Origin of the sequence: Gelidibacter mesophilus DSM 14095 (assembly GCF_000423005.1) — a bacterium.
Lineage (GTDB): Bacteria > Bacteroidota > Bacteroidia > Flavobacteriales > Flavobacteriaceae > Gelidibacter > Gelidibacter mesophilus.
In genome coordinates this window covers 57,672-173,014 of sequence record NZ_KE383968.1, presented here as the reverse complement: position 1 = coordinate 173,014, position 115,343 = coordinate 57,672, and the positions used below count along the sequence as shown (strand labels likewise).

The following is a 115,343-nucleotide window of genomic DNA, read 5'->3' as shown; positions in this document are numbered from 1 at the left end:
CAAACCATTTTTTGGGCAGCTCTTTTGGTTTTGGCAATTATTGCCGGTATTATGATTGCCATAAATAGGAATAGACAGTTGAGTCATGAAAAGCAGATCATCACCCTCGAGCAAGATATGCTGAGAAGTCAGATGAATCCACATTTCATATTTAACTCTTTAAATTCTATCAAACTCTATATTATCAATAATGAAAAAGAAAATGCAGTTTATTATTTGAACAAGTTTTCAAAATTTATCAGGAAAATATTGATTGCCTCAACCGAAAAGGAAATTTCTTTAGAAGATGAATTGGATACGATGCAACTTTACATGAACATTGAAAATATTAGATTTTCCAATGAAATCAGTTTCACGGTACATGTTGAACCTGGGATTAATACATCCATCATTAAAGTGCCGTCTCTTATTTTACAGCCTTTTCTTGAAAATGCCTTATGGCACGGACTGTCATCTAAAAAAGATAATAAACAAATTGAATTGAGAGTATATAAGGTAGATAATGATTTTATAAATGTTTCAATTACAGATAATGGTATAGGAAGAAAAGCTTCTGAAGAAATAAATCACGGCAGAGTCTTGAAAAGAAAATCAGTTGGCTTGGCTATTACTAAAGCGCGGTTGGCTAACTTTTCCAAACGTTTTACTACAGATTATAAAATGGACATTGAAGATATGTACGATGCTGATGGGAAGTCTTTGGGTACCAAAGTTATTGTGCATATTCCAACAAGTGCGAACAATTTAAAGACAGCATGATTTTTAGTTATAAATGACCTAGTGTGCATATGTGCCATTGTAGCATTGAGTCTTATAAATTAAAGGTTTCTCGTGAAGAATGAATTTGTTTAAGGTGTTAGCTCGAGCTTTCATTTTGGATTTCAAGTGCCCTGCATTCCGAAAGGAAGCATCGGAAGTTTGTTTTTCCATCCTTTTCCATATTTTAAGTTCAAATACGTTTCAATTCTTTTGTTATTGGCCATTGCTATTTTAAACGAAACGGGATCAATAACACAATTTTGGCTAATAAACCCAACGCCAAATTCATTTTTAAAAGATTGAACACTTTCAGAGTTTAATGAAACCAAACCATGACATATAAAGTTTATGGTGTTCTGGGTAATGGCTTCTTCAATTTGTTCTCTTGAGAAATCAGAGATGTTTTTTATCAAAAAAGAATTTGGAATGCTGCTCAAATCAACACGTTCAGGTTTATTTTCCAATTTAATGATTACAGTGCTTTTCCGATGGGTTATCTTAACAGGGTTAGGGATAAATGCACGAACGTCCTCTGAATAAAATTGAAAATTATAAGATCCATTTTCGGGAAGATCAATACTAATATTTTCCAAGGAATGAATTGGCACACTTTGATTGGTTGCTGAACTATAGAAAACACCAGAAATGGTGGTTTTGTCACTATGATTTTCAAAAACTATGGTTGCTGTTATTTGAGCCGATAACGTAGAGGAGAAAGAGATTGTGACTATTAAGATGCTAATAACTGTCTTCATAAAAGCAATATTTAAATTTTATCAAAAGTAGCGTTATGAGCGGGTATTCTCAATAGTGATTTTGTGTAACAGCTATTTCAATGCGTGAATTGCCGTTTTGGGTGAGTCGCTTACTACTTCAAAACACCTACATAGTTTTTTCTTAAAGCATCATAAATAGTGTTCTCGATGAAGATCCGATGAGATATTAACGGTTTGAACTATCCTGAAAGTATGGTAGTAATAAGTATGAATTTCTGTAAAAAGATATCAACTAACGATGATTTTCGGCCACTTTCTCCAATTCCATATACCAATCTTCGCCAAATTTTCTGATAAGGGCCTGCTTTACAAATTTATATACGGGTACTTGAAGCTCTTTGCCTAAAGTACAGGCATCATCACAAATTTCCCATTTATGATAATTGATTGCTGAGAATTCAGAGTATTCTTTAACGCGGATGGGGTATAAATGACATGAAACCGGTTTCTTCCAATCAATTTCACCTTGGTTATGAGCCTCTTCAATAGCGCAAAGGGCTGTTCCTTTTTTGTCAAAGAACACATAGGCGCAATCTGCCCCATCAATTAACGGCGTTTCAAATTCGCCATCTTCCGTAGTGATAAAAGTGCCTTGCGCCTCAACCGCCTCAATTCCCGATTGACGCATAAAAGGTTTGACCTTAGGATAGATGTCCTGCATGATTTTGGTCTCAGCCAATTCTAAAGGCGCACCGGCGTCGCCGTCAATACAACAAGCACCTTTGCATGCAGATAGATTGCATACAAAATCCTTTTCGATGATGTCTTCTGAAACAATAGTTTTTCCTAATTGAAACATAATGTATTGGCTTAAAAATGAGTTCTTTTTAGTGCAAAAATGGGAAGCAAAAGTAGCTAAAATTTATAGTTATTTTGCATTAAGAATCAGTATTAATAATCTACTTTTGCAAAAAAATTAAAAGCTTAGAAGTATGCAATTTGATTTTAAAGAAATATTCACGGCGTTTATGATTCTTTTTGCGGTCATTGATATTATTGGTAACATACCAATAGTTATCGATTTACGTAAAAAATTCGGACATATTGAAAGTGGTAAGGCTTCTCTTATTGCTGGTGTCATCCTTATTATTTTTCTATTTATAGGTCAAAACATTTTGTCTCTAATTGGAATTGATATCAACTCTTTTGCGGTGGCAGGTGCTTTTATTCTATTCTTTATTTCTTTGGAAATGACGCTTGGAATTACGTTGTACAAGAATGAAGAGAGCGGCAATATGACCGCAACGGTATTTCCATTGGCGTTCCCATTGATTGCAGGTCCTGGAAGTTTAACAACATTGCTGTCTTTACGAGCTGAATATTCTGTAGAAAATATCATTGTTGCGGTTTTGTTAAATGTTGTTGTTATCTTTGTGGTGTTAAAGACCTCAGCAAGAATTGAGCGGTTTTTGGGACCAAGTGGTATCAATATCATCCGTAAAATATTTGGTGTTATTTTATTAGCCATTGCAGTGAAATTATTTGCAGCAAATATCAAGACCTTGTTTGAGATGTCTTAATTTAATAATCATCTTTTATGAAAATTTTATCTATAATTTTAACGGTTATCGCATTGGGGCTCATTGGTTTTAATGTGACAAAACTTAATTTCAATAATCTATTTGGTGGAGAAAGTATTGTAGGGTTGATTACTATACTTTTATCTCTTTGTGCGATTGTTCTCTTGCAGATTCTAAGAATTTCAAAACGCATAGAGAAACTTTCTAAGGAGAAGCGCAATGTATGACGTTTTAATTGTTGGTGCTGGCGCTGCTGGAATGTCGTGTGCATTGGTATTGGGCTCGGCAAAAACAAAATCGTTTGCTGAAAACAAGCGTATTGGTTTGATCGCTCACCAAAGAACGTCACATTTGCAAACCGCTTTGTTCAATAATGTTTTGGGTTTAGCGCCAGGAACTCTCGGTTCAGATATCTTGATACAAGGTAAAGAACAACTCGATACTTTATATCCACATGTAGAACAGATTGAGAATGAAAAAGTAAAATCCATATCAAAATCTTCTGAGGGTTTTACAGTTACCACCACTAAAAAGACCTACCACACAAAAATTGCTGTTATTGCTGTAGGATATACCAACCTTATCACCATTGAAGGTCTCGAGTCATATATTGAGCCACACCCAAAAACGGTTGCTGAAAAGGAACGTATTTGGTTAAAAAATGAAGATCATAAAATAGAAGATGGACTTTACGTTGCAGGAACTCTGGCGGGATGGAGAAGTCAGTTTGCTATTGCCTGTGGTAGTGGCGCCCAAGTGGCAACTGATGTGTTGACTCTTTGGAATGATGGAAAGCACAGCCACGTGCACGATAAAAACTAAAGACGAAACGCAGAATACCGGTGTTTAGAGTGGCTAGCTGTAAGGATGATTTCCAGTTAAAAATGCAAATAGTTCATAAACAAGATTAATAGAAAGTGGCTCTATTGCTCGATGCTCAGCTTGATGACTTCTTGTACCATCTCATCCGAAGCGTTTAATATTTCCTCAGAAGTGTTTGAGCCATAAAGCTGATCGGCTAAGGCAGCCTTGATAAGCTGTTTCATTTCCTTATTATAGGCCACAAAAGTTACTCTGGTGCCTCCTCTTGAATTCAAATAGTCCTGAAAGCGCATGACAACCTCGTCATCGACTTCAAAATCAGAGATGAAATCCTGTCTGGAAATATCTTTGTAATTTTTCCGATCTTTATCCAGCTCTTCAAAAACAAAGTAATTAATAAGTCCGCTATGTCTAATGAAATTTAAAGTTTCATTCTGAATACTGGTGTCCAAAGGCACGAAAATATCAGGAATAATCCCTCCGCCACCATAGACAATTTTTCCTTTAGGCGTCGTAAACTTTAAGGAGTCTGCCACTTCAATATTGACGTCATCGTTAAATTCGCCACTGCTTCGACGTTTGTAATAATCATTGTAGTATTCTTCGTTATGGCCATTTTCATAAGGACGTTGTATGGAGCGTCCTGTTGGAGTATAATATCTAGAGACGGTTAAACGTACGGCGCTACCGTCACCCAATGCCATTTCACGTTGTACCAAGCCTTTTCCATAACTTCTGCGACCAACTATCGTCCCTTTATCATTGTCTTGCAATGCGCCGGCAACAATTTCACTTGCTGAAGCTGAATTTTCATTGATCAAAATAAACACTTCGCCCTCTTCAAAATCGCCTTTACGGGTAGCGAAGCTTTTTTCAACGCGTCCAGATTTGTTCTTTGTATAGAGAATCAATTTTCCATTTTCCAAAAATTCATCGACAATCTGTTCGGCAATTGCCAGAAAACCTCCAGGATTATTTCTCAGGTCCAATACCAATTTGGTAGCACCTTTGTCTTGCATAGCATCCAGTGCTTTTTTGAATTCTTTATATGTGGACTCCGCAAACCTATTGATTTTAATATAGGCCAATTCGTTGGTAAGCATATAAGCTGCATCCACACTATTGATAGGAATGTTTGCGCGTTTTATGGTAAAATCAAGTAAATTTTCTTCCCCTTTTCGGAAAACTTTCAATTTTATCTTGGTGTTTTTATCGCCTTTAAGTTTCTTAATAATGTCTTCATTACTCCAATCACGTCCAAAAATAGAATCGTTATCGGCCATGATAATCCGATCCCCACTTTTAATCCCTGCGTTTTCACTTGGGCCTCCTTCAAGAGGTCTGATCACAGCAATAGTATCTTTGTAGGTATAGAAACTCACGCCTATGCCTACAAAATCACCTTTCATGTTTTCAGTAACCCGTTGTAGCTCGTTTTTAGGAATGTAGGTGGAATGCGGATCGAGTTTGTCTAAAATTCCATTGACCGTAACATCCACAATGCTATCAGTATTGACATCATCTACATACTCATAATCTATATAATCAATTAACCGGTTGAGCTTGTCCTTTTTACTGTTTGAAGTGAAGAGACGGTCAGACGTATCGGTGAAATTGAGTTTTCCGCCAATAAGGACGCCAGCTGCAATGGCAACACCAATAATTAATGGAATATATTTTTTATTAAAAGCCATTATGCATTTAAATCTTCAATATGTTGTAATTCGATACCGGCTTTCGTCAAAAATTCGAGCCCTGAATCATCTTTGTAGCCTTCTTTATACACAACACGAATGATGCCAGCTTGATGGATCAATTTACTGCATTCCTTACAAGGTGATAAGGTAATATATAAGGTGGCGCCTTTACAGGATTGCGTTGAGGCTGCCACTTTTAATATGGCGTTGGCTTCAGCGTGAAGCACGTACCATTTGGTATATCCCTCATCATCTTCGCAGTAATTTTCAAAACCTGTAGGAGTGCCATTATAACCGTCAGAAATAATCATCCGATCTTTAACAATGAGGGCGCCAACCTGCTTGCGTTTGCAATGGGAGAGCTTGCCCCATTCTTTAGCTATTCTTAAATACGCTTTGTCGTAACGTAATTGTTTTTTCTTTGGCATTAATTTATTTTTTATTTGGCTGCCCTAGTGCCACTGATTATTCTCTGTTGCAAACCTACAACGAATTTAAAAGCTTCGTATTTTAATTTTTACAATTTAGAGTTAAAGTTTTAGGTAAACCTTTTGGCATTAGGTAAATAACGGATTGTTTAAGAGCATCGGGATTACCAATCCTACAACAACAGCGGAAAGAACCACAATCCAGTCCCGTCTTGAAAACCTGAAAATGGTCTGACATAAAAAGCCTAAAAACAGGACCACAAATACAATGATTATTTGTGCTAACTCTATTCCTAAGGCAAACTCAATGAGAGGCAATAATTTATTTTCGGCTCTGCCCACAAACATTCTGAATTCTCCAGCAAAACCCAATCCGTGAATTAAGCCGAAAAATAATGTCGATAAAAATAGAATTCCAATTTTCTCACTTGGAGCTTTCTTTCCCGCGGTAAACACGTTGTATAAGGCTACAATCAAAATGGTTATTGGAATCAAAAATTCGACTAAACTGGCATTGACGCTAACAATTCCGTAAACGGCCAATACTAAACTGATGGTATGACCTAACGTAAACATGGTAACTAAAAGTAGAATGCGTTTCCAATCCTTAAACATATAAGGAACCGTAAGAACCAATAAAAACAGGACATGATCGTAGGCTTGGATGTCCAAAACATGGTTCATGCCGTACTTTACGTTAAACCAAAAATTGTCGAGCATAAGTTTGTTATTTGGGTAGCATCAAAGGTACGAGGAATGGGAGTAGCTGCAAAATATATTTTGAAAAACGATTGCCCGAATAAATCTCGAAATTAGAGTCTTATGAGACTTACAGTTCATTTCGACCTTGGTAGAAAACTTAGGAACGCTTGAGATTAATGACGACTTTTTTTAATCTTAAACAAGAAACAAGAAACAAGAAACCCAGAGCCTAAAACTTTCGATGCGGCAACAGTGGTGGTGGTTCTCCATTAAACGGATTCCACCGGCCGATGGAGCGCGCTTCCATGCCAGCGGCACTAATAACCGCTCTGTCGCCATAGCGTTCGCGCATTTTGTCAATCGCTTCGCTTAAATGAAGAAATTTCGTGTCGTCGTCAAATAAATTGACCTGATGTCCGCCTTCTACCAAATGACTGAACTTAACACCGATCAGCCGTACTAAAAGCCGTCTTTTATAAAGCTTTTCAAATAAATCCAACACGACGGGAATGATATTATGATCCATGGCGCTATACGGAATACGCTGCTGTTGCGTGTAAGTCTGAAAATCAGAATAACGGATCTTGAAAGTCACACATGCCGTTAGTTTATTGCCGCGACGTAGCTGATAAGCCAAATTCTCGGCCATAGCAATAACAATCCCTTTCAGTTTTGCCATATCTGTGGTGTCTTTATTGAAAGTACGCTCGGTAGAAATGGATTTTCGTTCTTGATATTGAATCACTGGTGAAGGGTCAATACCGTTGGCCTTATTCCAAATGCCGAGGCCGTTTTTACCGAGCACTTTATACATGAGCTCCATAGGCATTTCTTGAACAGTTTTAATTTGTTTGATGCCCAAGTCGCACAGAGATTTGTAAGTCACATCGCCCACCATCGGGATTTTCTTAACGGACAAAGGTGCTAAAAATGGTTTTTCGTTCCCTGAAAGAATTTGGATTTCGTTATTGGGTTTTGCCTCTCCTGTAGCAATTTTGGAAACAGTTTTGTTGAGCGACAAGCCAAAGGAAATGGGCAGTCCCGTTTCGCGCATGATGCGTTGGCGCAATTCTGAAGCCAATTTGTGACAGCCAAAAAACTTGTCCATGCCCGTCAGATCGATATAAAACTCGTCAATGGATGATTTCTCATATAGGGGCACGGTGTCTTTGATGACGTCTGTCACATTTTGTGAAAATTTGGTGTACGTGCCGGCATCTCCACGAAGAATGATGGCTTCTGGGCAGAGCTGTTTTGCCATGCGCATAGGCATAGCGGAATGAATCCCAAAGGTTCGTGCTTCATAACTACAAGAAGCCACAACGCCTCTATCGCTGGTGCCACCAATAAGTACGGGTTTCCCAATCAAGCGACTATCGAGCAGGCGCTCGCAAGACACGAAAAAAGTGTCGAGATCCATGTGTACTATGTTGCGTTGGGAGGTCATGTGTTATAAAGGGGGTTTAGAGGATAGAGGGTAGGGGGTAGATGGTAGGGGGTGGGCAGGAAAAACAAAGAGGATAGACATAAGATATAAGATTTGATTTGGACGTGTTTGAAAATTGATACTTTATTCCCATCAAGGGAGCTTGATGCCCAAAGACTTGCCTCATATTAGTTCTGTTTAATATAACCATCCATTTTAGCATCTCGATAATTTTAGAGAGAATCCTTGGTAGCAATAAAAATTCATGACAATACCTCTGATGTCAACTTCAACTTCGATTTTCGCACCAAGCCGCCACTGAAGTCCCCTTTCCTTGGGGAAGGGGATTTAGGAGATGGGCTTGTACTATACCTCGGATCCTCAATAACCGCTAATCGTTCCATATGGCTCACTTCAATAGTGACGCAATCAAATTCAATCACCACCTTTCCTGTGATGCTATAAATACCTTTCCCTCTAAAAGGATATCTGGCGGCTACAGGCGGAAAGTGTACCGTGTCCACAAAATCACCATCGCGATCCAAGAAATTTCCAAAATGCATGATTTTCCCATTCGTGGTTTTGGTATTTTTGGCGGTAATGAGATACCCTTCAATGGTAACGGTCTTTCCTTCCAAGGGAGCTAAATGTTTTGCCCGTAACGGATTTACAGAACGTTTTTCCAACAGGTAAAACGGATTGCAGAGAGGAAAGCCCAACAGTTCAATTTCATCAAAGGCGTTTTCCAAAGCAGTACTTGGCAATTCAGGCGTTTTATAGTGGATACGTTCGGCTTTAAATAACGTAAAGACAGGTTCCTGAACGGCATGTTTATTGATTTTTAAGTGGGCTTCCCAAAGCAGTTCGCGTTTGTTGTTGCCAGTAAATCTGAAGGCATTTATTTTTATCAATATTGAAATCTGTTCTATGGAAATGGGCACCCGTTCAATAAAATCGTCCAAACTCAAAAAGTTACCCTGTGCATTGCGTTCTTTCACGATGCGTTTGATGGTTTTTGATTCAAAAGATTGCAGGAGCATAAATCCGAGGTAAATTGTTCTCCCATGAATGATCGTTTGTGTAAAACTGGTGTTGACGCACGGTGCCTCTATAGTTCCGCCATCCATTCGCGCTTCCTGAACATAGAGTTCTGTGCTATAGAAACCGCCAAAATTATTGATTGTGGCCACCATATATTCCAATGGGAAGTAAGCTTTCAAAAATAAACTCTGGTAGCTTTCCACAGCATAGGATGCAGAATGGCCTTTGGCAAAGGCATAGCCTGCAAAACTTTCAATCTGTCGCCAAATGTCTGCTACCAATTCATCTGGTTTTCCTGCTTTTTTGCAATTATCAAAAAATTGTTGTTTTACTTTCATGAATTCATCCCGCGATCGGAATTTTCCAGACATCCCACGTCGTAGCATATCGGCCTCTCCTAAAGTGAGTCCGCCAAAATAGTGCGCCACCTTGATCACGTCTTCCTGATACACCATCACGCCATAAGTTTCTGGCATGATGTCGAGCAATACTTTTGGAGCATCCTTACGACGTTCAGGATCGCGATACCGCAAAATATATTCGCGCATCATCCCACTTTTAGCAACGCCAGGACGGATTACAGAACTGGCAGCCACCAAGCCCAAATAATTATCGACCTGTAATTTCCGCATGAGCATACGCATTGCAGGAGATTCTACATAAAAACAGCCGATAGCTTTGGCGTTTTTGAGCAAATGTTTAATGCGCAAATCTTGTTTGAAGCGTTTGATGTCGTGGATGTCAATGAGCGGTTTTTCAGGATGGTTATAAGCAACAATTTCGGTAGCTTCCTTAATTTTTCCGAGTCCGCGCTGACTCAAGATATCAAATTTATAGAGGCCAATATCTTCAGCTACAACCATATCAAATTGTGTGGTGGCATACCCTTTTGGCGGCATAAAAGTGGCCCCATAATAATGGATGGGCTTTTCGGCAATTAAAATTCCGCCTGCATGAATGCCTAAATAGTTGGGAAAGCCTTGAATATAAGTGCTGTATTTGATCACGAGTTGAGACAGTTTATCCAAGTGCTGAACGTTATATTTGCCTTTAGTGAGCAGGTCCATTTCTGCTTTTGGAAGGCCAAAGACTTTCCCCAACTCCCTAACGGAGGCTTTGAATTTAAAAGTGTTATAGACGGCGATTAAAGCGGTATTCGTGAATTTTGAAAAGATGAAATCTGTAATATCATCGCGATCGCGCCATGAAAAATCAAGATCAAAATCGGGCGGGTTCTGCCTAAAAACGTTGATAAAACGTTCAAAGTATAGGTCGAGTTCCACCGGGTCCACATCTGTAATTCTGAGTAAATACGCCACAATGCTATTGGCGCCACTGCCACGGCCCACGTAAAAGTAATTCTTGCTCCGGGCGTATTTGAGAATCTTCCAATTGATCAAAAAATAGGAGACAAAGCCTTTTTGTTCAATGATGGAGAGCTCTTTTTCAATACGGGTAAAGATGCGTTCGCCGGGTTTTTTATAACGGTAATGCAATCCGTCATAAGTGAGTTTTCTAAGTAACCTTAAATCTAATGCTTCATTATGAGTGTAAGAGTGTTGGTTGTTTGGATTTTCTTGTGAAAAATCAAAATCAATACTACATTTTTCAAGAATGGTCGAAGTGTTTTCCAGCAGTTCAGGAAATTCATTATAAGTAGCACACAATTCCTGATAGGGCAACATTTTGTCCGTTTCCAAACCTTGTTCGCTTTTTGAAAGTTTGCTCAATAAGGTATTGTTGTCAATGGCACGCAATAAGCGGTGGGTATTAAAATCTTTCTTATTCTGAAAAGAAACGGTCTGTAATACGACCAATTTATGCCGTAGGGAATTCCATTTTGAGAATTTGAGATGGTTAAGATCCTGGGGTTTGATGCCTAAGAATTCGTGATCTTTAAGTTGGTATGTTTTTTTATGGATATATGGGTAGATTACAAAAACATCTTGTAGTTCTGGAGCCATTTCAGGGATTTCCAATTCAGAATTGTGCAGGAATTCGGAGAGGTAATGATTAATGTTTTTGAATCCGTTATTGTCTTTGGCAATAAGAATAAACCGTTGTTGGGCCCCATTTCTAAAATCGACACCCAATACTGGTTTTATTTTGTATTTTGATGACAATCTCACAAAGTCCAAACATGCTGATGTACTATTAATATCTGTCAACGCCAGAGTCTGTAAGCCATTTTCTGAAGCAATAGCGAGCAATTGCTCGGGCTTGATAGTGCCGTAGCGAAGACTGTAATAGGTGTGGCAGTTGAGATACATGAGGTATTGAATTTATTATTTTTCAAAATTAACTATTATATGTAGTAAGTCTTGCTTATATTTGTAGTAAGTTTAAGAATCAAGAATCAAGATGATTGAGACCGATGACTTAAGATTCATGCCGGAAGATTGAAAGAGAAATTTAATTTCGTTAATTATGGAAACAGAAATTTTAAAAATCGCTGTGGCACAACGTATTTTGGGCCTTTCGAATAGACAGGTATTGGAGAAGGTTAAAGACCTCTTGGATAAGGAGAATGTCTTTGCTTATGATGTGAACGGACTTCCAATTTCTGAACATGATTATATTGAAGATTTAAATGCGTTGAATGTTGAGATTGACACTAAAGAAGCTTCTCTAAAGACAACTTTTGATGTTTTAAAACCTATTGCAGATGATAATAAGTTGGCACTCTAAAGCCGTTGAGGATCTTCGTGAGAAGATAGAACTCATGGTCCAAAGAAAACCGCAAAATGCGCTGTTGGTTTTAAAAACATTTTCCAAACTTTGTGATAGTTTGGAAAATGATCCTTATAAATACCCGATGGAGCCTGTTTATAATTCAGAAAACATTCGGTTTGTGACCAAATGGAGTTTTAAGATCATTTATAGAGTGGAAGGAGATCATATCTATATTTTAAGGATCTTCAATAGCTATCAAAATCCGAATAATGTCTTTGAGTTGAGTCTTCCGTTTAAGGATTTTTGAAAATAGATTTACAAACTTTTATAAGATTATTAGCCTCTTTTTGTCAATAACCAAGCTTAGCAGAAAATCATGAAATACATACAAATAAACATCAAACATTTAAGGTCGCTGAAACAGCTTTCCCAAGAGCGTTTTGCCGATGAGTTGGGTTGGTCGCGATCCATCGTGGGGTCTTATGAAGAGGGGCGTTCAGAACCACCCATCGATCGGCTGATTGATTTATCCAATTATTTTAAAATCCCCATTGATATTTTAGTCAAAAATGATTTGCGCAAAGCCAAGGATACTTCCTTTATCGATATTGGTAGTAAACGCGTCCTGTTTCCCATCACCGTCAATGAAGACAATGAGGATCTCATTGAGATTGTTCCTGCAAAAGCATCTGCAGGATATCTTTCCGGTTATGATGATCCGGAATATATTGAACAGCTCCAAAAAATCAAATTACCTTTTCTTCCAACGGGAACCCATCGGGCTTTTCCTATCAAAGGCGATTCCATGTTGCCGGTAAAAGACGGGGCCTTTGTGGTGGCCAAATTTGTGGAAGATATTCAAGATGTGAAAAACGGACGCACTTATATTGTGCTGACCAAAGATGATGGTCTGGTTTATAAGCGTCTTTATAATTTGATAGACCAGAAGCAAACCTTGTTATTGAGCAGCGATAATAAGACCTATCAGCCTTATGAGGTTCCTGTTGAGAATGTGTTGGAGTTGTGGGAATTTACCTGTTGCATCAATACTCAGGAATATGATGAAAAGGAGTTGAAAATGAGTAGTATTATGGCCATGTTCCAAGAATTAAAGGTGGAATTGGAAGCCGTTCAAAAAATGGCATAATGGGAAAAGCAAAAACGACCTATACCATTATTGATGTGGAGACCACTGGACGTGGCAATGAAATCACGGAAATTTCCATTTTTAAACATGATGGCGAAAAAGTTCTGGCTGAATTCACATCCTTAGTAAATCCGCAAGCGTTAATTCCCGATTATATAACGGCACTAACCGGTATTGATAACGCCATGGTTGCTGATGCACCTACCTTTGCAGAGATTTCAGAGAATATCTTGTCCATTACTGAAGACAGTATCTTTGTGGCCCATAATGTCAATTTTGATTACAACGTGATCCGTAATGAGTTCAAGAAGATTGACACCGATTTCAGACGTCGAAAACTTTGTACAATCAGATTATCGCGCGTTTTATTTCCTGGATTTCGATCGTATAGTTTAGGGAAATTATGCAATTCCTTAGATATTACTTTGGTTGACAGACATCGGGCACGAGGCGATGCGGAAGCGACCGTCACCTTATTTGAAAAATTATTGGCTCATGAAAAATCAGATACGGTTTTTGCCGACTTTCTGAAAAAAGGTTCTAAAGAAGCGACTTTGCCCTCGCATTTGCCTAGCGCAATTTTTGAAGGGATTCCAAATGGTGCGGGGATTTATTATTTCAAAAATAAAAAGGGGAAAATTATTTATGTAGGGAAAGCACTCAATTTAAAAAAACGTGTTTTAGGACATTTCTATGATAAAAAAGAAAAGGAACTGAACCTTTGTAGAGAAACCACCCATATCGATTTTGAACTTTCAGGAAGTGATCTTGTGGCGCGGTTGATGGAGGATGCGGCCATAAAACATCACTTTCCCATTTACAACCAAGCGGCCAAACGTGTGCCAAAACCGTATGCCGTTTTCAGTTATGAAGATAGGCAAGGCATTCAGCATTTGGCTTGGAATACGCTGAAGGCAACACCAAATCCGTTGCAAATTTTGCATAGCATTCGCGATTGCAGACTTTTTTTAGAGCAGGTGTGCGAACAATTTGAACTCTGTCCAAAATATTGCCATTTGCAGGAAAATGTCTGGACCTGCTCGCATTACAAATTAGCCAATTGCAAAGGTGTTTGTAAAGATGAAGAATCTATTATTGATTATAATGAACGCGTGAGTTTAGCGATTGATTATATGGCCAACTCCAACCAAAATGTCGTTTTAAAAGAAAAAGGCCGCCACTTGGAAGAAGAAGCTTTTGTACTCATAAAAAACGGACTTTATCTTGGTTATGGCTTTATAGAGAAATCAGAACAGATTTTAAATGCGGAGGATTTGGAAGCTTTTCTTATTCCGCAGAAAGAAACTACAGAAATTCAGGGGATTTTGAGAAAACTGTTGTTGCAGTCTTCCGCGACCCAAACTTTGCAACTTCAATAATTTCAATCTTCTAAGAGATAAAAAAAGCACTTAAAATAAATTAAGTGCTTTTCAATTTTCATCTTCTATTAGGGTTTTAATCCGTTACGCGATACCATTTTTGGGTTCTGTAGAAAAATCCAACATACCCGCGAACGTTCAACGTGTTTGGGGCGTCATTATCAATCCACATCTTACATTTATATTCCTTTCCTTTTTGTGGGTCAAAAATAGTGCCTCCTTCGTAGGCATTGTCGCCTTTTTCTTTTGTCAAACCTTTAGCAATCACTAATCCTTCAATTGGTTGATTATAGTCCTCGCCAGTACATTTTATGCATAACTTTCCTTTATCTTCAGGATTCAATAGTTTGACAATCTTTCCGTAGATTTTTCCATTATCCTTATACAATTCAACAATAGATCGCGTCTTTCCAGTTTCATCATCTACCGTTTTCCATTGGCCTTCTATGTTTTGTGATTGAACCATCAAGGTGCTTGAAAATAGCAGTCCAAGGTATAAAAAATATGTTTTTAGTGTTTTCATGAGCTCTAATTATAGTGTAAACCTAACCCCAACATTGATTCCCGTACCGCTTGCATTTACAAATTGTGTTGGAATCTCTCTAGGTGCATTCTGGTTGGGTGGGGTTGTGGTACTTTGATTGTAATCATCACTAAACTCAAATTGCTTTTCATAAACAGGAAGATCTGCCAATTGTTGACCAGGTACCAATTGCGATTGTCCATTGGTGATAGCAGTGGTAGAATATTCAACGATTTCTGCCGATTTACTTTTAATACTTAAATTCTTGATTTCAACCTCTCCAAAAATGCTCAAATTGTCACTAATAGGATAGTTGAGACCAATGGCGCCAAAATATCCCACACTAAATTTGGCTTTAACTTCACTTTTGGCTTCCACCATAATATCAGTGCCAGGGCCTCCGGCATTGGTTTGTCTTGCAATAGTTTCAATAGTAAGATGACCTGCAATTGGAACAATTAATCCAATACGGGCATAAGGATTTACAGTTTTGAAATTTGGGGTCAAGAAGATTCCTGGAGCAACGTCAAAACCTCTTAAATACGTGTTTTCTTCAGAAGCAACCTGTGGACTTCTTAAGCGTCCGATTAAAGTTTTGTCGCCATGAAAGTAACTCACGCCCAATTCTGCACCAATATATGGATTGAACATATAGCCAGCAGTCACATTGGCTTTTACGCCGGCGCCGACAGTTCCGTTAAGTGATTTGACATTTACAGAAGATCCATCGGCATTTACTGTAACGTCTGTAGATTGCTTAATGCCGGTGAGTTCGTTGGGATCGGCGTTATTAAATTCGGTTTTGCCAGATTCAAAACTATAACCGGCACTGACCCGAAAGTAGAATTTTTGCGAATCGTCAACAGTAATATTCTCTTGAGCTTGGGTAAAATAGCCTGTACCTGTTACGATACAAACTATTAAAGCTTTACGTAGTGTTTTCATAAGTCTTGTTTTTGAAATTATATTTTTAAATATTCAATGAATTGCCTGATGCTATTAATCACAGCTCAGCCATCTAAATCATGCCTTAAATTTACAATTAAAAAAATGCTCTCATGCATTAAATCCTGACGCATTTAAACTGACGTAGATGCTGAATGCCTTGTCATATATATGCGCTGAAGTAAAAAATTGATGGATGTAGAGACGTTTCATTTTAAAAATGAAGGATATTTTTTTTCGTAACTTAAAGATTCGGTGGTCAATATATTAAGGTTTGACCTAAAAAATAGGTCTTGGTAGTTGCGATAGAAAATAGGTATAAAGGAATGCATATTAAAAATCCAATGCATCCTTTTGGGTTATTTTGAGATTTTCTAAACGGATTGTTAAACCAATTCAGTAGCAATCATTTTTGTGTAAAACGGTTGCATTTCTTTGCTTTTAATTCGTTTAATAATCAGTTTTGCCGCAGCAGCACCAATAGTCTCTGCATTTTGCTCAACAATTATCAGATCGGGATGGTAATTTGCCTGATAATGATTGCAAAATCCAGCAATAACAATATCTTGATGCTTAGAATAGGATTTTAATACGTTGGTGACTTGTATGGTTTGAACAATAGCCTGTTCGTTAAGACCAAAAACGCCATCAACGGTAGTATCATTTTCTAAAAAAGCGGTAAGCTTGATCTTTAGTGCTTCTGGAGTATCCGCAACTATAATTTTATTTTCAGTACTTAGATGGTTCGTTTTTAGAGCGTCTTTAAACCCTTCGGCTCTCAATTTTCCGTGATGTAAGCCATTAATGAGAGAGGTCATTACAATGTTTTTAAGCCCTTTGTGCTTTATAAGATAATCGGTTGTTTCATAAGCCGATTTATAATCATCAATAATCACTTTGTCACAATCAATCATTTCACATATTCTATCAAATAATACTAAGGGCGTACCTCTACCAGTGAGTGCCTTAATATGATCGTAAGTGTTTGTGAGTTCCGTTTCTTTCGAGACACACATAATAAGACCGTCAACATAGCCACCTGCCATTTTGTTTAAGCTTTTTGATTCTTTGTCGATGGATTCGTTGGAAATAGAGGTAATGAGTTTGTAATTGTTCTGGTCCAAATGATTTTCAATGCCGGCCAATACTTTGGCGTAAAAAGAATTTAGAATATTCGGGATGACCAAGCCAATAGTATTGGTGTAGCCTTTTCTTAAGCCTGAAGCAAAATTATTAGGAATGTAGTTGCAGGATTTTGCAAAATCACGAACTCGTGTTTGGGTTGGTAAACTAATTTCAGGACTACCAGAAAGCGATTTTGAAACTGTAGAGATAGATAGATTCAAGGCTTTAGACATCTCGGCTAATGTGGTTCTTGTTTGTATCATAACTATTTTATTTTGACTCGTATATTAAACTTCAACAACCAAGGTTTTTAAACCTCGACATCGGTAGCTTTCACTTTCTAGATAATTTTTTCAATCTATTTCTAAACCTAAAACTGAACTCACAAATATAATTGTTTCTTTTTGAAAATAACTACCAGTACCTACCAGTTTGTTTATATGTTAAATTTTTCTAAATTTGTTCTATGAGAATTGTCACTGTTAAAGAAAAGTCAGGCATCCCTAAGTACAAACAAATTGTTGCTTCTATTGAAGAGGCTATTGTGACCGGTACTTTAAAAAAGGGGGACAAACTCCCTTCTTTGAACAGTATTAAAAACCAAAATTCGCTCTCAAGAGATACGGTTCTTACTGCTTTTAACGAGCTGAAAACACGTGGCATCATTCATTCTATCGTTGGGAAAGGCTATTATGTCAATAGTGAAGAGGTAGATATTAGTCAAAAAATATTCTTGCTGTTTGACGAATTCAATTCTTTTAAAGAAGATTTGTACAACTCATTCCTGACCAGTTTGGGTGATAACATACAAGTGGATATTTTCTTTCATCACTTTAACAATGACATGTTCAACAGATTGATCAACGATAACGTGGGCGATTACAGTGCCTATGTTATTATGCCTGCCAATCTCAATAATACCGCGCAAACCATAGAGCGATTGCCGGCCGAAAATGTCTATATTTTAGATCAGACACATCCAGAACTTAAGAATTATCCTTCTGTATTTCAAAATTTTAAAAAGGACATTTATAAAGGCCTTGAAGCAGCGCTAGAGCAAATCAATGCCTATAAAAAATTAGTTTTATTGTTTCCGGCTGCTCGTCAACCGCAAGGTATTAAAGATGGTTTTCTCTTGTTTTGTGCGCATCACCGTATAGATCATGAAATTATTGACAACCTTATGAATAGAGAATTGCGCCATGGCGAACTTTATATTATCTTAGACGATAAGAATCTAATACGAATAATAAAACGCATTAAAGAGCAGCAGCTGTCCATTGCAAAAGATATTGGCATCATTTCCTATAATGACACTTTATTAAAAGAAATCGTTGAAGATGGCATCACAACCATCTCCACCGATTTCAATTTAATGGGCCAACGCTTGGCGCAAATGATCTTGAATAAGGAGTTCGCTCAAGTTGAAAACCCTAACCGATTAATAATCAGAAAATCATTATAAATAGTTGTACACACTAACCCAAAAGGAGGTAAAAGACCTACAATTTATAGAAATTAGCAATCCTGACAATAGCTCTAAGGCGACACTCTGTCTTAATCAAGGTGGCCGACTCAGTGACCTCATGTTTAAAAAAACCCGAGTGTTGGCAGATTTTGACCCTTCAACCTATAAAGACAATTATGCATCGTCCATTTTGTTTCCATTTGCGAACAGAGTTAGGGATGGTAAATACACGTTTGACGGCCACAGCTATGTTTTAAATTGCAATGAAGTGGACAAAAATAACGCACTTCACGGACTGGTTTACGATAAGCCATTTGATTGTGTGGATAGCTCACTTTCGGTCAGTTCAGGTTCTGTCACTTTACAATACAAACATGAAGGTTGTAAAGGCTTTCCCTTTCAATTTCATATTTTATTAATCTATATCTTGACTGATGAAACCCTGAGCTTAGCGGTTGAAATTATCAATAAAGGCCATAAGACCTTCCCGTTTACTCTAGGTTGGCACCCATATTTTGCCAGTAAAAATTTAGATGAAAGTGCTCTTAGTTTTGAAAGCGCTACGAAGTATTTATGCGACGCACAACACATTGTTTCCGGAACCGCTCCTTTTGATGTGAAAATGCCATTTCAACTGAAAAATGTAACATTAGATGACGGATATCAACTTCAAAACAATACATTCCAGTTTTATACCCCAGGGTACCATCTTACTATGACAAGTAGTTCCAATGACAACTACTTACAGCTTTATACACCTAAAGCCTCAAATGTAATTGCTATCGAGCCCATGACCGGAGCTACAGACAGTTTCAATAATAAGATAGGTTTGCAAATATTACAGCCTAATTCTAGCTATAGTGTGCTATGGAATATTACTTTTGAAAAGTTAACAGATAAAATACAAATGAACCAACTAATCAATTAATTATGCAAATATTAACCTTTATTGGGTTTACGGTCCTTGTCGCTGTAATCTCCTATTTAAAAACCCGAAAAACAGATGAAGGCTCTTCAGATGGTTATTTCTTAGGGGGACGTAGTTTAACGGCAGGTGTCATTGCAGGCTCATTATTACTCACTAATTTATCTACAGAACAGATTGTAGGACTCAATGGATCTGCCTATCAAAGTGGATTGTCTGTAATGGTTTGGGAAACTTTAGCAGCGGTTGCCATGGTAGTTACCGCCATTTTCTTACTGCCAAGATATTTAAAAGGAGGACTGACTACCGTTCCCGGTTTCCTAGCCGAACGTTTTGACGTTACTACCAAAACATTGACCTCTATTTTATTTCTTTCTGGGTATGTGGTGGTGTTGCTCCCGGTTATTTTATACTCCGGATCTCTTGCTATCAGCGGCATGTTCGATGTACCGGAATTGTTGGGGGTCACTCATACGGAATCGATATGGATCTGTGTATGGGGAATTGGTGTTATTGGTTCTATCTATGCCGTATTTGGGGGGTTGAAAGCGGTTGCCGTATCAGATTCCATCAATGCCATTGGATTGTTGATTGGGGGACTTTTGATTCCTATTTTTGGTTTGATGATGATTGGTGATGGCAATCTGTTGGACGGTCTTTCAATATTGGTCACTGAAAATCCCGATAAATTTAAATCGATGGGTGGCCCTACGGATCCCGTACCATTCTACACCATTTTTACGGGTATGATGTTGGTGAATTTGTTTTATTGGGGGACCAACCAACAAATTATTCAGAGAGCACTTGGGGCAAAAAATTTGAAGGAAGGTCAAAAGGGATTGTTGTTGGCTGGATTTATAAAAATATTGGGACCAATCATTGTGGTGTTGCCAGGGCTAATTGCCTTTCACATCTTCCAAGGAGGTTTGGATAATGCCGATAGCGCCTATCCGATGTTAGTTAAAAAGGTATTGCCGTCAGCATGGGTTGGTTTTTTCGCCGCTGTATTGTTTGGCGCTATTTTAAGTTCGTTTAATAGCGTGTTGAATAGTTCAGTAACCTTATTTGGAATTGACGTTTACAAGCAACATATCAATAAAGAGGCTGATGAAAAGACCGTCGTTAAATACGGTAAAACATTTGGAGTTGTATTGGCCATAGCCGCTATGTTTATTGCGCCACTTATTGCAAATGCGGGCAGTTTATTTGATTATCTACAAGAAATTAACGGTATTTATAGCATCCCAATTTTAACGATAATAGTGGTTGGATACACCACCAAACGGGTGCCTGCGGTTGCTGCTAAAGTAGGGTTGATATCTGGGTGTTTGTTGTATTGCCTGAGTCAATTCTTCCTTAAGGACTATTTTATTGATAATGCACTTGAAAGTGCAGCGGCATCTGGAATCACGGACGTTTCTGCTCTAGAATTGATAAAAGCGCAAGCCTATCCTCACTTTTTGGATATCATGGCAATTTTGTTCGTACTGAACATCATCATCATGTTGATCATCGGAAAAATAAAACCAAGAGAAGTACCTTTTGTGCAACAGTACACCAATCAAGTGGATATCACCCCTTGGAAATATGTGAAACAAGCTGGCATTGCTATTTGCTTGATTGTCGTTGGTGTTTATATCTATTTTGCGTAATTATTATGAATAAGAAACTTATAACAGAAGTTAAAGACAGCTTTAAGGCCCAATTTAAAACAGAGCCTCTTATGGTATTTTCCCCAGGGAGAATCAATTTGATAGGAGAGCATACGGATTATAATGAAGGTTTTGTGTTTCCGGCAGCTATCAATATGGGCATTGCCTTGGCCATTCAAAAAAGTGATGCTCCAACCAGTAAGGTTTTTGCTTTAAATAAGGAGGAATTGCATGAGTTTGATATTGTAGGCATAGCGCCGATAAAAATGGGCGAATGGCGCAATTATATCTTGGGTGTGGTTGCAGAATTACAAATTCTTGGAAAAAAACCTAAAAATTTCAATGCTGTTTTTGCGGGAAATATTCCGGGTGGTGCGGGTATGTCTTCATCGGCAGCACTAGAGAACAGCTTTGTTTTTGGATTAAATGAACTGTTCCATCTCGGTTTATCTAAAGAAGAAATGATCTTAGTGTCCCAAAAAGCGGAACACCATTATGCCGGTGTAAAATGTGGCATTATGGACCAGTATGCCAGTATGTTTGGTATAGAAGACAGCGCTTTGCTTTTAGATTGCAGAACGGTCACCTCAAAACCTTATAAAATAGATTTTAAGGATTATGAGATTATGCTCATTAATACCAATGTGAAACATGACTTATCCGAGTCGGCTTATAACGACCGTCGTGACGTATGTGAAAATGTATCGAAACGTCTTGGTATTGTCGCATTAAGAGATGCCTCAAAAGCAGATTTAGATAGCATCAAAGCAGAGATCACAGATGCGGATTATCAAAAGGCATTATATATTATTGAAGAAAATAATCGGGTCAAGGAATTTGCGAAAGCAATAGAAAAGGATGATGTAGAAACTTTGGGAGCCTTGCTTTTTCAATCCCATGATGGGTTGAGCAATCAATATAAAGTGAGTTGTGCCGAACTCGATTTTTTGGTGGAACAAGCGCAAGAGAGTCCGGACGTAGTTGGGGCCCGAATGATGGGCGGCGGCTTTGGGGGCTGTACCATAAATTTGGTATTAAAAAGTAAAGCAGAAGCATTTAAGACAGACGTATCAAAACGATTTAAGAATGAATTTGGAACAGCCTGCTCCATTTATGAAGTCATGCTCTCTGCGGGCACTCATATTGTAAAGTGATAATTAAATAACAAATCTATTATGGACCATAATTTACAGGAGTATTCACATAAACGCTATAATATTCTTACTGGCGAATGGGTGTTGGTGTCTCCGCACAGAGCCAAACGTCCGTGGCAAGGACAGAATGAAGCCATATCTAATGCCCAACGTCCTGCACATGACCCAAGCTGTTATTTATGTGCCGGGAATACGCGCATCAACGGCGAAAAAAACCCTGATTATAAAGATGTTTTCGTTTTCACGAATGATTTTGCCGCGTTGCAAACCACATCGCCAACATTTTCTGTTAACGATGGCTTGTTTAAAGCGGAAAGTGAACAAGGCATTTGTAAGGTGATATGCTTTAGCCCAGATCACTCAAAAAGCTTGGCGGATATGAATGTTGTAGATATTAATAAGGTCGTCAAAGCGTGGCAAAACGAATATCGTGCTTTAGGTTCAAATGAACGTATTAATTATGTTCAGATTTTTGAAAACAAAGGAGCGGTTATGGGGTGTAGCAATCCGCATCCACATGGCCAGATTTGGAGCCAGTCCACATTACCCAATGAAGTAGAAAAGAAAGATAAGCACCAACAGGTCTATTTTGAAGAAAATAACAGCAGTCTTCTGGGTGATTACCTAAAGCAAGAGTTGGAAGCCAATGAGCGCATCATTTATCAAAATGATGACTTTGTAGTGCTTACGCCATTTTGGGCGGTATGGCCTTTTGAAACTATGATTGTGCCAAAACAAAACTACAGAGACATCACTGCGCTCTCTGAGGCTGAAAGTATGGCCTTTGCCGATGCCATTTCTAAAATAACGAAAGCTTATGATGCGTTATTTCAGACCTCATTTCCTTATTCGAGTGGGATCCATCAAGCGCCAACAAATGGAGAAGCCAATGACCATTGGCATTGGCATATGAGTTTTTATCCACCATTATTGAGAAGTGCCACGGTAAAGAAATTTATGGTGGGCTACGAAATGTTTGGTTCGCCGCAGAGAGATATTACTGCTGAACAGGCGGTTGACAGACTTAAAGCGCTGATAGATTAAATTTACCTTTAGGTTTTAGGTGATATAAATGAAAATAGCGCACCAATTTTTAAAGTCTTTTTTGTTTTTTAAGCCTAATGATATATTATTGGGAAATGGATCATTGGAAAGGCTAATGGCGTTCTTTCATCAAATCGTAAATACGTTTGGATAGCTCTTTCATCTTTGGTAGTGCCAGTTCTTCCTCAAGAGGCAAGAAACAGGCTATTATATATTTTGTTTGGCCATCGTCAACAATCCCCACATCGTTTGTCCAATAGGACCACCATCCGGTTTTGTGATAATACATCACGTTTTCTGGCATTCCGGCAGCCAATTTGCTTTTGTCCAATTGCCTGCCCAATAAGGTCTTCATTTGCATGCTTACCCAAGGATTGACCAACTGATTCGTTTGAACCTTATACATGAAATCGGCAGCGTGTAACGCGCAGGTCATTGTGCCTTCAGCTTCCTTATAATTAGAGTCTTCAAATTTTCGACTTAAAAACTTTCTTGTGACCTCGCTGCCCTGCCAATGATACCGGTGCATCAGGTTGTTGATTTTAGGACGCTGAGCAATATCAATCAGGCAATTTGAGGCAGTATTGTCACTTCGGGTGATCATCAGGTCTAGCAGGTAGTTGACCGTGACGCTATCGCCATGCTGTAATAAAGCTCTCGGGTCATTTTCGATTTCCTTGGTTTTATCAACATCGTTCGGAGATTGTACCCTATACGAATCATCAAGATTTAGGCTGTCTATGGCTATCTGGCGGAGGATTTCAGCAGCGACATAGATTTTGTAAATGGAGGCCGGATAAATGAAGTTATCGTAATTGACACCGCTTAATCTTGGAGTTTCTCCGTTCAGATCAATGACCGCCAAAGAAATTTGTTCAATCCCATCCTCACCAACTTCAAAATCCCTGTCCAAACCTAAATCCTTAACCATGGTTTCTAGCTGTTGTGACAGCTGTGGATCCGCGACGTAATAAGAGGGTAATACCATGTCTTGTGCGAATAAATTGTTACAGGCCATAAATAGTAATAAAACTAATACTCTAAAAATCATCGTTAATTTTTTTTAAAAGGATAAAAGGCCAGGTTAAACCTATTAGATTTCATCTTGTACAGAAACTAGATAGAGTCAATATCTCAGTCCTTTTACTAAATCCGTAAATCCTGATGCTGGCTTCCATTCAGACTCTGGTTCGAAATAATGCCATAAATAGGCGGAAATTGTGCGCTGTAATTGCCAAGCCTTATTATCAAAACCCCAAGATTCGTCGGTGTTGTTTTTGGAAGCAATATAAAAAACATAATCGCCGTGTGGCGCATTGACCATGACCAATTCCGATCGTGACTTATTGACCATGCCTTGTTTGGCAGCGGTTTGTACGTAGGGTGGAATTTGAGAAAGCGAATAATCCGTATAGAAGGAATTGGTCATGAGACGGTACATTTCATCACTCGAAGTTTCATCAACCAACGTCCTTTTTCTCATTTTTATCAGCAATGATGCCATTTCGCGTGGTGTGGTTTGGCCCCAACCGTAGATTTCCCAATCTTTGGTTCTCCCTTCCGTTCGGCTGTTGACTCTGGTATGCGTCAAGCCTAAATCTGCCATGGTTTTATTGATGGCTAATCCTCCACCTACAAGTTCTTGGCACCAAAGTGAGGTCGTGTTATCGCTTACTGTAATCATCAATGAGGTCAATGTACGGAGGTCCGTAACCGTACTATCCTTATAAAACTGCATTAAGCCCGAGCCTCCATATTTTCTTTTGGCATCATAAACCAAGGTATCATTATAACGCAATTTCCCCACTTTGATTTGGTTGAACACTTCAATCAAAATGGGGACTTTTACGATACTTGCGGTTGGGAAAATGGTATCTGCATTGATTGCGGCTTCTTTGTCGGTTTTGAGATTATAAACATAAATCCCAACATCTCCTTCAAAGGTTTTTACGAGTTCTGCCAAGCCTTTTTCAAGGTTTTTATCGGTTTCTTGGGCGGTTAGAAAAAGATGGCATGACAAGAAGAATGCCATAGTACTCAACAGAATTGTTTTCATAAATGTAAATTGTAAGTTGAAATTTGGGATAATTTACAAATTTTATTGTCAATCTTATGAGAATTTTAGTGGGTGTTTAGCCGATAAGGGAAGGATCTTGAAATGTTTTAAGCGGTTGTATTCGGAATTGTCAAAATATAATTGTTCCGATATTTGCTGATTTTTAAATCCTATGGTCTTTTTTGAGCTTGGCCAATTTTTAGTATTTTAGAGGCGTGCGGACCCAACTGTTTTCTTACTTGACTCTTCAGTTCTCCATAAAATAAGCTGACAGCAAACTAATAGAAATCGTGATAGAATTAGAGCCTTTTAAAATAAAAGATTGGACGTATCTCAAAAAATGGATTCAAATGATGCGGAATTAATCCACTTTGCTGGGACTATTTTTACATTTCCTGTCGACAAAAGACAAGTCGAAATTTATTTATCTAATGCGAACCGAACGGTATTTAAGGTGGTAAATGAAGAAAAACGATGTATTGGAATAGCGGAAATAAGCATTTTAAAGAAAAACAATAAAGATGCAAAATTAGCGCGAATTTTAATCGGAGAAAAAACGGTACTAGGGAAAGGTATCGGAACCAAATTGATTAAGAAACTTACCGAATTTGGGTTTAAAAATCTTAAAAACGAAAGAATTATTCTAAATGGTTATTCTTGGAATGGCGGCGTAATTAAGTGTTATGAAAAAGTTGGATTTTCCCGAACAGATAAATCAATTAACTATGTCAAAGTTGGAAATGACTATTGGAAAACCATTGAGATGGAAAAAATAGTATTGTGAATGAGCAATGCTCCACAACCAATTTTTAAATTTATGAATATTAAGAAAAGTTAAGAGCAATGATATATAGCGATGGGGATTATGAAAGAGACTTACTTGGTGATGGATTTCAGCAACGGAGGCTCAACTATGCTGACGATTATGAAGGTGAGGTCATAGCCACATTGGTTCGCAAGAAATCCGAAATACCATCCGTTAAAGCTGTTCTATATGTGCATGGTTTTAACGATTATTTTTTTCAAGACCAAATGGCCCAACGCTTTAACGGCGCCGCTTATAATTTTTATGCCTTGGATTTAAGAAAATATGGCCGTTCCTTGTTGGCGCATCAGAAAATGAATAACGTGCATTCACTTCTGGAGTATGATGAAGAAATCAACGAGGCTTTACAAATCATTAAATCCGAAAATAATATGGAAGTTCTTTTAATGGGGCATTCCACCGGTGGACTCATTCTAACCAATTATGCTGGCAGGAATTTAAGGAGTACTTTATTCCATGGCTTGATATGTAACAGTCCATTTTATGAGTTTAACCTTAATGGCATTGAAAGAAATCTTGGCGTGCCTCTTCTGTCGTTTTTAAGCAGATTTCTGCCTAACCTCCTAATCTCGGGTGGCTTTTCAAAGCTATATGGTTACAGCCTCCATCGTCAGAAATATGGTGAATGGAATTACTTACTAAATTGGAAACCTCATGATATTCCAAAAGTGACTCTGAGTTTTATCAATGCCATTCGCACAGCTCATAAAAGCATACAAAACAAGCTGACGCTAGATGTTCCGACTTTGGTTTTATACAGCAGTCAATCGGTCAATGATAAAAAATGGTCAGAGCGCTTTATGAAAGGAGATGCGGTTTTGAATGTCAAACACATCGCCTATTATGCCAATCAGCTCAATGGTAATATCACCAATTGTGAAATTGAAAATGGCATGCACGATTTAGTTCTTTCACAGAAATCCGTGAGAGAAACTGTCTATAGAGAAATGTTTGAATGGATTGATCTCAATTTTAGATAGACTAAATAATGTTTTAATGAATTTTTAGAAAGTTAAATTTCCAGATTGAATTTTGACGCTCATTAGTTTCCAAGCTTAGATTAATAATTTATGATGGATGCGACGGGAGTCAACCATTCCAGTGCTTAAACTATCCAGTTGATCCTCTTAAAATAAACCTTCAATAGTGCCATCTTTGTCAATAGTGATCTTCTCTGCGGCAGGGATAGCAGGTAAGCCAGGCATACCCAGCATATTACCCGCAATCGGAATGATAAAACCAGCGCCTGTAGCGATTTCAAACTCTCTAATATGGATATCGAATTTTACTGGACGCCCCAATCGTTTCTGATCATCAGTAAAACTCTTCTCCGTTTTAGCCATACAGACTGGCAGATTTGCAAAACCCATGGCTTCGTATTTACGTAATTGAAGTTTTGCCAAATCACTCAAAATAACATGATCTCCACCATAAACAGTTTGGGTGATATTCTTCATTTTGGTAGGTATCGTGTCATCGAGATTGTAAGTAGGGTGAAATTGGTTGGTACTAGAGTTTGCCGACTTTATGACTTTTTCAGCGAGATCCAAACAACCTTTGCCGCCTTTTGCCCACCCATAGCTTAATGCCACGGGAATCCCTAATTTTTCACAATGGTCTTGCACTATTTTTATTTCAGCCTCTGTATCAGATTTAAAGGCATTTATGGAAACTACAATGGGTATTCCAAAGCTTTTCAAACTGGCGATATGGCGTTCCAAATTAGGAAGACCGTTTTTAAGCGCTTCCAGATCTTCTTGAGTAATCTCTCTTAACGATTTGCCACCATGGTATTTTAATGCTCTAATTGTAGCAACTAAAACCGCAGTCTTAGGAGAGATGCCAGCCGCTCGACACTTAATATTCATGAATTTTTCCGCACCTAAATCAGATCCGAACCCAGCTTCGGTGATGGTATAATCACTTAAGGTCATTCCCATTTTTGTGGCTACAATAGAATTGGTGCCTTGGGCAATATTGGCAAAAGGTCCGCCGTGGATAATTGCCGGACTGCCTTCTAAGGTTTGAACGAGATTCGGTTTTATGGCGTCTTTTAAGAGCACCGCCATAGCACCTTCGGCATTTAAATCCTTGGCAAAAACAGGTTTGCCTTCCCAAGTATCGGCCAGATAGATATTTCCGCATCTTTTTTTAAGATCTTCTAAGTCTGAGGCCAGGCACAAGATGGCCATAATCTCAGAAGCTGCAGTAATATTAAACCCGGTTTCTCTGGGAACGCCACCCGCTTTTCCGCCAAGTGCCGATACAATATTTCTCAAGGCGCGATCATTCATATCCATGCACCGTTTCCAAACTACCGTTCTTGGATCAATACCAAGCCGTCGCGATTTACTTTGAATGTTATTTTCTATAAGCGCAGAAAGGAGATTATTGGCTTTTTCGATGGCATGAAAATCTCCTGTAAAATGCAGATTAATATCCACCATAGGAATAACTTGGCTCCATCCACCCCCTGCTGCACCACCCTTAATGCCGAATACTGGGCCTAAACTTGGTTCTCTAATCACTGCAACCGCTTTCTTATTTAAAATATTGAGAGCATCAACCAAACCAATGGAAGTCGTGGTTTTGCCTTCCCCCGGTTGGGTAGGCGTAATTGCGGTTACTAATATAAGTGTGTTGGCTTTTACTTTTTCTTCATCAATGAGGTCTAACGGAAGTTTTGCTTTGTCGTTTCCATAGTATTCCAACTTATCTTCAGGAATTGCCAATTTTGCCGCAATTTCTCTGATATGTTTAGGTGTAACGCTGTGTGCAATCTGTATTTCTGTCATAAGATCCATGATTTTTAAAAGTAGGATAAAGGTAAAGCTTCATCAAATCAAATGCTATGACCATTGTCATCCCTCAATTATTGGATGCGCTTTGTATCGAGAAAAGTAGAGGTGTTGCAAGTCGATTTTTATAGGGAGTAGGCAGGCGTCATCGCTAAAAAGAATGAACCTTTTGGTGGGTTTTAAAAATCGTCCATAAAAACCGTGATCATTGAGAAGAAGAGGAAACGCGGAGAAATCCAACCAGATAACTTCAATTTAAAAACGTAAATTTGATGGATTAAAATTGCCATAACTTTTCATTCCTTATGCAACATCTCAGAATAGTAGACTATTTAAGTTCAAAACTCCACATTGAAAGTGATTCTATTTCGACATTATTCGATACTTGCATCCTCAAGGAAATTAAAAAGAATGACTTTCTATTGAGTGAAAACGACTATTGCAAGCATACGTTTTTTGTGGAGAAAGGACTCCTAAGACAATATTCGATAGATGATAATGGTAAAGAGCACACCATTTCCTTTGCACCAGAAAACTGGTTTGTAACCGATAGAGAAAGTGTCTATTTTGATAGTCCTTCACGCTACTATATTCAAGCTCTTGAGGACAGTGAAGTGGTTCTGATTGATGAAAATTTCATACAGCTGCTTTCAGAAAAAATCCCTTCTTTCACTACTTTTAATGACAGACTTCTCCACAACCACATCAGACATTTACAGAATCGAATTAATTTGTTGTTAAGTGCCAGTGCTGAAAGAAGATATCTCGAATTTATTGAAATGTACCCCGATATCCTATTGCGCGTTCCTCTAACCATGGTAGCCTCTTATTTGGGAATTACCCCAGAAAGTTTAAGTAGGGTTCGTAAAGATTTGGCGCGTAAAAATTTCAAAAAATAGAGTATCAAAAGGTCTGATAACCACTAATTTCAGTCCATTACGCTTTCTATAACTTCTTATCATACATCAATGCACAGGATGATGTGATAACGTAACTTTGTTTCAAATCAAATTATTGACAAATGAAAACAAGGACAGTAGAACTAGTAGCAAGCCCTAGAGCGCCTCATTTTGTAGGTGATGGTTTTAGGGTACATAATTTTATCCCAAGTGGATTTAGATTGGATATGCAACGGATGAGTCCGTTTTTAATGCTGGACTATAATTCCACCTACAATTTTCCACCTTCCGATAAGCCAAAAGGCGTGGGTGTACATCCACATAAAGGTTTTGAGACCGTAACAATTGCTTATAAAGGCAGGGTGGCCCATCACGACAGTAGTGGCGGTGGTGGCGTTATTGGCGAAGGCGATGTGCAATGGATGACCGCTGCCAATGGCATTTTGCATAAAGAATATCATGAGGAAGAATGGAGTAAAAAGGGTGGTGATTTTCAGATGGTACAACTTTGGGTGAATCTTCCTGCAAAATATAAAAAAACCACTCCCAAGTATCAGGCTATAAAAAGTAAAGATATCAAGCGCCATGAATTGCCAAACCATGAAGGAACAATTGAGGTAATTGCTGGAGAATACAACGGCGTCCAAGGCTCTGCATCAACCTTTACGCCAGTGCATTTATTCAATGCGAGGCTGAAAAAAGGCGGGAAAGCAGATTTTCAAATATCGGCAGAGTACAATACGGCACTTTTGGTGTTGGAAGGAAATATCATCATTAATGGCACAGAAAAAGTACCTACAGATCATTTGGCACTTATGTCAAACGATGGCGAAAAATTTAATATAGAAGCCGTGGATGATGCTTTAGTTTTGATTTTAAGTGGCGAACCGATTAATGAGCCCATTGCCGCACAAGGCCCATTTGTAATGAATACCAGAGCGGAATTGATGGAAGCCTTCAATGATTTTAACATTGGAAAATTCGGCTATTTGGAAGATTGATGAACAACGCCTTAGTTGATATTAACCAAAAAATAAATAAAATAAAGAAAAGATGAAATATAAACTGAAAGTGATCATCGGTAGCACGAGACCCTCACGGAAAGGCCCAATCGTTGCAGATTGGTTTTTGAAAATTGTAAAGCAACATGCCGATTTTGAAGTGGAACTATTGGATTTAAAAGAAATAGACTTGCCTTTAATGGACGAGCCAAATCATCCACGATTGCGTCAATATACTAAAGAACATACCAGAAAATGGAGTAAAGCGATTGATGAAGCCGATGCTTATGTATTCGTGACACCGGAATACAATTATGGTCCTCCGGCTACCCTAAAAAACGCGATGGATTATTTGTTTGAAGAATGGCAGGAAAAACCCGTGGGCTTTGTGAGTTATGGTGGTGTATCAGGAGGAACGAGAGCCATTCAAGAATTAAAGTTAACCATCACTACTTTAGGAATGATGCCATTGCCACAAGCTGTAAACATCCCTTTCTTTACTCAATTTATTAATGAAGATGAGGTTTTTGAAGCAAATGAACCTTTAGAGAAATCAGCACATGTAATGCTGGAAAAATTACAAAGTTGGACCAAAGCCTTAAAAAGAATGCGGGAAGACTCTAAATAATTTTTCAGTGACAACACTCATTGGAGTTTCTGACCTTGCAAATTGAAATAAAGAAAACCTGAAAAATTTATAAATTATTAATAGGGTAGGTTAAAATTATCTACCAATAAAGAACTAAAAACTATGAACACAATAATTCACAGAGCAGACACACGAGGTGATGCCAATCACGGGTGGCTACATTCAAAACACACGTTCAGTTTTGCCAATTATCACAATCCTGAGCGCATGAACTTTGGCGTATTGAGAGTGTTAAATGACGATACCGTTTCAGAAAGCAGAGGTTTTGGCTCACATCCGCATCAAGATATGGAAATTGTTTCCATCCCATTGGAAGGCGATTTAAAGCATGAAGATAATATGGGCAACAAGACCATTATCAGAGAAGGCGATATTCAAGTTATGAGCGCTGGTACTGGGGTGATGCATTCAGAGTACAATAACAATCCAGATAAGCCTGTAAAATTTCTGCAAATTTGGGTTATTCCAAACAAACGAAACGTCAAGCCACGTTATGACCAAATTTCACTAAAGGATATAGCAAAGGAAAACGCATTCTATCAAGTACTTTCTCCTAATGAAAATGACCAAGGTGTATGGGTGCATCAAGATGCCTGGTTCCATATTGGAAAATTCTCAAAAGGCAATGAAGATGAGTACAACATCAACAAAAAAGGAAATGGCGTCTATGTCTTTATCCTTGAAGGAGAAGTTGAACTGAATGGAGAAAAACTTTCAAAAAGAGATGGAATGGGCGTTTGGGATACAGACAGCTTTACCGTTAAAGCCACAGAGGATGCCCGCGTGCTTTTAATGGAGGTGCCCATGCAAATGAACTAATTATTAATGTTAATGCATCAATCAAACACTAACTAATATCGTTAATTGTCGACCGTCAGAAATGACACAAAATTGAAAAGAGTGTAAAATAATAAAAGAATTAGCCCAGAACTGATAAGTAGAGACATTCATATATTATTTATAATTAATCAAGAAAGTCAGATGGCTTTTGGAAACCATAGTCACAACCTTATGGAGTTGAGAAACAACATAGGTCTTGTTTGCGGCGCTTCTAAAATTTTTAACATTCCTACGGTGGTGACAACCATTGCCAGGGATACATTTACGGGTCCTGTGTTTCCAGAAATACTTGAGGTTTTTCCAAATCAAGATGAATACATCAATAGCACAACATTGAATGCTTGGGAAGATGACAAAACGCATAAAGCAGTAACTGGAAAAGACAAGAAAAAAATTGTAATGTCAGGGAGTTGGACAAGTGTTTGTTTGGCACTACCGGCACTATCGGCATTTAATGAAGGTTATGAAGTTTATGTGATCAAGGATTCTTGTTGTGATATGACCAAGGAAGTACACGAAACGGCCATACAGAGATTGATACAAGCCGGTATCAGACCGATAACTTCAATGCAGTACTTGTTAGAGATACAACGGGATTGGGCCAATAAAGAAACGTACGATGATGTTATGAGTTTAATAAAACGTTTTGGAGGCACCTACGGTATTGGTGTGCAGTATGCAGAAGATATGGTAAAACAATAAAATTCAAATTTTAACAATTATAACAATTTAAAATATTATAGATATGGCAACGAAATGGAAAGTAGACGAATCTCACTCGGAAGTAGGATTTAAAGTAAAGCACATGATGATTTCAACCGTAAAAGGAGCATTTGAAGAATTTGATGCCACGGCTGAAACGGAAAATGATGATTTCAAGAATGCAAAATTCGACTTTACTGCAAAGGTGGATTCTATCAATACGAAAAATGAAGATAGAGATACGCATTTAAAGTCAGAAGATTTTTTCAATGCAGAAAAATATCCTGAATTGACGTTTAAATCGACATCATTCGATGGCAACAAGTTGGTTGGAGATTTAACCATCAAAGATGTCACTAAAGAAATTACTTTAAATACAGATTTTAATGGTACTGCGGTAGATCCTTATGAACAGACCAAAGCTGGTTTTGAAATTACAGGAAAAATCAACCGAAAAGATTTTGGGCTTACTTGGAGTGCAGTTACAGAAGCAGGAAGTATTGTAGTGAGTGATACGATTCAATTTGTAATTGATCTTCAGTTTATTAAACAATAATTGTAAATTCGAAATAGAGATGATTGGGATTGGTTGTTTTAGACGTCAATCCCATTTTTTTTAATTAAATTTCATGAAATTGTCAGGGGAGTTTAAAGGACTTATCTGAGTAAACACCAAATAAGGTCACATCATTTTTAAAATCTTACGTCGCCCTGCACTTTTAAAGCAATTATAGATAACATTTAAAAAAAAGTTATGAAAATAGATTATAATGACATCCCATTAGTTAAAAACGAAGATAAGAAGCGATTCGAAATCGAGGTTGACGGCCATTATGCCTTCATCGATTATAAAGCACCTGGCGATAAAATTGCCTTGATCCATACCGAAACGGATCCTGAGCTTAAAGGAAAAGGTGCCGCAAGCGCTGTGGTGGAGAAAACTTTACATTATCTTGACGAGAACAGCACTCTTTTACTTCCTTTTTGTCAGTATGTGTTTGCGTACATTAAAAAACATCCCGAATGGAAACGTATCGTAAGTCCGGATTTTAAAGGATATGACGAACTTTAAAGCAGTCTTGAAACGAAATTGAAGCGTTTTATGATCAACATCGTACTTTAACCGCAAATTATCTGCACGAAATTTTACGGATTGTAAGTTTTCACTCTACAAAAAAAGAAGAATGTTGTGTCTATGCGGTACCCGCAAATAAAAAAAGACTCCAACATTTCTGTTGAAGCCTTTTGTACTCAAGGCGGGAATCGAACCCGCACGTCTCGCGACATTGGATTTTGAATCCAACGTGTCTACCAATTCCACCACTTGAGCAATTATTTGGTAAATATAATTTAAGAACATCGAAATGCTATTAAATCGACTGCAAAATTATAAAATATTTTTCTACTAACAACTAAAATATCCTTCTTTTATACTTTTTCTGTCCAAATAAATTCTTAAATTTGCAGCCTGTTAAACAAAACGAGGATTAATTCGTTATAAAACACTCAATTCCAAATGCCTAACTTTGTTACAGAAGCTAAAATTTTTGCTTGTTCACAGAGCACAGAACTTGCAGAAAAAATTGCAGCTACCTATGGTGCGCCATTAGGGAAAGTGATTACATCAACATATAGTGATGGAGAGTTTCAACCATCTTATGAGGAATCTATAAGAGGAACGCGAGTTTTTATAATAGGATCAACGCATCCTGGGCCTCAAAACCTGATGGAAATGTTATTGATGATTGATGCCGCAAAGCGCGCATCAGCAAGACATATTACGGCGGTTTTACCTTATTTTGGTTGGGCTAGGCAAGATAGAAAAGATAAACCGAGAGTGCCAATAGCTGCCAAACTGGTAGCGAAAATGTTGGAAGCAGCCGGGGCAACCCGCATTATCACTATGGATTTACATGCGGATCAAATTCAAGGCTTTTTTGAAAAACCGGTGGATCATTTATTTGCCTCCACAGTGTTTTTGCCTTATTTAAGAAGCTTAAATTTAGATAACTTGACGATTGCTTCCCCAGATATGGGCGGTTCAAAAAGAGCTTATGCCTATTCTAAAGCTTTGGAAAGTGATGTGGTAATTTGTTATAAACAACGCGAAAAGGCCAATGTGATTTCGCATATGGAGCTGATTGGTGATGTTACTGGAAAAAACGTGGTCTTAGTGGATGATATGGTAGATACCGCTGGCACCTTGACTGCAGCCGCTGATTTAATGATAGAGCGTGGAGCATTGAGCGTGAGAGCAATTTGCACACATCCTATATTATCTGGTAACGCCTATGAGCGCTTGGAGAATTCAAAATTGGAAGAGTTGATCGTAACCGATTCAATTCCGCTAAAACAAAAAAGTGATAAAATTAGAGTGATCAGTTGTGCCGATTTATTTGCGGGAGTGATGCATAATGTACACTATAACAAATCAATTAGCTCTAAATTTCTAATGTAGGTTTTGACAGGCTCAACCTCAACTAATAAATAATAGTAATAATTAATAAATAAATTTTAAATGAAATCAATTACAATCAACGGATCTCAAAGAGAAAGCGTGGGCAAGAAAGTAACAAAAGCCTTACGTAATGCTGGTCAGGTTCCTTGCGTATTATACGGAGGAGACAAAGCAATGCATTTCTCAGCACCTGAATTGGCTTTCTCTAAACTGGTTTATACGCCAAATGCGCATACAGTTGTGATTGCCTTAGAAGATGGAACGTCGCTTAATGCTATCATGCAAGACATCCAATTTCACCCAGTAACTGACAGAATCTTACACATAGATTTCTATCAGTTATTTGACGATAAAGAAATTACCATGGAAATCCCTGTTCGTTATATCGGATCTTCCAAAGGGGTATTGAACGGTGGTGTTTTACGTAAAAACCAGCGTCACCTTAAAGTAAAAGCAATTCCATCAAACTTGCCAGATTTTATTGAGGTTGATATTACGCCTTTAAAGATTGGGAATAAAATGTATATTACTGAATTGCCAAATCCGGATTTTACTTTCTTACACCCAGACAATACTGTAATTTGTCAAGTTAGACGTTCTAGAGCAAGTGTTGCTGAGTTTGAAGCCGAAGAGGAAGACGAACTTGAAGAAGGAGCAGAAGCTGCTGCAGAAGGTGCAGAAGCAACTGAAACTCAAGAGTAAATCTTGCCTTGCAATATATTTAAAAGCATTCTGTTTATTCAGGATGCTTTTTTTTTTAGTGAAACCCATATTCCAATAGCCGAAGGCGCATTGGAATATTCTGGTTAAACTCATCCCGCCTTTTGGCAGGATCTCAATCACTAACGTTGGCAACTGTTTTTGACTTCGGTATTTAATTTCAGGTTTACAGACCTGAGGATGCCTAGTTAATAATTGTTTGTGTGAATTCTTCAGGCATTTTCGCAAAAAAGATTATTTTTCACCAGCACAAATAGAATTTGAACTGAAATGCTAAGTTTTTTACACCATATTTTTAAATCATCAAAAACCAAAACACCTGTTGAAGAAAACGTCATGAAAAAATATCTCATCGTAGGTTTAGGCAATATCGGTAGTGATTATGCCAATACCCGCCATAATATTGGCTTCAAAATATTGGATCATTTGGCCAAAATGGAAGGTTTAAGTTTTGAAACCCAAAAACTGGGAGACCTCACCGTTTATAAATTTAAAGGACGACAGTTCATTTTGTTAAAACCCAATACCTATATGAATTTAAGTGGAAAAGCCATCCAGTATTGGCTAAACAAAGAAAATGTGCCTCTTGAAAACCTGTTGGTGATTACCGATGATCTGAATTTGCCATTCGGAACCATTCGTTTGAAAACAAAAGGAAGTGCGGGTGGCCATAACGGACTTAAGGACACCCAGGATAAACTGCAAACAACCAATTACAATCGTTTTAGGTTTGGTATTAGTGACGCTTTTAGTCAGGGGAGACAAGTGGATTATGTTTTAGGAGAATGGACGGCAGAAGAAGATTCTAAATTGTCTGAACGTTTGGATAAGTCGGTAGAACTCATTAAATCCTTTGGGACTGCAGGTGTAAATATCACCATGAATACTTTTAATGGTCAATAGATTAAGTTGACATTTTGTATTCATAAAAACCGTTTTTATGGTTGGAATTGTTATTATCCTGTTAAGCCCTGGTCTTTTTACACCATTTTTCTAAAAACTTAACATTTACGAAACATTAAATTAACATTAGAGTTGGTTATTTACAATTCTAGGAACTCATACTAATCTATGAAACTTCAATTAACGCTTCTGGTGGTGCTTTTTCTTGCTTTTTTTAATTCCAATGCCCAAGAAGTTGATGCGCCCAAATTTGGAAATGGGATTTTGAATCTCAAAGGAAAGGATAGTACGTGGTCTATGAAAGTCGGAATGCAAATACAATTCCAGGTGTTTTCAGAATCGCAAGAACAGGAGGATAGATTCTCGGATTTCGAATCTAATTTTTTGATCAGAAGAGCACGAATAAAACTCGATGGTTTTGCCTACTCACCCAAGTTAACTTATAAAATAGCCATAGGTCTTGCCAACAGAGATATTTCTGGGGGCTCAATTTATACCTCCAACGCCCCACGTTATATTTTGGATGCGGTGATGAAGTGGAATTTTTATAAAGACTTTGAGTTTTGGTTCGGGCAAACTAAACTTCCAGGAAACAGGGAGCAGCTGGTGTCCTCCGGAAATCTTCAATTGGTAGATCGCTCACTTTTAAATGCTACTTATAATGTCGGCAGAGATCTTGGCGTTCAATTCAGACATCATTTTAATCTTTCTAAAAAGTTTGTAGTTAAGGAAGCCTTTGCCATATCTCAAGGTGAAGGACGCAATATTACGTCTGGTAATGTTGGTGGCTTTCAGTATACCACCCGGCTAGTGCTCCTTCCTTTTGGGGATTTTACAAAGAAGGGAGGAGATTATATAGGAGGAGATATCTACAGAGAAAATACGCCTAAACTGGCGTTAGGTGTTACCTATGATTATAACAATAAGGCGGTTAAGAACCTAAGCAATAGAGGCGCATATATGTTGAATGATATAGGTTTTTATGAAACTGATATTTCAACGTTATTTATTGATGCGATGTTCAAATATCAAGGATTTTCTTTTATGGCTGAATATGCCAATAGAACGGCGGCAGATCCTTTAGCTAAGAATTCAGACGGTACTCTTACCGGTGATGTGGTGCAGGTGGGCAATGGTGTTAATCTTCAGTCAGGGTATATGTTTGAAAACCATTGGGAAGTTTCTGGAAGATATACCAATATAGGGTTTGATAAGGTTGTCACAGGCAATAATCCTCTTAACCAATACACACTGGGCGTTTCTAAATATATTTTGGGACATAAATTAAAAGTGCAAACGGATGTAAGTTATTTAGATCTAGAAATTCAAAATGACTTTTTATTGTGGCAATTGCAATTTGCAATTCACTTTTAAATAATAACAATTAGGTAACATCCCATTAAAAAACTGTCAGGATATTTGCAAACGATTTTAAACTAAATTATGGACAATTTTTACTTATACATGATTATTGCCTTAGCCATATTGGCAGTTGCTGATTTGGTAGTTGGAGTGAGCAATGATGCAGTAAATTTTTTGAATTCTGCAATGGGTTCCAAGGCGGTTTCTTTTAGAACTCTAATGATTGTGGCCAGCCTTGGGATCGGAATTGGGGCTATGTTTTCGAGTGGAATGATGGAGATTGCCAGAAAAGGAATCTTCAATCCTGAACAATTTATGTTTAGCGAGATTATGATTATCTTCATGGCGGTGATGCTCACTGATATTTTACTCCTAGATTTTTTCAATTCTATAGGATTGCCTACATCCACAACAGTTTCCATTGTGTTTGAGTTGCTTGGAGCCTCTGTAGCAATGACCTTAATTAAAATCAGTCAAAATGGGGGCGGATTTATAGAGGTCTTCGACTATATTAATACCGAAAAAGTATCAGAAATTATTTTCGGAATCTTACTGTCCGTCGTTATTGCATTTTCTATTGGAGCCTTTGTGCAGTGGGTGGCACGGTTGTTTCTCTCTTATGATTTTGAACGAAAAGCCAATTGGGTGGGTGCCGTATTTGGAGGTATCGCTCTGACTTCCATCACGTATTTTATTTTTATCAAAGGTATTGGGGGGACCAGTTTAGCCAATCAAACCTTTGATATCATTAATGGAGAAACAGTAAATGACTTTTTAGAGCACCAAGCCGTTTATATCGTGTCCATAAGCCTTGTTTTTTGGCTTGCATTATCTTATGTTCTGATTGCTTTTTTTAATTCCAATATTTATAAGGTTGTCATTTTAGTAGGGACTTTTGCTCTGGCATTAGCCTTTGCTGGGAATGATTTGGTTAACTTTATTGGACCGTCTATGGGCGCTTTCCAGGCGTATTCAGATTTTACAAATCCAGAAATCAATACCTTGGGATTATCAGCTTCGGAGTTTTCAATGGCTAGTTTGAGTGAAAAAGCGACTACGCCCACACTCTTGTTGCTCATTGCAGGTTTAGTCATGGTGGTAACACTTTGGTTTTCCTCAAAGGCTAAAGGTGTGGTCCAAACGTCCATCGATTTGTCAAGTCAGGGAGAAACGAAAGAACGTTTTCAACCCAACTTTCTGTCTAGAACCTTTGTGAGAATGGCCATGGGAGTATCGCAAGTCTCCTCATATATATTACCAAAATCGTTGGAAGATAAAATTGACAAACAGTTTGAGGCGCCTGTAATCAAACTTTCCAAAGATAAAGTACACGAATTGCCTTCATTTGATTTGGTTAGAGCTGCGGTTAACCTTATGGTTGCTGCTGTATTGATTGCTATTGCAACATCTTACCAACTGCCCTTATCCACAACATACGTTACGTTTATGGTGGCCATGGGTTCTTCGCTTGCAGATAGAGCTTGGGGAGCGGAGAGTGCCGTGTATAGAGTGGCAGGGGTGTTAAATGTGATAGGAGGTTGGTTCTTTACTGCTTTCAGTGCGTTTTTTGCGGCTGCGTTAGTGGCGTATTTACTTAATCTGAACATTAAGATCATGTTCCCGATTTTATTGTTGGTGGCTTTTGGATTGCTTATCAAAAGCTCTATTGCGCATAATGAAAAACTGAAAGAGACCAAAGCCGAAGATCGTTTGAGCAAAACTGAAAGTAGCTCTGTACAAGGCGTCATACATGAGAGTGCTAAAAACATTGCCAACGTTGTTAAGCGTGGGAATAAGATTTATACCAATGCCATAAACGGCCTTGCTTTACAGGATCTTTCGTTATTAAAGAAGAATAAAAAGCAGGTGAAGAAACTTTCAGACGAGGTGGATGAATTGCGTGACAATATCTTCTATTTCATCAAGAATTTGGATGATTCAAGTGTGGGTGCCAGTAATTTTTATATTAATATTTTAGGGTATTTACAGGACATGACCCAATCATTGGAATACATTTCTAAGGTGAGCCATAAACACATTCATAATAACCACAAAAAATTAAAGTTCAGTCAAATAAAAGAGCTTAAAGAGGTAGATGAGCGCTTTGAGCGCTTGTTCAACAATACTAGGAATGCTTTTGAATCGCACTCTTTTGAAGAAATAGGCATTATTCTAGGAAGGAAAAAAGAGATTATAAGCTTGGTGACTGATAAAATTCAGAAACAAGTGGAACGTACACGTACGGAAGAATCCAGTCCTAAAAACACGACACTTTACTTTACTATTTTGTTGGAAACCAAAGATTTGTTGACAGCAACCATGAATTTATTGGAAGAATATCATCTCGCACATGACAGTTCTGTAAAACCGATACCTTTTCCGGATAAACATAAGAAGTAAGAACTTCGGATTATTTTTAATTTCATAAAAAACACTCTTAGTAGACATACCGTCAATTAAGAGTGTTTTTCTTATCAGTCCCAAAATGAGGGTTCAATCCCAACTTAAATGGATGGTCTAAGCTATTGCTTTAATGCATTTTCTTTATGGCTTTCAACCATTTTCGACATGGATTTTCATAACGCGTTGCTCACCTTAACATGCTCGTAAATAAGATGTGATGGTAGTACCAAGATAACCGATTTTTCGATTAACGGTTGACCGTTACAGAGTCTTTAGGTTTCGATCTATCGGAAGGTCTGGCATTATAAGCTCAGCCACTTCTAAATGCGTCTTAAGTTGTGCGAAGGTGTTGTGCTAATACTAAACCTGCTAATGATCTGTTTGTATGTCCACAAATGTTTTAACAAATCATAGTTAATCGCTAATCATTGGATGAAAAAAGGCTAAATAACAATGTCATTTAGCCTTTCAGTACTGAACATTCAAGATTATTCAGCCAATTCTTGATCTAAATCTTTGTTAACTGATTTCAGTTTGACACGCAACCACATTTTGAATTTTGTGACCAAGAAAAATAAAATAGGAACCACTATTAATGTCAGAAATGTTGCAATGATCAATCCGTAAATAACCGTCCATGCCAATGGACCCCAAAACACGACGTTGTCTCCACCCACATAAATATCCGCATCAAATTCTCTAAATAGTGAAAAGAAATTAATATTCAGACCAATTGCCAAAGGTACCAAACCTAGAATGGTGGTAATAGCGGTTAACAAAACAGGACGTAATCTTGCTTTTCCTGCCTTAACGATACTTTCAAAAAGATCGTCTGTTTCTAAATAATCAGATTTTTCAAGATCGAGCTCATACTTCTTTCGTTCAATGAGCAATTCGGCATAATCTAAGAGCACCACGCCATTGTTGACCACAATTCCGGCCAAAGAAATAATTCCTACCATGGTCATCATGATTACAAAGGCACTGCCCGTTATTACAATACCTCCAAACACACCAATAAAACTTAAAAATATAGCCAACATGATAATGGCAGGTTTTGAAATGGAGTTAAATTGAAATATCAAAATAAAGAAAATCAGTCCTAGTCCCGTGGCAAAAGCGCCAACCAAGAAAGTCATTTGCTTTTCCTGTTCTTCGATCTGGCCGGTATAATCAATTTTTATGTTTTCTGGCAGGCCTTCAAAACTCTTCATTTCATTTTGAATTTGCGTCACAATTGCACCCGCATCAGTATACCCCGGAGATAACGCAGAATAAACGGTTACCACACGGTTAGTGCCTTTGTGTTTAATGGCACTAAATCCAGAATTGTTTTCGTATTTAATAAGCGTTGTTAATGGGATGTTCTTTATCTGTCCCTTATTATCTCTAAACGTAATGTTTTGATTAAATAAGGCGCTGGTATTATACCGATTCTCTTCATTAAAGCGCACGTAAATATCAAAATCATCTCCATCTTCTTTATAAATACCCGCCTTGGCACCAAAAATAGAATTACGCAATTGCTGACCTACTTGGGAAGCACTCACACCTAGCTCTCCTGCCTTTTCACGATCCACCGTCACACGCATGGTTGGCTTGTCTTTATTTACGTCAATTTTAAGCTCATCAATCCCAGCTACGTTTTTAGAGTTTATAAACTCACGCATATTTTCTGCGGTAACAATCAATTCGTTGTAATCGTCACCTTCAATTTCAATATTGATCGGTGATCCTACCGGCGGCCCGTTGGCATCTTTCTCTACTGAAATAAGTACCCCAGGATAAATGCCAACCAAGGCTTGCTGGACTTTTTGACGCAGCAATTCACTGTCCGCACCATTTCGGAATTTATACTCGCGCATGGATGCCGTTATTTTTGCTTTATGCGGCATTTCAGCAGCCGACCCCATGTCGTTTCGAGGATCTCCTGCACCTTCACCAACTTGTGAAACAGCACTTTCCACTAAAAAATTATAATCGTCTTCTTTATATTGTTTGTCATTAATCACATTATAGACCCGTTTTTCAATCTGTTTGGTAATCGCATTGGTTTTTTCAATGGCGGTCCCTTGCGGATATTCAATATAGACTATGATTTGATTCGGTTTATTGTCCGGGAAAAATTCCACTTTTGTACGTTGTGTGCCTAATGAGGCTCCAAACCCAACAAAAGCCAAGATGAGCAATGCAAAAGTGCCTACTGTTAAAATATACGGCATTTTGCCGGACAGTGACTTCCGTAGCTGACGTTCATACCAATTCTCAAGTTTAACCAACGTGTTGTTTTGGAAGCTATTGGCCCATTTTCTTAAGAAGAAACGATACACCCACAACATGATAGCCGTGAATATCATGAGCGTTCCTAGCGCCCGATAGTCGCCTGCGGTAAAAAACACGATCAGACCTAGAATAGCCATGACGCTTGTCGTAATAATAATCCGTTTGAGCGGCATATTTTTGTCCTCAATACTCATAAACTGAGACACCAATACGGAGTTGAAAAATATGGCGACAAATAATGAGGAGCCTAGAACTACTGATAGCGTAATTGGCAGAATCATCATAAACTCTCCCATGATTCCCGGCCATAGGCCTAAAGGAATAAATGCTGCCACCGTAGTTGCGGTGGAAATAATAATGGGGAAGACAATTTCACCAATTCCTTTTTTGGCCGCTTCAACACGACTCATACCTTCTTCGTCCATCAAACGATAGACGTTTTCAACTACCACAATCCCGTTATCCACCAACATTCCGAGTCCCATGATTAATCCGAAGAGGACCATCGTATTTAAACTCTGGCCCATTAAATTCAGGATCATAAGAGACATGAACATGGACATTGGAATGGCAAACCCAACGAAAATGGCATTTTTAAAGCCTAAGAAGAACATGAGGACGGTGACCACCAGGATGACTCCAAAAATAATATTATTGACCAAATCATCTACCTGACCGATAGTTACTGACGATTGATCATTTGCTATGGTGACAATAAGATCTTGAGGAAATACGTCTGCTTTCGTTTTTTCAACGATTGCGGTAATCTGTTCTACGGCAGCCACCATGTTTTTTCCTGCACGCTTTTTAACATCCAACATCACAACGGGATCGCCGAATTCTCGGGCAAATGTTGTTTTGTCTTCTTCTTTAAAGGTAACCGTGGCCACATCCTTTAGATAAATAGCATTGCCATCTTCTGATTTTACCACAAAATTCTCCAATTCTTTAGGGGAATCAATCTCGCCTAAAATACGAATGGTTCGTCGTTGCCCACTCGCAATTAAATTGCCGGCAGACATGGTAACGTTGCCGTTTTTAATCGCTCCAATAATATCATTAAAGTTAACTTGTGAAGCCATCATTTTATAGATATCCACCGCAACTTCTACTTCCTTTTCCTGGGCACCGCGAATGTCTGCTTTTTTAATTTCCTGGATGTCTTCAATTTCATCCTGAAGATATTCGGCAAATTCCTTAAGTTTTTCAACCGTGTAATCTCCTGAAATATTAATATTCAGAATAGGCATCTCTTCGGAAAGGCTCAACTCAAAAACGTTAGGTTCTACTTTGGCCTCATTAAAAGTTGGCCAATCTTCACTAGAGGTTTCACTATCTATCTCGTCTTTTACCTTTTGTTTGGCCTGTTCAACAGTAATGTTCTCGTCAAATTCTACAATCACCATAGAAAAATCTTCCTGGGAGGTAGACGTGATATCCACTACATTACTGACCGTTTTTAATTTGTCTTCAAGCGGATCTGTAATAAGTTTCTCAATGTCTTCCGCAGTATTTCCTGGAAAAATGGAACTGACATAAATTTTAGTTTCATTAACCTCAGGAAAACTTTCTCGAGGCATATTAAAAAACGCAGCAATTCCCAAATAAAAAATCACGGCAATAAGAACATACATTGTCGTCTTATTGTTTATGGCCCATGAAGACAAGCCAAATTCTTTTTCCACTTGCTTTTTCTTCTTAGTCATTCTGTTGGTTGTCTAGTATTAGCACTTCTACGGTTTGCCCGTCTTTCACACTTCTTGCGCCTTCCTGAATCAATTCGGCATCATTTTCAATGCCTTCCAGCACTTCAATATCGTCACCTTGGGTTCTTCCGGTTTTAATAATCACCCGTGAAGCGGTGCCTTGTCCTTTGCTGTTCTTATCTTTTACAACATATACATATTGTTCGCCCTCAGCGTTTTCAGAAATGATACTTTGTGGAATCAATAATGCATTTTCATTGGTGTAATCGTTAATTTTAAGTCGTGCAGTTAAATTTGGCTTAATAGACTGATCCTTATTTGGGATGTCAACTTCTGCTTTAAACGTTCTGTTGGATGAATTGATGACGCTACTGGTTTGACGCACTTTGGCATCTATGGTCTTGCCAAGAACCGGAAAATTGACTTCTACATTTTTGCCAGCAGTAATACTGTTGACATAGCGCTCAGGAACTTCAGTTTCAATATACATATTCTCTAAATTCACAATGCGCATTAATTGGGTTTGTCCCGCAGCTACAACATTGCCTTGTTCCGTGATGACGTCATCAATAGTTCCAGAAAAGGGTGCTTTAATAATTGTTTTTTCTATTTGTTGCTGGAGTTGGTTAACGGCTTCTGCCTGCCCTTCATAAGTGGATTTTGCTTGTAGAAACTGGATCTCACTACCAATTTTTTGATCCCATAAACGCTTTTGACGCTCAAAGGTGGTTTGTGCGAGATTGGTTTGAATTTGTTGCTGGGCCAATTGTTGGCTTAGCCCACCATCGTCAATTTTACCCAAGATTTGACCTTGACTTACTTTTTGACCTTTCTTTACATAAACATTGGTAAGAATACCATTGTATTCAGGTTTTAAGACCATTAAATTTTTTGTGGTAACACTACCTTGAAGCTCCAACACATGGTTGAATTCTTTTGTTTGGGCTTTAAATGTGGTAATCAACGGAATGTTTTTAGTGGTATCCAAAACCGATATTTTCTCGTCAAGCCTCTTGATTTTATCATGAATAACTTGTTGATCATCCACCAATTCTGCTCTTTTTTTTCTGATGGTTTCCAGGTTGTTGCTTTTTAATGCACTTTCAACCGTGTTTTTTTGGCCGTCACCACAAGAAGTGATAAGAATGCTAATGGTTAAAATGGTGAGTATGTATTTCATAATTAATTGGTTTAATTGTAATATGGAGCCTAAGCTGAAAAAAGTGTTGTTTTTATTATCAATTATTTGAGATTCTTTTTATTCCGTTTTTAATCAGTGCGACGTTAAAATTAAGAAGCATGCCTAATTTAAATCTGATAGTTTTAAATAGGTTAATACTTGAGCAATATGGACATCGTTCAAAGTATCAACTGATTTAATTTCTAAGATAACTTTGTTTTCAGTGATGATATCTACCCTATAACCTACTTCCAGTTTAACATCTTCATAAATAAGAGGTATTGCTCTTTGTTTTTCAACAAGAACCCCGGTTTTTTTTAACTCATGAAACATGCAGGCTTCATAAGCACTTTTGAAAAGACCTGGTCCTAGGGCTCTATGGATTTTTATAGCACAGTCAAACACTATTTTAGAAATTTCGTTTTCTGTCATGATTTCTATTATAAATTGAAGACCATATCTATTAGTATTTTATTTTTTTTAAAACGCAATGTTCGCAAAGATTTTTTCGCGAAGGTCGCAAAGAGTTTTAGAAATTAAAATTCATTTATCATTTTGTTAAACAGGTTCTTGTTTGTTTTAATTTTTGCAAATCATTCCCCGATATAATTGCGAACTTTGCGACTTTCTTTGCGTCCTTGCGGTTATTTATATTTAGTTAGTGATTACATTCAAAGCAGTTTCCAATTCAGCTTTAGCCTTTATGACATCTACCATGGATTGTAAAAAATCTTGTTGAGCTGTATAAAGCTGCGTTTGTGCCTGACGCAAGTCAAAACTTGATGAAATTCCTTCAAAGAATTTTGTTTGGTTTTTGGCTTCAATACGCTCTGCCAATCTCAAATTTCGCTTCTTATTATCGTATTCTTCAATTGCAAATTGATATTCGCTTTTGGCGTTAGAAATTTCCAATTCGATATTTTGTTCTGTTTCTAGCAGATCTGTTTCTGCTTTTTCAACATTAATTCTCGCACGTTGCGAAGAAGCGCTTCGCATTCCGGAACTAAAAATTGGAATATTTAAACTAACACCAAAAAGAGAGGACCCATACCATTCTTGATTTTTTTGTGTAAAGCTGAAATCATCGCGAAATGCGGAATAACCACCGTTGATGAACGCATCCAAGGTTGGTAAGCTCTTGCTTTTTTCTAACTTAAGCATGAGCTCTTTGGAGGTTTTGTCATTTTCTGCAATTTGATAGTCAATCGTGTTTTCGATATCAGCTTCGGTTTGTAATAATCCAATAGAAATGTATTGTTCAGTTAGTTCTTGCAAATCATCAGTTAGCCTTATCGGACGATTAATGTCCAGACCAAGTGTCATATTGAGCATTTGGTAAGCCATGGTTTTCAATCGGGTCATGTTGTTCAAATTGCTTTCAATACCTGCAAGTGTAATTTGTAATTGCTCAACGCTCTCTTCCTCTGCCAGTCCATTTTCAAAGATCTTGATGGTTTCGTTGAGGTTTTGTTGTAGCACTTCTAAATTACGATCTAATATCACAATGCTCTCATCAGCCACCAATACGTTGCCGTAGGCGTTGATGACCGCTTTTCTGACTTCCAAATCTGTTTTGGTTTTGGCATTCTTTGAAATTTCCAAAAACACTTTGGCGGATTGTAAACCTACAATATAGGAGCCATCAAAAATCTTTTGGGTTAAGGTGGCGGTGGCATTGATGTTTTGTTTGGTGCCAAAAATAACTTCAGCAAACTCGCCGGGGTTACCGCCAAAAAATTCCGCCGGAATCACTTGAACTTGTTGTTTCAAGAAGTTTTGATAGTCAACCCCTGCATTCAATTGCGGCAATCCAGTGGCCGTTGTTTCCCATTTTTGGGCCTCAGCAGCTTCAATGTCGCGTTCAGCATTAATGGATTGTCGGTTATTTTCAAGTGCGAAATCAATAGCTTCCTGCAAGCTGAATGCTGTAGGTGCCTCTTGTGAGAACATGATGAAAGGAAACAGGATTAATAAAAGTATATGAAACTTATTTGTCATTGGGTTGTATTTGATTGTTGATGATTTTTGAAAGTACTTTCAAGCCTTTTGGTGTGCAAATACCCCTGACGTGGTATTCGATATAATAGTTCATTAAGGAGGCCATGGAAAAGACTTTTAACGGAAATAACTGTTTGTCTTTTAATGACATTATAGAGGCGAAATAAATTTTGGAGATAAATGCAATTTCGATGGTATCTCTATAAAGTCCGAGCGCTATGCCGCGTTTTAAATTATTCACTACACAAGCATCCATCAAACCAAATTGTTTGGATCGTAAAGAGTTAAAAATCTTAGGATAATATTTTTGTAATTGATGGTAAGGAGATGATTTCTCATCCTTTAAATGTTCCAATACAAGCTGTTTGATATCGTAAATTTCTTCAATAGGATCTTTTTGCAGTTGGCATATACCGTCAATACCGTGTGAAATGAGTGCAAACATTTCTAAGGTTGTGGACTCGACCAATTTGGTTTTATTTTCGAAATGCACGTAGATGGTTTTCTTTGAAATGCCCAATTCATTGGCAATATCATCCATAGTAACGCTTTTGAAACCAAGTGTCAGGAACAATTCCGTAGCTCTATGTATAATCTTTTCTCTCATAATAGGGCGCAAAAATACGATAGGAAACTTTAAAAACAAATAAAGTTTCCAAAGTTTAATATAATTTTAATATTGCTTTTCTGAGCCGATTTCCTTTATTTTTGCTTCATGCAAAATATTCCATTTTATCACCGTGCATTTATCGCTTATCTAAAGGAGAAAGTGCAATCAAAAGAACCTAACTCACTATACGATCCGATATTATATATTTTGGGCTTGGGAGGTAAACGTCTAAGACCCATTTTAACCTTAATGACTGCTGAAGCTTTCAACGACGATTATGAGCATGCACTCAATGCCGCTTTAAGTGTTGAGATTTTTCATAATTTCTCTTTAATCCATGATGATATTATGGATGCCGCGCCATTGCGTCGCGGAAAACCAACTGTGCACGAAAAATGGGATATCAATACAGGAATTTTGTCAGGAGATGCTATGCTTATTATGGCCTATCAGCTTTTTGAACAGTATGAGGCCTCTACTTTTCAGGATTTAGCAAAACTCTTCAGTAAAACTGCGTTACAAGTATGTGAAGGACAGCAATATGATATGGATTTTGAAACTAGGGATGATGTTCAGGTGGAGGAATATCTCAAAATGATCGAATTCAAAACTGCGGTATTAGTGGGTGCAGCCATGAAAATGGGGGCTATTGTAGCATCAGCAGCAAAAGAGGATCAAGATCATATTTATGAATTTGGAAGATTGTTGGGCATAGCCTTTCAACTTCAGGATGATTATTTGGACGCTTTTGGAGATCCGGAAACCTTTGGAAAGCAAGTAGGTGGCGATATTATTGAAAACAAGAAAACATTTTTATACATCAAAGCAGTTGAGTTTTCCGATGAAGATGACAAGTTACAACTACAACATTTGTTTGGAATCAATCCAACGGATGCTTCCGATAAAATTGAAACCGTAAGACAGATCTTTCAATCTAGTGGGGCGGCGGATACCACTCGTAACGAAATTGAAAATTATACAAAACTGGCCTTTAAGGTGCTTGATGAACTTTCTATTCCTGAAAACAAAAAAGACGCTCTTAAAGAATTTGGCCATGATTTAATGAATAGAAGGGTATAAAGTGCAATGAAAGATCTAAAAACTTTTGACGATTTAGTGAATGAAGCTCAGCATCTGAATCTTTATACAAAACTCATTCATCAACTCAATAAAGATTTGGCATTGGCCAACGTTAATTTGGAGTTTGATGATGAAATCCTGCCAACCAGTTTGAAATTACTGTTGCACCAAGAAATATTTCGACTTATTCAGGAAAAATTCATGGACTATCTTAACCTGCTCTACATTATTGATGTTTCTGAGACGAAAATTAAGGAAATGGATGGTAATGATGTTTTATTGTTGTCAGAAAACGTCACGTTTCTAATCTTAAAACGGGAATGGCAAAAGGTGTATTACAGGAGTACATTTTCTTCTTGAAACCATCTCCAGGAATAGAGTTTTATTTTGGGTGTACGTTGTGGAATCAACACCCACTTTTTGGATGAATGCTCTTAACAACTATGATAGAAAGGTTGCTAGAAATAAACTCTGATAAAAGGTGCCCAAGCATCGGCGTAAATGCTTTTTTTCTTATCGTATAATACATCGTATCTCACGCCAATAGCCACATTATGAGTTCTAAAACCGGCGCCTAAAAAGAGAGCGGGATACCAATAGTTTTCATTGGCGTACCTTAATCTGTCATCCCATTTACGGCTGACATTAAGTTCTTCAAATTCTGCTGATAATTGAATTTCCGGAATCGGATTGAACAATCCTATCAAACTCCCACCTATAACCGTTGATTTATAGATGTCTTTTTGCGTGTTATAAGTGCCATTGATCCCAACGCCTAAAGCAAATTGAGGGTTAAATTCATAAATAGCACTTGGTGCAAGAGTTCCACTAAAAAAACCGTCTCCAAAACTCAAACCAATTCCTCCACCAAAGCGAACATGACTCCAAAAATCAGGCGATGTTTGTGACGATGCCAATTGCGCCACTGCGCTGAATGAAAATGATATGCTTAGAAAGCAAACTATTAAGGTTTTATTTAATAGGAATCTCATAAAATTAGTATTTTGTTTATTGATACAGTTATATCATATAAATATACTAAAAGCAATTCTTATTTTAGTAAAAGTTGTATTTTTGACTAAAATTTGAAAACATCTGAACGTTTTACAAAAAAATGATGGATAAATATTCCTTTTTAAACGCTGCTCACTCAGCTCACTTTGCTGAATTATACGACCAATATTTACATAATCCGGATACAGTTGAACCAAGTTGGAGGGCTTTCTTCCAAGGTTTTGACTTCGGCTCTGAAAACAGTGACCCAGTCTATGATGATGGGGCGGTCTGTATTTCACCAGAAATTCCTGCGCATATGCAAAAGGAATTCAATGTGGTGCGATTGATTGATGGCTATAGAAATAGAGGTCATTTATTTACAAAAACCAATCCTGTTAGGGAACGACGAAAATACGAGCCAACCTTAGCTATTGAGAACTTCGGACTTCTTAAAGAAGATCTTAAAACAGTTTTTTCTGCCGGAGAAATTTTAGGAATTGGACCACAAAGTCTAGAGAGCATTATCAATCATCTCGAAAAGATCTATTGTTCCTCCATTGGGTTGGAGTACATGTATATCAGAAGCCCTAAAGAAATAGAATGGATTCAGAAAAAACTGAATGTCAGTGACAATCAACCTAGTTTTTCTGCTGATGAAAAAAAGCATATCCTTAACAAACTTAATCAAGCGGTTTCTTTTGAAAGTTTTTTACATACAAAATATGTTGGGCAAAAACGTTTTTCACTTGAGGGAGGGGAATCTTTAATTCCTGCTCTTGATGCGCTTATTGAAAGTGCTGCGGAAGTTGGTGTTAAAGAATTTGTCATGGGAATGGCACATCGTGGTCGTTTAAGTACGTTAATTAATATTTTCGGAAAATCGGCTAAGGATATCTTCAGTGAATTTGATGGGAAGGATTACGAACAGGAAATTTTTGACGGTGACGTCAAATATCACTTAGGCTGGACGAGTGATAGAGAATCTAAAGAAGGTAAAAAAATAAACTTAAATATCGCACCCAACCCGTCACATTTAGAGACTGTAGGTGCAGTGGTTGAAGGAATTGCAAGAGCAAAGCAAGACGATAAATACGCAGATAACCCATCTCAAGTTCTGCCTATCATCGTTCATGGAGATGCGGCAATTGCTGGTCAAGGTTTAGTTTATGAGGTGATTCAAATGGTGAATTTGGATGGCTATAAAACCAGTGGAACCATTCACATTGTGATCAACAATCAGATTGGTTTTACCACAAACTATCTCGATGCACGTTCTAGTACCTACTGTACGGATGTTGCTAAAGTAACGTTATCACCTGTGTTGCACGTTAATGCGGATGATGCTGAAGCGGTTGTTCATGCCATGTTGTTTGCCTTAGATTTTAGAATGACCTTTAAACGCGACGTGTTTATAGATCTTTTAGGATATCGTAAATATGGACATAATGAAGGTGATGAACCTAGATTTACACAACCAAAACTATATAAAGCCATTGCCAAGCATGAGAATCCACGAGACATTTATGCTGATAAGCTTATAAAGGAGGGTGTCGTTGATAAAGACTTTGTTAAAAATCTTGAAGAAAGCTATAAAGCTTCCTTAGAAGAAGAATTGGAAGATTCCCGCAAGGAAGAAAAAACAATCATTACAGCTTTTATGCAGGGAGAATGGACTGGTTATGAGCATGCCGATGAAAATAAAATGATGGAAACGGTGGACACGACGGTGTCTGAAGAAAAGCTTGCTAGGATAGCTAAGGTCATTTCAACGTTACCAAAAGATAAAAAATTTATACGTAAAATAGAACGTCTTGTTCAATCCAGACAAACCATGTTTGATGAAAACAAATTGGATTGGGCAATGGCAGAGCACTTGGCATATGGCACTTTATTAGAAGAAGGGCATGACGTAAGAATGTCAGGGCAAGATGTTGAACGTGGTACGTTTTCACATCGCCACGCTGTGGTTAAGGTTGAAGATAGCGAAGAAGAGATCATACTTTTAAATCACATCAATGAAAAGCAAGGAGAATTTTATATTTATAATTCATTGCTTTCAGAATATGGTGTTGTTGGTTTTGACTATGGATATGCTATGGCAAGTCCTAAAACGCTAACTATCTGGGAAGCTCAATTTGGAGATTTTAGTAATGGTGCCCAAATAATGCTCGATCAATATATTTCGGCAGCTGAAGATAAATGGAAAATTCAAAATGGATTGGTCATGCTATTGCCTCATGGTTATGAGGGCCAAGGTGCGGAGCATTCTTCAGCGCGTATGGAGCGTTATTTGCAATTATGTGCGAGTGATAATATGTACGTTGCAGACTGTACAACACCAGCAAACTTTTACCATTTGTTAAGAAGGCAGATGAAAGCAAATTTTAGGAAACCATTAATTGTGTTTACACCTAAAAGCTTGTTGCGTCATCCGTTGGTTGTATCGTCGGTGGACGAATTTGCAAACGGAAGTTTTCAAACAATTATAGATGATGAAAAAGCAAAGGTCGAAAAAGTTAAAACCTTAGTGTTCTTAACGGGTAAATTTTATTATGATTTATTAGAGGTAAGAGAAAATGAACAGAGAGACGATGTTGCCTTGGTAAGAATAGAACAGCTGTTTCCGTTACCAACTAAAGGAATGCGAGAGATTTTAAAGAAATACGAACATGCTGATGATGTGGTTTGGGCACAAGAAGAGCCTCGTAACATGGGAGCTTACAGCTTTTTGATGATGCATTTTGAGGAGTCCAAATCATTTAGGATTGCTTCACGTCGCGCTTATGGTGCGCCAGCAGCAGGAAGTTCAACACGTTCTAAACGTCGTCATAAAGAAGTCATTGATTATGTTTTTGATAAGACAAAAAACAATCAGAGATAGTAACTGGGATATACTTAGGACGTTCTATGACGTCGCTAAAAATTCCGACAGAAGATAAATTGAAATAAATTATAAAAATTCCTGCTTTGTAGGAGTTCAACAACGCAAACCAAAAGGTTACAAAAACAATAAGAACTATGATTTTAGAAATGAAAGTTCCTTCACCAGGAGAGTCCATTACAGAGGTAGAAATTGCAGCATGGTTAGTTGCAGATGGCGATTATGTAGAAAAAGATCAGGCTATTGCTGAAGTAGATAGTGACAAGGCCACTTTAGAGCTTCCTGCGGAGGCAAGCGGAATTATTACATTAAAAGCAGAAGAAGGTGATGCTGTCGCTGTTGGTGAAGTGGTATGTTTAATTGATACAGCTGCTGAGAAACCAGCTGGTAGCGGCTCAGAGTCATCAGACAGCAAGACCTCTGAAAGCAAAGGCGATGAAGGCTCAGGCGATAAAAATGTTGAAAAAGAGCTTGCCAAGGAACAAAAGGAAGCACCTACAAAGGAAGATTCGAAAGACACCCCAAAACCTGCCTCAAAAACATATGCCACTGGAGTCGCTAGTCCTGCAGCTAAAAAAGTATTGGCAGAAAAAAATATGTCAGCTTCTGATGTTAGTGGCACAGGAAAAGATGGTCGAATTACCAAAGATGATGCTGTAAAAGCAGTGCCTTCAATGGGAACACCAACTGGAGGACGACGTGGAGAATCACGTTCAAGATTGTCGATGTTGAGACGTAAAGTTGCAGAGCGATTGGTGAATGCCAAAAACGAAACGGCAATGCTAACAACCTTTAATGAGGTGGATATGTCCGCAATTTTCAAGTTGCGTGGAGAGTACAAAGAAGATTTCAAAAATAAACATGGCGTTGGATTGGGCTTTATGAGTTTCTTTACCTTGGCTGCAGTTAGAGCGTTAAAGGAATATCCTGCAGTAAATTCAATGATTGATGGTCAGGAAATGATCAGTTATGATTTTTGTGACATCAGTATTGCGGTGTCTGGACCGAAAGGTTTAATGGTTCCGGTAATTAGAAATGCAGAGAACTTAACCTTTAGAGGTGTTGAATCTGAAGTGAAACGATTGGCTATTAGAGCACGTGACGGACAAATTACTGTAGATGAAATGACCGGAGGAACATTTACCATTTCTAATGGAGGTGTTTTTGGAAGTATGTTATCTACACCAATTATCAATCCGCCACAAAGTGCAATTTTAGGAATGCATAATATTGTGGAGCGTCCTGTAGCAATAGATGGTCATGTTGAGATCAGACCAATTATGTACTTAGCTGTTTCTTATGACCACAGAATTATTGATGGAAAAGAAAGTGTCGGCTTTTTAGTAGCGATTAAAGAAGCTTTAGAAAACCCTACAGAATTATTAATGGATAATGACGTTAAGAGAGCATTGGAGCTATAGTCAAGAGAGTAATGACATTATAAAAAAGCAACTTACATTGTTAAGTTGCTTTTTTTTGTGACAATTCGATAGCTAGGGTAAATTTACAAGAATATTAGCGGTGATGATCAATACAGCACTTAAAATTAATCCGATGATCAATAATTGATTGCTGTTTTTGAAGTTCCATTTCATGGTTTTCATAAGGGTTTTAAAAATTAGAGTGATATAGGATATCGTTATAAAGACTTCATATTTATCGACACTGGCATGGTGATTTATAGCACTGTAAATTTCAGCAATATTGTAACGGCAAACAATACGTAACTTTACGTATATTTCGTTATAGGACTATAAATTGCTCAAAAAATGCTCAAAACGAACTAAAAGCGTGTAGAAATGATGCTAAACAGAAAAACCCTGAATCATTGACGATCCAAAGTTTTTCTTAAAAATAATTCCCCTAAGAATTAATAGCATAACAAAGATGCAAAATTACGAGGTGTCATACAATACGTAACTTTACGTATTTTTCAATGAATACGGCCGTTTTATACTATAAAAAAGCGCCATCTAGGGTTTTAGACGGCGCTTTTTTGCTTGTTAAAGGAATAAGCTGACTAGCAGATAATAAGAATGTTCATTGATATGATAAGAATTGAGGTCAAAATTAATACAATTATAAACATTGTATTTAATAAACCGACTTTGGATTTCATAGTGATTTTTTTAAAATCCAAAGTATAAAGCTCTGGATTACTATTAACCCAGAGCTAAATACTTGGATTGTTGATTAATAGCAGTGTAAATATCGTCAATTAAGTCACGCGAAACAATACGTAACTTTACGTATTTTTAACTGGGGAGCATAGAGGATATGCTCTTTAAATGGTATTGAGCTCTGATATTCAGGTGTTCTATGAAGATTACAAAAAACAATCTTGATTTTCCTTGACCCAAATCAACAAGCTGTTTTGTTTATGGGAGAGATCTATTTTTTTAATAATATTGCTTTTGTGTTTCTCAACTGTACGAGGAGATACATTAAGAATATGCCCTATTTCAACACCCGTATTATTTTTAGCAATAAGTTTTAAGATTTCCTTTTCAGTAGGCGTGAGCAATTCCCATTCTTCAGGTGGTTCAGCAATTTCTAAAAACTCAATCAACTCTGGACTAAAATAGGATTTGCCTTTGAAGACGGCAGCAATACAGTTTTCAATTTCAGCCAAGGCAAATTCTTTAAGAACATAGCCATAAATTCCTATGGTCTTGGCCTCCTTATATATGGTTTCGTCTTTTTCAAAAGTGATCAGGATGATTTTGGTAGGCAGCTCTAGATCTCTACATTTTCTTGCCACTTCAAGACCTGATAAAAAGGGCATTTGTATATCTAGAATGGCAATGTCCGGTTTTTTAGACGCAATCAGCTCAAAGGCTTCCTTGCCATTTACAGCAGATCCCACAAGATTATATTCTTTTTCGTTTAAAAAATCGGTGAGACCTTTAAGGATAAGCGGATGATCGTCGGCTATAATTATAGAGGCATGCATGAGCTATTAATTAGGTTTCTTAGGGGTTTTAAAGATAGCTATTATATCTTAAAATGCTGGAATTACAATTTTAAATACACATAGTTTTTATCATAATCTATAACGGCTTTTGCTTTTGTCAAGATATCAGCCCCAATAATGCCATCCACAGGCTCGGAATTGTAGCTTAAAAGGGCGGTATTTACATGTGATAAATTAAAAAGAATTAACGCTACTTTATCTTTTTTCCATTTTCCTATCTTTAGTTTGTTTTTTTTGGAAATCTGGGTTTGCATATCTGTAGCTCCAGCTCCGGCAGCTTTGACTTCAGAATCTTTTGCTGTTAATTTAAAGGTTTCAACACCTTCAAAACCTACGCATGAATTAGAAGCGCCTGTGTCTAAGATAAATAGGCCTTTAATACCGTTTATGGTCGCTTTAATTTCAAAATGATTTGTTTTGGTCAATTTAAGTTTGACTTTGATATATCCTTTCTCCAAAAGAAAGTCCTTCAACGTGGCACTGCTTTTATCTGTTTTTCCAATCATTAGCTGTTTGTTTTCTGAACCCTAAAAATAGGACAATTATTAGGGTATCTATCCCAAGAAGTTGCTAAAAAGTCCATTGCTTCGAAAGTTTAAAAATAAAATGAACTTCAAAGTTGAATGACTTTTTTGAATCAAGGATGAATTTAATTTATATAGTTCTTTAGCCAAAACCTGTCATAGTGTGGCAATGATGTTTCTGGTGTTAGTATTATAAATCTTCCGAAAAGATTAAAAGCTTTAGAAGAAAGAGAATTATTAAACTGATAATTTTAAGCGTTATCATTTTAAGACTCTAGTCGTTGATAAGGATTATTTACAAAAGAACTCATACTTTTGCACGATGACTATAACAGATACCCATACCCATTTATATAGTGAGGCCTTTAATGAAGACCGGAAAGCAATGATAGAACGCGCTGTTGAAGCTAATATCACCCGTTTTTTTATTCCTGCCATTGATTCCTCCTATACTGAAGCCATGCTTCAATTGGAATCTGATTTCCCGGATTATGTTTATTTGATGACTGGCCTACATCCTACGTCCGTAAAAGAAAACTATAAGGAAGAGTTAAAGCATGTTGAGAAGCTCCTTTCAGAAAGAAAATTTGTGGCCATTGGAGAAATAGGTGTTGATTTATACTGGGACCAAAGTACTTTAGAAATTCAAAAAGAGGCTTTCAGACATCAAATAAGGCTTGCAAAACATTATCAACTTCCTATTGTAATTCATTGTAGAGAGGCATTTGATGAAATCTTTGAAGTTTTAGAAACGGAGAAATCAGAAGAGTTGTTTGGTATTTTTCATTGTTTTACGGGTAATTTAGAGCAGGCAAAACGTGCCATCTCATTCAATATGAAGTTAGGCATTGGGGGCGTGGTAACTTTTAAAAACGGTGGAATTGATAAATTCTTGAATGAAATTGATTTAAAGCATATTGTCTTGGAAACGGATGCTCCCTATTTGGCGCCTGCACCGTTTAGGGGGAAACGGAATGAAAGTGCTTACATTGTAAAAGTACTAGATAAGCTATCGGAGCTTTACGGACAATCTCACCAAGAAATTGCCGAAATTACAACTGAAAACTCTAAAGCTATTTTTAAAGTCTAACTATGTCCTTTCCAAAACTTAACATCTTATTGATATACACTGGAGGTACCATTGGGATGATCAAGCATGCTGATACGGGTGCTTTAAAAGCTTTCGATTTTAGCAACTTGTTAAAGCAAATTCCAGAATTAAAGCTGTTGGATTGCCAAATCCAGACTATTTCTTTTGAAGTTCCTATTGACTCCTCTAATATGAATCCACAATATTGGATTCAAATTGCTGAAATTATTGAGGAAAATTATGATAATTTTGATGGGTTTGTGGTATTGCATGGTAGTGATACGATGAGTTATTCGGCGTCAGCCTTGAGTTTTATGTTGGAAAATTTGACAAAACCGGTCATCTTCACAGGGTCTCAATTGCCTATTGGCGATTTGCGCACCGATGCTAAAGAAAACCTAATCACTTCCATCCAAATGGCGTCCTTACATTATCATGGTAAGCCGGTAATTAAGGAAGTAGGTCTTTATTTTGAATATAAACTTTATCGGGGCAATAGAACAACAAAACTCAATGCAGAGCATTTTGAAGCCTTTGAATCCATGAATTACCCCGATTTAGCGGAATCAGGTGTGCATTTAAAGGTGTCCAAAGAGCATCTATTCAAGCCAAATTCACGCAAAAAGCTCGTCGTTCATAAAAAATTTGAAAATAACATAGCCTTGATTAAAATTTTTCCAGGGATTTCAAAACCCGTAATGGAGTGTATGTTTTCTTCCCCTCATATTAAAGGTATAATTTTAGAAACTTATGGTGCAGGAAATACAACCACTGATACTTGGTTTATTGAGCTTCTTAAAAAGACTATAAAAAATGGTATTCCGGTCATCAATGTGACCCAATGTTCGGGAGGAAGTGTCATTATGGGGCAGTATGAAACGAGCTCCCAACTCAAAAATATAGGTGTAATTTCAGGAAAAGACATCACAACGGAAGCTGCAGTGACAAAATTAATGTATATGTTGGGAGAAAAAATTTCCTCTAAAACGTTCAAAACCATATTTGAAACCTCTTTAAGAGGAGAAATGTCTTAAAATTAACGTATAAAATTTTTTGCACCAATATTTTTTTTCGTTATTTGGCAAAGCAATTGAGCTTTAAGTTTTAGAGAGGTGGCCGAGCGGTCGAAGGCGCACGCCTGGAAAGCGTGTATACTCCAAAAGGGTATCGAGGGTTCGAATCCCTTCCTCTCTGCAATTTAATTTGAATTATGAGGGTTTCTTTTAATTGGGAAAAACCCTTTTTAATCAAATTAAATTGTAATGTCATGGTGAGTTAAAAGATATAAGTCAACAGGAAATCTCTTAGACTCTACCGTATTTTTATTTTTTAATTGCAATTTTTTTATATCTTTAACACTTTAACTAATAAAATTAAGATCAGAACAATGAAAAGACTATTTTCTATCCTAGCCATCGCAGGAATCATGGCTTTCGGAACTGTAAGTGCAAATAACTATGCGGCTACAGCATCAATGGCAACTACAACTGTTGCAACAGTAACACAAGATGACACTTCGGCTCAGGCTGGAGAAGAAGAACTTGGGTTTCATCAAGAATTAAAGAAACGTTTTATTGAAGGTGGCCCTGGCTTTATGGGTATTGTATTGCTTTGTTTGATCTTAGGACTAGCGATCGCCATTGAGAGAATTATCTTTTTAAATTTATCAACTACAAACACTAAGAAATTAGTTCAAAATGTAGAAGATGCTTTACAATCTGGTGGTATTGAAGCTGCTAAGGAAGTTTGTAGAAATACAAAAGGACCTGTTGCTTCTATCTATTACCAAGGTTTAGATAGAGCTGATGAAGATTTAGATGCTGCTGAAAAAGCTGTTATTGCTTATGGTGGTGTTCAAATGGGTCAATTAGAGAAAAATGTATCTTGGATTTCATTGTTTATCGCCTTAGCCCCAATGCTTGGGTTTATGGGTACGGTAATTGGTATGATCCAGGCCTTTGATAAAATTGAGGCTGCTGGAGATATGCAACCGTCACTTGTTGCTGGTGGTATTAAAGTAGCACTTTTGACAACGGTTTTTGGTCTTATTGTAGCTATTATTCTTCAAGTATTTTACAACTACATCATCGCTAAGATTGATAGTATTGTAAATGACATGGAAGATGCATCTATCACTTTGATGGATATGCTCGTGAGATACAAAAGATAAACCGATCAATTAAAGAAAACTATGAATTTACACAAAATATTAAAAATAGTAGCAGCGCTCTTGGGTCTTGCAGGCATTATCTTTTTAGTGATGGTTATCTCTAAAGGTGATACCGCAATTCAATCGGCGGCTGCGGATGGCGACAGTGCCATCCTTGATCCAATGCTTTATGTAACTTACTTTATCTTTGGATTGACCATACTTCTTGTTCTCATTTTCGTATTGCAAAACTTGTTTACGAATACAGGATCTTTGAAAAGTACGTTAATTGGGGTAGGAGCCTTTGCAGCTGTATTAGTTATATCCTATGTGGCATCTAGCGGTTCTGATGCTGGGGATTATCTCTATAATGGAGCCCCTGCTACAGAAGGTGAGGCGCACATGGTAGGTGCAGGTTTAGTTGCATTTTATATTCTAATCGTAGGTGCAGCAGTAGCAATGTTATTATCAGGAATCAAAAAAATAACTAAGTAATTATGGCAAAAAGATCAGCACCCGAAGTTAATGCAGGATCCATGGCTGATATTGCATTCTTACTTCTTATCTTTTTCTTGGTAACAACTACCATTGAAACGGATACAGGTTTAAACAGAAGATTACCTCCAATAGACGATGAAAAGGTAGAACCACCTATCATTAGAGAGAAGAATATCTTTACTGTACTTATTAACGGAAAAGATCAGCTTATGGTTGAGGATGAGTTAATGGAACTTAAAGATTTAAGAAAGGCAGCCGTTGAGTTTTTGGATAATGGCGGTGGGGTTGACAGCCAAGGTAATAAATGTGATTACTGTAATGGTAAAAAGGATCCGGCGTCATCTGACCATCCTGATAAGGCCATCATTTCATTGAAAAATGAGAGAGAGACCAAGTATGGTACTTACATCTCTGTTCAGAATGAATTGGTAGCGGCATACAATCAGTTGAGAGATAGAAGAGCTATGGATCTTTACGGTAAAACTTTAAAGGAAATGGAAGCCAACTATAGCGATGTCAATTGGGTAGGAAACAAAGAAAATCTTAAAGAGAAAATCGAGAAGATCAAAATTGAATATCCTCAGAAACTGTCAGAAGTTCAATAATAATTTAGAAAAACATCAATATGGCCAAATTTAATAAAAAGAAGTCAGGAGATTTACCGGCAATATCAACAGCGTCATTACCTGACATTGTATTTATGCTATTGTTCTTTTTTATGGTGGCAACTACAATGCGTGAGACGACATTGAAGATTGAAAACAAATTACCATTTGCTGATCAGGTTGAGAAACTCGATAAAAAAGATTTGATCATGTATATCTATATTGGAAAACCCCAAGAGGCTTTTCAAAGTAAATATGGTAATGAATCGCGAATCCAACTGAATGACAAGTTTGCAGAATTAGCAGATATTAAATCTTTTATTGCCGCAGAGAGAGCCTCAAAAAGAGAGGAATTAGTTCCTTTTTTAACGGTTGCCCTTAAAGTGGATGAAAAAGCTAACATGGGACTGGTAAGTGACGTGAAGCAAGAACTTAGAAAAGAAAATGCATTAAAAATAAACTATACCACCAAAAAAGGTGATATTTCTGGAAATGTGAAGAAATAGTTTATTAGTTAAATAGTCTATAAAGCATCCTTGTAAAATGGGATGCTTTTTTTATGGTCAATATTCAAAGTCGCACCATTATCAATTATATTTGCAAGATGAAAACATTTTTGTTTATCGTCTGGTTCTCTTGTATTACTTCAGTGTTGTTTGCACAACAACCTATGGATACCACCTTTGTGGACCATAAGTATCGGGAAGATCAATTTTATTTTTCACTAACCTATGATTTATTGGGTAATAAGCCTAAGGAGATCAAACAGAGCGGATTCTCAAGTGGCATTCATTTTGGGGTCATCAGGGATATGCCCATCAATGTGCGTAGAAATAAGGCCGTTGGAGTAGGGCTAGGAGTTTCTATAAATTCTTACAATCAAAATATGCTCATCAACCAAGATTCAGACCAAAATTATACCTATCAAATTATTGATGAAAGTGAAATAACGATCAAAAGGAATAAGTTTACAACTTATTTAGTTGAAGTTCCTCTGCAATATAGATGGCGTACCTCTACAGCTAGAGATTATAAGTTTTGGCGTGTTTATACAGGGTTGAATATTGGTTACGTTTTTTATAACTCCTCCAAACTCAAGAGCAATATTGATGCAATCAAACTTGGCGGTATTGAAGATTTTAATAAATTACAATATGGTCTCACCTTAAGTGCAGGGTATTCCACATGGAATTTTAATGTGTATTATGGGTTAAACTCCATTTTTAAAGATTCAGCAAAACTTGATGGACAGTCCCTTGATATGAATACGATTCGACTTGGACTGATTTTTTATATTCTATAGTCGTAAGCGGTTCTAAATGTCCGCCATCATGTAAATTGAGAGTTCTTGTTGCACGTTTGGAGACTGAAGGCTACAACCAGTAGTTCAATAGTATTAACTGCGGTAGAAGACCCACAAAAAAACCTATAAGTAATTCTGAGCTTCTATGAGCCTTTAGGTGTAGTCTTGAAGTGGCAATGGCACCAATGATTATACACATTAGAGCGATTGTACCATTAATATTGATCTTGAAATGAATACTCAATGCCACGGCAAACATAAAAAAACCTGCACTACCAATCATGTGAATACTTGCCTTGAATTTTAGAAAAGCTAACACCAAACAGGCTAATGTAGAAAAGAGGATGCCTAAATAGAAATAATATAATTCAGGAATTTCATCATAAGGTAATACTCTCTTTAAGATCAACACCATAATCAATGCGCTTAAAAGTAATGGAATGACACGCTCTTTGGTGGTTTTTAATTCAAGTGATTCCACTCTTTTGATAGTCTTTAACAAGAAGTATAGAAGGATGGGCAAAATGATGGTCAAGATTGTAATTGAAAACACTTTGGCTTTCATTACTGGTTCAGGAATAAACCGGGGTGTTTTTGAAAAATAGAAGATCACCCCAAGCATGGGCATGATCAAAGGATGAAAAATATAGGAGATACTTTTTAAAAGATAGTGAATCATATTTTTTTTCGTAAACGCGCTACAGGAATGTCCAACTGTTCCCTATATTTTGCAATGGTGCGTCGTGCAATGGGATAGCCCTTTTCCAACAAAATTGACGCCAATTTCTCATCGGTTAATGGTTTGCGTTTATTTTCTTCTTCAATTACGGTTTCGAGGATCTTTTTTATTTCTCGTGTGGAAACTTCTTCGCCCTGATCATTAGTCATGGATTCAGAGAAAAATTCCTTAATTAACTTGGTGCCGTAGGGTGTGTCCACATATTTGCTGTTCGCTACGCGAGATACCGTTGAAACGTCCATTTCAATTTCATCGGCTATATCCTTTAAAATCATTGGTTTTAACTTGCGCTCGTCACCAGTTAAAAAGTATTCTTTCTGATAATGCATTATAGCACTCATGGTGACAAATAGTGTCTGTTGTCTTTGTTTGATGGCTTCAATAAACCATTTTGCAGCATCCAATTTTTGTTTGATGAACATGACCGCATCCTTTTGCGACTTAGACTTGTCTTTGGCCTCTTTATAGCCTTTCATCATATTGCTGTATTCTCTTGAGACGTGCAATTCTGGGGCATTTCTACCATTTAGGGTAAGTTCTAGCTCACCATCTACAATCTTTATGGCAAAATCAGGAACAATATGTTCTACAATACGGTTATTACCCGAATAAGAGCCACCTGGCTTAGGATTTAAACGTTCAATTTCGTCAATGGCATCTTTGAGTTGCAACTCGCTGATATCAAATTTTTGGATTAACTTCTTATAATGTTTTTTGGTAAATTGATCAAAGGCATTATCTATTATTTCAATGGCCAACTCTACGTCAGGATTCTTTTCTTTACGATGTAATTGAATGCTCAAGCACTCTTGTAGATGGCGCGCTCCAACGCCTGCAGGGTCCAATTGATGCACAACGTGAAGCACCTTTTCTATAGATTCTTCGTCCGTAAAGACGTTTTGGGTAAAAGCCAAGTCATCAGTAATATCTGATAAAGAACGTCTGATATAACCGCTTTCATCAACACTTCCCACCAGGAATTCAGCAATATCCCGTTCATCATCGCTCAATCTGAAGGTGTTGAGTTGCGCGGTTAAATACTGCGTAAATGATGTTCCGGCAGCAAAAGGAATGTCCCTATCTTCGTCATCTGCACTATAATTACTGACTTGGGTCCTATAATCTGGAATATCATCATCACTCAAATATTCATCAACATTGATGTCTTCTCCAATTTGTTCATTGTCTTCATAATCATCCTGACTGTTGTCAAATTCATCAAAGTTGTCGTCAAACTCATCAGCTTCCTTGCCTGTTTCCAAGGCGGGATTCTCTTCCATTTCCTGCTTTAAACGTTGTTCAAATGCTTGCGTGGGCAACTGGATCAGCTTCATCAACTGAATCTGTTGCGGCGACAACTTTTGTGATAATTTGAACTGTAAAAACTGTTTAAGCATGCGTATAAATGGATTAACACTAAAAATAGAAAAAACAATCTACATAAGTAATAAATGTAGATTGTTTTGTGAAATATTTACGTTTTCAGAACTTGCAATCTGTACCCTTTAAAGTCAAAAGACTTTTCTCTTTATTTTCAATTTAAAAGTCGGCATTTTGAGGTGTTCTCGGAAAAGGGATCACATCTCTAATGTTGCCCATTCCTGTAGCAAACATCACCAAACGTTCAAACCCAAGCCCAAAACCAGAATGCACTGCGGTACCGTATTTGCGCAATTCTAAATACCACCACAATTCTTCTTCGTCAATGTCTAGAGCTTTCATTTTCTCTTTTAGGACCTCCAAACGCTCTTCACGCTGAGAACCTCCCACCATTTCACCAATGCCTGGAAATAAGATATCCATAGCGCGAACGGTTTTTCCATCTTCATTCAAACGCATATAAAATGCCTTAATATTGGCTGGATAATCAAATAAAATTACGGGACATTTAAAGTGTTTCTCCACTAAAAAGCGTTCGTGCTCACTTTGGAGATCCGCGCCCCATTCTTCAATGATATATTTGAATTGTTTCTTTTTATTAGGTTTTGAATCCTTTAAAATATCGATGGCCTCTGTATAGCTAACACGTTTGAAATTGTTATCAATAACAAATTTCAATTTATCAATTAAGGTCATTGCGGAACGCTCTGCCTGCGGTTTTGTTTTGTCTTCGTCCAATAAGCGTTGCTCCAAAAACTCTAAGTCTTCTCGATTGTGCTCTAAAACATATTTCAAAACAGATTTCAAGAAATCTTCTGCCAAATCCATATTTCCGGCCAAATCCATAAAGGCAACTTCAGGTTCAATCATCCAGAACTCTGCTAAATGACGTGAGGTGTTCGAGTTTTCAGCTCTAAACGTTGGACCAAATGTATAGACTTTGCCTAATGACATAGCGTAGGCTTCAGCTTCCAATTGCCCAGAAACGGTTAAGTTGGTTTCCTTTCCGAAGAAATCTTCTTTGTAATCTACTTTTCCATCTTCTGTTAATGGTGGATTTTTAGGGTCTAATGCGCTTACACGGAACATTTCACCTGCCCCTTCAGCATCACTTCCGGTGATGATTGGCGTGTGCATATAATAGAATCCATTATCATTGAAATATTTATGAATGGCAAATGATAAGGTAGAACGCAAACGCATGACAGCACTAAACGTATTGGTTCTGGTGCGTAAATGTGCGTTTTCACGTAAAAATTCAAATGAATGTTTCTTAGGTTGGATAGGGAAAGTTTCAGGATCAGAATCACCCAAAATAACGATATTATCTACTTTAATCTCCACAGACTGTCCCTTCCCTTGACTTTCGATCAACTGACCTTTTATATGGACTGCTGCACCGGTGGTAATACGTTTTAATGTTTTTTCGTCAGTGTTTTCAAAATCAACAACACACTGTATATTTTGGAGCGAGGAGCCATCATTTAAAGCTATAAAACGATTCGCTCTAAAGGTTCTGACCCAACCCTTAATGTCAATATCCTGCGATTTAAAATCGGATTTTAATAATTCTGCAACAGTTTTTGATGTCATGGTAATAAATTTAAGAATGCAAAGATAATAAAGCCTATAGCGTTTTAGGCACCAAATAGTGAAATTCTAAAACTCAAATTTCAAATTGTATTTGGTCGTGATTGGAATTTTTTAGTGAAACTTACCCCTTTGTGTCATCATCGTCATCATCCTCAGGAATAATATTAATTGTAGGTTCTTTGAGTGTTTCTTTGTTGGCAATACTTTTTTCTAAGGATAAAAGTAAGGATGGCAACAATAATAAATTGGATAGCATTGCAAATAGTAAGGTAGCAGATACCAAAGCACCAAGAGCAACCGTCCCTCCAAAGCTGGAAAGCGTAAACACAGAAAACCCAAAGAACAAGACAATGGAGGTGTAGAACATACTTACGCCAGTTTCGCGCAATGCTCCATAGACTGATTTTTTGATCTTCCAGTTATTCGCTTGTAACTCTTGGCGGTATTTTGCCAAAAAGTGAATGGTATCATCTACTGAAATGCCAAAAGCAATACTAAACACCAAAATTGTAGAAGGCTTTATAGGAACACCTAGATAACCCATCAAGCCTGCGGTAATTAATAAGGGCAGGAGGTTAGGAATTAATGAAACCACAATCATCCTAAAAGACCTGAACATATAGGCCATAAATAAGGCGATCAACAAAATGGCAAGCGATAGGGAAATGGCTAGATTCTTCACGAGATATTCCGTTCCTTTTTGAAACACCAGCGCTTTACCGGTCATGATGACGTTGTAGTTTTCAGCAGGAAACAGTTTATTGATTTCCGTTTGAAGGTTTTCTTCAATACGCTCCATTTTATCCGTCCCAATATCCTTCATAAAAGTGGTAATCCGTGCATATCTACCCGTACTGTCTACAAAACTCTTTAAAAGATCAGCTTCAGTACTAGAATTTTTAGCGTAAGACAGTATAAAACTATTTTCTTGACTTGTGGGCAGCTGATAGTATTTTGGGTTGCCATTATAATAGGCCTGTTTGGAATACTTTACTAAACTTACCACAGAAATAGGACGCGATAATTGAGGTGTTTCTATGATAAGATCTTCCAATTGGTCCATGCGTTTGAGCGTGCTCAACTTCATAACGCCTTTTTTTCGTTTGGTATCCACCATAATCTCCAAAGGCATGATACCATCAAATTCACTTTCAAAAAACTTAATATCCCTAAAGAATTCAGTATTTTTTGGCATGTCTTCAATAAGGCTACCAGAAATTTTTATTTGGAAAATTCCTATTAGGCTCACAATGAGAAGTCCAATGGCAGTACTATATATGGCGATACGTCGTTCTTTGACCATACGTGCCATCCAATTTACAAATGCGGTCGTCCAACGTCTGTTAAGATGGTTGAGATGGCGTTCTTTAGGATAAGGTAAGAAGCTATAGAGAATTGGAATAATTAGCAGGGATAGAATAAAAATAGAAATGATGCTTAATGAAGCCACGACACCAAATTCCTTTAACAGCGTGCTTTGGGTGAACATGAACGTTGCAAAACCTGAAGCTGTGGTTACATTGGTCATTAAGGTGGCGTTTCCAATCTTAGTGATGACACGATGCAAGGATTTTACTTTATTGCCATGGAGTTTGACCTCGTTTTGGTATTTATTGATTAGGAAAATACAGTTAGGAATTCCTATAACGATAATCAGTGGCGGAATTAGAGCCGTCAATACGGTTATTTCATAGCCTAACAAACCAATGATACCAAAGGTCCACATGACCCCAAATGAAACGACAACCAATGAAATTAATGTTGCTCTAAACGATCTAAAAAATAAAAAGAAAATAAAAGAAGTGACAAGGAGCGCTGCACCAATAAACAGGCTTATTTCATCCGAAATATTTTTTGAATTAAGCGTTCTTATATAGGGCATCCCAGAAACCCTGACATCTAAATCATAATCATCTTCAAAATTTTTGACTTTAGTTTCGAGGATATCGATGATAAAATCTTTTCTTGCGGCGGTGTTGACAATATCTTTTTTGAGATAAATAGCCGTTCTTATTGTCCTGGTTTCTTTGTTGAAAAGAAAGTTGTCATAAAAAGGATATTGCTGGAAGAGCTGTTGCTGCAGGCTGTCAATTTCTGATAGGGAGGTTAAGGAGTCTTTTATGAAAGGTTCTAAATCAAACTTTTGCTGTTCAGTATTTTTGACAAGCTTCTGTAAATCCTTTATAGAAAGAACCGTTTCAACTTCATCATAATGTTTAAAGCTCTCAGAAAGTCGGTTCCAGGCATTAAATTTTTCAACGGTAAATAAGGAGGGGTCTTTGATACCTAGGACTACAAGATTGCCTTCTTCACCAAAAATCTTTAAGAATTCGTTGTAAGTAATATTGACTTCATTATCGTCCGGAAGTAAATTTGCTTCGGTGAACGCAAAGCGCATGTATTTCCATTGTGTGCTTAGGAAAATAGTGGTTAACGCAATGACAATAAGGATGGCGATTCTGTTACGCAGCATCAATCCCGCAACAACTTCCCAGAAATTTTTTGTAAACAGTTTCAAAATAGCATATTTTACTGTGGCAAAGGTAGAGAAAACAAAAGATTTGTTTGTTTTTTATAAGGTAATATTAAAAGTGAATTTGACTGCTACATTATCTTCAAATTCAGGAAGGTGATAAGCGCCATAGCGATACGCAAAACTCAGTCCAAACCCGAAAAGTATTTTATTTAACTCAAGGCCAGCTTCATAATAGCCTTTGTTGAGTCTGTCAAATTCAATCTCTTGGTGCCGTTCTGTATGGTTCATATCTCCTAATGCGAAACGCGAAATAAAGACCATTTGTGGTTGCATGCGCTTAGAAATATTAAAAGGCTTGAGGGCATGTTTAAGTTGGAGGGTTACAAATTTATCCGAAAAAAACTCGTTAAAGAACATGGTCTCAAAACTATTGTTGCCCGCCACAGAAAATCGCTGTAAGATGGTTTGCTTATCTAGATTATTCGGGTAAGTATGGTATAAATGGGTTAAAGGAGTTTTTCCTAAAGCAATTCCACTAGCCAGCGTGGCTTCTGTATAGGAGTTGCCAACAGGACTATGGGTCAGTTTGTAGAACGTTCTAAAATCGGCCTTAAAAAAATTAAAATCGCCGCCTATGACGTTTTTAAAACTCTGTGACATCTGAAGGGTGAAGTTTGGAAATCCTTCTTTTTCAACTTCTAGGTCACCCATGTTCTCAAAAGTATTAAAAGGGTTCCATTGAAGGGATACTTTTGCAATACTCATCCGGAACTCTTTATAAGCAGTATCATCAACAAAAAAAGTATACTTATAAGTGGTGGTGATATTGCTCCTGGAAAGTTGTGTCTCAGATAACAAATAGGGAGTAATTTTGTGTTCTAGAGAAATAGCTTTGGTAATGTGATGGTGAAAGAGATCAATGTTTAATAATCGTGGTTCAAAAAATGAAAAGAATCGCTTATCTGTTAAATAAGTCGAGCTTCCGGTTTCTTGCAAGTCGTCATTATAAGAAAGATTGATCCATGTATCCGATGCCTTTGAAAGTCTGGCACCGCCTGTCATATTGTATTTGAAAGTATGGTCCTTAAACCCATAAACGATATAGCCATTGATTCGGTATTTATCAGACAGGTTCTCATTGGTTCTTCCTCCCAAACCCGTTCTGATACCTTCATATTGGTTGTACTTTATCAAATACCTTAAGTCAATGTCTACATATGGTGTTGGAAAAAAACCATTGCCTATTTGCTTAAAGAATTTATTTTTTTTAATTGAATCTTGTTGTTCAATAGTTAAAGTATCCTTTGTTATAGTAGAAATTTGTGACTGTGCTGACCAAATACAAATGACAAAAAAAAGCAAGGCACACTGTTTTTCCATACGAAGATTGAGGGATAAAATTAAAGTCAAGGCTAAAAAAAGCGACTTGCAAGTCGCTTTAAGTTATACTGTCATGATCTCCTTTTCTTTTAAGTCCAGAGCTTCATCAATCCTTTTAACGTATTTGTCAGTTAATTGTTGTACTTCCAATTCGGCATTTTTTTGAAGATCTTCAGAAACATCTTCTAATTTTTTAATTTCATTATTGGCATCTTTTCTGGCACTACGCACCCCAATCTTTGCATCTTCTGATTCAGCTTTGGCTTGTTTTGCCAAGTCACGTCTCCGCTCTTCAGTCAATGGTGGAACATTGATAATGATCAGGTCGCCATTATTCATTGGATTGAAGCCCAAGTTTGCAATTTGTATTCCTTTTTCAATTTCTTGAAGCATTTTCTTTTCCCAGGGTTGCACAGAAATTGTTCTGCCATCTGGAGTGTTCACATTGGCTACTTGGGTTAATGGCGTTTGTGAGCCATAATAGTTGACCATGACATTGCCCAACATTGCAGGGCTTGCTTTACCTGCTCTAATGTTCGAAAATTGCTTCTCAAGATGCTTTATGGCCATGTCCATTGCTTCTTTTGTACTGTCCAATATAAATGTAATGTCTTCGTTCATCACTAAAAATTTTAATTTTTAAAACAACTTAAAAAATGAGCTAATGGTTTTTGAATTATAGATTCACTTTGGTTCCAATCTTCTCTCCTAAAACCACTTTTAATAAATTCCCTTTTTTGTTCATGTCAAAAACAATAATTGGCAATTCATTTTCTTGACTCAGCGTAAATGCCGTGGTATCCATAACTTTTAGACCTTTGCGCAATACGTCTTCAAAAGTAATATGGTCAAACTTTGTCGCAGATCTATCCTTTTCAGGATCGGTGTTGTAAATACCGTCTACGCGGGTACCTTTCAAAATAACGTCTGCTTCTATTTCAATAGCTCTTAAAACAGCTGCTGAATCCGTAGTGAAATAAGGGTTTCCTGTGCCACCACCAAAAATGACCACGCGGCCTTTTTCTAAATGACGCATAGCTTTTCGTCTTATAAAAGGCTCTGCCACTTGATTGATATGTACTGCAGACTGCAAACGTGTTGGAATACCAGCATCTTCTAAAGCACTCTGCAAAGCCAACCCATTAATAACTGTTGCCAACATGCCCATATGGTCACCTTGTACGCGATCCATACCATGACTTGCCCCTGCAACCCCTCTAAAAATATTTCCTCCACCAATAACGATGGCAACTTCAACATTTTGTTCTATGATAGATTTAATATCTTCTGCGTATTCTGCCAATCGCTTCGGATCTATTCCATATTGACGATCTCCCATTAATGCTTCGCCGGATAACTTGAGGAGGATTCTTTTGTATTTCATGTGTTCATACATATTGTTTTCAAAGGTTACATGCTGCTCGCCATTAATCGTACCATTGGATTTTTTTATTGTGAGCATATTTGTTTCATGTGCTGTGTTGAAAAGTTTAGCAAATATAAGGATAATTGTAATTTACAAAAGTAGAAGTTGCTTATTTCCATTTTAAGGTTTCCATAATGTGCTTAATGTCTTTTTTTAAATAATCGGCAGCTGGTAAAATGGAATCATAATTAGGCTTCGCGTAAAAATATAATGATCCGTTTAAAAAATGGTTGACACTGTCTGTCACATAAAATTGCGATTGTGAAGCGGCATTACCTCCAATTTCATAGAACATGCCATACACATTATGATCTTTGTTTTCATAAAAATCGCCCTCAATAGCATCTGCTTTTTGAGTGTGTTCCTGTGTGAGGTTTTGTGAATCCCTAATCAGTGGAATGAGATTGTCTTCGGTAACCTTAATATAGGTTAGGTATATCGTTCCTTTTAAAGATGGATAATCAATATTAATACCATAAGAACGATTTTTAGAGTCTATCTTGACATTTCTAACCCGTTGTGCAAGTATGTTTTTTTCAAAGGTAAAAGGCAAATCAATTTCTGCTTCTGTGTATTCCGCTTTCGGATAATCCAATCGCAAAAAACCTTTCGGTTTGGGAACCGGATCTTCGCCGCATGAAAAACAAAGCGAAACAGTTAAGATAAGGGCAAATATTTTAAATTTTATCATTGTAAAATGGTAAATTTCAGCTGTTTGATGCGCTTTTTGTCCAAGGTTTCAATAGTAAAAACGTAATTTTTGAAATTTATTTTACTGTTTCTTCTTGGAAAGATCCCGGAAAGTTCAAGAACAAATCCGGCAAGGGTTTCGGCCTCCCCTTTATTGTTTTCGAAATCAGAGTCGTCATCAAGATTTACAATTTTATAAAAATCCTTTAAGGGCGTTTTGCCATCAAATGAATAGTTGTAATCATCAATTTTGGTAAAGATCAAATCGTCATCATCAAACTCATCACTAATATCACCCACAATCTCTTCAATAACATCCTCTAAAGAAACGATGCCCGATGTGCCGCCATATTCATCAACCACTACTGCTAAATGGACTTTTTTCTCTTGAAACTCAGCCATTAAATCATCCAACTTTTTGTTTTCTGGAACAAAAAATGGATCGCGCAATAAGGCGGTCCAGTCAAACTGTTTACGATCAATATAAGGAAGAAGATCTTTTACGTATAAAATACCTACAACATTGTCAATAGTTTCATTGTAAACAGGAATTCTTGAATAGCCATTTTTAATAATTTCTTGAATAATTTCCGAATATTTAAGCTCTTTATTCAAGGCAAAAATATCAATACGAGGTCGCATAACCTGTTTTGTATCTGTGTTTCCGAAAGAAACAATTCCTTGTAGAAGTTTTTGCTCTTCCATAGTGGTTTCGTTTTCTCCCGTTAATTCCAAAGCTTGAGACAATTGGTCCACGCTAATATTTGATTTCTGTTTTCCCAATTTATTATGAATGCCAATAGTGATGGAACGCATGGGCAAACTAATAGGCGAAAATATCACATCTAAAACCTTTAAGGGCTGCGCCATAAAAACGGCAAACTTTATTCGGTTTCTACTTGCATAGATTTTAGGGATGATTTCTCCAAAAAGCAAAATAAGAAATGTGGCGACCACAACATCAACAATAAAGGCGAGGTTTAACTGGAAATTAAACACCGTAAAAATCATATGGCGTCCTTCAAAAATAATTTTGCTAATGCTGGCAAATAGTAAGACCGTAGCAATATTAATGAAGTTATTTGCTACCAGAATGGTCGCCAGTAATTTTTTTGGACGCTCGAGAAGTTTAGAAATAATTTGGAAAGCAGCCGACTTTTCAGCGATGCCATTGTCAATGTCAGAACGGGTTAAAGAGAAAAGCGCAACTTCTGCACCCGATATGAGGGCGGAGCAAGCTAGCAAAATAAATAATAAAACAACCCCTATGATTAAGAAGGTGTCCGGAGACTGAAGGATTAAAAATAGCGTGGGTTCAGGGTCCAATAGCATGGGAATTAGTTAGACTTCTTTTAAAATTATACACCTTCATTCTGCTCGGGTCCAGCAGAATTTGGATTGGGGTTCGTTGAGGATTGTTCTTGGTTGGAAGCATTTTCCTGACTTTCACTTTTGGTGGTTAAAAATGTGAAATCTGTACATTGAATTTCAGTTGAATACCGATCAATACCCTTATCATCAGTCCATTTTCTGGTTTTGATGCGGCCTTCAATATAAACTTTATCGCCTTTGCTTAAATATTTCTCACAAATTTCAGCGGCTTTATTTCGAACCACAATATTATGCCACTCCGTATTAGTAATACGCTCATTGGTTTGTTTACTTGTATAGGTCTCATTAGTGGCCAATGAGAAGCGCCCAACACAATTTGTCTTATCAAAATAATGCATTTTTACGTCTTCTCCCAAATGACCAATTAACATAACTTTATTTAAAGTTCCAGACATAATTTCTTTTAATTTATATGCAAAATTAACCATTTGCATCGACTTTCTTAAAAGTAATAATAAAATGTGATTTTTTATTTATTCTCTTTTATGTTTATCAGTTTTAATTAATCGTTATTTTGTGGTCATTCTTTCCTAAGTAAATTCAAAAAAGTTAATAATTACGCGATTATTATTACAAGCATGGACTTTGCTATTTGACTAGATGTGATGATAAATTGAGCTGGGTTCATTAAGAACGTCTAAGATTTCTTAGGCTTCAAAAAAACGCGTCAATAAAATTACTGATCAAGATTGAGGTAGGGTACTGTCTTAAATTTGCGATAGGAATTCCGTTTTTTGGAAGCTGATCAATCTCAACAATCCAAAATTTTGTGTGTAAATGTTGATGCGATAGTTTGTGCACAATGTCTTTATTATTATATAAACTATATTCAAAAGGCAGTCCTTTAAAATAGGAGGTTATATAAGGATGCTTTTTAAAATCGGCTATCTTTAATTTATGGTCTGTCTCTAATAATGGAAATTGATACAAGTTTTGCCAAATCCCTTTTTGTGTTCTTTTCTGAAAAACGGTTTTTTTATCCGAAGATAGAAGGACCAAGAAATTGAAATATTTTATACTAACCTTTGTCTTTTTTAATTTAACTGGCAACTCATCAATGAGGTTCTTTTGAAGTGCCACACAACTTTCATTTAATGGACAAGTAGCGCAATAGGGGTTTTTTGGCTTGCATTGTATGGCGCCAAACTCCATTATGGCTTGGTTATACTTTGATGGGTTATCATGGTCCATCAACGAGGCCGCAAGTGTTTTAAATTCCTTAATGCCTTTAGTGGAGTTTATGGGGGTGTCAATTCCAAAATATCGAGAGAGTACTCTATAGACATTTCCGTCTACAACTGCCGTAGGTTCATTAAAACAAATGGATGCTATGGCACTAGCGGTATAATCACCAACACCTTTTAATTTTAAAAGTTCGCTGTAGGTGTTTGGAAAGATTCCATTGAGTTCATTAACGACATATTTGGCCGTAAAATGTAAATTTCGAGCTCTAGAATAGTACCCTAGTCCTTGCCAAAGTTTTAAAATGTCATTTTCCTCAGCATTTGCGAGGTCAAAAATTGTTGGATATTTACTAACAAATGCTTCGTAATATGGTTGCCCTTGCGCTATTTGTGTCTGTTGCAGGATTATTTCCGATAACCATATATAATAGGGGTTCTTGGTGTTTCTCCAAGGCATGTCGCGTTTATGTTCTGAATACCAAACACTTAAGGTCTTATTAAAATTCATGTTTTTTTATAAATCTCGCCAAAAATAAAGCTTTACAACCTTAAATTTTAATTAATTAGGCTTGAAATATTGAAATTAAAATGCATATATTTGCATCCCTTATAATTAATAGATAAACCCTAAAATTAATAACAATGACAAAAGCTGATATAGTAGCGAAAATTTCTGAGCGATTAGGAATTGAAAAAGGAGATGTCCAAGCAACCGTTGAAACGTTTATGGAGGAAGTTAAAACATCTTTAGAGAGTGGAGATAACGTGTATTTAAGAGGTTTTGGAAGTTTTATTGTTAAAACAAGAGCTGAAAAAACAGGTAGAAATATCTCTAAAAACACAACAATCAAAATACCAGCACACAACATTCCAGCATTTAAACCTGCAAAAGTATTTGTAGAAGGCGTAAAGTCTAATGTTGAAGTAGTACAGTAAAACATTTAAAGGAAATATTAATCTAAAAAAAGACTTGATTTATGCCAAGTGGTAAAAAAAGAAAAAGACATAAGGTAGCGACGCATAAGCGTAAAAAACGTAGACGCGCTAACCGTCACAAAAAGAAATAAATTGAAAAAGTAGTTTTTAACTACTTTTTCGGTTTTTACAGTAACGTTCTTTGATATAAAATTTAAGCAGACCCGCTGGTTGCGGTTCACTTGAGTTTACTGGAATTTTCCCGATAGACTATCGGGAATCCTGTGTCAAAAAATTTAGTATAATCCATCTGTTTTGATGTCTATCACAACGGATTTAAATTAACAACATGGATAAAGAATTAATTATTCGTTCGAGTTCAAATTTTGTTGATTTTGCCTTATTAAAAGATGGAAAACTTATTGAATTACATAAAGATGAAGAGGATAACAACTTTGCGGTTGGTGATGTGTTTATCGCCAAAATCCGTAAAGCTGTTCCTGGGTTAAATGCTGCATTTGTGAATGTAGGTTATGAGAAAGATGCATTTTTGCACTATCATGATTTAGGCCCAAAATTACCTTCACTTTTAAAATTCGTAAAACGTGTAAGCACAGGGAAACACACAGATTTTCTACTCAAAAACTTTCAATTTGAAAAAGATATTGATAAAAACGGCAGTATTGCTGACGCTTTAAAATCAAATCAATCCCTCTTGGTCCAAATTGTAAAAGAACCTATTTCAACAAAAGGACCTCGCATTAGTAGCGAGTTGTCCATAGCCGGAAGGTATATTGTTTTGGTACCATTCTCTGATCGGATTTCTATTTCTCAAAAAATAGAATCAAAGGAAGAGAAAGATCGTTTAAAACGATTGGTAAAAAGCATTACGCCTAAAGGTTTTGGCGTTATTGTCCGGACTGTTGCTGAAGGGAAAAAAGTAGCCGAGTTAGACACCGATTTGCAAAACTTGTTGGGCCGTTGGACAGCAATGTGCAAGAAACTCAACAAAGCACATCACCCAAGTAAGGTGCTTGGAGAAATGAACAAAGCATCCTCCATTTTGAGGGATATTTTTAATGACTCATTCTCGAGTATTGTTGTGGATGATGAAGAATTGTATATGCAAATCAAAGATTACGTGCATCTTATAGCACCAAAAAAGGAATCAATTGTGAAACATTATCAGAATGGCGTGCCCATTTTTGAAAAGCATGGTATTGAAAGGCAAATAAAAACTTCTTTCGGACGTACAGTCTCTATGGCGAAAGGTGCGTATATTGTGATAGAACACACCGAAGCACTCCATGTGATTGATGTGAACAGTGGCAATCGATCCAACAAAGAAAAAAATCAAGAGGACACTGCTCTAGAAGTCAACTTAATTTCAGCTACTGAAATAGCCCGACAGTTGCGTTTGCGCGACATGGGAGGCATTATTGTGGTCGATTTTATTGATATGTCCAATGCAGAGAATCGAAAAAAACTTTATAATCATCTTCGTGACGAAATGAAAGATGATAAAGCAAAGCATAAGATATTACCTCCTAGCAAATTCGGTCTGATCCAAATTACCAGACAACGCGTGCGCCCAGAAAGGAATATTGAAACAAAAGAGGAAAACCCAAATGTCAGCGGTGAGGAGATTGAAGCGCCAATTAAGGTGGTTCAGCGCATCCAGCAGGACATGGAACGGATTTTCAAAAAAGACTACAAAAAGGTGACCCTAAACACACATCCTTTTATAGCGGCTTTTTTGACTAAGGGATTCCCTTCCTTACGGTCAAAATGGTTTTTAGAACATAAAAAATGGGTAAAGGTTTTACCCAGAGATGCTTACACATATCTTGAATACCATTTTTTTGATAAAAATGGAGACAAAATCAATTAATTATGAAACCCCTTATTTCTTTGGAAGTAAGGGGTTTTTTTAATGTAAAAAAAACCGTGTTCTGAGTTTCTTGTTTCTTTTAGATAAATAATTTAAAGCTTAAAAATTCTGTGGGTTTAACGAGGTTGTAGTGCCCTGGTATTCAGAGGTGCTCTGATTTTAATATCATATTTATATAATTAAATAAAGATTATTACGTTTTAGAAGCAACCTTTTGGGGAATTACACATCTTATAAATGAACTTTAAAAACTATAATAAAAATGAAAAAATTAAATTTGATTACTAAATCTCTAATGGTGTTTGGTGCCCTTTTTATGGTCAGTTGTAATACTGATGACGGTTTCACATGCCCAGAACCTTTGGTAGGCGAATTGAGTGCTGATGAAACTGCATTTGCGGGCACTTGGGTATTTGTTGGGATGGAAGCAGATAAAGCGGTTGACATTACGGATGATAATATCGATAATCCTAGTGAGGACATTTACGCTCAATATAGTGCCTGTGAACGAGATTTAATATATGATTTTATGGCTAACAGAAATTATTCTTTGAAACAAGGCTCTTCGTCTGCAGATTGTGATAATAAGGATTCCTTAACAGGCACTTGGGGTTTAACAGGAAATACCTTGACCTTTGTTGCTAACTGTGCTTCTCAAAATATCGTGATTGATATGGGAGCTGTTGAAAATGTTTTCACTTATGAGTCTACCTTAAATTTTCGTGACGTAAGTGGTTCAGTGAAACCAGTAAAAGTGACTTTTACTTACGAAAGAATGGTGGAAGCGCAGCCGGAATAGGTGCGTAAAGCTTATTGCAATAAAAAAGCGGATCGTGAGAGATCCGCTTTTTCTATTTTAATCCAATAGTAGTGTTATGCCGATGGATTTGGAATCTCTCTATGGACTTCTTCAATAGCGTCCAAAACTTCTTTACTTAAGTTTAAATGGATGCTGCCAATATTTTCCTTAAGCTGGTTTAAATTGGTTGCACCAATAATATTACTGGTCACAAAAGGCTGTTGGGAGACAAAAGCCAATGACATTTGTGCAAATGATAGATCGTATTGTTCTGCAATTTCAAGGTAACGTTTAGCAGCTGCTGTGCATTGTTCACTGCTATATCTCGCAAACCTTGTAAAACGATTTAATCTTGAGTTTTTTGTGTCTTCGCCTTTAATATATTTTCCAGATAAAACACCACATGCCAAGGGCGAATAGGCCAAAAGTCCTATATTTTCTCTTAAAGCAATTTCGGCCATATCGCCTTCAAAAATCCGATTGATTAAGGAATACGCATTTTGTATGGTCAGCATCCGTGGCAAATTGTACCATTTGGATTCTTCCAAAAAGCGCATGGTTCCCCATCCTTTTTCGTTGGAAATGCCAATGTGCCTAATTTTGCCAGATTTGATTATGCCGTCAAACGTGTGGAGGATTTCATTAAAATTATCCTGCCATTGTTCTTCTTCATGTTTATAATCACGTTGCCCCAAAGTATTGGTATTCCTTTCTGGCCAGTGCAATTGGTATAAATCAATATAATCCGTTTTTAGACGTTTCAAACTCTGGTTAACGGCATCATTTAATGCCTCTGTACTAAACCCAGTGGTTCTAATATGGGCTGTATAGTCTCCTGTTCCAGCTATTTTAGAGGCCAATATAACTTTGTCTCTATGGCCTGTTTTCTCGAACCAATTGCCAATAATACGTTCAGTATCGGCATAAGTTTTAGGATCTGATGGCACCGGATAAAGTTCTGCCGTATCAAAGAAATTAATGCCTTGATCTAACGCGTAATCCATTTGTTCAAAGCCTTCATCTTGTGTGTTTTGGATGCCCCAGGTCATGGTGCCCAAACATAATTTACTAACCTTTATATCGGTATGTGGAAGTGTGGTATATTTCATCTTATTCCCTGCGCAGGCGGGGATTTTGTTTAGGTTCTATTCAATTTTAGCAATTAAAGACCTGTCTGGTTAGATAAACTTGACAGATCTAAGGTCAATTAATCATTCAATAAACGAGAAATCTCATCCAATTTAGGAGTTAAAATAACTTCAATGCGTCTGTTTTTCGCTTTCCCCTCATTGGTGTCATTACTTGCTATTGGTGCATATTCGCTGCGTCCTGCCGCGGTCAGATTTTCAGGGTTGATGCGTGAATTTTCTTTTAAGATTTCAACGATGGCTGTTGCTCTTTTGGTTGATAAATCCCAATTGCTGCTCAATTGACCTGTGCCGTTGTATGGATCGCTGTCAGTATGCCCTTCAATCAAAATGGCAATGTCCGGATTTTCAGCCAGAACGCTTCCTAATTGTTTGACGGCCTGTTTTCCATTGGCACCTACGGCCCAACTGCCAGATTGGAACAATAATTTATTTTCCATCGAGACATATACTTTTCCATCACGCTGTTCAACGGTCAGACCTTTGCCTTCAAAATTGGTCAGAGCTTTTGAAATGGCATCTTTTAGCTTATTCATGGCGGCGTCTTTGGAAGCTATCACACTTTCAAGTTCTGCAATGCGTTGTGACCTTGACTCCATGTCTTGTTTTAGTTTTTGCAAACGAGAATTCTCCGCAGCTAGTGCCTGTTCTTTCGCTTCTAATTGTGCTAATAATTCCCTGTTCTTTTTTGCGTTTTCAGCAATGGCCGAAGAACTATTTTTCTCTAAAGCTTGGTAAGACTCTTGTAGATTTTTTAGATTGGTGCTGGTAAGATCATAATCTTTTTGAAGTTGATGACGTTTGGTGGTAATGTCGTCATAATCTCTTTGTAATTGTGATAATCTGTTTTGAGCTAGGAGTAATTCTTTCTTAAGATCAGCATTTTCGTCAGAAATTTTTCGATTCTCTTTTCTCAAAGTAGCGTATTTGCTCTCTAAGTCTGTATAGATTTTTTTAGAAACGCAAGAGGTTGTCAATACAAGCGTTAAGGCAATTAGGGACAATTTTTTAATCATGTTTATAGGTGTTTATTGTTAAGGTTTTTAGTTCTCGGTTGTTCGTTATCCATCATCAATCCTGAATTTCTAGCAAAATCGGACAATGATCACTGTGCACAGCATCCGATAGGATAACGCTACGTTTCAGTTTTTCTTGTAAAGGTGTGCTCACTAAGGCATAATCCAGTCGCCAACCTTTGTTTCTTGCTCTCGAATTTGCTCTGTAACTCCACCACGTATAATTATCGGGTTCTTTATTAAAATGTCTGAAAGAATCTATAAATCCGTTAGTCATAAAGTTTCCGATCCATGTGCGCTCTACAGGTAAAAATCCAGAAACGTTTGAAAGTCCTTTAGGGTTATGAATATCTATCTCTTCATGACAAATATTGTAATCTCCTAAAATAATGAGATTTGGAATTTTCGTCTTAAGTTCATTAATATAAACCTGGAACATATCCATATAATCAAATTTATGTTGCAAACGTAAATCGTTAGTTCCTGATGGTAGATACAAACTCATAATGGAAACGTTATCATAATCTACTCTCAAATTGCGTCCTTCGAAGTCCATTGAAGCAATTCCTGTCCCATATTCAACATGGTTGGGTTGGGCTTTGCAAAGTATCGCCACGCCGCTATAGCCTTTTTTTTGCGCACTGAACCAATAAGGGTAAGGATAACCCGCCTCTTCAAAAACAGAAACGTCCAATTGCTCTTCCATAGCCTTTATTTCTTGGAGACAAATGATATCTGGATTAGCGCTTTTTAACCAATCCATAAAGCCTTTGTTGAGTGCTGCGCGAATGCCATTGACGTTGTACGAGATAATTTTCATTGAAATAGAATTATGATATTAGTATTAAATACAAAGATTTAATTTAAGCACTGAAATCTTAATACTTTGTACTTGATACTTTGTACTGATTTTGATGCAAACTTAAATAATACTGTACTTTTATGCGATAATTTTAAAGGCATTTTAACGATAAAATATTTTCGGTCTTTAGCAGTTAATGTAATAGATGAAAATCATTATTTTTCTTACGTTCTTTTTGATGTGTTGTTGTGTGTATGCACAGGAACCAGCTTCCAATTATAAGACAAAGAAAATGGCGGTTAAGGAGGTAATCCAAATTGATTCAGTAAGTATTAATTCCAGTCAATTCAACCTGAAAACGAAAAATGGCATTAGTATTGACACGTCCTACTACAACGTGGATTTTTCTAAAGCAATTTTGACGTTCAGAAAACCTGTCCCAACGGATTCGGTAATTATCAATTATCTCAGATATCCCAACTATATCACTCGGAAATACTATCAGCTCGACGATAAGATTATCGTAGAAAACACGGATAATATGCAGCAACTATACAAGATGCAGCAATCCACTTTGACCAAAAACTTTACGCCTTTTGAAGGATTGACCACTTCGGGAAGTATTTCTAGAGGGGTGACTATTGGTAACAATCAGAATTCGGTTTTGAATAGTGAATTAGACCTTCAAATTTCAGGAAAACTCAGTGATAAAGTATCCTTGCGAGCCTCCATTCAAGATGCCAATATTCCGTTGCAGGAAAGTGGCTATTCCCAGCGTTTGGATGAGTTTGATCAGGTATTTATTGAATTGTTTAGCGAGAATTGGCGCATTAGGGCAGGCGACATCGATTTGCAAAATACCGATTCTTATTTTGCCAGTTTTACAAAACGCGTTCAAGGTTTGAATATAGATGTCAATTTGGACAACGACAGTTCCCAAACTAACTTATTTGCTGCCGGAGCCTTGGTCAGAGGACAATTTACCACAAGCCAATTTACAGCGCAGGAAGGCAATCAAGGTCCTTACAAATTAAGAGGCCCCAATAATGAATTGTACGTTCTGGTGATTTCAGGCAGTGAAACGGTTTATGTCAATGGAACTCCTATAAAACGAGGGGAAAATCAAGATTACATTATTGATTATAACGCCGGTGAAATTATTTTCAACGCGACGTTTCCTATCACTTCTGAAATGCGAATTACCGTAGATTATCAATTTAGTGAACGTAATTTTTCTCGGTTTACAGTGTTTGGCGGTGGAAGTCTTGAAACGGAGAAGTTTAAAATCGGTGCTTCGGTCTATTCTGAAGTGGATTCCAAAAACCAACCCTTACAGCAAAACTTATCACCTGACCAAGTTCAAATTTTGGCCAATGCCGGTGATGATCAATCTTTAATGGTAGCACCTTCAGGAGTGCCTGAGCCTTTTAATGAAAACCGGATTCTCTATCGCAAAGAACTTATTGATGGCGCAGAGGCTTATGTGTTTTCAAGCAATCCTGAAGATGATTTATACAGTGTAAAATTTCGATTGGTCGGTGATAATCGAGGGAATTATGTATTGGTAAGTAGCAGCGCTGTTTCTAATATATATGAGTATGTCTCTCCAGTATCAGGAGTGCCTCAGGGAAATTACGCGGCGATTGTTCAATTGATTGCGCCTACTAAATTACAAGTGGCTGTGGTTAATGGAAGCTATAGACCTTCAGAGCGCACAGATATTTATTTTGAAGCCGCGGGCAGCAAAAATGATATGAATCTGTTTTCTAATTTGGATGATGATGATAATGATGGATTCGCTGGGAAACTTCGTGTGCGGCAAGACGTTATAAAAAATGATAGTCTTTGGAATCTATCTGCAATTCTGGATGCTGATATGGTTCAACAGGATTTTAAATCCATTCAGCGTTTGTATTATGCTGAGTTCAATCGGGACTGGAATTTGGGAATGCCTCTCGGAAATCAAAATTTACTGACTGCTGGTCTCGATCTATTCCATTCAAAAAAAGGTGTGGCAAGTTATAAATTTGAACATCTCAATTATTCAGAAAATTTTAATGGCAATAGGCATAGTGCTTTTGCGAGTTTAAGATTTGGAAACTGGCAACTATTTACAAACTCCAGTATTTTAAATAGTGAAAGTGATAGGGCTGAATCGACATTTTTACGAACTTTCAATAGGTTTACCTATAATTTCAACACCCAATGGGTAGGTGCAAAATTGGCTGCTGAAGATAATGAGCAGCGCGAAGTCCTAACCAATCAACTTACCACATTGAGTCAACGTTTTAAATCGGCTGAAATGTTTTATGGGATTGGAGATAGCACCAAGGTTTTTGCGGAAGTAGGGTATAAGCACCGTGTTAATGATAGTTTACGGATGAATTCTGTTGAAAAGGTAAGCAGTTCCAATACCTATTATATCAAATCGAAAATCATCCAGAATGCCACTACTGATTTAGGAGTTTATATCAATTATCGCACACTAAAATCAGTAGACAAAACCATTGAAGATGAGCAATCCTTAAATTCAAGAGTCACCTTTAACAAACAGTTATTTGAGCAAATTGTGTTGTGGAACACGGTATTTGAGACAAATGCCGGAAGTCTGCCCCAACAGGATTTTACCTATGTTAAAGTGGAGCCAGGGCAAGGTGCTTATACTTGGATTGACTACAACAACAATGGTATTCAGGAGCTGAATGAGTTTGAAATTGCCCAATTTCAAGATCAAGGAGCCTATATAAGAGTGTTGCTACCCAATCAGGTATATGTCAAAACGCATCAAAACCGATTGAGTCAAACGGTGACCATCAACCCACAACGATGGGCAGTAAGTGAACATAAATCCCGCAAATTCTGGTCGCATTTTTACAATCAAACCTCATATTTAGTTGATAGAAAAATAAAAAGGGAAGAAGGGTCCTTTGATTTAAATCCGTTTGCAGATGATAACGACAATCAATTGGCATTAAATAAAAGTGTTAGAAATGTTCTGTTTTTTAATAGGGGAAAACAACATTTCACAACCTCCTATACGTTCTTGTCCAATGCCGCCAGAACCTTATTGTCTATCGGTTTTCAAGAGAGTAAACTAAAAAGTCATCAACTCAATTTTAATCACAAGTTTGCAGAAAGTTGGCTCCTTAATTTAAAGTCGAGTTTAGAAGAAAATGAAAGTTTGAGTGAAAATTTTGCAACCCGTAATTATAAGATTAACGAAACACGTCTACAACCTAAACTCTCGTATTTGTTCAATGAGAATGCACGTTTTGATGTGTTTTACCAATATACCTCCAAGGGTAATACCATTGGTAATATGGAGACCTTGCTTCAAAATAATTTTGGTGCATCGTTCACCTATAACAAAGCTCAAAAAATCGCACTTACCGGGGAGGTCAATTTTTTTGACAATACCTTTGAAGGTAATGCCAACACGCCTGTATCGTACCAAATGTTGGAAGGTTTACAACCGGGTAAAAACTTTACATGGACCTTATTGGCACAACGGAAATTGACTGCTTTTTTAGATCTCAATCTGAATTACTTTGGACGGAAAACAGAAACTTCTAAAACCATTCATACAGGAACCATTCAGTTAAAGGCCTATTTTTAAAAGCTGATATATGTTAGCTTTAAGCTTATATTTTTTTTGTAAATTTGCCAGAAGCATGTCAAAATTAGTCGCCATATTTTATACGGTCTTGATTCTTTTTCAAAGTCTGAACATCAGCTTTGAAGATGCATCAAAATTCAGTGCGCTTATGGACCATGCATCTTATCATCAGGAAACCTACGGCGATTCTTTTTTTGACTTCCTTTCTGAACATTACGGTGAAGCTTCTGTGCAGCACGAAAGTGATCACTCAGAGCATGAGAATTTACCTTTTAAACATGAGCATCAAAGTTGTTGTCATTTAAACACCTCGTTTACACTTCACAGTATTGAGTTTATAAACTCTTCCGACGCCTTTATTGAAATACCTCTTAATTTTCATTATAAAGAATCGATTTCCTTATTTGAGAAACCTTCAGTGTTTCAACCACCAAAATCTGCATAATTCAATTTTAGTCTAAGTTTTTTTAATAAGCTGTTTTCAATGGCTTACAACACTTTACGTATGAATTATGTTAGAACATATTATAAAATTCAGTTTAAGGAATAAACTTATTATTCTCTTATTTATGGGATTTGTGATTGGTTTTGGAATTTACTCCTTAACCAGAATCCCCATTGGTGCCGTTCCGGATATCACCAATAACCAAGTGCAGGTGATCACCACATCACGCAACCTGTCCACACAAGATGTGGAGCAATTTATCACTTATCCCATTGAGTTGGAAATGGCCAATTTACCGGGTGTTATTGAAATTCGTTCAACTTCAAAATTTGGACTTTCGGTAGTGACCATTGTGTTTGAAGATGCGATGGGCACCTATTTGCCCCGGCAATTAATTGCTGAAAAGATTAAATCGGCTTCAGAAAAGATTCCGGAAGACTTTGGAACGCCAGAAATGGGTCCCATTACCACTGGTTTGGGTGAAATCTATCAGTATATCCTCGATGTAAAACCAGGTTATGAAGATCAATATACTATTACAGAATTACGTACCATCCAAGATTGGATTGTAAAACGACAGTTATCAGGAATCCCTGGTGTGGTGGAGGTCAATACTTGGGGCGGCTTTTTAAAACAATATGAAGTGGCCATCAATCCCCAACAATTGAATGCCATGAATATTTCCATTTCGGAAATTTATGAGGCGCTTGAGAAAAACAACAGTGTTGCTGGTGGTGGCTATATTGAAAAGACCAATCAAGCTTTTTTTATTCGTGGTGAAGGTTTGGTGACTTCTCTTCAGGATATTGAAAATATCGTTGTAAAAAATGATGGTGTGCCTATCTATGTAAAGGATATTGCTAAAGTAGGCTTTGGACATGCCACGCGTTTTGGAGCGATTACCGGAAATGGGGAAGGCGAGAAAGTACTTGGTCAAATTATGATGATTAAGGACGGAGACTCCAAGAAAATCATTGAAGCAGTTAAGGAGCGCGTAGCGTCCATAGAGCAAACCTTGCCAGAAGGAGTTTATATTAATGCTTTTTTAGAACGAACGGAACTCATAGATAAAACCACGTTCACCGTGGCAGAGAATCTAATTTTGGGGTCTTTGATCGTGATTTTTGTGGTGGTTTTATTATTGGGGAACTGGCGTTCAGGTTTGGTTGTTGCTTCAGTTATTCCGTTGAGTTTACTGTTTGCCATTTCAATGATGAATGTGTTTGGTGTGGATGCCAATTTGATGAGCCTGGGTGCCATCGATTTTGGGATTATCATTGATGGCTCGGTCATCATTGTCGAATTCATTGCTTTTCAAATTACCACCCAAAGTGCCAAGATAAAGTCGCTCTCAAAGATTGATCAGCAATCTGAAATTGATCAGATCACTTTAAAAAGTGCGTCAAAAATGATGAATTCAGCCATTTTTGGGCAACTCATTATTTTGATTGTGTTTATTCCAATACTCTCTTTAAGTGGTGTAGAAGGGAAGATGTTCAAACCGATGGCCATGACTTTTAGTTTTGCTTTAATTGGGGCAATGATCTTTTGTCTCACCTACGTTCCGGTGGCGTCCTCCATGTTTTTAAAAGCAGTTAAACCAAAGGACTCCAATATTTCTGTACGGTTAATGCGATTTTTAAACCGACACTACCGTCCAATAATCAATTGGGCATTGCTAAATACACGAATTGTCATTGGAACCTCAGTAGTATTATTGATTTTGAGTGGGTGGATTTTTAGCCGCATGGGAGGTGAGTTTGTTCCGACGCTTGATGAGGGCGATTTTGTGATCCAGCCTGTTTTAAAAACCGGAACATCTTTGAGTAAAACCATAGAAATCACCACGAAAATTGAACAAATATTATTGGATAATTTTCCAGAGGTGGAACAGGTGGTGACCCGTATTGGAGCTGCAGAAGTACCCACAGATCCAATGTCAATGGAAGAAAGTGATGTCATCATTAAGTTAAAACCAAAAAAAGAATGGACATCTGCCAGTTCAAAAAATGAATTGGCCGATAAATTTAAAGAAGCCCTGCATGTCATCCCAGGAATGGAAGTGGAATTTACACAACCTATAGAAATGCGTTTTAATGAATTGATTACGGGAGTGAGAGCTGATTTGGCGATTAAGATTTTTGGCGAAGACCTATCTGTTTTGGCAAGTAAAGCAGATGAAATCAAGTCGTTGATTCAAAATGTAGAGGGCGCCTCTGATATTATAGTGGAAAAAGTAGCAGGCTTGCCTCAAATGACTGTCAACTTCAACCGTGCTAAAATTGCACGCTACGGGCTCAATATTTCAGATTTAAACGAATTGATCTCTGCCGGTTTTGCGGGCAGAACGGTGGGTAGCGTTTTCGAAGGGGAAAAAAGATTTGACCTGATAATCAGGCTCCAAGAATCGAAACGAAAAAACATTGAAAGTCTCCAGAGTTTGTATGTAGATACACCAAATGGCGGAAAGATTCCATTGAGTGAATTGGCAGATATCAGTTACACTATGGGGCCAGCACAAATATCTCGAGATGATACCCAACGGCGGATTGTGGTTGGCGTCAATGTTAGGAATCGGGATTTGCAATCGGTGGTTGATGAAGTTCAAAACATTATTCAAGACAATGTAAAACTCTCGGCGGGATACAGTATAACTTACGGAGGACAATTTGAGAATTTGCAAAGTGCAAAAGCACGCTTAATGATTGCCGTTCCCGTAGCGTTGGTGCTGATCTTTATCTTGCTGTATTTCGCATTCCATTCTGTTAAAGATGCCTTATTGATCTACTCGGCAATTCCGTTATCGGCTGTGGGCGGGATTCTGTTTTTATGGATGAGAGATTTGCCATTTAGTATTTCGGCAAGTGTTGGTTTTATTGCGCTTTTCGGTATTGCAGTACTAAACGGCATTGTTTTGATAGAGCATTTTAAGGAACTAAAAAGCCAAGGTATTTCCAATATCCAAGAACGAATTAAACGAGGCACCCAAGAGCGCTTAAGACCAGTTTTATTAACGGCTTCAGCCGCGGCTTTAGGGTTTTTGCCTATGGCCATCTCAACCAATGCGGGTGCGGAAGTGCAACGTCCTTTAGCCACTGTGGTTATTGGTGGACTCATCAGTGCAACCATTTTGACATTAGTGGTATTGCCTGTGCTATACGCTTGGATAGAAAAGAAAAAAGAAATGAAGATAAATAAAACAGGACTCGTAACATTAATTTTTTTCATGTTGACATGCACTATGAGTGCCCAGGAAAAACCGATGTCTGTAGATGAGGTTATTAATTTGGCGATTGAGAATAATTCCGGATTAAAGGCGTCCTTATTAGAAATAGACGAAGCTGATGCTTTAATAGGCAGTGCGTTTAATTTTGACAAAACTTCCGTTTATTATGAGTATGAAAATAATGCCAACGAGATTGAGCCTTTAAAGGTTTTAGGGATCGCCCAGGACTTTAAGTTTCCAACCGTTTATTTTGCTAATAAAAAAGTGAATAAGGCGCAGGTGGGATTGCAAGAGTCAGTATATAAAATCGGACTCCAAAATTTGAAAAAGGAAGTTTATGCAGCATATTACAATTTGAGTTATGCTCAAAGGAAGGCGGAATCCTATCGCTTTTTAGATAGTTTGTACCAAAATTTTGCCCAATCTGCGAAACGGCGTTTTGAATTGGGAGAGACCAATTATTTAGAAATGATCACGGCACAATCTAAACAAAAACAATCGGAAACGCTCTATAAACAAACCCTACAAGAGGAGCTCATGTATAGAGCACATTTGAAAAAAATTGTGCAGGTAGAAGATATCATCATTCAGAAAGAACCTCTGGAAAAGTTATTGATCCAGCCAGCCTCGATAAATGAAAACGCAGGATTGCTTTATTTTGAAGAATCCAAAGACTTTTATGAAGCTAAAATGCAACAGGAGAAACAAAGCTTATTGCCTGATATAAGTGTCGAATTTCTGCATGGCCTCAATGAAGGCATTAGTAAAAATTTTGTGGGCTACCAATTAGGTCTTAAGATTCCTCTGTTGTTTGGAGGAAATGCGTCTAAAATAAAAGCGTCCAAAATCGCACAGGATATTGTTGAAGAAAGACAACAGGACTACCAGTCAAAATGGTTTGCAGAGCAAGAAAGCTTGATGGCTAAGCTTCAGCAGTATAATGAGGAGATTACCTATTATGAAACCCAGGGCAAACACCTTTCAGAGGAAATTATAAAAACTGCAGAACGCACGCTTAAGGAAGGGGAAATTGATTTTTTCCAATACATTCAAAGTATTGAGACTTCAAAGGAAATTGAAATAAACTATCTTGATAATCTCAATGCTTACAATCAAACAATTATTGTCATCAATTATTTAATTTTAGATTAATGAAACAACTATATATCTTATGTCTTTCCATATTTTTAATGAGCTGTGGAAATGAGAAAAACGAAGAACAAACCGAAGAGAGTCACGAAGAAACTGACCAACTTGTAATTACTAAAGCGCAGTTTGATGGTGAGAACATGGAATTGGGTAGCTTTTCTGAACATGATTTTAACTCTGTGATCAAAGCGAGTGGAATAATTGAAGTGCCCACTCAAAACCAGTCGAATGTAAGTACCTTTGTGGGAGGTTATGTTACCAGTAACCCATTATTAATTGGGGATGAAGTTAAAAAAGGACAGTTTTTAGTAACTTTGGAGAGTACGGATTATGTTGAGATTCAGCAGCAGTATTTAGAAATTTCTGAACAGTTGAATTTCCTGAAATCTGAATTCACTCGTCAAACAACCTTGTATGATGAAAATATTACGTCACAAAAAAACTTTTTAAAGGCAGAAAGTAGTTATAAGAGCAGCTTGGCGCATTATAATGGATTAAAGAAGAAATTACAAATGATCAACATTAATCCTACATCTGTAGAAAATGGGACCATTACCTCTACCATTAATCTGTATGCCCCGATTGATGGCTATGTAACTAAGGTTAATGTAAGTAATGGCACTTATGTTTCTCCCGCAGATATTATTTTAGAGATTATTGATACCCATCACATCCATTTGGAGCTATCAGTGTTTGAAAAGGACATTCTCAAAGTAAAGAAAGATCAAGCCATTAATTTTAGAATTCCAGAAGCCTCAGATAGTATTTATAAGGCAAAAGTTCATTTGGTAGGGACAAGTATTGATCCATCAAGCAGACGGGTTGTAGTCCACGGTCATATTGAAAATGAACATACGGCATTTATTGTTGGCATGTTTGCCGAAGCGGAGATTGTCGTTGGCTCTTCAAAAGGAACTGCTTTGCCTAAATCGGCTGTTATTCAGGTTGAGGACGATTATTATGCTTTGGTTTTGGATAGTGAGAGTGCCAATGCATATCAGTTTACAAAAGTAAAATTAGAGATAGGTTTACAAACCGAGGACTTTGTTGAAGTATTAAACACAGTATCTTTAGAGAATAAAAAAATTGTGGTAAATGGCACCTACATGTTGCTAAATGATATAGAAGGTGGCGGACATTCACATTAAAAGTTATTTATGAAACAACAACATAACGAAGCGCATGACCACGCTCACGATCATAATGGTATTTTTGGTCAACGTACGGAATTATATTTCTCATTGCTCAGTGGCGTTTTCCTTCTCATAGGATTCCTCATTAAAATTTTAGGCGCTGACACTCAATCGGTATGGTTTTATTTAATTCCATTCTTTTTTTCTTATGGCTTTGGTGGGTATTATATCACTATTGAAGCCTTTGAAAAAATTAAGGTTGGTGGCTTTGAAATTGATTTTTTGATGATTGCAGCTGCTATTGGGGCGGCTTATATTGGAAGTTGGGCAGAAGGCGCTCTATTGTTGTTCCTGTTTAGTTTAGGGCATGCTTTAGAAAACTATGCCATGATTAAGGCTAAAAAATCCATTGAAGCTTTAGGAGATTTAACGCCTAAAGCAGCATTAATTAAAAAAAACGGCAAGGTTGAAGAAGTTGGAGTAGAAGCTTTGAAGATCAATGATATTATTGTCGTAAGACCAAATTCAAAAATTGCGGCAGATGGTGTCATCATCAAAGGAAACAGTGCCATTGATCAGGCTCCAATTACGGGAGAAAGCATGCCTATTGATAAAACAGCCATTGCTTCTACTGACAACCTTCCCAAATTTAATGCTATAGATTCAGCGCATGTTGTTTATACCGGAACCATTAATGGCGATGGTAGTATTGAAGTATTGGTTCTAAAATTGAGTAAAGATTCTACCGTCGCTCGATTGATCAAGATGGTAAGTGAGGTGGAAACACAAAAATCGCCTACACAACGCATGACCAAAAAATTTGAAAAGTGGTATGTGCCTATAGTTATTTTGGTCGTCATTATTTTGTGTTTTGCATATTTGGTGGTCAATGAGCCTTTTGAAGATAGTTTATACCGTGCCATAACCGTATTGGTGGCAGCGAGTCCGTGTGCCTTGGCGATTTCTACACCTAGTGCAGTTTTAAGTGGGATTGCTAGAGCGGCACAAAAGGGTGTATTGATTAAAGGCGGAAAAGCGCTGGAAGATTTAGGATCCATAAGAACTATTGCATTTGATAAAACTGGTACTTTAACCGAAGGTAAGCCCAAATTGACCAACATGATTCCGTTTCAAAATTACTCTAAAGAGGCTTTGGCACGACTTGTTTTGGAAGTAGAAAGTTTGAGCAATCATCCTTTGGCAAGAGCCATTGTGAAAGATGTGGAATCTCAATATAATTTAGTCCATGAAAATGTAGCTTCAAACGTCAATGCGATTCAGGGTAAAGGTATTAGTGCAACATATCAGAATAAAACGGTTTTTATAGGAAATGAAAAATTGATATCTGATGAAGGTTTAACCATTGCTCCTGAACTGCGTTCAAAGATGGAAGGTCTATTGCGGGAAGGACATACTGCCATGTTGGTGGCACATGGGACTTCTGTTGTTGGATTGATCAGTGTGATGGATGTTCCAAGAACAACTGCTGTGGAGACTTTAAAAAGGCTAAAGAGTATTGGCATTAAACGGATGGTAATGCTTACTGGTGATCATCAAAATGTGGGAGATGCGATAGCCAAACAGATTGGATTGACCGAAGCCAAAGGCAATTTATTGCCAGAAGATAAAGTGGAGGCCATTAAAGAACTCATGCAACGTGATGGTAAAATTGCTATGGTTGGCGATGGAGTTAACGATGCCCCTGCCATGGCGTATAGCACCGTAAGTGTGGCAATGGGCGCTGCAGGAAGTGATGTGGCGCTAGAAACTGCGGATGTCGCTTTGATGTCAGATAAAATTGAGATGTTGCCCTTTGCCATTGGGCTGAGTAGAGCATCTAAACGGATCATCACTCAAAATATTTGGATCAGTATGGGTGTGGTTGCCTTATTGGTGCCTGCTACTATTTTAGGTTTAACTGGAATTGGATTAGCGGTAGTTTTTCATGAAGGTTCCACATTAGTTGTGGTGTTAAATGCATTGCGATTATTGGCTTACAATGAGAAAAAATAAGGAAAGCTATTAGCTATTCCTGAATAATAAAATTGTTTTGAAACAACTTTTAATATACTATTGTATCACATAAATATTCAGCCCGAACATTTTAAAATCACTACTTATGAAAAATTGTGCCTTTGCATTTTTATTGCTTTTTGCTATGATGGGTTCACAAGCTCAAAACGATAGTATCACCAGCAATAATGTTGGAAAAAATGAAGTTAAATTGAATTCTGTATTGCTGCTGTTTGGAGTGTTTGAGCCCAGTTATGAGCGAAATATTACAGAAAATTCTTCGGCAGGAGTTTCATTGTTCATTCCTTTTGATGATGAGAATTTCGATACTTCTATAAATTATTACGTCTCTCCTTACTACCGAATATTCTTTGGTCAAAAATACGCAGCAGGATTTTTCCTGGAAGGTTTTGGGATGTTAAATTCCATGGAACGTGAGTATTATAGTAATTCTCAAGATGGAAATTATAATTACTATCATAAAGATGTTACTGATTTTGCTTTAGGTTTTGGTCTAGGTGGAAAATGGTTCACTAAAGGTGGTTTTGTATTTGAAGTCAGTGGTGGTATTGGAAGAAATCTATTCAATAACAACAAATCAGAATATCACGATTACTCCCCCATCGTTGGGAAATTTGGTTTTAACCTAGGCTATAGATTCTAGCAAGATTCCAAAGCCAAAATCCCAAATTCCAAAGATGCGTTATTGGAATTTGGGATTTGACTTTTGGTTTTTTGGATTCTGTCTGGGCAGAAATTTGTTACATTTTCATCAACCACGCTTTTGCATCAACTTCTTGTTTGATGATATCGCGTAAGTCTTCTATTTTAACTCGTGATTGCTCCATAGTATCTCTGTGACGGATCGTCACCATATTGTCCTCCAAAGTATCGTGGTCAACTGTAATACAAAACGGCGTGCCATTGGCATCCTGTCTTCTATAGCGTCTTCCTACGGCATCTTTTTCATCATAATCCACATTGAAATCCCATTTAAGCTCGTCCATGATTTGACGTGCAATTTCTGGTAGGCCATCTTTTTTTACCAATGGTAAAATAGCGGCCTTAACAGGTGCCAATACTGCAGGCAATTTTAAAACGGTTCTTGTGGTATTATTTTCCAATTCTTCCTCAACCAATGCATTTGAGAATACTGCCAAAAACATTCGGTCTAAACCAATTGAAGTCTCCAAAACATAAGGCGTATAGCTCTCATTCTGTTCGTGGTCAAAAAACTGAAGTTTTTTACCTGAGAACTCTTCGTGTTGTTTTAAATCGAAATCTGTTCGGGAATGGATGCCTTCCAACTCTTTGAATCCAAATGGGAATTTGAATTCGATATCCGTTGCCGCATCTGCGTAGTGGGCCAGCTTTTCATGATCATGGAATCTATAGTTTTCAGGCCCTAAACCTAACGATAAATGCCATTTCATGCGCATGTCTTTCCAATAATCAAACCATTCTTTTTGGGTACCTGGTTTAATAAAAAACTGCATTTCCATTTGTTCAAATTCACGCATTCTAAAAATGAATTGTCTGGCAACAATCTCATTTCTAAAAGCTTTTCCGGTTTGGGCAATACCAAACGGAATTTTCATACGCCCTGTTTTTTGAACGTTGAGGAAATTTACAAAAATACCTTGTGCCGTTTCTGGACGCAGGTAGAGGTCCATCGCACTTTCTGCTGAAGCTCCTAATTTGGTGCCAAACATCAAGTTGAATTGTTTGACTTCGGTCCAATTTCTACTTCCTGTCAACGGATCAGCAATTTCCAATTCTTCAATCAGCGCTTTCACATCAGCTAAATCTTCGGATTCCAAAGATTTTGCCATTCGCGATAGAACGGTTTTTATAGTATCATAGTAGCCAACAACTCTTGGGTTGGTGGTTATAAATTCTTCTTTATTGAAAGCCTCACCAAAACGTTTTTCTGCCTTACCGACCTCCTTGTCAATTTTGCCTTCAATCTTGGCGCAATAGTCCTCTATCAGCACATCTGCACGGTAGCGTTTTTTTGAATCCTTGTTGTCAATTAACGGATCGTTAAATGCATCAACGTGTCCTGAAGCTTTCCAAATAGTTGGATGCATGAAAATTGAGGAGTCAATACCCACAATGTTTTCATTCATCTGTACCATGGCTTTCCACCAGTAGTCACGTATGTTTTTCTTTAATTCAGCCCCATTTTGTGCATAGTCATATACTGCACTTAGGCCATCGTATATTTCACTACTCTGAAATACATAACCGTATTCCTTGGCGTGAGATACTACTTTCTTAAATTGATCGTCCTGATTTATCATGCTGCAAAAATAGAAAACCGTACCAATTAAAGGAACGGTTTACATAAATATATTTTATGTGGTTAGTTTAATTCAATTTGCGTACTCCCAAGTTTCCTTTCGTTATGAAAAACAGAAACATAATAGGTGCCTTTTGCGAAAGGTTGATCTCTACTATCCGCCCGTACAGTGGTACAAACGTCCACAACTTTGTTGTTGTAATTAATAACTTGTCGATCACTGTAGAGCAGTAAGAATTTGCCAAATTCAACCGCACCCTTATTCGCTATGACGTTGTTGAGAGGGTTTAAAATTTGAATATAAATATCTTTTCTTCCTTTTTCTGCCAGCACATTTTCTGCCAATGTAAAGCAGACGTCAATCCTGTTGGCATGTGAGGCTTTGGTGGTTGCTGCGTTGTTGCCTGACTTATAGGCTTTGGCATTAAAGGAGTTCGCAGTTAATAGCGCCCCTTCTTCAAGGTTGCGCTTTAAGGATGCGTTTATCTTTAAGAGCGAATTGTTGATCTCTTTTTGCCTGTCTAATTCAATGTAGGCCAGACGATTGTCTTTTTGCAAATGTTCGTTCGACGTATTGATTGAATCTACGGTTTCAAAAAGAGCATTGTTTTTAGATTTAATTACAGCAAGTTCTGATTTAAAACGTGTGAATACAGAAAAATCACTTTCCATCAGTCTTAATTGATCTAGAGCTAAAGAGGTGTTTTTTTTAGCGCTGTCAAGTTGGGCAGATAGGATGTCACCAGATTGGTTTAATTCATCATATCTTAGAATCATTTGAGATAATTCGCTTTCTACAAGTTTTTTCTCTTGCTCCAAAAAATGTTGCTCTGCTTTATTTGATTGGTAAGTATTAAAACCAACAACACCTAAAACAGCAATGCTAACAATCAGTGAACCAATAATTATTCTGTAGTTAAAAAATTGAGGGTTAACTATCATTATTAATTATTAAGGGAAATAGGGATTATTTAATCAATCTTGCGAACTTATATATTATGTTTGTTATAACTGTTTTTAATCGATAAAATGATAAAAAATTTGTTAAACTTGTTTTTCCCGAAGGTTTGCCTGTCGTGCGACAACTTATTGGAACACAATGAGGTTTATGTATGTACAGTTTGCAGACATGAATTGCCTTTGACTAATTTTGGAAGTATTACCGATAATGAAGTCTCTAAAATATTGTATGGACGTGTGCATTTAAGATATGCTTCAACCTTGTTGTGGTTTTCAAAAAAAGGACTCGTCCAACACCTCATTCATAATCTAAAATATAAGGGACATGAAGAGGTAGGTGTGTTTTTGGGCCAATGGTTTGGTCAGGAACTGAATAAGTATGTCGAATTTAGAACTGTTGATGTGGTTATTCCTGTTCCGCTTCATTCAAAACGACTAAGGCAGCGTGGTTACAACCAAGTGGATAAATTTGGAAAGGAACTGGCTGCTGCTCTAAAATGCGATTATAACTCGGTCATTTTACAAAAGGTCAAATCAACAAAAACCCAAGTTTTTAAAGATCGAATTAAGCGTTGGATTAATGATGATACCTTATTTTTAGTCACTGAATATGATAGCTTAAAAGGGAAGCATATTCTTTTGGTGGACGATATCATCACCACAGGTGCAACAATTGAGACATGTGCAAATGCCTTATTGAAAATTGAAGGTGTCACAATAAGTGTAGCTACCATGGCAATTGCGGAGTAATTTTTTCGTTTCAATTAAATATGTCGTTAATTTGCTAAAATTTATGCGTGGTAATGTTTAAAACCTATTATAAACTATTCCTTTTTATTGGATTACTTGGTATGCTTGTCAATTGTGCCAATAGAGGCACGCCTTCCGGAGGAGAAAAGGATATCGAACCTCCTATAATAAGATATTCCACCCCAGAAAATTTTTCAACTAATTTTAAAGGTAATGAGATCAAGATTTATTTTGATGAGTATATCAAAATAAAAAATGTTCAAAAGCAGCTTATTATTTCGCCGCCTATGGATCCTACTCCAGACATCATTCCTATGGGTAGTGCGAGCAAGTACATCACCATAAAAATTAATGATACCTTACAGCCCAATACAACCTACTCATTTAATTTTGGTCAAAGTATTGTTGATAATAATGAGGAAAACCCATACGCCTATTATAAATATGTGCTTTCTACGGGTTCTTATATTGATTCTCTTTCAATTAAAGGTGCCATTCTTGATGCGGAGAAACGCGAACCAGAAACCTTTGTGACCGTTATGTTGTACGAAGTAGACTCAACCTATTCAGATTCTGTTGTGTTTAAAAAACGACCAAAATACGTAACTAATACGCTGGATAGTGTCAGTGCGTTTAGCATTGATAATATTAAGGCAGGTAAATATCGCTTGGTAGCGTTAAAAGATGGGAATGGCAACTATACGTATCAGCAAAAATCTGATAAAATTGGGTTTTATGACAGAGAGATTACCGTGCCTACAGATTCTTTTTACGAGATAAAACTCTTTAAAGAAATTGCCGATTTTAAAATGGAACGTCCCACTCAGGTTGCCAAACAGAAAATCCAATTTGGATATAGAGGTGATCCAAAAGCAGCAACCATTGAAATGATGGGAGATATCCCTGAGGGTTTTGAACATCGGATCATAAAGGATGCCCAAAGGGACACTTTATACTATTGGTACAAACCAGCCGTAGAAATGGATACCACTTATTTTGTAGTGAAAAACAAATCTCATATTGATACTCTCAAACATCGCTTTCGGGATTTGAAGGTGGATTCTCTTCTAATTAAAGCACCTATATCTGGAAGTATTAATTTTGATCAAGATTTCTTAATTGAAGGCAATGTTCCTTTTGACAAATTGGATGAGAATAAAATATCAATCATCGATAAAGATTCATTAACTATTAATTTTAAAGCAGAATTTGATTCGCTCAAAAATGTTTATAGTTTTAAATTTGATAGAAGTGAAGCCAATACGTATAGAATTCAACTGTTGCCAGAGGCAATAACCGGCTTTTTTGGGAATGTGAATGATACTTTGCAATATGCGGTGAAGACCAAAAAGCTTTCTGAGCTGTCCGATGTCCGTGTCAGATTGATAGACGCTGTTTATCCTTTGATCATCCAATTAACCGACAATAAAGGGAAGGTTATCTACGAGCAATTTGCAGAGGCACCTCGTGTGTTTGATTTTAGACATATCAACCCAGCAACATACTATCTTAGGGTTGTTTATGACACCAATGGGAACCGTAAATGGGACTCAGGGAATTATCTTAAAAAAATTCAACCTGAGCGGATAAGTTATTATTCAAAACCTATCGAAGCAAGAACGGGATGGGATTTGGTTGAGGAGTTTACATTATTGAAAACTGGTCCCGATCTGATAGAAAATTGAGTTTGGATCTGTAATGTGAGAGCGCATCTTTTTTAAGACTTACAATTTCAAAGGCTTCTTTGGCAAATGGAATGGAGTCTATGCGCTCTCCCAGAACATCGTATACCGCAGAATGTCCCGAATACTCGTGATTATTGGCATCTGTTCCAACTCTATTGACTCCCACGCAATAACTCATGTTTTCAATGGCTCGCGCCTTTAATAAGGTATCCCAAGCCACCATGCGCACAGATGGCCAATTGGCCACATAAATAAGTACGTCATAAGCTTCAGTGTTTCTTGCCCATACAGGAAAGCGGAGATCATAGCATATTAAAGGACAGATTTTCCAACCTTTATAATCGACTGTAATTTTTTTAGTACCTGCCGTATAGACTTTGTCTTCACCTGCTAAAGTAAAAGTGTGGCGCTTGTCATAATGTTCCAACCTTCCGTTTGGATGCACAAAAACCATACGGTTGTAATAATTACGGTTTTCTTTGATGACCAAGCTTCCGGTAATTGCCGCGTTTTTTTCTGCCGCTAAGTTTATTAGCCACGAGATCGTTTCACCCTGCATTGTTTCAAAAACCTGAGAGGGATTCATTGTGAATCCTGAAGTAAACATTTCTGGCAATACAATAATATCTACGGGGTCAACTAGGGTAGCAAGCTTCCTAGAAAGATGCGTCCTGTTTTGTTCAGCATTTTCCCAAATTAACTCGGTTTGTAATAGGGCGATATTTAAGGTTTCAGACATTTTGAGACTATAATTTTTTTCTTATTTTTTCTACATTCTTTTTAGAGCTGTCCAATTTCTCAAGCCATTTTTCCTCAGCGTTCGGAGAAAGATGTCCTCTTTCTTTAAGTCTTTTAAACTTTGCTTCATCTTGTTGTAATCTTTTTGTGGCTTTAAGATATTTGCGCTGTGCTTTTTGTTTCTTTTTTAAATCCTTTGCAGCTTTCTTATGGGCTTTGTCTTGCTTTTTTTTCGCTTTTTCTGCTCTTTTGGTGACCTTTTTTTGGTTCTTGTGGGTTTTGAAAATATTATCTTTCTTCCCTTTGTCAAGGGTGTGCGTGATATCAATACCTCCTTTAAAGATGGATTTTCCTTTTACTTCATAAGCTACACCTTCGCTAACGATGTGTTGGGCATGCACCATATATCCAAAGCTTAAAAAAAATATAATTATCCAGGTTTTCATAGCATTATTTTTTTAGTTTCTAAATCACATGAACTCTTTTAAAAGTCAGTGTTTTGGTGTCTTATTTTACGGTATAAAAGTAGTCATTTCCAAGATCAATAGAGAATTTTTAACACCTTAAGACTTGCGTTCTATAGGGGTTTATTGCTTCAAATGGTATTTAAAATATCAGCGGCTTGCCTTAGGGTGTCATCGGTTTTTGCAAAACAGAATCTTAGGACTTTATTGTCCAAATTATCAGTGTTAAAAACTGAAAGGGGGATGGCTGCTATTTTATGAGCAATGGTCAGGCGTTTGGCAAAATCAACATCATTCTCTATGGTGATGTTTGAATAGTCCAATATCTGAAAATAGGTGCCTTGTGCCGGGGTGAATTTAAATCGGGATTCTTTAATTAAGCTCAAAAATAAGTCGCGTTTGCGCTGATAAAAGGTTGACAGTTCCTTATAGTGATTGGGTTCCTTTAGATAGTCGGCTAAAGCTTTTTGCGTTGGATGATTCACGCAGAAGACATTAAATTGATGAATTTTTTGAAACTCTACCATTAACTCTTTCGGGGCGCAACAATAGCCTAGTTTCCAACCGGTATTGTGAAAGGTTTTTCCGAAAGAGGCCACAATAAAACTTCGTGATTTGAGATCGGGAAACAAACAGGCACTGTAGTGTTTTTCAGCATCAAAAATAATATGTTCGTAAACTTCATCGCTGAGCAAAATAATATCAGTGCCTTTTAATAATTCTTGTAATTGGAGCATATCATCTTCAGAAAAGATGGTACCGCTTTGGTTTTGTGGCGTATTGATGATGACCATTTTTGTTTTTGAAGTGATTTTTTTTGATACTTCTTTCCAGACAACCTTATAGAGCGGCGCTTCCAATTGCACAGAAATTGTTTTTCCGCCGTTTAATGCTATTGCAGGTTCATAACAGTCATAAGCGGGTCTGAATAGGATGACTTCATCCATTGGTTTTACAAATGTAGAAATAATGGTAAAAATGGCCTGAGTAGCACCTGCGGTAACGGTTATTTCTGAATCCGGATGGTAAGACGTATGATAGAGGGCCTCGAATTTATGAGCAATGGCCAGGCGCAATTCTAAATTCCCTTGCATGGGCGCATATTGATTGAAGCCAGAGTTCATGGCGTTGGTGACCAAATCAATTAATTTCTGGTCACTTTTAAAGTTCGGAAACCCTTGTGATAAATTAAGAGCGCTATGTTTTTGTGCCAAACTGCTCATGACCGTGAAAATTGTGGTGCCCACATTGGGGAGTTTTGAATGGTGTTGCATGATTTCGTGCTTTAGTTGTATTGAACTTAATATAAACAAATAAAACTAATGATATCATTTAAGATTCTAGCTATAGTATTCTAGTCAATGAAGACAATTCATGATTAAATTGTTTAATCTTAGGGGTGGCTTTCTTATCTTTGAAGTCTTTTTTAAAAACGATATCAGATATGAGAATTTTCAGAATTTTATTTCTTTTTATTGCATTTCAAGTATCTGCTCAGCAAGGAGGAATGTGGATTCCTTCCTTATTGCAAGGCATGAACGAAGACGAAATGCAAAGTCTTGGCAGTAAACTATCCGCGAAGGATATTTATGATGTCAACAATTCCAGTTTAAAGGATGCTATCGGGCATTTCAATGGCGGATGTACCTCAGAGGTAATCTCGTCAAAAGGTCTGATTCTAACCAATCATCATTGTGGATTTAGTCAAATCCAATCACATTCATCTTTGGAGAACGATTATTTGAAAGACGGGTTTTGGGCAATGAACCTTAGTGAAGAATTACCTAATAAGAGTTTATTTGTCGAATTTATTGTTAGGATAGAGGATGTCACCCAACAAGTTTTGAATGGTGTTACTTCTGATATGTCTGATAGAGAACAACAATCAAAAAGAGGTAGTAACAGTACCGCTATTGAAAAAGCCGCGAAAAAAGAAGATTGGCAGGATACGAAGATCAAAGCCTTCTATAAAGGCAACCAATATTTTCTGTTTATTACAGAGCGCTATAGTGATGTCCGATTGGTAGGTGCACCACCTTCAAGTATAGGAAAGTTTGGTAGTGATACTGACAACTGGGTTTGGCCACGTCATACGGGCGATTTTTCGTTGTTTAGGATTTATGCCGATAAAAATAACCGTCCCGCAGAATATTCTAAAGATAACGTCCCCTTTAAGCCCAGACACTTTTTACCTGTATCTTTAGATGGTGTTAGCGAAGATGATTTTACGATGGTCTTTGGTTTTCCTGGGACTACCGATGAATACCTGCCAGCAGTAGCGATTGCACAAACGGTTGAAAAAATTAATCCCACAGCAATTGCCATCAGGGATGCCGCATTAAAAGTGATTGACGCCCATATGAAAACGGATGATCAAATCAGAATCCAATATGCCTCCAAACAAGCACGAATTGCAAATGCTTGGAAAAAATGGCAAGGTGAAAATTTAGGGATTGAAAAAAGTGGTGCCATCGGCATAAAAAAAGCACAAGAAGCTGAATTTACAAAACAATTAAAGGCAAAAGGACTGGAAAATAAATACGGAAAAATCTTACCGGAACTCGAGCGCTTATATCATGAAATTGAAGCCGTAAACGTGAAGCGTACCGGTTTTATGGAAGTCTTTTTAAGAACGAACGAAATTACCCCTATGCTCTTTAATCTGGCTCAGCTTGAAGGCGCTGCCGCCCATAGTGAAGCTGCTTTTGAAAAACAAAGAGATGCCAATATTGGCAGGATGAAAGGCGTTTATAAAAACTATAATGCCACGGTGGATAAAGAGGTTTTTGAAGCGGTAATGCCATTGTATACTGATCATGTAGATAGTTCCATTTATGAAAAAACAGCATTTACGAATTTGGACGGTGCTTTAAAAGTGTTGGAAGGCAATTCAAGTGAAGTGTTGCAGAAATTAAATAATGATGCCGCTTACCAATATATAAAACCATTTATAATTGCATTTTATACAGAAGTAGAGCCTAAATTTCAAGAGTTGAATCCTCAGATTAATAGTCTTGAACAACAGTATATGACCGCATTAATGGAGGTATTGCCAGAACAACGTTATTTTCCGGATGCGAATGGTACCTTACGGGTTACTTATGGTAAAGTAAAAGGATATGAGCCAAGGGATGCTGTTTATTACGAACCTTTGACCTATTTGGATGGCGTGATGGAGAAATACATTCCAGGGGATTATGAATTTGATGTGCCTGAAAAATTACAGGAGTTGTACGCTAAAAAAGATTACGGACAATATACCGATGCCACTGGTAAGGTGCCCGTGTGCTTTTTGGGTACCAATCACACCACCGGAGGAAACTCAGGGAGTCCAGCTATTGATGCCCACGGTAACTTGGTAGGGTTGAACTTTGACCGTGTGTGGGAAGGTACTATGAGTGATATCTATTATGATCCCGAAATTTGTAGAAACATTATGGTTGATGCGCGCTACATACTTTTCATTATTGATAAATATGCTGGGGCACAACATTTGATTGATGAGATGAGCTTGGTACGTCCAAAACCGGGAAACAAGCAAACGAAGAAAGTTAAGAAGGCAAAAGCCAAAAGATAGTAAGATTGAAAATTAAGAACCAAACCCTTTTATTTAATTATGAAGGGGTTTTCTTTTGAAATGAGTTCGTCTTATGTGTTTTCTCCAGTGGCTATAAACATTAGGACATCATTAATACAGCGATCCAAATCATTCAAGATTTCTTTGGACCAAAATCGGAAAACGGTATAGCCTTTTTCAAATAGTTCTTGATTGACTTGTCTGTCTCGTTGCATATTGCGTTCAATCTTAGGAAGCCAGAATTTGCGATTGCTTTTTATGCTATTCTTTCGTTCGTCCCAATTATAGCCATGCCAAAACTCGCCATCAATAAAAATAGCGAGGTTGTATTTTTTGATCGAGATATCTGGCTTTCCAGGCACTTGTCTGCTGTCTACCCGGTAGCGGACGTTTTTATGCCACAAGGCCTTTCTAAACAAAAGCTCAGGTTTTGTGTTCTTGCCACGGATCTTGCTCATCATTCTTGAGCGTTTTTTGGTAGTGTAGAAACCTGACGCTTCATTAAATCTTGGAACGATTATATTGGGTTTATCATAAGTCATGAGACGCTCTAAATTATAAAATTTCTAGTTGAAATAGAAAAAAGCTTAGAGGTTTAACAAAAGTTTGAGGAGGTGTTATTGGTGATGAAAGATTTTCAAAAGGACAAAAATAAAAAAATCCCAAACCTTGCGGCTTGGGATTTGGAATTTATGATTTTCGAATTTTAGTACCTATAGTATTCTGGTTTGTAAGGGCCTTCAACCGCAACGCCAATATATTCAGCTTGCTCGTCACGTAATTCAGTCAATTCTACACCAATTTTTGCCAAATGTAATTTAGCCACTTTTTCATCTAAATGTTTAGGCAACATATACACTTCATTTTTGTAAGCATCTCTGTTGGTCCACAATTCAAGTTGTGCCAACGTTTGGTTGGTAAAAGAGTTGCTCATTACAAAACTTGGATGTCCAGTAGCACAGCCTAAGTTTACCAAACGACCTTCAGCCAAAATGATGATGTCATTTCCATTTACAGTATATTTATCAACTTGTGGTTTGATTTCAACCTTAGTATCCCCAAAATTTTTGTTCAACCAAGACATTTCAATTTCGTTGTCAAAGTGTCCAATATTACAAACAACCGTTTTATCCTTCATCATTTTAAAGTGTTTCCCCTGAACGATGTCTTTGTTTCCTGTAGTTGTAATTACAATATCAGCATTGGCAACAACTGTCTCCAGTTTTTTCACTTCAAAACCATCCATAGCCGCTTGTAATGCACAAATTGGATCAATTTCCGTAACCGTAACAATACTTCCAGCACCCTTAAAAGAGGCAGCAGTTCCTTTGCCAACATCACCATAGCCACAAACAACAACGCGTTTTCCAGCCAACATTAAATCGGTTGCACGACGTACAGCGTCAACTGCACTTTCACGACAGCCGTATTTATTATCAAATTTTGATTTTGTTACAGAATCGTTTACGTTGATTGCAGGCATTGATAAGGTGCCGTTTTTCATACGTTCATAAAGTCTGTGGACACCTGTAGTCGTTTCTTCAGAAAGCCCGTTGATACCAGCCATTAATTCTGGATATTTATCAAATACCATGTTGGTCAAATCACCACCATCGTCCAAGATCATATTTAAGGGCTTTCTGTCTTCACCAAAAAACAAGGTTTGCTCAATACACCAATTGAATTCTTCTTCGTTCATTCCTTTCCATGCATATACCGGAATTCCGGCGTCAGCCATAGCAGCAGCAGCCTGGTCTTGAGTAGAGAAAATATTACAAGAACTCCAAGTGACTTCCGCACCAAGGGCTTTTAAAGTTTCAATCAATACGGCTGTTTGAATGGTCATGTGTAAACACCCAGCAATACGCGCACCTTTAAGTGGTTGGGAGCTTCCGAATTCGTCGCGAAGGCTCATTAAACCAGGCATTTCAGCTTCGGCTAACTCTATTTCTTTTCTTCCCCAAGCCGCAAGTGAAATGTCTTTGACTTTATAAGGTACGTAAGGCAATGTTTTCGTGTTCATATATTGTTTTTTTATTGTTTTCTACAGCTCTTATACAATCCTGTACTTTTTGTTTTTATTATAAACTTCCGAGGTTGTTTAAAGTATTACATAATTGTATATTTGTTTCTATAGTTTGTTTTGCGACTGCAAAGATAATTAATAACTTCGAGAAAGATAAATGCCTTTATATAAAACCATTGCTCCAAATTCACAAACTACTGTTAAAATCTGGAAAATATCCGAATCCTACGAGACTCTTTTGCAGTCCATTACCTTGACGGAGGTTTCTATGACGCGAGTGCTGGGGATGAAAAGCGAACTCCACCGACGCGGATTTTTAAGTGTGAGGCATCTCTTGGCAGAGTTTGGATATACGGATCACGATCTGTTTTACGACGAAAACGGAAAACCTCATTTAAAGGATGGTAAACATATTTCTATTACCCATTCATTTACTTTCTCTGGAATTATTGTGAGCGATCGTGACGTAGGTATCGACATTGAGAAACAACGCGAAAAAGTAGCAGTAATAGCTCATAAATTTATAGGTTATGAGTTTGATTATCTAGATAAAACTGCGGATGATTACGTGAATAAACTCATTGTGATATGGTGCGTCAAAGAATCTTTGTACAAATTGTTTGCAACGCCTGGCATGCTGTTCAGAAAGCACTTTTTAGTGATTCCATTTATGATGACCGATGAGGATACGGTAGCGTGGATTGATTATAACGATAAAAAATACAGATATACGAGTCATTTTTTTGAGTTTGAAGGGTTTACATGTGCGTATGTTTTTGAGTAATGAGTTATCAGTTGTGAGTTCAGAGTTTTTTAACAATTGGGCATTAATTATTAAGCAATGTCTTGTAGTTATAATAGAGATGATAAAAATTAATTAGGAGAAGAATATTTGTGGCCAAAAAGAACAATTTATATCAAGACATTTTAAGTGCTATTTCGCTAGGAGAAAAACTCCTCGCAGTGCTTATTGATCCAGATAAAATGGCATCTGAAAATGTATCTGGATTTATGTTAAAATTAAATGCTTCAAAAGCAACGCACATTTTCGTAGGTGGCAGCACCGTTGAAGTTCATCAAACAGGCCTCTTAATCCAAAAAATAAAACAATTGACAACACTGCCTGTTCTTATATTTCCAGGTGATGTGTCACAGTTATCCTCTCATGCTGATGGTTTGCTTTTTTTGTCCCTCATATCGGGCAGAAATCCTGATTATCTAATTGGGAAACAGGTTGAAGCAGTTTCAGTTTTAAGAACGATGCAGCTTGAAATCATTCCAATAGGTTATTTGTTAATCGAGAATGGTAAGGAGACAGCGGTGGAACGCGTTACAAAAACCCAGCCTTTAAGAAGGGAGAACATCCAAGAGATCATAGATACGGCAAAGGCCTCTGAGCTTTTAGGGATGAAGTGCGTTTACCTTGAAGCGGGAAGTGGCGCCATGGAGCCAATCAATGCAGAGATAATTCGATCCGTAAAAAATGAATTGCAAATTCCTTTGATTGTTGGTGGTGGCATTAAATCAAACAAACAACTTGATAGCGCCTATGCTTCTGGAGCAGATATTGTGGTTATTGGAACCGCATTTGAAGAAGATGAACGATTCTTTGATGAACTAAAAAAAGCAAAATCAGATGCCTTGCTTCCAAAGTAAAAAAATATAAGTTTAACTAAATAGAGATTCCTGCTTTCGCAGAAAATATTATGAAAATATCAGTAGAATTAACCTTTACACCTTTGCATGATGACTATGAACCAAGCATCATTCATTTTATAAAAAAATTGAGAGCCTCAGGCCTTACGGTTTTAGAAAACCCTTTGAGTACTCAAGTCTATGGCGATTATGATGCTGTCATGCAACTATTGACTGCAGAAATAAAAGAAGCGTTTTCATTGATTGAGCGCGGTTTGCTCTATATGAAAATTGTCAAATCCGATAGACACGATTATGAGCCACATTTTTGATTTTCTTTTCGGTCAGTATTCAGGTTATGACACCATTGACATTATTTTAGAAATTGTGGCAGTCATCTTTGGGTTCCTTTCTGTCTATAGCTCTAAGGAAAATAACATTTGGGTGTTTCCAACAGGAATGATCAGTACGGGTATTTTTGTTTATCTGTTATTGAAATGGGAGCTTTTAGGGGATATGATGATCAATGCATACTACTTCATCATGAGTGTATATGGTTGGTATATTTGGACTAGAAAAGTTGATAACACTCATGTTACTCCAATTTCAAAAACGACATCTTGGGAGAATAAAATGAGCGTCGTTATTTTTATTGCAACATTGGGCTTCGTTTTTACCGTCTATAAAACCTTTGACAAATGGACCAGTTGGGTGGCTTATGTTGATACAATTACCACAGCCATATTTTTTGTTGGTATGTGGCTCATGGCAAGACGTAAGGTTGAGAATTGGATTTATTGGATTGTAGGAGATTTGATTTCTATTCCACTTTATTTCTATAAAGGATTTACCTTTACAAGCATACAATATTTTGGATTTACCTTTATAGCAATTTATGGATATATCGCATGGAAGAAAAGCTTAAACAAGACCTCGCAGATTGCATAAAAGTGGTCTTGTTTGGGCCGGAGTCAACCGGAAAAAGTACGCTTGCTAAACAATTGGCCACACATTATCATACTGTTTTTGTTCCTGAATATTCCCGTATTTTTGCTGAGGCAAAATTGCGAAGCAATCAATTGCTGACTAAAGAAAACGCACTGCCAATTGCTGAAGGTCAAATGCGACTCGAAAATAAAATGGCGCCAAAAGCAAATCAAGTGCTTATTTGTGATACGGATTTATTAGAGACTAAAGTTTATTCAGAATTCTATTATGATGGATTCTGTGATCCCGTTTTGGAAAAATATGCTATTGAAAACACCTACGAGTTGTACTTTTTGACTTATATTGACATTCCGTGGAAAGCTGATAATTTAAGAGACAAACCAAATGAGCGGGAAACCATGTTTAACGCTTTTAAAAGTGCCTTAACGACCTATAACAAACCCTACATTTTATTGAAAGGATCTATTGAGGAGCGATTTAAGCTGGCTGTAGACCATATTGATGAACTTATAAAAATAAAAGTGTGAATTTTACAAAAAACGATATTCAGCAAATTGAAAATAAAGGGTTGACCTTCGCTCAGATCCAATCGCAACTTGAACTTTTTGAAACGGGTGTGCCATTTGTGAATTTGAGTAAGGCGGCCACCATAAACAATGGTATTGTAAAGAGTTCTGAAGAATCAAAAGCGCATTATATCAATTATTTTGATACCAAAAGAAATGCAGTAACCATAGCGAAATTTGTTCCGGCTTCTGGTGCCGCCACACGCATGTTTAAAACTTTGTTTCGTTTTATTGATGAATACATTCCTGAAAATGAAACTATCAACTCATTTGTCAATAAACATAAAGATGCTGATTTATCTTTGTTTTTTGTAGGTATCGAAAAGTTACCGTTTTACGAAAAGGTTCTTGAGCGAGTAAAAGTATTCTATCCTGATTATGCCTCATATTCTAATGATAGACAAAAATTACTATTTGTGAAAACAATGATGGATGACGACAAAATGAATTATGGTTTTTATCCAAAAGGACTACTGCCATTTCATGAATATAAAGATCATTTGGCTACGGCTTTTGAGGAGCATTTATTTGAAGCAGCGCTATATGCATCCTCAAATAATACGGCGTATCTGCATTTTACAATCTCAGAAGTTTATAAAGACATGTTTGATGATGAGTTTTCACGTATTCAGGACATTGTAGAACATAAAACAAATACCAAATTCAATATTTCTTTTTCTTATCAAAAGGAAACCACCGATACTATTGCGGTCACTCCCGAAAACGAACTTTTCCGGGCAGACGATAGTCAATTAACGTTTAGACCCTCAGGACACGGGGCGCTGTTAGAGAATTTGAACCAAATGGACGCCGATGTAATTTTTATAAAGAATATTGATAATGTAGTGGTCTATAAATATGAAGATGAGGTCGCAAAATATAAGAAAGTGTTGGCGGGCATGCTGCTTGAGATTCAGCATGAGGTCTTTGAGCATTTGAAGCAACTTAAAAATGGAGAAGTTTCAGAACAGGATATTATCACTATTTCTGAATTTCTAGAGCACAAATTGAATGTGGTCATCAGTAGTGAATTTCAGAAATATTCAACAAAATATCAAATAGAATATTTATTTGATATCTTGAATAGGCCCATCCGTATTTGTGGGATGGTGAAAAATGAAGGCGAACCTGGTGGTGGCCCTTTTTGGGTTAAGGGAGAAACTGGACAAATATCACTTCAAATTGTGGAGTCGGCACAGATTGATAAAGAAAATAAAAAACAAAACGAAATCCTAAAAAACGCGACACACTTTAATCCTGTTGATTTGGTATGTGGCATCAAAAACTTTAAAGGAGAAGTTTTTGACTTACAAGCATTTGTAGATCCTAAAACTGCTTTTATCACCAAGAAAACGAGTGCTGGAAAAGATTTAATGGCTTTAGAATTGCCTGGTCTTTGGAACGGAAGTATGGCCAATTGGAATACTATTTTTGTTGAAGTACCATTGATTACTTTTAATCCAGTAAAAACTGTCACTGATTTGTTAAAACCGACACATCAGATAGAGTGAGGTTTTGTGGGTGGTGTTCAGCCTTCAGTTGGCAGTCAATATGTTTTTACAAGTGCGCCGCGCAAGCAATAATTAGAGTATCACAATAAGTTAGAAGTGATTAAATTCATCATTTTTTAAAAAAAAGACTTCTTTAATTTTTTCAAGGTGGCATTTAATATTCTGACTTTTTGTTTTTTAATCCTTGAAATCTGTTTCTAAATTATTTTTATGAACAAAGACTTTCTTCAATCAGAGTTGCAATTTAAAGCCGTCAGGAGCTCAGGTGCTGGTGGTCAGAATGTCAATAAAGTGGCCTCAAAAGTGGAGTTGTCTTTTGATTTGGAGGCTTCAACTGGGTTATTGGATGATGAAAAGGAGTTATTAAAGAAAAACCTTAGTAGCCGACTCACCAAAGGAAATGTCCTCTTGCTTCAATGTGAAGAAAGTCGAAGCCAACATAAAAATATAGAACTCGTGATCAATCGGTTTTTTGAACTCATCAAAGACGGATTAATCATCCCCAAAGTGCGAATCCCCACAAAAACACCTCGTTCAGTGATTAGAAAACGGCTCAAGGCAAAGCGTAAAACCTCCGACAAGAAGGCCAATCGGAAACCACCAGAATTGGAGTAGTTTTTTATAGTTGGCAGTATTCCCGCCTTCGTAAAAGCTTCGGACGGCAGCCAGTCTACAGTCTGCAGTCCTCAGTTTTCAGTCTTCGTTCATTATTTTTCAGTGATAAGTCTCTAAATCAGAACCTCTATTCTTGGCTTTCCTCAGCGCCTTTGTGCCTCTGCGAGAGATTGTTCTATAAGGTATTTATTACATTCAATGCTATTGATTAAATAAATAGTCATTCTTACTTTTTAATTCTTAATTCATTCCTATCTTTGCACCGTTCTCAAAAAAGGGGTGCTTAATAGATTAGAGATTGATGATTGAAGATTAAAGATTGCTGAACAGTAAGTTCAAAAATCAAAAATCGAAATTCAAAAATCTACAATTCATTCGGCTGAGATCATACCCATTGAACCTAGAACAGATAATGCTGTTTAGGGATCTAAGTTTTAAAGTGTGTCTACAAGACATATTTAACGGTTGCCGGCAAAAATCTTAAAAAAGATACCGCTAAATTTTAAAGCTTAATTAATAATTTAATTTTTAACAAAGAATAATTACCTCTTTTTATTCGTCTAAACTTATTTATTCGAATGAAATCTTTATTCACAAACCTATCGGCTAAGCACCGATTCAAACCGGCTTTAAATTTTATTTTTTCTTTTGTTATGTTAGGGTTTAGCGTCACGAGTTTGGCCCAAAACTATCAGGTCTCTGGCCGTGTGACCCAACAAAATGCAGAACCGCTTGCAGGCGTCAGTATTCATGTAAAGTCAAGTACATCCTGGACGCAAACAGATCTGAACGGATACTATACTTTGGATTTGCCTAAAGGAAAACACAGCATTGAATTCCGTTACCTTACTGCACAACCTATCCTAAAAACGATTGATCTTAATGCAGATTTTGTGTTGGATCTCGTCATTAATGAAACTACAGAAATCTTAGATGAGGTGTTGGTGAACGCGGTGCGTGTAGGCTCAAGTTCGCCAATAACACACTCGAACATCACAAAGGAAGAATTGGAAAAGCGAAATCTTGGACAAGACATTCCTATGCTTCTTAACTTTTTGCCCTCGGTGGTAACCACTACAGATGCGGGAGCAGGCGTTGGGTATACCGGAATTAGGGTGCGCGGAATTAATGCCCAGTCCACCAACATTACCATCAATGGTATCCCTTACAACGATGCAGAATCCATGGGCACGTTTTGGGTGAATCTGAGTGATTTTGCCTCTTCAACAGAAAGTATGCAATTACAACGCGGAGTAGGAACTTCTACCAATGGCTCAGGTGCATTTGGCGCGAGTATTAATGTGCTTAGTGAAGGGATCTCCAATGATGCAAGTGCGGAAATTGCCAATAGTTTTGGAAGTTACAACACCCACAAGCACACGCTTAAATTCAGTACCGGACGTTTAAACAATCACTTCGAAGTTTCAGGCCGATTGTCAAACATAAAATCTGATGGTTATATTGATCGTGCCTCTTCTGATCTTAAATCTTATTTTTTGCAAGGCGCTTATGTTGATACCAACCGATTGATAAAAGCGGTTATTTTTGGAGGCAAAGAAATTACGTATCAAGCTTGGAATGGCTTGGAAGATTTAGATCTTTTAGAAAATGATCGAACATTTAATACGGCAGGAATGTACACCGATGCGGATGGAAACATTCAATTTTATGATAACGAAATTGATGATTATAGTCAAGATCATTACCAACTGCATTGGAATGAGCGCATAAACGATAATTGGTCCACCACGCTCGGATTAAATTACACGCAAGGTTCAGGTTTTTTTGAACAATATAAAGAAGACCAAAAATTAGTTCAATATGGTATGGAAACTATTGAATTGGGTGGCGAAAGTATCACGCGTAGTGATTTGGTGCGTCGTCGTTGGTTGGATAATGATTTTTACGTCATTAACGCGAATGCCTCTTATAAAAATGAAAGCTTGAACCTCGCTTTTGGAACCTCGTTTAGCACCTATGATGGTGATCATTTTGGTGAAGTCATTTGGGCACAATATGCCGGAAACTCGCCTAAAGGACATCGCTATTACGAAGGAAATGGAAAAAAGACTGATGCGAGTATGTTTACGAAAGCCACTTATCGTATTGATGAGCAATGGAGTTTTTATGGCGATTTACAATATCGAAACGTTGGCTATAAAACCACAGGAACCAATTCTGATCAGGAACTTATGGAGATTGATGAAACCTATAATTTCTTTAATCCAAAAATGGGATTGACCTTGCAATTTAATCCAGCCAATGCGTTGTATTTTTCGTATGCCAGAGCCAATCGAGAACCAAGCCGGAAGGATTTCCAAAATAATACCGATGTCAAACCAGAGCAGTTGAATGACTATGAATTAGGTTGGAGACATGATGCTGAGGCATTTCGAATTAATACCAATCTCTATTATATGGCCTATAATGAACAGTTGGTATTGACAGGAGAAATTGACGATACCGGAAATCCAATCCGAACCAATAATGGTGATAGTTATCGTTTAGGCTTGGAAATTGAGGCAGCAGTGAAATTATCGTCACAATGGCGCCTCCAACCCAGTGTGACTTTTAGTTCAAATAAAACAAAAGAAACGGTTATTGAACGCGATGGTATATTGGTGGACTTAGGAAAGACAAATATTTCATTTTCTCCAGAAATTGTGGCATCAAATGCCTTGGTTTATCAGCCTAAAGATTATTTCCAAATCAGTTTATCGAGCAAATACGTGGGAGAACAGTTTATGGGGAATTCTGATTCGGAAAGATCGAAACTGGACGCGTACTTCATTAATGATCTTAACCTGACCTACGAATGGATTTTAAAATCTCGGGGAGAATCCCAGAAAAAGCCAATAATAAAATCGATTTTATTTTCAGGTTTGGTGAACAATATTTTTAATAAAAAATATGTTTCCAATGGTTTTTATTACACTTATGATGACAATTGGACGGATCCTGATCAAGTGACAACTATTGAAGGTGCCGGGTATTTTCCACAGGCTACCACTAATTTTCTGATTGGGGCTACTTTAAAACTCTAGTTGGTAATTAGCAGTGAGTTTCCTGAAACGGAGACACGATATTCTTTGAGTCCACAGGATAATTGAACCCCAACAGGGCCTCCTGTGAATAAACTATATTTATTGGCGTCATCGCAACCACATACAGCGTTGACGCCATTAATTGCAAGTCGGGAACAAGGTCTTTGTTCATGGTTAGGGTCTGCCGCGTCCCAAGCGCGAAAACTACTCCCCACATTGGTTACAATAACACCTTGATTTCCTGCATTTGCGATGTAAACCGAGTTGCTGGTAAATTGTAATTGACTATATTCAGGTAAGTTCATATTGATGGAGACATTTACCGCTGCATTGACTAAAAATTTGCAATTTTCATCGGTAGCGTTTTTACTGCAGGCCGTTAAGAAAATTAGGCTTATAAATAAAAAAAAGTATTTCATTTGGTATAAAATTGTGACGCAATTTACAACAATCTCAAAGTTGAAGTAAATATTTTGTATATTTGTTTGATATCTCGTGCTAGCGGGATTTTTTTTATGCTGTTCTCCACAAAGGGGTTTCAGCATATTTTATATACAGTAAAACGAACGAATTATGAGTAAAGTATCTTATTACACTGCTGAAGGGTTGAAAAACTTGAGGGAAGAACTCAATCATTTAAAGGACGTAGAGCGCCCAAATGCTTCCCGTGCCATTGGTGAGGCAAGAGATAAGGGTGATTTGAGTGAAAATGCCGAATATGATGCTGCCAAAGAGGCGCAAGGCATGTTGGAAATGAAAATATCAAAACTTGAAGAAATGTTGTCAAGCGCGCGATTAATTGATGAATCGCAATTGGACAGTTCTAAGGCGTTGGTGCTTTCTAAAGTGAAAATTAGAAACCAAACCAATGGCATGGAAGTGACGTATACCTTGGTGGCGGATCGTGAAGCAGATTTGGCTTCAGGAAAAATTTCAGTCAATTCGCCTATTGGAAAAGGGCTTTTAGGTAAGTCAGTAGGTGAGGTGGCCGATATTCAAGTGCCTAATGGGGTTTTGAAGTTTGATATTATAGAGATTTCGAGATAATCTTTTATCTGTATTTGCTTAACCGCAGAAAATGCAGTGGAAGACGTTTACAAAAATAACATTCCTGTTAAGACCCGTTCTAACAGGAATTTTCTTTTTATATTTAGAAGCGTTAAATCAACTAATAAATACAATATTCAGATGGCCTCTATATTTACGAAGATAGTTAATGGTGAAATTCCATGTTACAAAGTTGCAGAAACAAAGAATTTTTTAGCCTTTTTGGATGTGAATCCCAATACTCAAGGGCATACGCTCTGTATTCCCAAAATTGAAGTGGATGAGCTTTTTGATTTGGATGAAACCACCTACACAGGATTGATGGAGTTTTCAAGAAGTGTTGGCATCGCCTTAAAAAAGGC

The 115,343-nt window shown here is 37.3% G+C and carries 102 protein-coding genes and 2 tRNA genes (2 of these 104 cut by a window edge); 60 read left to right on the top strand and 44 right to left on the bottom strand.

What is annotated here, in order from left to right:
* Positions 1-759, top strand: partial view of a tetratricopeptide repeat-containing sensor histidine kinase gene (locus tag G525_RS0118720; RefSeq protein ID WP_169514463.1) — the 3' end only. The gene continues 1,185 nt to the left of window position 1, outside the view; only the last 759 of its 1,944 coding nucleotides appear in the window; its start codon lies off the left edge, out of view; it ends in the stop codon at positions 757-759.
* A gap of 122 nt (positions 760-881) precedes the next feature.
* Here G525_RS0118720 and G525_RS0118715 read toward each other — a convergent pair whose 3' ends face one another.
* Both G525_RS0118715 and G525_RS0118710 read right to left on the bottom strand, forming a co-directional pair.
* Positions 882-1,514 (bottom strand): FEKKY domain-containing protein, encoded by a 633-nt coding sequence (locus G525_RS0118715; RefSeq protein ID WP_027127504.1) that lies wholly within the window; start codon positions 1,512-1,514, stop codon positions 882-884.
* 253 nt (positions 1,515-1,767) lie between these two features.
* Complete coding sequence (locus tag G525_RS0118710; RefSeq protein WP_027127503.1) at positions 1,768-2,334, bottom strand: DUF3109 family protein; 567 nt, start codon at positions 2,332-2,334, stop codon at positions 1,768-1,770.
* Between the two features lie 133 nt (positions 2,335-2,467).
* Here G525_RS0118710 and G525_RS0118705 point away from each other — a divergent pair, with 133 nt between their 5' ends.
* Both G525_RS0118705 and G525_RS0118695 read left to right on the top strand, forming a co-directional pair.
* The gene (locus tag G525_RS0118705; RefSeq protein ID WP_027127502.1) at positions 2,468-3,055 is read left to right on the top strand and encodes a MarC family protein; all 588 of its coding nucleotides are present in this window, start codon (positions 2,468-2,470) and stop codon (positions 3,053-3,055) included.
* A 219-nt stretch (positions 3,056-3,274) separates the two neighbouring features.
* Positions 3,275-3,877 carry an FAD-dependent oxidoreductase gene (locus G525_RS0118695; protein WP_027127500.1) on the top strand — a complete coding sequence of 201 codons (603 nt, stop codon included), beginning with the start codon at positions 3,275-3,277 and terminating at the stop codon, positions 3,875-3,877.
* Positions 3,878-3,978: 101 nt separating this feature from the next.
* On the opposite strand, the gene G525_RS0118690 is transcribed toward G525_RS0118695, so the two are convergent.
* The 5 genes from G525_RS0118690 to G525_RS21445 form a co-directional block, all read right to left on the bottom strand.
* The gene (locus tag G525_RS0118690) at positions 3,979-5,571 is read right to left on the bottom strand and encodes a S41 family peptidase (protein ID WP_027127499.1); all 1,593 of its coding nucleotides are present in this window, start codon (positions 5,569-5,571) and stop codon (positions 3,979-3,981) included.
* Positions 5,571-6,002, bottom strand: a complete 432-nt coding sequence (locus G525_RS0118685) for a deoxycytidylate deaminase (RefSeq protein WP_027127498.1) — start codon at positions 6,000-6,002, stop codon at positions 5,571-5,573. The genes G525_RS0118690 and G525_RS0118685 overlap by 1 nt, the downstream gene beginning before the upstream one ends.
* Positions 6,003-6,131: 129 nt before the next feature.
* Positions 6,132-6,722: a HupE/UreJ family protein gene (locus G525_RS0118680; RefSeq protein ID WP_027127497.1), complete on the bottom strand. Its 591-nt coding sequence runs from the start codon at positions 6,720-6,722 to the stop codon at positions 6,132-6,134.
* Between the two features lie 211 nt (positions 6,723-6,933).
* Complete coding sequence (dinB, locus tag G525_RS0118675; RefSeq protein WP_027127496.1) at positions 6,934-8,151, bottom strand: DNA polymerase IV; 1,218 nt, start codon at positions 8,149-8,151, stop codon at positions 6,934-6,936.
* Between the two features lie 242 nt (positions 8,152-8,393).
* The gene (locus G525_RS21445) at positions 8,394-11,441 is read right to left on the bottom strand and encodes a DNA polymerase III subunit alpha (protein WP_051210018.1); all 3,048 of its coding nucleotides are present in this window, start codon (positions 11,439-11,441) and stop codon (positions 8,394-8,396) included.
* A gap of 157 nt (positions 11,442-11,598) precedes the next feature.
* Here G525_RS21445 and G525_RS0118665 point away from each other — a divergent pair, with 157 nt between their 5' ends.
* From G525_RS0118665 to G525_RS0118650, 4 genes are all read left to right on the top strand, one after another.
* Positions 11,599-11,859: a hypothetical protein gene (locus G525_RS0118665; protein WP_027127495.1), complete on the top strand. Its 261-nt coding sequence runs from the start codon at positions 11,599-11,601 to the stop codon at positions 11,857-11,859.
* Positions 11,837-12,151, top strand: coding sequence for a type II toxin-antitoxin system RelE/ParE family toxin (locus G525_RS0118660; protein WP_027127494.1), 315 nt, complete (start codon positions 11,837-11,839; stop codon positions 12,149-12,151). The genes G525_RS0118665 and G525_RS0118660 overlap by 23 nt, the downstream gene beginning before the upstream one ends.
* 69 nt (positions 12,152-12,220) lie before the next feature.
* On the top strand, positions 12,221-12,991 hold the full coding sequence (locus tag G525_RS0118655) for an XRE family transcriptional regulator (RefSeq protein ID WP_027127493.1): 771 nt from the start codon (positions 12,221-12,223) through the stop codon (positions 12,989-12,991).
* Positions 12,991-14,370, top strand: coding sequence for an exonuclease domain-containing protein (locus G525_RS0118650; RefSeq protein ID WP_027127492.1), 1,380 nt, complete (start codon positions 12,991-12,993; stop codon positions 14,368-14,370). The genes G525_RS0118655 and G525_RS0118650 overlap by 1 nt, the downstream gene beginning before the upstream one ends.
* A gap of 76 nt (positions 14,371-14,446) precedes the next feature.
* On the opposite strand, the gene G525_RS0118645 is transcribed toward G525_RS0118650, so the two are convergent.
* The 3 genes from G525_RS0118645 to G525_RS0118635 form a co-directional block, all read right to left on the bottom strand.
* A complete protein-coding gene (locus G525_RS0118645) occupies positions 14,447-14,893 on the bottom strand; it encodes a DUF2147 domain-containing protein (RefSeq protein WP_027127491.1) in 447 nt (148 codons plus the stop codon).
* Positions 14,894-14,902: 9 nt separating this feature from the next.
* Positions 14,903-15,838 (bottom strand): outer membrane beta-barrel protein, encoded by a 936-nt coding sequence (locus G525_RS0118640; RefSeq protein ID WP_027127490.1) that lies wholly within the window; start codon positions 15,836-15,838, stop codon positions 14,903-14,905.
* Between the two features lie 386 nt (positions 15,839-16,224).
* The gene (locus G525_RS0118635) at positions 16,225-17,226 is read right to left on the bottom strand and encodes a LacI family DNA-binding transcriptional regulator (RefSeq protein ID WP_084647802.1); all 1,002 of its coding nucleotides are present in this window, start codon (positions 17,224-17,226) and stop codon (positions 16,225-16,227) included.
* 203 nt (positions 17,227-17,429) lie between these two features.
* Here G525_RS0118635 and G525_RS0118630 point away from each other — a divergent pair, with 203 nt between their 5' ends.
* The 5 genes from G525_RS0118630 to G525_RS0118610 are packed head-to-tail and all read left to right on the top strand — an operon-like array spanning position 17,430 to position 23,206.
* Complete coding sequence (locus tag G525_RS0118630) at positions 17,430-18,428, top strand: GntR family transcriptional regulator (protein ID WP_027127488.1); 999 nt, start codon at positions 17,430-17,432, stop codon at positions 18,426-18,428.
* A gap of 4 nt (positions 18,429-18,432) precedes the next feature.
* The gene (locus G525_RS21440) at positions 18,433-19,359 is read left to right on the top strand and encodes an aldose 1-epimerase (RefSeq protein WP_084647801.1); all 927 of its coding nucleotides are present in this window, start codon (positions 18,433-18,435) and stop codon (positions 19,357-19,359) included.
* Between the two features lie 2 nt (positions 19,360-19,361).
* Positions 19,362-21,008: a solute:sodium symporter family transporter gene (locus G525_RS0118620; protein ID WP_084647800.1), complete on the top strand. Its 1,647-nt coding sequence runs from the start codon at positions 19,362-19,364 to the stop codon at positions 21,006-21,008.
* Positions 21,009-21,013: 5 nt separating this feature from the next.
* Positions 21,014-22,162 carry a galactokinase gene (gene galK / locus G525_RS0118615; protein ID WP_027127486.1) on the top strand — a complete coding sequence of 383 codons (1,149 nt, stop codon included), beginning with the start codon at positions 21,014-21,016 and terminating at the stop codon, positions 22,160-22,162.
* A 21-nt stretch (positions 22,163-22,183) separates the two neighbouring features.
* Positions 22,184-23,206, top strand: coding sequence for a UDP-glucose--hexose-1-phosphate uridylyltransferase (locus tag G525_RS0118610; RefSeq protein WP_027127485.1), 1,023 nt, complete (start codon positions 22,184-22,186; stop codon positions 23,204-23,206).
* Between the two features lie 112 nt (positions 23,207-23,318).
* On the opposite strand, the gene G525_RS0118605 is transcribed toward G525_RS0118610, so the two are convergent.
* Positions 23,319-24,257: a serine hydrolase gene (locus tag G525_RS0118605; protein WP_084647799.1), complete on the bottom strand. Its 939-nt coding sequence runs from the start codon at positions 24,255-24,257 to the stop codon at positions 23,319-23,321.
* A 75-nt stretch (positions 24,258-24,332) separates the two neighbouring features.
* A complete protein-coding gene (locus G525_RS0118600) occupies positions 24,333-25,262 on the bottom strand; it encodes a serine hydrolase (protein WP_027127483.1) in 930 nt (309 codons plus the stop codon).
* A 340-nt stretch (positions 25,263-25,602) separates the two neighbouring features.
* Here G525_RS0118600 and G525_RS0118595 point away from each other — a divergent pair, with 340 nt between their 5' ends.
* Both G525_RS0118595 and G525_RS0118590 read left to right on the top strand, forming a co-directional pair.
* Entirely contained in the window at positions 25,603-26,046 is a 444-nt protein-coding gene (locus tag G525_RS0118595) for a GNAT family N-acetyltransferase (RefSeq protein WP_027127482.1), read from the top strand.
* A gap of 59 nt (positions 26,047-26,105) precedes the next feature.
* Entirely contained in the window at positions 26,106-27,068 is a 963-nt protein-coding gene (locus G525_RS0118590; RefSeq protein ID WP_027127481.1) for an alpha/beta hydrolase, read from the top strand.
* Between the two features lie 147 nt (positions 27,069-27,215).
* On the opposite strand, the gene G525_RS0118585 is transcribed toward G525_RS0118590, so the two are convergent.
* Positions 27,216-28,883 carry a formate--tetrahydrofolate ligase gene (locus G525_RS0118585; protein WP_084647810.1) on the bottom strand — a complete coding sequence of 556 codons (1,668 nt, stop codon included), beginning with the start codon at positions 28,881-28,883 and terminating at the stop codon, positions 27,216-27,218.
* Positions 28,884-29,191: 308 nt separating this feature from the next.
* Between G525_RS0118585 and G525_RS0118580 the strand changes: the two genes are divergently transcribed.
* From G525_RS0118580 to G525_RS0118550, 7 genes are all read left to right on the top strand, one after another.
* Positions 29,192-29,785 carry a Crp/Fnr family transcriptional regulator gene (locus G525_RS0118580; protein ID WP_027127479.1) on the top strand — a complete coding sequence of 198 codons (594 nt, stop codon included), beginning with the start codon at positions 29,192-29,194 and terminating at the stop codon, positions 29,783-29,785.
* A 122-nt stretch (positions 29,786-29,907) separates the two neighbouring features.
* Positions 29,908-30,786 carry a pirin family protein gene (locus G525_RS0118575; protein ID WP_027127478.1) on the top strand — a complete coding sequence of 293 codons (879 nt, stop codon included), beginning with the start codon at positions 29,908-29,910 and terminating at the stop codon, positions 30,784-30,786.
* 52 nt (positions 30,787-30,838) lie between these two features.
* The gene (locus G525_RS0118570) at positions 30,839-31,414 is read left to right on the top strand and encodes an NADPH-dependent FMN reductase (RefSeq protein ID WP_027127477.1); all 576 of its coding nucleotides are present in this window, start codon (positions 30,839-30,841) and stop codon (positions 31,412-31,414) included.
* 123 nt (positions 31,415-31,537) lie between these two features.
* Positions 31,538-32,254, top strand: coding sequence for a pirin family protein (locus G525_RS0118565; RefSeq protein ID WP_027127476.1), 717 nt, complete (start codon positions 31,538-31,540; stop codon positions 32,252-32,254).
* 99 nt (positions 32,255-32,353) lie between these two features.
* A complete protein-coding gene (locus tag G525_RS0118560) occupies positions 32,354-32,977 on the top strand; it encodes an isochorismatase family protein (RefSeq protein WP_027127475.1) in 624 nt (207 codons plus the stop codon).
* Positions 32,978-33,020: 43 nt separating this feature from the next.
* Entirely contained in the window at positions 33,021-33,533 is a 513-nt protein-coding gene (locus tag G525_RS0118555; protein ID WP_027127474.1) for a YceI family protein, read from the top strand.
* A gap of 198 nt (positions 33,534-33,731) precedes the next feature.
* Positions 33,732-34,049 carry a GNAT family N-acetyltransferase gene (locus tag G525_RS0118550; protein ID WP_027127473.1) on the top strand — a complete coding sequence of 106 codons (318 nt, stop codon included), beginning with the start codon at positions 33,732-33,734 and terminating at the stop codon, positions 34,047-34,049.
* A 176-nt stretch (positions 34,050-34,225) separates the two neighbouring features.
* On the opposite strand, the gene G525_RS0118545 is transcribed toward G525_RS0118550, so the two are convergent.
* Positions 34,226-34,307 (bottom strand) — tRNA-Leu (locus G525_RS0118545).
* 186 nt (positions 34,308-34,493) lie between these two features.
* Here G525_RS0118545 and G525_RS0118540 point away from each other — a divergent pair.
* From G525_RS0118540 to G525_RS0118520, 5 genes are all read left to right on the top strand, one after another.
* The gene (locus tag G525_RS0118540; protein WP_027127472.1) at positions 34,494-35,435 is read left to right on the top strand and encodes a ribose-phosphate pyrophosphokinase; all 942 of its coding nucleotides are present in this window, start codon (positions 34,494-34,496) and stop codon (positions 35,433-35,435) included.
* 60 nt (positions 35,436-35,495) lie between these two features.
* Positions 35,496-36,137 (top strand): 50S ribosomal protein L25/general stress protein Ctc, encoded by a 642-nt coding sequence (locus G525_RS0118535; RefSeq protein ID WP_027127471.1) that lies wholly within the window; start codon positions 35,496-35,498, stop codon positions 36,135-36,137.
* 288 nt (positions 36,138-36,425) lie between these two features.
* Entirely contained in the window at positions 36,426-37,058 is a 633-nt protein-coding gene (gene pth / locus G525_RS0118530) for an aminoacyl-tRNA hydrolase (protein WP_027127470.1), read from the top strand.
* A 168-nt stretch (positions 37,059-37,226) separates the two neighbouring features.
* Positions 37,227-38,432 (top strand): porin, encoded by a 1,206-nt coding sequence (locus tag G525_RS0118525; RefSeq protein ID WP_027127469.1) that lies wholly within the window; start codon positions 37,227-37,229, stop codon positions 38,430-38,432.
* 69 nt (positions 38,433-38,501) lie between these two features.
* Positions 38,502-40,820: an inorganic phosphate transporter gene (locus tag G525_RS0118520; RefSeq protein WP_027127468.1), complete on the top strand. Its 2,319-nt coding sequence runs from the start codon at positions 38,502-38,504 to the stop codon at positions 40,818-40,820.
* A gap of 491 nt (positions 40,821-41,311) precedes the next feature.
* On the opposite strand, the gene G525_RS0118515 is transcribed toward G525_RS0118520, so the two are convergent.
* The 5 genes from G525_RS0118515 to G525_RS0118495 all read right to left on the bottom strand — a co-directional run bounded on the left by G525_RS0118515 (position 41,312) and on the right by G525_RS0118495 (position 48,597).
* Entirely contained in the window at positions 41,312-44,812 is a 3,501-nt protein-coding gene (locus G525_RS0118515; RefSeq protein WP_027127467.1) for an efflux RND transporter permease subunit, read from the bottom strand.
* Positions 44,805-45,992 carry an efflux RND transporter periplasmic adaptor subunit gene (locus G525_RS0118510; RefSeq protein ID WP_035480187.1) on the bottom strand — a complete coding sequence of 396 codons (1,188 nt, stop codon included), beginning with the start codon at positions 45,990-45,992 and terminating at the stop codon, positions 44,805-44,807. The genes G525_RS0118515 and G525_RS0118510 overlap by 8 nt, the downstream gene beginning before the upstream one ends.
* Before the next feature lie 123 nt (positions 45,993-46,115).
* Positions 46,116-46,424 carry a GxxExxY protein gene (locus G525_RS21435; protein WP_342662770.1) on the bottom strand — a complete coding sequence of 103 codons (309 nt, stop codon included), beginning with the start codon at positions 46,422-46,424 and terminating at the stop codon, positions 46,116-46,118.
* 222 nt (positions 46,425-46,646) lie between these two features.
* Entirely contained in the window at positions 46,647-47,990 is a 1,344-nt protein-coding gene (locus G525_RS0118500; protein ID WP_027127465.1) for a TolC family protein, read from the bottom strand.
* Entirely contained in the window at positions 47,980-48,597 is a 618-nt protein-coding gene (locus G525_RS0118495; protein WP_027127464.1) for a TetR/AcrR family transcriptional regulator, read from the bottom strand. Before G525_RS0118495 ends, G525_RS0118500 begins: the two co-directional genes overlap by 11 nt.
* Positions 48,598-48,705: 108 nt before the next feature.
* Here G525_RS0118495 and G525_RS0118490 point away from each other — a divergent pair, with 108 nt between their 5' ends.
* Together G525_RS0118490 and G525_RS0118485 are read left to right on the top strand one after the other, a co-directional pair.
* Positions 48,706-49,680 carry a polyprenyl synthetase family protein gene (locus G525_RS0118490; RefSeq protein ID WP_027127463.1) on the top strand — a complete coding sequence of 325 codons (975 nt, stop codon included), beginning with the start codon at positions 48,706-48,708 and terminating at the stop codon, positions 49,678-49,680.
* A 6-nt stretch (positions 49,681-49,686) separates the two neighbouring features.
* Complete coding sequence (locus tag G525_RS0118485) at positions 49,687-50,040, top strand: hypothetical protein (RefSeq protein WP_027127462.1); 354 nt, start codon at positions 49,687-49,689, stop codon at positions 50,038-50,040.
* A 98-nt stretch (positions 50,041-50,138) separates the two neighbouring features.
* Here the strand turns inward: G525_RS0118485 and G525_RS0118480 are convergent, their stop codons facing one another.
* On the bottom strand, positions 50,139-50,672 hold the full coding sequence (locus tag G525_RS0118480; RefSeq protein WP_027127461.1) for a hypothetical protein: 534 nt from the start codon (positions 50,670-50,672) through the stop codon (positions 50,139-50,141).
* A gap of 125 nt (positions 50,673-50,797) precedes the next feature.
* Between G525_RS0118480 and G525_RS0118475 the strand changes: the two genes are divergently transcribed.
* Together G525_RS0118475 and odhB are read left to right on the top strand one after the other, a co-directional pair.
* Complete coding sequence (locus G525_RS0118475; protein ID WP_027127460.1) at positions 50,798-53,557, top strand: 2-oxoglutarate dehydrogenase E1 component; 2,760 nt, start codon at positions 50,798-50,800, stop codon at positions 53,555-53,557.
* A gap of 137 nt (positions 53,558-53,694) precedes the next feature.
* Positions 53,695-54,978 carry a 2-oxoglutarate dehydrogenase complex dihydrolipoyllysine-residue succinyltransferase gene (odhB, locus tag G525_RS0118470; protein ID WP_027127459.1) on the top strand — a complete coding sequence of 428 codons (1,284 nt, stop codon included), beginning with the start codon at positions 53,695-53,697 and terminating at the stop codon, positions 54,976-54,978.
* A 905-nt stretch (positions 54,979-55,883) separates the two neighbouring features.
* On the opposite strand, the gene G525_RS0118460 is transcribed toward odhB, so the two are convergent.
* Together G525_RS0118460 and G525_RS0118455 are read right to left on the bottom strand one after the other, a co-directional pair.
* The gene (locus G525_RS0118460) at positions 55,884-56,510 is read right to left on the bottom strand and encodes a response regulator (protein WP_027127458.1); all 627 of its coding nucleotides are present in this window, start codon (positions 56,508-56,510) and stop codon (positions 55,884-55,886) included.
* A 62-nt stretch (positions 56,511-56,572) separates the two neighbouring features.
* On the bottom strand, positions 56,573-57,037 hold the full coding sequence (locus G525_RS0118455; protein WP_027127457.1) for a retropepsin-like aspartic protease: 465 nt from the start codon (positions 57,035-57,037) through the stop codon (positions 56,573-56,575).
* A 340-nt stretch (positions 57,038-57,377) separates the two neighbouring features.
* Here G525_RS0118455 and G525_RS0118450 point away from each other — a divergent pair, with 340 nt between their 5' ends.
* From G525_RS0118450 to G525_RS0118415, 8 genes are all read left to right on the top strand, one after another.
* On the top strand, positions 57,378-58,145 hold the full coding sequence (locus G525_RS0118450; RefSeq protein WP_027127456.1) for a TatD family hydrolase: 768 nt from the start codon (positions 57,378-57,380) through the stop codon (positions 58,143-58,145).
* Positions 58,146-58,147: 2 nt separating this feature from the next.
* Positions 58,148-59,179, top strand: coding sequence for an asparaginase (locus tag G525_RS0118445; protein WP_027127455.1), 1,032 nt, complete (start codon positions 58,148-58,150; stop codon positions 59,177-59,179).
* A gap of 72 nt (positions 59,180-59,251) precedes the next feature.
* Positions 59,252-59,339, top strand: a tRNA-Ser gene (locus G525_RS0118440).
* Between the two features lie 193 nt (positions 59,340-59,532).
* Positions 59,533-60,315 (top strand): MotA/TolQ/ExbB proton channel family protein, encoded by a 783-nt coding sequence (locus tag G525_RS0118435; RefSeq protein WP_027127454.1) that lies wholly within the window; start codon positions 59,533-59,535, stop codon positions 60,313-60,315.
* A gap of 21 nt (positions 60,316-60,336) precedes the next feature.
* Positions 60,337-60,789: a hypothetical protein gene (locus G525_RS0118430; RefSeq protein ID WP_027127453.1), complete on the top strand. Its 453-nt coding sequence runs from the start codon at positions 60,337-60,339 to the stop codon at positions 60,787-60,789.
* Between the two features lie 2 nt (positions 60,790-60,791).
* The gene (locus G525_RS0118425; RefSeq protein ID WP_027127452.1) at positions 60,792-61,397 is read left to right on the top strand and encodes an ExbD/TolR family protein; all 606 of its coding nucleotides are present in this window, start codon (positions 60,792-60,794) and stop codon (positions 61,395-61,397) included.
* A 20-nt stretch (positions 61,398-61,417) separates the two neighbouring features.
* Entirely contained in the window at positions 61,418-61,903 is a 486-nt protein-coding gene (locus G525_RS0118420; RefSeq protein ID WP_027127451.1) for an ExbD/TolR family protein, read from the top strand.
* Between the two features lie 98 nt (positions 61,904-62,001).
* Entirely contained in the window at positions 62,002-62,700 is a 699-nt protein-coding gene (locus G525_RS0118415; protein WP_027127450.1) for a porin family protein, read from the top strand.
* A gap of 70 nt (positions 62,701-62,770) precedes the next feature.
* On the opposite strand, the gene G525_RS0118410 is transcribed toward G525_RS0118415, so the two are convergent.
* The 11 genes from G525_RS0118410 to mutY all read right to left on the bottom strand — a co-directional run bounded on the left by G525_RS0118410 (position 62,771) and on the right by mutY (position 75,468).
* Positions 62,771-63,379, bottom strand: coding sequence for a hypothetical protein (locus G525_RS0118410; protein WP_035480184.1), 609 nt, complete (start codon positions 63,377-63,379; stop codon positions 62,771-62,773).
* On the bottom strand, positions 63,376-64,836 hold the full coding sequence (gene rpoN / locus G525_RS0118405; RefSeq protein WP_027127448.1) for an RNA polymerase factor sigma-54: 1,461 nt from the start codon (positions 64,834-64,836) through the stop codon (positions 63,376-63,378). Before rpoN ends, G525_RS0118410 begins: the two co-directional genes overlap by 4 nt.
* Positions 64,837-64,978: 142 nt before the next feature.
* Positions 64,979-66,412 carry an asparagine--tRNA ligase gene (asnS, locus tag G525_RS0118400; RefSeq protein ID WP_027127447.1) on the bottom strand — a complete coding sequence of 478 codons (1,434 nt, stop codon included), beginning with the start codon at positions 66,410-66,412 and terminating at the stop codon, positions 64,979-64,981.
* A gap of 121 nt (positions 66,413-66,533) precedes the next feature.
* Positions 66,534-68,933, bottom strand: coding sequence for an efflux RND transporter permease subunit (locus tag G525_RS0118395; protein ID WP_027127446.1), 2,400 nt, complete (start codon positions 68,931-68,933; stop codon positions 66,534-66,536).
* A 51-nt stretch (positions 68,934-68,984) separates the two neighbouring features.
* The gene (locus G525_RS0118390) at positions 68,985-70,268 is read right to left on the bottom strand and encodes a hypothetical protein (protein ID WP_027127445.1); all 1,284 of its coding nucleotides are present in this window, start codon (positions 70,266-70,268) and stop codon (positions 68,985-68,987) included.
* Between the two features lie 63 nt (positions 70,269-70,331).
* On the bottom strand, positions 70,332-70,889 hold the full coding sequence (gene frr / locus G525_RS0118385; protein ID WP_027127444.1) for a ribosome recycling factor: 558 nt from the start codon (positions 70,887-70,889) through the stop codon (positions 70,332-70,334).
* Positions 70,890-70,944: 55 nt separating this feature from the next.
* Positions 70,945-71,652: a UMP kinase gene (gene pyrH, locus G525_RS0118380; protein ID WP_027127443.1), complete on the bottom strand. Its 708-nt coding sequence runs from the start codon at positions 71,650-71,652 to the stop codon at positions 70,945-70,947.
* Between the two features lie 151 nt (positions 71,653-71,803).
* A complete protein-coding gene (gene gldD, locus G525_RS0118375) occupies positions 71,804-72,385 on the bottom strand; it encodes a gliding motility lipoprotein GldD (RefSeq protein ID WP_035480183.1) in 582 nt (193 codons plus the stop codon).
* The gene (locus G525_RS0118370) at positions 72,382-73,710 is read right to left on the bottom strand and encodes a gliding motility-associated protein GldE (RefSeq protein ID WP_027127441.1); all 1,329 of its coding nucleotides are present in this window, start codon (positions 73,708-73,710) and stop codon (positions 72,382-72,384) included. The genes gldD and G525_RS0118370 overlap by 4 nt, the downstream gene beginning before the upstream one ends.
* Before the next feature lie 32 nt (positions 73,711-73,742).
* Positions 73,743-74,171, bottom strand: a complete 429-nt coding sequence (locus G525_RS0118365; protein WP_027127440.1) for a single-stranded DNA-binding protein — start codon at positions 74,169-74,171, stop codon at positions 73,743-73,745.
* Positions 74,172-74,430: 259 nt separating this feature from the next.
* Entirely contained in the window at positions 74,431-75,468 is a 1,038-nt protein-coding gene (gene mutY / locus G525_RS0118360; protein WP_027127439.1) for an A/G-specific adenine glycosylase, read from the bottom strand.
* A gap of 134 nt (positions 75,469-75,602) precedes the next feature.
* Here mutY and G525_RS0118355 point away from each other — a divergent pair, with 134 nt between their 5' ends.
* The 3 genes from G525_RS0118355 (at position 75,603) to G525_RS0118345 (ending at position 78,565) form a co-directional block, all read left to right on the top strand.
* Positions 75,603-75,896, top strand: coding sequence for an HU family DNA-binding protein (locus G525_RS0118355; protein WP_027127438.1), 294 nt, complete (start codon positions 75,603-75,605; stop codon positions 75,894-75,896).
* Between the two features lie 328 nt (positions 75,897-76,224).
* Positions 76,225-77,766 carry an Rne/Rng family ribonuclease gene (locus G525_RS0118350; protein WP_027127437.1) on the top strand — a complete coding sequence of 514 codons (1,542 nt, stop codon included), beginning with the start codon at positions 76,225-76,227 and terminating at the stop codon, positions 77,764-77,766.
* Positions 77,767-78,028: 262 nt separating this feature from the next.
* Complete coding sequence (locus tag G525_RS0118345; protein WP_027127436.1) at positions 78,029-78,565, top strand: DUF5004 domain-containing protein; 537 nt, start codon at positions 78,029-78,031, stop codon at positions 78,563-78,565.
* Positions 78,566-78,639: 74 nt separating this feature from the next.
* Here G525_RS0118345 and G525_RS0118340 read toward each other — a convergent pair whose 3' ends face one another.
* From G525_RS0118340 to G525_RS0118330, 3 genes are all read right to left on the bottom strand, one after another.
* The gene (locus G525_RS0118340; RefSeq protein ID WP_027127435.1) at positions 78,640-79,674 is read right to left on the bottom strand and encodes an aldo/keto reductase; all 1,035 of its coding nucleotides are present in this window, start codon (positions 79,672-79,674) and stop codon (positions 78,640-78,642) included.
* A gap of 98 nt (positions 79,675-79,772) precedes the next feature.
* Positions 79,773-80,729, bottom strand: a complete 957-nt coding sequence (locus G525_RS0118335; RefSeq protein ID WP_027127434.1) for an OmpA family protein — start codon at positions 80,727-80,729, stop codon at positions 79,773-79,775.
* A gap of 55 nt (positions 80,730-80,784) precedes the next feature.
* Positions 80,785-81,549 (bottom strand): exodeoxyribonuclease III, encoded by a 765-nt coding sequence (locus G525_RS0118330; protein WP_027127433.1) that lies wholly within the window; start codon positions 81,547-81,549, stop codon positions 80,785-80,787.
* 187 nt (positions 81,550-81,736) lie between these two features.
* Between G525_RS0118330 and G525_RS0118325 the strand changes: the two genes are divergently transcribed.
* The 6 genes from G525_RS0118325 to G525_RS0118300 all read left to right on the top strand — a co-directional run bounded on the left by G525_RS0118325 (position 81,737) and on the right by G525_RS0118300 (position 93,777).
* Positions 81,737-85,147 (top strand): hypothetical protein, encoded by a 3,411-nt coding sequence (locus G525_RS0118325; RefSeq protein ID WP_027127432.1) that lies wholly within the window; start codon positions 81,737-81,739, stop codon positions 85,145-85,147.
* A gap of 55 nt (positions 85,148-85,202) precedes the next feature.
* Entirely contained in the window at positions 85,203-85,592 is a 390-nt protein-coding gene (locus tag G525_RS0118320; protein ID WP_027127431.1) for a hypothetical protein, read from the top strand.
* Positions 85,593-85,659: 67 nt separating this feature from the next.
* On the top strand, positions 85,660-89,970 hold the full coding sequence (locus G525_RS0118315) for a CusA/CzcA family heavy metal efflux RND transporter (protein ID WP_027127430.1): 4,311 nt from the start codon (positions 85,660-85,662) through the stop codon (positions 89,968-89,970).
* Positions 89,970-91,115, top strand: coding sequence for an efflux RND transporter periplasmic adaptor subunit (locus tag G525_RS0118310; protein ID WP_027127429.1), 1,146 nt, complete (start codon positions 89,970-89,972; stop codon positions 91,113-91,115). Before G525_RS0118315 ends, G525_RS0118310 begins: the two co-directional genes overlap by 1 nt.
* Positions 91,116-91,124: 9 nt before the next feature.
* Complete coding sequence (locus G525_RS0118305; protein WP_027127428.1) at positions 91,125-93,113, top strand: heavy metal translocating P-type ATPase; 1,989 nt, start codon at positions 91,125-91,127, stop codon at positions 93,111-93,113.
* Between the two features lie 106 nt (positions 93,114-93,219).
* Entirely contained in the window at positions 93,220-93,777 is a 558-nt protein-coding gene (locus G525_RS0118300; protein WP_027127427.1) for a hypothetical protein, read from the top strand.
* A gap of 97 nt (positions 93,778-93,874) precedes the next feature.
* On the opposite strand, the gene G525_RS0118295 is transcribed toward G525_RS0118300, so the two are convergent.
* Both G525_RS0118295 and G525_RS0118290 read right to left on the bottom strand, forming a co-directional pair.
* Positions 93,875-95,416 (bottom strand): glycine--tRNA ligase, encoded by a 1,542-nt coding sequence (locus tag G525_RS0118295; RefSeq protein WP_027127426.1) that lies wholly within the window; start codon positions 95,414-95,416, stop codon positions 93,875-93,877.
* A 62-nt stretch (positions 95,417-95,478) separates the two neighbouring features.
* Entirely contained in the window at positions 95,479-96,357 is an 879-nt protein-coding gene (locus G525_RS0118290; protein WP_027127425.1) for a hypothetical protein, read from the bottom strand.
* An 87-nt stretch (positions 96,358-96,444) separates the two neighbouring features.
* On the opposite strand from G525_RS0118290, the gene G525_RS0118285 reads away from it, so the two are divergent.
* Together G525_RS0118285 and G525_RS0118280 are read left to right on the top strand one after the other, a co-directional pair.
* Positions 96,445-97,125 carry a ComF family protein gene (locus tag G525_RS0118285; protein ID WP_027127424.1) on the top strand — a complete coding sequence of 227 codons (681 nt, stop codon included), beginning with the start codon at positions 96,445-96,447 and terminating at the stop codon, positions 97,123-97,125.
* Between the two features lie 53 nt (positions 97,126-97,178).
* Entirely contained in the window at positions 97,179-98,810 is a 1,632-nt protein-coding gene (locus tag G525_RS0118280) for an Ig-like domain-containing domain (RefSeq protein ID WP_027127423.1), read from the top strand.
* Here the strand turns inward: G525_RS0118280 and G525_RS0118275 are convergent.
* From G525_RS0118275 to G525_RS0118265, 3 genes are all read right to left on the bottom strand, one after another.
* Complete coding sequence (locus G525_RS0118275; protein WP_027127422.1) at positions 98,770-99,549, bottom strand: amidohydrolase; 780 nt, start codon at positions 99,547-99,549, stop codon at positions 98,770-98,772. The two genes, G525_RS0118280 and G525_RS0118275, sit on opposite strands and share 41 nt — an antisense overlap.
* 7 nt (positions 99,550-99,556) lie before the next feature.
* On the bottom strand, positions 99,557-99,994 hold the full coding sequence (locus G525_RS0118270; protein WP_027127421.1) for a hypothetical protein: 438 nt from the start codon (positions 99,992-99,994) through the stop codon (positions 99,557-99,559).
* 149 nt (positions 99,995-100,143) lie between these two features.
* Positions 100,144-101,286: a methionine aminotransferase gene (locus G525_RS0118265; RefSeq protein WP_027127420.1), complete on the bottom strand. Its 1,143-nt coding sequence runs from the start codon at positions 101,284-101,286 to the stop codon at positions 100,144-100,146.
* Positions 101,287-101,456: 170 nt separating this feature from the next.
* Between G525_RS0118265 and G525_RS0118260 the strand changes: the two genes are divergently transcribed.
* Positions 101,457-103,589, top strand: coding sequence for a S46 family peptidase (locus G525_RS0118260; protein ID WP_027127419.1), 2,133 nt, complete (start codon positions 101,457-101,459; stop codon positions 103,587-103,589).
* Between the two features lie 71 nt (positions 103,590-103,660).
* Here G525_RS0118260 and G525_RS21430 read toward each other — a convergent pair whose 3' ends face one another.
* Both G525_RS21430 and ahcY read right to left on the bottom strand, forming a co-directional pair.
* On the bottom strand, positions 103,661-104,131 hold the full coding sequence (locus tag G525_RS21430) for a very short patch repair endonuclease (protein WP_035480181.1): 471 nt from the start codon (positions 104,129-104,131) through the stop codon (positions 103,661-103,663).
* 164 nt (positions 104,132-104,295) lie between these two features.
* Entirely contained in the window at positions 104,296-105,612 is a 1,317-nt protein-coding gene (gene ahcY / locus G525_RS0118245) for an adenosylhomocysteinase (RefSeq protein ID WP_027127418.1), read from the bottom strand.
* A gap of 160 nt (positions 105,613-105,772) precedes the next feature.
* Between ahcY and G525_RS0118240 the strand changes: the two genes are divergently transcribed.
* The 8 genes from G525_RS0118240 to G525_RS0118205 all read left to right on the top strand — a co-directional run bounded on the left by G525_RS0118240 (position 105,773) and on the right by G525_RS0118205 (position 113,934).
* Positions 105,773-106,399: a 4'-phosphopantetheinyl transferase family protein gene (locus tag G525_RS0118240; protein WP_027127417.1), complete on the top strand. Its 627-nt coding sequence runs from the start codon at positions 105,773-105,775 to the stop codon at positions 106,397-106,399.
* 110 nt (positions 106,400-106,509) lie between these two features.
* Positions 106,510-107,271: a phosphoglycerol geranylgeranyltransferase gene (locus G525_RS0118235; RefSeq protein ID WP_035480179.1), complete on the top strand. Its 762-nt coding sequence runs from the start codon at positions 106,510-106,512 to the stop codon at positions 107,269-107,271.
* 50 nt (positions 107,272-107,321) lie between these two features.
* On the top strand, positions 107,322-107,582 hold the full coding sequence (locus tag G525_RS0118230; RefSeq protein WP_027127415.1) for a thiamine-binding protein: 261 nt from the start codon (positions 107,322-107,324) through the stop codon (positions 107,580-107,582).
* On the top strand, positions 107,566-108,198 hold the full coding sequence (gene pnuC / locus G525_RS0118225) for a nicotinamide riboside transporter PnuC (protein WP_027127414.1): 633 nt from the start codon (positions 107,566-107,568) through the stop codon (positions 108,196-108,198). Before G525_RS0118230 ends, pnuC begins: the two co-directional genes overlap by 17 nt.
* A complete protein-coding gene (locus G525_RS0118220) occupies positions 108,159-108,725 on the top strand; it encodes an AAA family ATPase (protein ID WP_027127413.1) in 567 nt (188 codons plus the stop codon). The genes pnuC and G525_RS0118220 overlap by 40 nt, the downstream gene beginning before the upstream one ends.
* On the top strand, positions 108,722-110,275 hold the full coding sequence (locus tag G525_RS0118215) for a DUF4301 family protein (protein ID WP_027127412.1): 1,554 nt from the start codon (positions 108,722-108,724) through the stop codon (positions 110,273-110,275). The genes G525_RS0118220 and G525_RS0118215 overlap by 4 nt, the downstream gene beginning before the upstream one ends.
* 210 nt (positions 110,276-110,485) lie before the next feature.
* The gene (gene arfB / locus G525_RS0118210) at positions 110,486-110,890 is read left to right on the top strand and encodes an alternative ribosome rescue aminoacyl-tRNA hydrolase ArfB (RefSeq protein WP_027127411.1); all 405 of its coding nucleotides are present in this window, start codon (positions 110,486-110,488) and stop codon (positions 110,888-110,890) included.
* A 578-nt stretch (positions 110,891-111,468) separates the two neighbouring features.
* Positions 111,469-113,934, top strand: a complete 2,466-nt coding sequence (locus G525_RS0118205; RefSeq protein WP_051210015.1) for a TonB-dependent receptor — start codon at positions 111,469-111,471, stop codon at positions 113,932-113,934.
* Here the strand turns inward: G525_RS0118205 and G525_RS0118200 are convergent.
* Positions 113,931-114,353, bottom strand: a complete 423-nt coding sequence (locus G525_RS0118200; RefSeq protein ID WP_027127409.1) for a Rieske (2Fe-2S) protein — start codon at positions 114,351-114,353, stop codon at positions 113,931-113,933. The two genes, G525_RS0118205 and G525_RS0118200, sit on opposite strands and share 4 nt — an antisense overlap.
* A 154-nt stretch (positions 114,354-114,507) precedes the next feature.
* Here G525_RS0118200 and greA point away from each other — a divergent pair, with 154 nt between their 5' ends.
* Both greA and G525_RS0118190 read left to right on the top strand, forming a co-directional pair.
* Positions 114,508-114,981, top strand: a complete 474-nt coding sequence (gene greA, locus G525_RS0118195) for a transcription elongation factor GreA (RefSeq protein ID WP_027127408.1) — start codon at positions 114,508-114,510, stop codon at positions 114,979-114,981.
* Positions 114,982-115,122: 141 nt separating this feature from the next.
* On the top strand, positions 115,123-115,343 hold the 5' portion of the coding sequence (locus tag G525_RS0118190; RefSeq protein ID WP_027127407.1) for an HIT family protein. The gene runs 169 nt beyond the window's last position; only the first 221 of its 390 coding nucleotides appear in the window; the start codon lies at positions 115,123-115,125; its stop codon lies beyond the right edge, outside the window.

Bases quoted from the DNA above. Each gene is read 5' to 3' on its own strand.
- G525_RS0118520 (WP_027127468.1), top strand. From the start codon at position 38,502: ATGGACAATTTTTACTTATACATGATTATTGCCTTAGCCATATTGGCA.
- G525_RS0118655 (WP_027127493.1), top strand. From the start codon at position 12,221: ATGAAATACATACAAATAAACATCAAACATTTAAGGTCGCTGAAACAG.
- G525_RS0118285 (WP_027127424.1), top strand. From the start codon at position 96,445: ATGATAAAAAATTTGTTAAACTTGTTTTTCCCGAAGGTTTGCCTGTCG.
- G525_RS0118230 (WP_027127415.1), top strand. From the start codon at position 107,322: ATGAAAATATCAGTAGAATTAACCTTTACACCTTTGCATGATGACTAT.
- G525_RS0118540 (WP_027127472.1), top strand. From the start codon at position 34,494: ATGCCTAACTTTGTTACAGAAGCTAAAATTTTTGCTTGTTCACAGAGC.
- G525_RS0118410 (WP_035480184.1), bottom strand. From the start codon at position 63,379: ATGATTCACTATCTTTTAAAAAGTATCTCCTATATTTTTCATCCTTTG.
- G525_RS0118570 (WP_027127477.1), top strand. From the start codon at position 30,839: ATGAAATATAAACTGAAAGTGATCATCGGTAGCACGAGACCCTCACGG.
- G525_RS0118590 (WP_027127481.1), top strand. From the start codon at position 26,106: ATGATATATAGCGATGGGGATTATGAAAGAGACTTACTTGGTGATGGA.
- G525_RS0118390 (WP_027127445.1), bottom strand. From the start codon at position 70,268: ATGGAAAAACAGTGTGCCTTGCTTTTTTTTGTCATTTGTATTTGGTCA.
- G525_RS0118565 (WP_027127476.1), top strand. From the start codon at position 31,538: ATGAACACAATAATTCACAGAGCAGACACACGAGGTGATGCCAATCAC.
- G525_RS21435 (WP_342662770.1), bottom strand. From the start codon at position 46,424: ATGACAGAAAACGAAATTTCTAAAATAGTGTTTGACTGTGCTATAAAA.
- G525_RS0118635 (WP_084647802.1), bottom strand. From the start codon at position 17,226: ATGATACAAACAAGAACCACATTAGCCGAGATGTCTAAAGCCTTGAAT.
- G525_RS21445 (WP_051210018.1), bottom strand. From the start codon at position 11,441: ATGTATCTCAACTGCCACACCTATTACAGTCTTCGCTACGGCACTATC.
- G525_RS0118495 (WP_027127464.1), bottom strand. From the start codon at position 48,597: ATGAGAGAAAAGATTATACATAGAGCTACGGAATTGTTCCTGACACTT.
- G525_RS0118435 (WP_027127454.1), top strand. From the start codon at position 59,533: ATGAAAAGACTATTTTCTATCCTAGCCATCGCAGGAATCATGGCTTTC.
- G525_RS0118455 (WP_027127457.1), bottom strand. From the start codon at position 57,037: ATGATTGGAAAAACAGATAAAAGCAGTGCCACGTTGAAGGACTTTCTT.
- G525_RS0118575 (WP_027127478.1), top strand. From the start codon at position 29,908: ATGAAAACAAGGACAGTAGAACTAGTAGCAAGCCCTAGAGCGCCTCAT.
- odhB (WP_027127459.1), top strand. From the start codon at position 53,695: ATGATTTTAGAAATGAAAGTTCCTTCACCAGGAGAGTCCATTACAGAG.
- G525_RS0118515 (WP_027127467.1), bottom strand. From the start codon at position 44,812: ATGACTAAGAAGAAAAAGCAAGTGGAAAAAGAATTTGGCTTGTCTTCA.
- G525_RS0118525 (WP_027127469.1), top strand. From the start codon at position 37,227: ATGAAACTTCAATTAACGCTTCTGGTGGTGCTTTTTCTTGCTTTTTTT.
- greA (WP_027127408.1), top strand. From the start codon at position 114,508: ATGAGTAAAGTATCTTATTACACTGCTGAAGGGTTGAAAAACTTGAGG.
- G525_RS0118425 (WP_027127452.1), top strand. From the start codon at position 60,792: ATGGCAAAAAGATCAGCACCCGAAGTTAATGCAGGATCCATGGCTGAT.
- G525_RS21430 (WP_035480181.1), bottom strand. From the start codon at position 104,131: ATGACTTATGATAAACCCAATATAATCGTTCCAAGATTTAATGAAGCG.
- G525_RS0118485 (WP_027127462.1), top strand. From the start codon at position 49,687: ATGAAAGATCTAAAAACTTTTGACGATTTAGTGAATGAAGCTCAGCAT.
- G525_RS0118580 (WP_027127479.1), top strand. From the start codon at position 29,192: ATGCAACATCTCAGAATAGTAGACTATTTAAGTTCAAAACTCCACATT.
- G525_RS0118650 (WP_027127492.1), top strand. From the start codon at position 12,991: ATGGGAAAAGCAAAAACGACCTATACCATTATTGATGTGGAGACCACT.
- G525_RS0118695 (WP_027127500.1), top strand. From the start codon at position 3,275: ATGTATGACGTTTTAATTGTTGGTGCTGGCGCTGCTGGAATGTCGTGT.
- G525_RS0118335 (WP_027127434.1), bottom strand. From the start codon at position 80,729: ATGATTAAAAAATTGTCCCTAATTGCCTTAACGCTTGTATTGACAACC.
- pyrH (WP_027127443.1), bottom strand. From the start codon at position 71,652: ATGAAATACAAAAGAATCCTCCTCAAGTTATCCGGCGAAGCATTAATG.
- G525_RS0118645 (WP_027127491.1), bottom strand. From the start codon at position 14,893: ATGAAAACACTAAAAACATATTTTTTATACCTTGGACTGCTATTTTCA.
- G525_RS0118630 (WP_027127488.1), top strand. From the start codon at position 17,430: ATGAGAATTGTCACTGTTAAAGAAAAGTCAGGCATCCCTAAGTACAAA.
- G525_RS0118705 (WP_027127502.1), top strand. From the start codon at position 2,468: ATGCAATTTGATTTTAAAGAAATATTCACGGCGTTTATGATTCTTTTT.
- G525_RS0118350 (WP_027127437.1), top strand. From the start codon at position 76,225: ATGGATAAAGAATTAATTATTCGTTCGAGTTCAAATTTTGTTGATTTT.
- G525_RS0118685 (WP_027127498.1), bottom strand. From the start codon at position 6,002: ATGCCAAAGAAAAAACAATTACGTTACGACAAAGCGTATTTAAGAATA.
- G525_RS0118610 (WP_027127485.1), top strand. From the start codon at position 22,184: ATGGACCATAATTTACAGGAGTATTCACATAAACGCTATAATATTCTT.
- arfB (WP_027127411.1), top strand. From the start codon at position 110,486: ATGAACAAAGACTTTCTTCAATCAGAGTTGCAATTTAAAGCCGTCAGG.
- G525_RS0118460 (WP_027127458.1), bottom strand. From the start codon at position 56,510: ATGCATGCCTCTATAATTATAGCCGACGATCATCCGCTTATCCTTAAA.
- G525_RS0118550 (WP_027127473.1), top strand. From the start codon at position 33,732: ATGAAAATAGATTATAATGACATCCCATTAGTTAAAAACGAAGATAAG.
- G525_RS0118680 (WP_027127497.1), bottom strand. From the start codon at position 6,722: ATGCTCGACAATTTTTGGTTTAACGTAAAGTACGGCATGAACCATGTT.
- pth (WP_027127470.1), top strand. From the start codon at position 36,426: ATGCTAAGTTTTTTACACCATATTTTTAAATCATCAAAAACCAAAACA.
- G525_RS0118535 (WP_027127471.1), top strand. From the start codon at position 35,496: ATGAAATCAATTACAATCAACGGATCTCAAAGAGAAAGCGTGGGCAAG.
- G525_RS0118450 (WP_027127456.1), top strand. From the start codon at position 57,378: ATGACTATAACAGATACCCATACCCATTTATATAGTGAGGCCTTTAAT.
- G525_RS0118220 (WP_027127413.1), top strand. From the start codon at position 108,159: ATGGAAGAAAAGCTTAAACAAGACCTCGCAGATTGCATAAAAGTGGTC.
- G525_RS0118595 (WP_027127482.1), top strand. From the start codon at position 25,603: ATGGATTCAAATGATGCGGAATTAATCCACTTTGCTGGGACTATTTTT.
- G525_RS0118510 (WP_035480187.1), bottom strand. From the start codon at position 45,992: ATGAAATACATACTCACCATTTTAACCATTAGCATTCTTATCACTTCT.
- ahcY (WP_027127418.1), bottom strand. From the start codon at position 105,612: ATGAACACGAAAACATTGCCTTACGTACCTTATAAAGTCAAAGACATT.
- G525_RS0118280 (WP_027127423.1), top strand. From the start codon at position 97,179: ATGTTTAAAACCTATTATAAACTATTCCTTTTTATTGGATTACTTGGT.
- G525_RS0118490 (WP_027127463.1), top strand. From the start codon at position 48,706: ATGCAAAATATTCCATTTTATCACCGTGCATTTATCGCTTATCTAAAG.
- G525_RS0118665 (WP_027127495.1), top strand. From the start codon at position 11,599: ATGGAAACAGAAATTTTAAAAATCGCTGTGGCACAACGTATTTTGGGC.
- G525_RS0118300 (WP_027127427.1), top strand. From the start codon at position 93,220: ATGAAAAATTGTGCCTTTGCATTTTTATTGCTTTTTGCTATGATGGGT.
- G525_RS0118480 (WP_027127461.1), bottom strand. From the start codon at position 50,672: ATGAGATTCCTATTAAATAAAACCTTAATAGTTTGCTTTCTAAGCATA.
- G525_RS0118340 (WP_027127435.1), bottom strand. From the start codon at position 79,674: ATGAAATATACCACACTTCCACATACCGATATAAAGGTTAGTAAATTA.
- G525_RS0118270 (WP_027127421.1), bottom strand. From the start codon at position 99,994: ATGAAAACCTGGATAATTATATTTTTTTTAAGCTTTGGATATATGGTG.
- G525_RS0118265 (WP_027127420.1), bottom strand. From the start codon at position 101,286: ATGCAACACCATTCAAAACTCCCCAATGTGGGCACCACAATTTTCACG.
- gldD (WP_035480183.1), bottom strand. From the start codon at position 72,385: ATGATAAAATTTAAAATATTTGCCCTTATCTTAACTGTTTCGCTTTGT.
- G525_RS0118310 (WP_027127429.1), top strand. From the start codon at position 89,970: ATGAAACAACTATATATCTTATGTCTTTCCATATTTTTAATGAGCTGT.
- G525_RS0118325 (WP_027127432.1), top strand. From the start codon at position 81,737: ATGAAAATCATTATTTTTCTTACGTTCTTTTTGATGTGTTGTTGTGTG.
- G525_RS0118445 (WP_027127455.1), top strand. From the start codon at position 58,148: ATGTCCTTTCCAAAACTTAACATCTTATTGATATACACTGGAGGTACC.
- G525_RS0118415 (WP_027127450.1), top strand. From the start codon at position 62,002: ATGAAAACATTTTTGTTTATCGTCTGGTTCTCTTGTATTACTTCAGTG.
- G525_RS0118240 (WP_027127417.1), top strand. From the start codon at position 105,773: ATGCCTTTATATAAAACCATTGCTCCAAATTCACAAACTACTGTTAAA.
- G525_RS0118420 (WP_027127451.1), top strand. From the start codon at position 61,418: ATGGCCAAATTTAATAAAAAGAAGTCAGGAGATTTACCGGCAATATCA.
- dinB (WP_027127496.1), bottom strand. From the start codon at position 8,151: ATGACCTCCCAACGCAACATAGTACACATGGATCTCGACACTTTTTTC.
- rpoN (WP_027127448.1), bottom strand. From the start codon at position 64,836: ATGCTTAAACAGTTTTTACAGTTCAAATTATCACAAAAGTTGTCGCCG.
- G525_RS0118555 (WP_027127474.1), top strand. From the start codon at position 33,021: ATGGCAACGAAATGGAAAGTAGACGAATCTCACTCGGAAGTAGGATTT.
- G525_RS0118305 (WP_027127428.1), top strand. From the start codon at position 91,125: ATGAAACAACAACATAACGAAGCGCATGACCACGCTCACGATCATAAT.
- G525_RS0118345 (WP_027127436.1), top strand. From the start codon at position 78,029: ATGAAAAAATTAAATTTGATTACTAAATCTCTAATGGTGTTTGGTGCC.
- G525_RS0118315 (WP_027127430.1), top strand. From the start codon at position 85,660: ATGTTAGAACATATTATAAAATTCAGTTTAAGGAATAAACTTATTATT.
- G525_RS0118710 (WP_027127503.1), bottom strand. From the start codon at position 2,334: ATGTTTCAATTAGGAAAAACTATTGTTTCAGAAGACATCATCGAAAAG.
- G525_RS0118205 (WP_051210015.1), top strand. From the start codon at position 111,469: ATGAAATCTTTATTCACAAACCTATCGGCTAAGCACCGATTCAAACCG.
- G525_RS0118320 (WP_027127431.1), top strand. From the start codon at position 85,203: ATGTCAAAATTAGTCGCCATATTTTATACGGTCTTGATTCTTTTTCAA.
- G525_RS0118500 (WP_027127465.1), bottom strand. From the start codon at position 47,990: ATGACAAATAAGTTTCATATACTTTTATTAATCCTGTTTCCTTTCATC.
- G525_RS0118660 (WP_027127494.1), top strand. From the start codon at position 11,837: ATGATAATAAGTTGGCACTCTAAAGCCGTTGAGGATCTTCGTGAGAAG.
- G525_RS0118475 (WP_027127460.1), top strand. From the start codon at position 50,798: ATGGATAAATATTCCTTTTTAAACGCTGCTCACTCAGCTCACTTTGCT.
- G525_RS0118295 (WP_027127426.1), bottom strand. From the start codon at position 95,416: ATGATAAATCAGGACGATCAATTTAAGAAAGTAGTATCTCACGCCAAG.
- mutY (WP_027127439.1), bottom strand. From the start codon at position 75,468: ATGAATTTTAATAAGACCTTAAGTGTTTGGTATTCAGAACATAAACGC.
- G525_RS0118365 (WP_027127440.1), bottom strand. From the start codon at position 74,171: ATGTCTGGAACTTTAAATAAAGTTATGTTAATTGGTCATTTGGGAGAA.
- G525_RS0118260 (WP_027127419.1), top strand. From the start codon at position 101,457: ATGAGAATTTTCAGAATTTTATTTCTTTTTATTGCATTTCAAGTATCT.
- G525_RS0118690 (WP_027127499.1), bottom strand. From the start codon at position 5,571: ATGGCTTTTAATAAAAAATATATTCCATTAATTATTGGTGTTGCCATT.
- G525_RS0118430 (WP_027127453.1), top strand. From the start codon at position 60,337: ATGAATTTACACAAAATATTAAAAATAGTAGCAGCGCTCTTGGGTCTT.
- G525_RS0118605 (WP_084647799.1), bottom strand. From the start codon at position 24,257: ATGATTTTTAGAGTATTAGTTTTATTACTATTTATGGCCTGTAACAAT.
- galK (WP_027127486.1), top strand. From the start codon at position 21,014: ATGAATAAGAAACTTATAACAGAAGTTAAAGACAGCTTTAAGGCCCAA.
- G525_RS0118330 (WP_027127433.1), bottom strand. From the start codon at position 81,549: ATGAAAATTATCTCGTACAACGTCAATGGCATTCGCGCAGCACTCAAC.
- G525_RS0118600 (WP_027127483.1), bottom strand. From the start codon at position 25,262: ATGAAAACAATTCTGTTGAGTACTATGGCATTCTTCTTGTCATGCCAT.
- G525_RS0118585 (WP_084647810.1), bottom strand. From the start codon at position 28,883: ATGACAGAAATACAGATTGCACACAGCGTTACACCTAAACATATCAGA.
- G525_RS0118290 (WP_027127425.1), bottom strand. From the start codon at position 96,357: ATGATAGTTAACCCTCAATTTTTTAACTACAGAATAATTATTGGTTCA.
- G525_RS0118275 (WP_027127422.1), bottom strand. From the start codon at position 99,549: ATGTCTGAAACCTTAAATATCGCCCTATTACAAACCGAGTTAATTTGG.
- G525_RS0118640 (WP_027127490.1), bottom strand. From the start codon at position 15,838: ATGAAAACACTACGTAAAGCTTTAATAGTTTGTATCGTAACAGGTACA.
- G525_RS0118355 (WP_027127438.1), top strand. From the start codon at position 75,603: ATGACAAAAGCTGATATAGTAGCGAAAATTTCTGAGCGATTAGGAATT.
- G525_RS0118620 (WP_084647800.1), top strand. From the start codon at position 19,362: ATGCAAATATTAACCTTTATTGGGTTTACGGTCCTTGTCGCTGTAATC.
- G525_RS0118715 (WP_027127504.1), bottom strand. From the start codon at position 1,514: ATGAAGACAGTTATTAGCATCTTAATAGTCACAATCTCTTTCTCCTCT.
- frr (WP_027127444.1), bottom strand. From the start codon at position 70,889: ATGAACGAAGACATTACATTTATATTGGACAGTACAAAAGAAGCAATG.
- G525_RS0118200 (WP_027127409.1), bottom strand. From the start codon at position 114,353: ATGAAATACTTTTTTTTATTTATAAGCCTAATTTTCTTAACGGCCTGC.
- pnuC (WP_027127414.1), top strand. From the start codon at position 107,566: ATGAGCCACATTTTTGATTTTCTTTTCGGTCAGTATTCAGGTTATGAC.
- asnS (WP_027127447.1), bottom strand. From the start codon at position 66,412: ATGACATCAAAAACTGTTGCAGAATTATTAAAATCCGATTTTAAATCG.